Origin of the sequence: Methylobacterium soli (assembly GCF_008806385.1) — a bacterium.
GTDB classification, from domain to species: domain Bacteria; phylum Pseudomonadota; class Alphaproteobacteria; order Rhizobiales; family Beijerinckiaceae; genus Methylobacterium; species Methylobacterium soli.
Genome location: NZ_VZZK01000014.1, coordinates 1 through 110565 on the forward strand (window position 1 = coordinate 1; position 110565 = coordinate 110565).

At 67.1% G+C, this 110565-nt stretch carries 115 protein-coding genes, 1 tRNA gene and 3 pseudogenes (1 of these 119 only partly in view); 54 read left to right on the plus strand and 65 right to left on the minus strand.

The window, feature by feature from the left end:
• The 7 genes from F6X53_RS14575 to F6X53_RS14600 form a co-directional block, all read left to right on the plus strand.
• Positions 1 to 313: beta-barrel domain-containing protein (locus F6X53_RS14575; RefSeq protein ID WP_191970837.1), on the plus strand; the 313-nt coding region annotated here is incomplete at its 5' end.
• A gap of 626 nt (positions 314 to 939) precedes the next feature.
• Complete coding sequence (locus F6X53_RS32385; protein ID WP_191970838.1) at positions 940 to 1107, plus strand: hypothetical protein; 168 nt, start codon at positions 940 to 942, stop codon at positions 1105 to 1107.
• Positions 1108 to 1396: 289 nt separating this feature from the next.
• Positions 1397 to 4480, plus strand: coding sequence for an ATP-binding protein (locus F6X53_RS14580; protein WP_191970839.1), 3084 nt, complete (start codon positions 1397 to 1399; stop codon positions 4478 to 4480).
• Positions 4481 to 4486: 6 nt separating this feature from the next.
• Positions 4487 to 5134 (plus strand): LuxR C-terminal-related transcriptional regulator, encoded by a 648-nt coding sequence (locus F6X53_RS14585; protein WP_151000938.1) that lies wholly within the window; start codon positions 4487 to 4489, stop codon positions 5132 to 5134.
• A 117-nt stretch (positions 5135 to 5251) separates the two neighbouring features.
• On the plus strand, positions 5252 to 5743 hold the full coding sequence (locus F6X53_RS14590; RefSeq protein ID WP_151000939.1) for a (2Fe-2S)-binding protein: 492 nt from the start codon (positions 5252 to 5254) through the stop codon (positions 5741 to 5743).
• A complete protein-coding gene (locus tag F6X53_RS14595; protein WP_151000940.1) occupies positions 5740 to 6780 on the plus strand; it encodes an FAD binding domain-containing protein in 1041 nt (346 codons plus the stop codon). The genes F6X53_RS14590 and F6X53_RS14595 overlap by 4 nt, the downstream gene beginning before the upstream one ends.
• 10 nt (positions 6781 to 6790) lie before the next feature.
• Complete coding sequence (locus F6X53_RS14600; RefSeq protein WP_151000941.1) at positions 6791 to 9046, plus strand: xanthine dehydrogenase family protein molybdopterin-binding subunit; 2256 nt, start codon at positions 6791 to 6793, stop codon at positions 9044 to 9046.
• Between the two features lie 152 nt (positions 9047 to 9198).
• Here F6X53_RS14600 and F6X53_RS14605 read toward each other — a convergent pair whose 3' ends face one another.
• The 8 genes from F6X53_RS14605 to F6X53_RS14640 form a co-directional block, all read right to left on the minus strand.
• Positions 9199 to 9426: a hypothetical protein gene (locus F6X53_RS14605; RefSeq protein WP_151000942.1), complete on the minus strand. Its 228-nt coding sequence runs from the start codon at positions 9424 to 9426 to the stop codon at positions 9199 to 9201.
• Positions 9427 to 9637: 211 nt separating this feature from the next.
• The gene (locus tag F6X53_RS14610) at positions 9638 to 9910 is read right to left on the minus strand and encodes a hypothetical protein (protein WP_151000943.1); all 273 of its coding nucleotides are present in this window, start codon (positions 9908 to 9910) and stop codon (positions 9638 to 9640) included.
• A 90-nt stretch (positions 9911 to 10000) separates the two neighbouring features.
• Entirely contained in the window at positions 10001 to 10258 is a 258-nt protein-coding gene (locus tag F6X53_RS14615; protein WP_151000944.1) for a hypothetical protein, read from the minus strand.
• A gap of 240 nt (positions 10259 to 10498) precedes the next feature.
• On the minus strand, positions 10499 to 12148 hold the full coding sequence (locus F6X53_RS14620; RefSeq protein ID WP_151000945.1) for a protein-disulfide reductase DsbD family protein: 1650 nt from the start codon (positions 12146 to 12148) through the stop codon (positions 10499 to 10501).
• 264 nt (positions 12149 to 12412) lie between these two features.
• Complete coding sequence (locus F6X53_RS14625; RefSeq protein WP_151000946.1) at positions 12413 to 12859, minus strand: efflux RND transporter periplasmic adaptor subunit; 447 nt, start codon at positions 12857 to 12859, stop codon at positions 12413 to 12415.
• A gap of 322 nt (positions 12860 to 13181) precedes the next feature.
• Complete coding sequence (locus F6X53_RS14630; protein WP_151000947.1) at positions 13182 to 13886, minus strand: spermidine synthase; 705 nt, start codon at positions 13884 to 13886, stop codon at positions 13182 to 13184.
• A 155-nt stretch (positions 13887 to 14041) separates the two neighbouring features.
• Complete coding sequence (locus F6X53_RS14635) at positions 14042 to 14647, minus strand: hypothetical protein (RefSeq protein WP_151000948.1); 606 nt, start codon at positions 14645 to 14647, stop codon at positions 14042 to 14044.
• A gap of 748 nt (positions 14648 to 15395) precedes the next feature.
• Positions 15396 to 15641, minus strand: coding sequence for a hypothetical protein (locus F6X53_RS14640; RefSeq protein WP_151000949.1), 246 nt, complete (start codon positions 15639 to 15641; stop codon positions 15396 to 15398).
• A gap of 1002 nt (positions 15642 to 16643) precedes the next feature.
• Here F6X53_RS14640 and F6X53_RS14645 point away from each other — a divergent pair.
• From F6X53_RS14645 to F6X53_RS14685, 9 genes are all read left to right on the plus strand, one after another.
• Entirely contained in the window at positions 16644 to 18431 is a 1788-nt protein-coding gene (locus tag F6X53_RS14645) for a hypothetical protein (protein ID WP_151000950.1), read from the plus strand.
• A complete protein-coding gene (locus F6X53_RS14650) occupies positions 18424 to 19329 on the plus strand; it encodes a hypothetical protein (protein WP_151000951.1) in 906 nt (301 codons plus the stop codon). The genes F6X53_RS14645 and F6X53_RS14650 overlap by 8 nt, the downstream gene beginning before the upstream one ends.
• Before the next feature lie 45 nt (positions 19330 to 19374).
• The gene (locus F6X53_RS14655; protein ID WP_151000952.1) at positions 19375 to 21540 is read left to right on the plus strand and encodes a hypothetical protein; all 2166 of its coding nucleotides are present in this window, start codon (positions 19375 to 19377) and stop codon (positions 21538 to 21540) included.
• Between the two features lie 17 nt (positions 21541 to 21557).
• A complete protein-coding gene (locus tag F6X53_RS14660; protein WP_151000953.1) occupies positions 21558 to 23339 on the plus strand; it encodes a hypothetical protein in 1782 nt (593 codons plus the stop codon).
• A gap of 121 nt (positions 23340 to 23460) precedes the next feature.
• On the plus strand, positions 23461 to 25524 hold the full coding sequence (locus F6X53_RS14665) for a hypothetical protein (protein WP_151000954.1): 2064 nt from the start codon (positions 23461 to 23463) through the stop codon (positions 25522 to 25524).
• The gene (locus F6X53_RS14670; protein WP_151000955.1) at positions 25524 to 26510 is read left to right on the plus strand and encodes a hypothetical protein; all 987 of its coding nucleotides are present in this window, start codon (positions 25524 to 25526) and stop codon (positions 26508 to 26510) included. The genes F6X53_RS14665 and F6X53_RS14670 overlap by 1 nt, the downstream gene beginning before the upstream one ends.
• Positions 26507 to 28117, plus strand: coding sequence for a hypothetical protein (locus F6X53_RS14675; RefSeq protein WP_151000956.1), 1611 nt, complete (start codon positions 26507 to 26509; stop codon positions 28115 to 28117). The genes F6X53_RS14670 and F6X53_RS14675 overlap by 4 nt, the downstream gene beginning before the upstream one ends.
• Entirely contained in the window at positions 28114 to 28494 is a 381-nt protein-coding gene (locus tag F6X53_RS14680; protein ID WP_151000957.1) for a hypothetical protein, read from the plus strand. Before F6X53_RS14675 ends, F6X53_RS14680 begins: the two co-directional genes overlap by 4 nt.
• Before the next feature lie 59 nt (positions 28495 to 28553).
• Complete coding sequence (locus F6X53_RS14685) at positions 28554 to 28958, plus strand: hypothetical protein (protein WP_191970840.1); 405 nt, start codon at positions 28554 to 28556, stop codon at positions 28956 to 28958.
• A 92-nt stretch (positions 28959 to 29050) separates the two neighbouring features.
• Here the strand turns inward: F6X53_RS14685 and F6X53_RS14690 are convergent, their stop codons facing one another.
• The 4 genes from F6X53_RS14690 to F6X53_RS14705 all read right to left on the minus strand — a co-directional run bounded on the left by F6X53_RS14690 (position 29051) and on the right by F6X53_RS14705 (position 31551).
• Positions 29051 to 29455 carry a helix-turn-helix domain-containing protein gene (locus F6X53_RS14690; RefSeq protein WP_151000959.1) on the minus strand — a complete coding sequence of 135 codons (405 nt, stop codon included), beginning with the start codon at positions 29453 to 29455 and terminating at the stop codon, positions 29051 to 29053.
• Between the two features lie 157 nt (positions 29456 to 29612).
• Positions 29613 to 30329, minus strand: coding sequence for a Crp/Fnr family transcriptional regulator (locus F6X53_RS14695; RefSeq protein ID WP_151000960.1), 717 nt, complete (start codon positions 30327 to 30329; stop codon positions 29613 to 29615).
• A 212-nt stretch (positions 30330 to 30541) separates the two neighbouring features.
• Entirely contained in the window at positions 30542 to 30778 is a 237-nt protein-coding gene (locus F6X53_RS14700) for a hypothetical protein (protein WP_151000961.1), read from the minus strand.
• Positions 30775 to 31551 (minus strand): Crp/Fnr family transcriptional regulator, encoded by a 777-nt coding sequence (locus F6X53_RS14705; protein ID WP_342353996.1) that lies wholly within the window; start codon positions 31549 to 31551, stop codon positions 30775 to 30777. The genes F6X53_RS14700 and F6X53_RS14705 overlap by 4 nt, the downstream gene beginning before the upstream one ends.
• A 196-nt stretch (positions 31552 to 31747) precedes the next feature.
• On the opposite strand from F6X53_RS14705, the gene F6X53_RS14710 reads away from it, so the two are divergent.
• Positions 31748 to 32296: a DUF6894 family protein gene (locus F6X53_RS14710; RefSeq protein ID WP_373876031.1), complete on the plus strand. Its 549-nt coding sequence runs from the start codon at positions 31748 to 31750 to the stop codon at positions 32294 to 32296.
• A gap of 104 nt (positions 32297 to 32400) precedes the next feature.
• Here F6X53_RS14710 and F6X53_RS14715 read toward each other — a convergent pair whose 3' ends face one another.
• A complete protein-coding gene (locus tag F6X53_RS14715) occupies positions 32401 to 32790 on the minus strand; it encodes a GCG_CRPN prefix-to-repeats domain-containing protein (protein ID WP_373876032.1) in 390 nt (129 codons plus the stop codon).
• 300 nt (positions 32791 to 33090) lie between these two features.
• On the opposite strand from F6X53_RS14715, the gene aqpZ reads away from it, so the two are divergent.
• Positions 33091 to 33825 (plus strand): aquaporin Z, encoded by a 735-nt coding sequence (aqpZ, locus tag F6X53_RS14720; RefSeq protein ID WP_151000963.1) that lies wholly within the window; start codon positions 33091 to 33093, stop codon positions 33823 to 33825.
• Between the two features lie 85 nt (positions 33826 to 33910).
• On the plus strand, positions 33911 to 34756 hold the full coding sequence (locus F6X53_RS14725) for a DUF4344 domain-containing metallopeptidase (protein WP_151000964.1): 846 nt from the start codon (positions 33911 to 33913) through the stop codon (positions 34754 to 34756).
• A 110-nt stretch (positions 34757 to 34866) separates the two neighbouring features.
• Here the strand turns inward: F6X53_RS14725 and F6X53_RS14730 are convergent, their stop codons facing one another.
• Together F6X53_RS14730 and F6X53_RS14735 are read right to left on the minus strand one after the other, a co-directional pair.
• Positions 34867 to 35685, minus strand: coding sequence for a hypothetical protein (locus F6X53_RS14730; RefSeq protein WP_238298263.1), 819 nt, complete (start codon positions 35683 to 35685; stop codon positions 34867 to 34869).
• A gap of 100 nt (positions 35686 to 35785) precedes the next feature.
• Positions 35786 to 35995, minus strand: coding sequence for a hypothetical protein (locus tag F6X53_RS14735; RefSeq protein ID WP_238298261.1), 210 nt, complete (start codon positions 35993 to 35995; stop codon positions 35786 to 35788).
• A 470-nt stretch (positions 35996 to 36465) separates the two neighbouring features.
• Here F6X53_RS14735 and F6X53_RS14740 point away from each other — a divergent pair, with 470 nt between their 5' ends.
• Positions 36466 to 37917, plus strand: a complete 1452-nt coding sequence (locus F6X53_RS14740; RefSeq protein WP_151000966.1) for a DUF1254 domain-containing protein — start codon at positions 36466 to 36468, stop codon at positions 37915 to 37917.
• Positions 37918 to 38078: 161 nt separating this feature from the next.
• On the opposite strand, the gene F6X53_RS14745 is transcribed toward F6X53_RS14740, so the two are convergent.
• The 3 genes from F6X53_RS14745 to F6X53_RS14755 form a co-directional block, all read right to left on the minus strand.
• Positions 38079 to 39143 carry a ketopantoate reductase family protein gene (locus F6X53_RS14745; protein WP_151000967.1) on the minus strand — a complete coding sequence of 355 codons (1065 nt, stop codon included), beginning with the start codon at positions 39141 to 39143 and terminating at the stop codon, positions 38079 to 38081.
• An 84-nt stretch (positions 39144 to 39227) separates the two neighbouring features.
• Positions 39228 to 39467: a helix-turn-helix domain-containing protein gene (locus F6X53_RS14750; protein WP_151000968.1), complete on the minus strand. Its 240-nt coding sequence runs from the start codon at positions 39465 to 39467 to the stop codon at positions 39228 to 39230.
• Positions 39468 to 39683: 216 nt separating this feature from the next.
• Complete coding sequence (locus F6X53_RS14755; RefSeq protein WP_238297986.1) at positions 39684 to 40679, minus strand: SphA family protein; 996 nt, start codon at positions 40677 to 40679, stop codon at positions 39684 to 39686.
• Positions 40680 to 41209: 530 nt separating this feature from the next.
• Here F6X53_RS14755 and F6X53_RS14760 point away from each other — a divergent pair.
• Complete coding sequence (locus tag F6X53_RS14760) at positions 41210 to 42349, plus strand: AraC family transcriptional regulator (RefSeq protein ID WP_191970841.1); 1140 nt, start codon at positions 41210 to 41212, stop codon at positions 42347 to 42349.
• A gap of 119 nt (positions 42350 to 42468) precedes the next feature.
• Here the strand turns inward: F6X53_RS14760 and F6X53_RS14765 are convergent, their stop codons facing one another.
• A complete protein-coding gene (locus tag F6X53_RS14765; protein WP_151000971.1) occupies positions 42469 to 42864 on the minus strand; it encodes a hypothetical protein in 396 nt (131 codons plus the stop codon).
• A gap of 337 nt (positions 42865 to 43201) precedes the next feature.
• On the opposite strand from F6X53_RS14765, the gene F6X53_RS14770 reads away from it, so the two are divergent.
• The 4 genes and pseudogenes from F6X53_RS14770 (at position 43202) to F6X53_RS14780 (ending at position 44606) form a co-directional block, all read left to right on the plus strand.
• Entirely contained in the window at positions 43202 to 43381 is a 180-nt protein-coding gene (locus tag F6X53_RS14770) for a hypothetical protein (RefSeq protein ID WP_151000972.1), read from the plus strand.
• Positions 43382 to 43433: 52 nt separating this feature from the next.
• Positions 43434 to 43604: a hypothetical protein gene (locus tag F6X53_RS32390; protein ID WP_191970842.1), complete on the plus strand. Its 171-nt coding sequence runs from the start codon at positions 43434 to 43436 to the stop codon at positions 43602 to 43604.
• Positions 43605 to 43666: 62 nt separating this feature from the next.
• Positions 43667 to 44029: pseudogene (locus F6X53_RS33980) on the plus strand (universal stress protein); the annotation flags it as partial.
• A 109-nt stretch (positions 44030 to 44138) separates the two neighbouring features.
• Complete coding sequence (locus tag F6X53_RS14780) at positions 44139 to 44606, plus strand: universal stress protein (protein ID WP_151000973.1); 468 nt, start codon at positions 44139 to 44141, stop codon at positions 44604 to 44606.
• A 93-nt stretch (positions 44607 to 44699) separates the two neighbouring features.
• Here the strand turns inward: F6X53_RS14780 and F6X53_RS14785 are convergent, their stop codons facing one another.
• Positions 44700 to 45557, minus strand: a complete 858-nt coding sequence (locus F6X53_RS14785; RefSeq protein WP_151000974.1) for a class II aldolase/adducin family protein — start codon at positions 45555 to 45557, stop codon at positions 44700 to 44702.
• Between the two features lie 37 nt (positions 45558 to 45594).
• Positions 45595 to 46899: pseudogene (locus F6X53_RS14790) on the minus strand (MFS transporter).
• Between the two features lie 133 nt (positions 46900 to 47032).
• Here F6X53_RS14790 and F6X53_RS14795 point away from each other — a divergent pair.
• The 7 genes from F6X53_RS14795 to F6X53_RS14825 all read left to right on the plus strand — a co-directional run bounded on the left by F6X53_RS14795 (position 47033) and on the right by F6X53_RS14825 (position 54181).
• Complete coding sequence (locus F6X53_RS14795) at positions 47033 to 47920, plus strand: LysR substrate-binding domain-containing protein (RefSeq protein WP_151000975.1); 888 nt, start codon at positions 47033 to 47035, stop codon at positions 47918 to 47920.
• 273 nt (positions 47921 to 48193) lie between these two features.
• Positions 48194 to 48433, plus strand: a complete 240-nt coding sequence (locus F6X53_RS14800; RefSeq protein ID WP_151001065.1) for a hypothetical protein — start codon at positions 48194 to 48196, stop codon at positions 48431 to 48433.
• Between the two features lie 488 nt (positions 48434 to 48921).
• A complete protein-coding gene (locus tag F6X53_RS14805) occupies positions 48922 to 51288 on the plus strand; it encodes a TonB-dependent receptor (RefSeq protein ID WP_244965574.1) in 2367 nt (788 codons plus the stop codon).
• Between the two features lie 3 nt (positions 51289 to 51291).
• Positions 51292 to 51975: a Fe2+-dependent dioxygenase gene (locus tag F6X53_RS14810; RefSeq protein WP_151000977.1), complete on the plus strand. Its 684-nt coding sequence runs from the start codon at positions 51292 to 51294 to the stop codon at positions 51973 to 51975.
• Positions 51972 to 52880, plus strand: a complete 909-nt coding sequence (gene exbB / locus F6X53_RS14815) for a tonB-system energizer ExbB (protein ID WP_151000978.1) — start codon at positions 51972 to 51974, stop codon at positions 52878 to 52880. The genes F6X53_RS14810 and exbB overlap by 4 nt, the downstream gene beginning before the upstream one ends.
• A gap of 15 nt (positions 52881 to 52895) precedes the next feature.
• The gene (gene exbD, locus F6X53_RS14820; RefSeq protein ID WP_151000979.1) at positions 52896 to 53369 is read left to right on the plus strand and encodes a TonB system transport protein ExbD; all 474 of its coding nucleotides are present in this window, start codon (positions 52896 to 52898) and stop codon (positions 53367 to 53369) included.
• Positions 53366 to 54181, plus strand: coding sequence for an energy transducer TonB family protein (locus F6X53_RS14825; RefSeq protein WP_151000980.1), 816 nt, complete (start codon positions 53366 to 53368; stop codon positions 54179 to 54181). Before exbD ends, F6X53_RS14825 begins: the two co-directional genes overlap by 4 nt.
• A gap of 30 nt (positions 54182 to 54211) precedes the next feature.
• Here the strand turns inward: F6X53_RS14825 and F6X53_RS14830 are convergent, their stop codons facing one another.
• The 5 genes from F6X53_RS14830 to F6X53_RS14850 form a co-directional block, all read right to left on the minus strand.
• Positions 54212 to 56548 carry a TonB-dependent receptor family protein gene (locus tag F6X53_RS14830; RefSeq protein ID WP_151000981.1) on the minus strand — a complete coding sequence of 779 codons (2337 nt, stop codon included), beginning with the start codon at positions 56546 to 56548 and terminating at the stop codon, positions 54212 to 54214.
• Positions 56549 to 56646: 98 nt separating this feature from the next.
• Positions 56647 to 58023: a PepSY-associated TM helix domain-containing protein gene (locus tag F6X53_RS14835; RefSeq protein WP_151000982.1), complete on the minus strand. Its 1377-nt coding sequence runs from the start codon at positions 58021 to 58023 to the stop codon at positions 56647 to 56649.
• Positions 58024 to 58063: 40 nt separating this feature from the next.
• The gene (locus tag F6X53_RS14840) at positions 58064 to 58384 is read right to left on the minus strand and encodes a hypothetical protein (RefSeq protein WP_306426576.1); all 321 of its coding nucleotides are present in this window, start codon (positions 58382 to 58384) and stop codon (positions 58064 to 58066) included.
• Positions 58385 to 58717: 333 nt separating this feature from the next.
• The gene (locus F6X53_RS14845; protein ID WP_373875833.1) at positions 58718 to 59218 is read right to left on the minus strand and encodes a hypothetical protein; all 501 of its coding nucleotides are present in this window, start codon (positions 59216 to 59218) and stop codon (positions 58718 to 58720) included.
• Between the two features lie 105 nt (positions 59219 to 59323).
• Positions 59324 to 59806, minus strand: a complete 483-nt coding sequence (locus F6X53_RS14850; protein ID WP_151000984.1) for an Hsp20 family protein — start codon at positions 59804 to 59806, stop codon at positions 59324 to 59326.
• Between F6X53_RS14850 and F6X53_RS14855 the strand changes: the two genes are divergently transcribed.
• The 3 genes from F6X53_RS14855 to F6X53_RS14865 all read left to right on the plus strand — a co-directional run bounded on the left by F6X53_RS14855 (position 59805) and on the right by F6X53_RS14865 (position 65044).
• The gene (locus tag F6X53_RS14855) at positions 59805 to 59987 is read left to right on the plus strand and encodes a hypothetical protein (RefSeq protein WP_151000985.1); all 183 of its coding nucleotides are present in this window, start codon (positions 59805 to 59807) and stop codon (positions 59985 to 59987) included. The genes F6X53_RS14850 and F6X53_RS14855 overlap by 2 nt on opposite strands.
• A gap of 658 nt (positions 59988 to 60645) precedes the next feature.
• Positions 60646 to 61866, plus strand: a complete 1221-nt coding sequence (locus F6X53_RS14860; RefSeq protein ID WP_151000986.1) for a tyrosine-type recombinase/integrase — start codon at positions 60646 to 60648, stop codon at positions 61864 to 61866.
• Positions 61867 to 62089: 223 nt separating this feature from the next.
• A complete protein-coding gene (locus F6X53_RS14865; RefSeq protein ID WP_151000987.1) occupies positions 62090 to 65044 on the plus strand; it encodes a DEAD/DEAH box helicase in 2955 nt (984 codons plus the stop codon).
• Between the two features lie 67 nt (positions 65045 to 65111).
• On the opposite strand, the gene F6X53_RS14870 is transcribed toward F6X53_RS14865, so the two are convergent.
• From F6X53_RS14870 to F6X53_RS14900, 6 genes are all read right to left on the minus strand, one after another.
• Entirely contained in the window at positions 65112 to 65417 is a 306-nt protein-coding gene (locus F6X53_RS14870; RefSeq protein WP_151000988.1) for a hypothetical protein, read from the minus strand.
• A gap of 5 nt (positions 65418 to 65422) precedes the next feature.
• Complete coding sequence (locus F6X53_RS14875; protein ID WP_151000989.1) at positions 65423 to 66049, minus strand: ParA family protein; 627 nt, start codon at positions 66047 to 66049, stop codon at positions 65423 to 65425.
• Between the two features lie 158 nt (positions 66050 to 66207).
• On the minus strand, positions 66208 to 67209 hold the full coding sequence (locus F6X53_RS14880; protein WP_151000990.1) for a hypothetical protein: 1002 nt from the start codon (positions 67207 to 67209) through the stop codon (positions 66208 to 66210).
• Entirely contained in the window at positions 67206 to 67610 is a 405-nt protein-coding gene (locus F6X53_RS14885; RefSeq protein WP_151000991.1) for a hypothetical protein, read from the minus strand. Before F6X53_RS14885 ends, F6X53_RS14880 begins: the two co-directional genes overlap by 4 nt.
• Positions 67611 to 67722: 112 nt before the next feature.
• The gene (locus F6X53_RS14890) at positions 67723 to 67938 is read right to left on the minus strand and encodes a helix-turn-helix transcriptional regulator (RefSeq protein ID WP_151000992.1); all 216 of its coding nucleotides are present in this window, start codon (positions 67936 to 67938) and stop codon (positions 67723 to 67725) included.
• Between the two features lie 415 nt (positions 67939 to 68353).
• Positions 68354 to 68581: a hypothetical protein gene (locus F6X53_RS14900; protein WP_151000993.1), complete on the minus strand. Its 228-nt coding sequence runs from the start codon at positions 68579 to 68581 to the stop codon at positions 68354 to 68356.
• A gap of 304 nt (positions 68582 to 68885) precedes the next feature.
• On the opposite strand from F6X53_RS14900, the gene F6X53_RS14905 reads away from it, so the two are divergent.
• Positions 68886 to 69095 carry a helix-turn-helix transcriptional regulator gene (locus F6X53_RS14905; protein ID WP_151000994.1) on the plus strand — a complete coding sequence of 70 codons (210 nt, stop codon included), beginning with the start codon at positions 68886 to 68888 and terminating at the stop codon, positions 69093 to 69095.
• Between the two features lie 6 nt (positions 69096 to 69101).
• On the opposite strand, the gene F6X53_RS14910 is transcribed toward F6X53_RS14905, so the two are convergent.
• From F6X53_RS14910 to F6X53_RS14930, 5 genes are all read right to left on the minus strand, one after another.
• Entirely contained in the window at positions 69102 to 69644 is a 543-nt protein-coding gene (locus F6X53_RS14910) for a tail fiber assembly protein (protein WP_151000995.1), read from the minus strand.
• 101 nt (positions 69645 to 69745) lie between these two features.
• Positions 69746 to 72409, minus strand: coding sequence for a lytic transglycosylase domain-containing protein (locus F6X53_RS14915; RefSeq protein WP_191970844.1), 2664 nt, complete (start codon positions 72407 to 72409; stop codon positions 69746 to 69748).
• Positions 72406 to 72696 carry a hypothetical protein gene (locus tag F6X53_RS14920; protein WP_151000997.1) on the minus strand — a complete coding sequence of 97 codons (291 nt, stop codon included), beginning with the start codon at positions 72694 to 72696 and terminating at the stop codon, positions 72406 to 72408. Before F6X53_RS14920 ends, F6X53_RS14915 begins: the two co-directional genes overlap by 4 nt.
• A 49-nt stretch (positions 72697 to 72745) precedes the next feature.
• Entirely contained in the window at positions 72746 to 73057 is a 312-nt protein-coding gene (locus tag F6X53_RS14925; RefSeq protein WP_151000998.1) for a hypothetical protein, read from the minus strand.
• Positions 73058 to 73067: 10 nt separating this feature from the next.
• Positions 73068 to 73874, minus strand: coding sequence for a hypothetical protein (locus tag F6X53_RS14930; RefSeq protein ID WP_151000999.1), 807 nt, complete (start codon positions 73872 to 73874; stop codon positions 73068 to 73070).
• Positions 73875 to 73993: 119 nt separating this feature from the next.
• Between F6X53_RS14930 and F6X53_RS14935 the strand changes: the two genes are divergently transcribed.
• The 5 genes from F6X53_RS14935 (at position 73994) to F6X53_RS14950 (ending at position 77236) form a co-directional block, all read left to right on the plus strand.
• Positions 73994 to 74404 (plus strand): hypothetical protein, encoded by a 411-nt coding sequence (locus tag F6X53_RS14935; protein ID WP_151001000.1) that lies wholly within the window; start codon positions 73994 to 73996, stop codon positions 74402 to 74404.
• Positions 74405 to 74451: 47 nt separating this feature from the next.
• Complete coding sequence (locus F6X53_RS14940) at positions 74452 to 74922, plus strand: endonuclease (RefSeq protein ID WP_151001001.1); 471 nt, start codon at positions 74452 to 74454, stop codon at positions 74920 to 74922.
• 139 nt (positions 74923 to 75061) lie between these two features.
• Entirely contained in the window at positions 75062 to 76090 is a 1029-nt protein-coding gene (locus tag F6X53_RS14945; RefSeq protein WP_244965575.1) for an HWE histidine kinase domain-containing protein, read from the plus strand.
• A 79-nt stretch (positions 76091 to 76169) separates the two neighbouring features.
• A complete protein-coding gene (locus F6X53_RS32395; RefSeq protein ID WP_191970845.1) occupies positions 76170 to 76346 on the plus strand; it encodes a hypothetical protein in 177 nt (58 codons plus the stop codon).
• Between the two features lie 224 nt (positions 76347 to 76570).
• Positions 76571 to 77236: a PAS domain-containing protein gene (locus F6X53_RS14950; RefSeq protein ID WP_151001002.1), complete on the plus strand. Its 666-nt coding sequence runs from the start codon at positions 76571 to 76573 to the stop codon at positions 77234 to 77236.
• A 365-nt stretch (positions 77237 to 77601) separates the two neighbouring features.
• Here the strand turns inward: F6X53_RS14950 and F6X53_RS14955 are convergent, their stop codons facing one another.
• Positions 77602 to 77793 carry a hypothetical protein gene (locus F6X53_RS14955; protein WP_151001003.1) on the minus strand — a complete coding sequence of 64 codons (192 nt, stop codon included), beginning with the start codon at positions 77791 to 77793 and terminating at the stop codon, positions 77602 to 77604.
• A gap of 187 nt (positions 77794 to 77980) precedes the next feature.
• Between F6X53_RS14955 and F6X53_RS14960 the strand changes: the two genes are divergently transcribed.
• Complete coding sequence (locus tag F6X53_RS14960; protein WP_151001004.1) at positions 77981 to 78361, plus strand: response regulator; 381 nt, start codon at positions 77981 to 77983, stop codon at positions 78359 to 78361.
• A 21-nt stretch (positions 78362 to 78382) separates the two neighbouring features.
• On the opposite strand, the pseudogene F6X53_RS14965 reads toward F6X53_RS14960, so the two are convergent.
• Together F6X53_RS14965 and F6X53_RS14970 are read right to left on the minus strand one after the other, a co-directional pair.
• Positions 78383 to 79865 (minus strand): annotated as a pseudogene (locus F6X53_RS14965) (ATPase domain-containing protein).
• Between the two features lie 127 nt (positions 79866 to 79992).
• Positions 79993 to 80208, minus strand: a complete 216-nt coding sequence (locus tag F6X53_RS14970) for a hypothetical protein (protein WP_151001005.1) — start codon at positions 80206 to 80208, stop codon at positions 79993 to 79995.
• 182 nt (positions 80209 to 80390) lie between these two features.
• On the opposite strand from F6X53_RS14970, the gene F6X53_RS14975 reads away from it, so the two are divergent.
• Positions 80391 to 80645 carry a hypothetical protein gene (locus F6X53_RS14975; RefSeq protein ID WP_151001006.1) on the plus strand — a complete coding sequence of 85 codons (255 nt, stop codon included), beginning with the start codon at positions 80391 to 80393 and terminating at the stop codon, positions 80643 to 80645.
• Here F6X53_RS14975 and F6X53_RS14980 read toward each other — a convergent pair.
• The 3 genes from F6X53_RS14980 to F6X53_RS33985 form a co-directional block, all read right to left on the minus strand.
• Positions 80642 to 80890: a hypothetical protein gene (locus F6X53_RS14980; RefSeq protein WP_151001007.1), complete on the minus strand. Its 249-nt coding sequence runs from the start codon at positions 80888 to 80890 to the stop codon at positions 80642 to 80644. The genes F6X53_RS14975 and F6X53_RS14980 overlap by 4 nt on opposite strands.
• Positions 80891 to 80917: 27 nt before the next feature.
• Positions 80918 to 81121 carry a DUF2934 domain-containing protein gene (locus tag F6X53_RS14985; RefSeq protein WP_151001008.1) on the minus strand — a complete coding sequence of 68 codons (204 nt, stop codon included), beginning with the start codon at positions 81119 to 81121 and terminating at the stop codon, positions 80918 to 80920.
• Between the two features lie 115 nt (positions 81122 to 81236).
• On the minus strand, positions 81237 to 81446 hold the full coding sequence (locus tag F6X53_RS33985) for a DUF551 domain-containing protein (RefSeq protein WP_191970847.1): 210 nt from the start codon (positions 81444 to 81446) through the stop codon (positions 81237 to 81239).
• Between the two features lie 284 nt (positions 81447 to 81730).
• On the opposite strand from F6X53_RS33985, the gene F6X53_RS14995 reads away from it, so the two are divergent.
• Positions 81731 to 82378: an SDR family NAD(P)-dependent oxidoreductase gene (locus F6X53_RS14995; RefSeq protein ID WP_151001009.1), complete on the plus strand. Its 648-nt coding sequence runs from the start codon at positions 81731 to 81733 to the stop codon at positions 82376 to 82378.
• A 120-nt stretch (positions 82379 to 82498) separates the two neighbouring features.
• Positions 82499 to 83176 (plus strand): recombinase family protein, encoded by a 678-nt coding sequence (locus F6X53_RS15000; protein ID WP_238298198.1) that lies wholly within the window; start codon positions 82499 to 82501, stop codon positions 83174 to 83176.
• A gap of 93 nt (positions 83177 to 83269) precedes the next feature.
• On the opposite strand, the gene F6X53_RS15005 is transcribed toward F6X53_RS15000, so the two are convergent.
• The 11 genes from F6X53_RS15005 to F6X53_RS15050 all read right to left on the minus strand — a co-directional run bounded on the left by F6X53_RS15005 (position 83270) and on the right by F6X53_RS15050 (position 90986).
• The gene (locus F6X53_RS15005) at positions 83270 to 83596 is read right to left on the minus strand and encodes a hypothetical protein (RefSeq protein WP_151001010.1); all 327 of its coding nucleotides are present in this window, start codon (positions 83594 to 83596) and stop codon (positions 83270 to 83272) included.
• Between the two features lie 36 nt (positions 83597 to 83632).
• Positions 83633 to 83974, minus strand: coding sequence for a hypothetical protein (locus tag F6X53_RS15010; RefSeq protein ID WP_151001011.1), 342 nt, complete (start codon positions 83972 to 83974; stop codon positions 83633 to 83635).
• Between the two features lie 77 nt (positions 83975 to 84051).
• Positions 84052 to 84546, minus strand: a complete 495-nt coding sequence (locus tag F6X53_RS15015) for a hypothetical protein (RefSeq protein WP_151001012.1) — start codon at positions 84544 to 84546, stop codon at positions 84052 to 84054.
• Between the two features lie 39 nt (positions 84547 to 84585).
• Positions 84586 to 85128, minus strand: coding sequence for a hypothetical protein (locus F6X53_RS15020; protein WP_151001013.1), 543 nt, complete (start codon positions 85126 to 85128; stop codon positions 84586 to 84588).
• A gap of 715 nt (positions 85129 to 85843) precedes the next feature.
• Positions 85844 to 86530, minus strand: a complete 687-nt coding sequence (locus tag F6X53_RS15025) for a hypothetical protein (protein WP_151001014.1) — start codon at positions 86528 to 86530, stop codon at positions 85844 to 85846.
• 41 nt (positions 86531 to 86571) lie between these two features.
• A complete protein-coding gene (locus tag F6X53_RS15030) occupies positions 86572 to 89187 on the minus strand; it encodes a phage/plasmid primase, P4 family (RefSeq protein ID WP_151001015.1) in 2616 nt (871 codons plus the stop codon).
• Entirely contained in the window at positions 89184 to 89588 is a 405-nt protein-coding gene (locus F6X53_RS15035; protein WP_151001016.1) for a hypothetical protein, read from the minus strand. Before F6X53_RS15035 ends, F6X53_RS15030 begins: the two co-directional genes overlap by 4 nt.
• 84 nt (positions 89589 to 89672) lie before the next feature.
• The gene (locus tag F6X53_RS33990; RefSeq protein WP_151001017.1) at positions 89673 to 89864 is read right to left on the minus strand and encodes a helix-turn-helix transcriptional regulator; all 192 of its coding nucleotides are present in this window, start codon (positions 89862 to 89864) and stop codon (positions 89673 to 89675) included.
• A 408-nt stretch (positions 89865 to 90272) separates the two neighbouring features.
• Complete coding sequence (locus tag F6X53_RS33690) at positions 90273 to 90407, minus strand: hypothetical protein (protein WP_280526029.1); 135 nt, start codon at positions 90405 to 90407, stop codon at positions 90273 to 90275.
• Complete coding sequence (locus F6X53_RS15045; RefSeq protein ID WP_151001018.1) at positions 90404 to 90697, minus strand: hypothetical protein; 294 nt, start codon at positions 90695 to 90697, stop codon at positions 90404 to 90406. Before F6X53_RS15045 ends, F6X53_RS33690 begins: the two co-directional genes overlap by 4 nt.
• Complete coding sequence (locus tag F6X53_RS15050; RefSeq protein ID WP_151001019.1) at positions 90690 to 90986, minus strand: hypothetical protein; 297 nt, start codon at positions 90984 to 90986, stop codon at positions 90690 to 90692. Before F6X53_RS15050 ends, F6X53_RS15045 begins: the two co-directional genes overlap by 8 nt.
• 241 nt (positions 90987 to 91227) lie before the next feature.
• On the opposite strand from F6X53_RS15050, the gene F6X53_RS15055 reads away from it, so the two are divergent.
• Together F6X53_RS15055 and F6X53_RS15060 are read left to right on the plus strand one after the other, a co-directional pair.
• A complete protein-coding gene (locus tag F6X53_RS15055; protein WP_151001020.1) occupies positions 91228 to 91410 on the plus strand; it encodes a hypothetical protein in 183 nt (60 codons plus the stop codon).
• Between the two features lie 30 nt (positions 91411 to 91440).
• A complete protein-coding gene (locus F6X53_RS15060) occupies positions 91441 to 91638 on the plus strand; it encodes a hypothetical protein (RefSeq protein WP_151001021.1) in 198 nt (65 codons plus the stop codon).
• A gap of 476 nt (positions 91639 to 92114) precedes the next feature.
• Here F6X53_RS15060 and F6X53_RS15065 read toward each other — a convergent pair whose 3' ends face one another.
• The 8 genes from F6X53_RS15065 to F6X53_RS15100 form a co-directional block, all read right to left on the minus strand.
• Complete coding sequence (locus tag F6X53_RS15065; protein WP_151001022.1) at positions 92115 to 93026, minus strand: replication initiator protein A; 912 nt, start codon at positions 93024 to 93026, stop codon at positions 92115 to 92117.
• Positions 93027 to 93079: 53 nt separating this feature from the next.
• Positions 93080 to 93301: a helix-turn-helix transcriptional regulator gene (locus tag F6X53_RS15070; protein ID WP_151001023.1), complete on the minus strand. Its 222-nt coding sequence runs from the start codon at positions 93299 to 93301 to the stop codon at positions 93080 to 93082.
• Positions 93302 to 93691: 390 nt separating this feature from the next.
• A tRNA-Ser gene (locus F6X53_RS15075) sits at positions 93692 to 93783 on the minus strand.
• Positions 93784 to 93795: 12 nt separating this feature from the next.
• Positions 93796 to 94629 carry a glycosyltransferase family 2 protein gene (locus F6X53_RS15080; RefSeq protein ID WP_151001071.1) on the minus strand — a complete coding sequence of 278 codons (834 nt, stop codon included), beginning with the start codon at positions 94627 to 94629 and terminating at the stop codon, positions 93796 to 93798.
• A gap of 113 nt (positions 94630 to 94742) precedes the next feature.
• Positions 94743 to 96293 (minus strand): class I adenylate-forming enzyme family protein, encoded by a 1551-nt coding sequence (locus F6X53_RS15085; protein WP_151001024.1) that lies wholly within the window; start codon positions 96291 to 96293, stop codon positions 94743 to 94745.
• 105 nt (positions 96294 to 96398) lie between these two features.
• Positions 96399 to 97286 carry an MBL fold metallo-hydrolase gene (locus F6X53_RS15090; protein ID WP_373875916.1) on the minus strand — a complete coding sequence of 296 codons (888 nt, stop codon included), beginning with the start codon at positions 97284 to 97286 and terminating at the stop codon, positions 96399 to 96401.
• 249 nt (positions 97287 to 97535) lie between these two features.
• Positions 97536 to 99425, minus strand: a complete 1890-nt coding sequence (locus F6X53_RS15095; protein ID WP_151001025.1) for a sensor histidine kinase — start codon at positions 99423 to 99425, stop codon at positions 97536 to 97538.
• Between the two features lie 287 nt (positions 99426 to 99712).
• Entirely contained in the window at positions 99713 to 100459 is a 747-nt protein-coding gene (locus F6X53_RS15100; protein ID WP_151001026.1) for a sigma-70 family RNA polymerase sigma factor, read from the minus strand.
• Positions 100460 to 100816: 357 nt separating this feature from the next.
• Here F6X53_RS15100 and F6X53_RS15105 point away from each other — a divergent pair, with 357 nt between their 5' ends.
• The 6 genes from F6X53_RS15105 (at position 100817) to F6X53_RS15130 (ending at position 107480) form a co-directional block, all read left to right on the plus strand.
• Positions 100817 to 101647 (plus strand): aldo/keto reductase, encoded by an 831-nt coding sequence (locus tag F6X53_RS15105; protein WP_151001027.1) that lies wholly within the window; start codon positions 100817 to 100819, stop codon positions 101645 to 101647.
• A 368-nt stretch (positions 101648 to 102015) separates the two neighbouring features.
• Complete coding sequence (locus F6X53_RS15110) at positions 102016 to 102369, plus strand: endonuclease domain-containing protein (RefSeq protein WP_151001028.1); 354 nt, start codon at positions 102016 to 102018, stop codon at positions 102367 to 102369.
• Positions 102370 to 102951: 582 nt separating this feature from the next.
• Positions 102952 to 103998 (plus strand): quinolinate synthase NadA, encoded by a 1047-nt coding sequence (gene nadA, locus F6X53_RS15115; protein WP_425324692.1) that lies wholly within the window; start codon positions 102952 to 102954, stop codon positions 103996 to 103998.
• Complete coding sequence (locus F6X53_RS15120; RefSeq protein WP_151001029.1) at positions 103995 to 105524, plus strand: L-aspartate oxidase; 1530 nt, start codon at positions 103995 to 103997, stop codon at positions 105522 to 105524. The genes nadA and F6X53_RS15120 overlap by 4 nt, the downstream gene beginning before the upstream one ends.
• The gene (gene nadC / locus F6X53_RS15125; protein WP_151001030.1) at positions 105521 to 106393 is read left to right on the plus strand and encodes a carboxylating nicotinate-nucleotide diphosphorylase; all 873 of its coding nucleotides are present in this window, start codon (positions 105521 to 105523) and stop codon (positions 106391 to 106393) included. The genes F6X53_RS15120 and nadC overlap by 4 nt, the downstream gene beginning before the upstream one ends.
• 430 nt (positions 106394 to 106823) lie before the next feature.
• Positions 106824 to 107480 (plus strand): L,D-transpeptidase, encoded by a 657-nt coding sequence (locus tag F6X53_RS15130; RefSeq protein WP_151001031.1) that lies wholly within the window; start codon positions 106824 to 106826, stop codon positions 107478 to 107480.
• 94 nt (positions 107481 to 107574) lie between these two features.
• Here the strand turns inward: F6X53_RS15130 and F6X53_RS15135 are convergent, their stop codons facing one another.
• On the minus strand, positions 107575 to 108000 hold the full coding sequence (locus F6X53_RS15135) for a gamma-butyrobetaine hydroxylase family protein (protein ID WP_151001032.1): 426 nt from the start codon (positions 107998 to 108000) through the stop codon (positions 107575 to 107577).
• A 182-nt stretch (positions 108001 to 108182) separates the two neighbouring features.
• Between F6X53_RS15135 and moaA the strand changes: the two genes are divergently transcribed.
• On the plus strand, positions 108183 to 109220 hold the full coding sequence (gene moaA, locus F6X53_RS15140) for a GTP 3',8-cyclase MoaA (protein WP_151001033.1): 1038 nt from the start codon (positions 108183 to 108185) through the stop codon (positions 109218 to 109220).
• Positions 109221 to 109225: 5 nt separating this feature from the next.
• Here the strand turns inward: moaA and F6X53_RS15145 are convergent, their stop codons facing one another.
• On the minus strand, positions 109226 to 109858 hold the full coding sequence (locus tag F6X53_RS15145) for a TPM domain-containing protein (RefSeq protein WP_151001034.1): 633 nt from the start codon (positions 109856 to 109858) through the stop codon (positions 109226 to 109228).
• On the minus strand, positions 109848 to 110565 hold the 3' portion of the coding sequence (locus F6X53_RS15150; RefSeq protein ID WP_151001035.1) for a TPM domain-containing protein. It continues 71 nt past the right edge of the window; 718 of the gene's 789 nt are visible here — the last part of the coding sequence; its start codon lies off the right edge, out of view; its stop codon occupies positions 109848 to 109850. The genes F6X53_RS15145 and F6X53_RS15150 overlap by 11 nt, the downstream gene beginning before the upstream one ends.

The window sequence follows — 110565 nt, forward strand, 5'->3', positions numbered from 1 at the left end:
GGACATCGACAACGTGCGCCTCACCCAGAAGGCGATCCTGCGCTTTCCCGCCTTCAACCAGCGGGTGACGCCCGAGATCGACGGCCAGGTGAGCCGGGTCTCGGCGGATGTGACCACGGACCCGAAGAGCGGGATGAGCTACTACACGGCCCGGATCCGGGTGGCGGAGGACCAGCGGGAGCGGCTCGGCGGGGGCCGGCTGGTGCCGGGCATGCCGGTGGAGGCCTTCCTGCAGATCGGCGATCGCTCGGTGCTGAGCTATCTCACCAAGCCGCTGACCGACCAGATCGCCAAGGCTTGGCGTGAGCGGTAAGGCTTGGCGCGAACGCTGAGGCTTGGCGTGAGCGTTCCGGCTGCGCGAGCGGTCGGATGCGGCGCGCCATCGCCGCCGCGGCACAGGTTTGTCTCCGGGTCTGCGGCCCGATCTGCCTTGCGGCCTGTGTTCACCATGTCTTGTCGTGCGCTGTCCGTCGCCTGTTCCGGCTACGCTTCGCCGGACGAAAGTCATGATCAAGTCCGCGCCCCCTGGATATCCGTCTGAACACTTCACAGGTAAGATCAGTACGCGAGCGCACTGACCCTGGTCTCGTACAAGAGGCGACGGTATTGTCGAGGACAGTGAAGCCCACCTGTCCCGCCGCGATGGCGGGCGTGGTGCCGAACTGGACGAAATCCCGGCTCTGTTGAGGCTACCCCTTTCGGATGAATCCGCGATCTGACTGAGCGCAAAGGTATATTGTTTGCGAAACGGTTGGACGAAAGCCTCGCGATTATGGAAGTTCAGTACCTCGCAGATAGAAACGAATCATCTCCAAGGAATAGGGCTCGGTCGCTCTTCGAAAACGAGAGTAATCGTGGCCGCTCAAGGATGTGAAAGCTCGCTTGAGCTTGTGAACCGGTTATCGGATGGGCCAACATCCGCCGGCACAGGGGAATGTCATGCGTCACGAGTCCTCGTCTACCATCGAGACTGCCGCCCTGGGCGAGACCGTCTATCCGGAGCAGGATCGCGTCCGGACATCCCTGTGGATGATCTGGATCTACCTCGCCGTCGTGGTGGTCTGGATCTACACCATGACCGTCCGCATGGTCCTGAGCCTGATCTGAGCGGTTGGCCGTCTCGTTGAGATCGTCAGCGAAACCGCCGGTTCCGGCATCGGCCGTGTCCATCGAGACCCGATGGGAAGTACTGAATTCGGCATCCGGCGACGAATAGAGTGTCGACAAGCGCACGAGCGTACGGTTTCTACCTCGAATTCGCGGCATCATAACTTGTGATTGTGATGGCGCTATGGTCCAAATCCATACAGTCGCGTCGAGATAGGCAGCAGGTCGGATGCCCGGCCCCACGGATACAGCGTATTTCGGTCCATCGGCACCCGCGGGTGCGGCGGACGTGTCGCGGGGACGCCCTTTCTCCTTCTATCTCGGCATCTTCGCGCTCGTCCTAACCCTGCCGCTGATCGCCATCATCACCTTCGTGACGAACCGCTATGTCGGGGCGGAGCGGACGAAGCTCGAGGCGGTCTCGATCGAGGCCAATATCGATCTCGGCCTCGCGGTCGAGCGCGACCTGATCGCCCTCATCGCCGCCCTCCGGACCCTCGCGGCGTCGCCCGCGCTCCTCGACGACCTGCCGCGCTTCCGCCTGCAGGCGCAGGAGGCCATGGCCGGCCGCCAGGGCCGGCTGATCCTCCTCGACGAGACGGGCCGCGACCATCTGGAGGATCGGGATCCGCCGCTTCCGGCGGCGTATCTCGCCGCCCTGCGCCGTCGCATCGCGCAAGGGTCCGAGCCCGAGATCTCCGACCTCCTGCCCGCGATGCCCGGGCATGGTCGCCAGATCGCCGTCTCGGTGATCGCGCCGGCCTCCGAGATCCGCCGCTCGGCCCTCGTCTTCGCCATCCAGCCAACGCATTTCGCCGAGCTGCTGCAGGGGACGGGGCTGCTGCCGCCCCATCGCGGATCGCTCGTCGACCGCTCCGGCACGTTGATCGCCCGGACCCTGCAGAGCCACACCTATCTCGGCCGGACCATCCCGCAGATGGAGGCCATGACGGGCGCCTACGGCCGGATCGATGCGGTGAACGTGGAGGGCATCCCGGTCCGGCGCTTCTATCGCCGCTCGCCCGTCTCCGGCTGGTACATCCTCACCTCCATCTCGCAATCCGCCCTCCAGAGCTCCCTGCGCCAATCCCTGTGGCTGCTTGCCGCCGTCGCGCTGTCGCTGCTGCTCACCGCCTGCCCCTGCGCGCTCTTCCTAACGCGGCGGATGCAGGCGGCGGCGCGGATCACGATGGGGGCCGCGCGCGGCCTCGGGCAGGGCGCGCTGATCCAGCCGCGCAGCACCGGGGTCGCCGAAGCCGACATGGTCTGCCAGATCCTGGCGGATGCCTCGGCGCGCCTGCAGGAGCAGGCGGAGAGCCTGCGCAACAGCAATGTCGAGCTGGAGCGCCGGGTGGCCGACCGGACGCGCGAGCTCGCGCAGAGCCATGCCCTGACGCAGAGCATCCTCGAGAACACGCCGGACACCGTGAAGGTCCTGGACGCCTGGGGCCGGGTCATCTTCACGAATCTTCGCTCAACGCACCTGACCGGACCGGAGGCCGGCACGAGCCTCGAGGGGCAGCGCTGGGCGGATTTCTGGCCCGGCGAGGGCGGGCTCTCGGCGCGCCGGGCGATCGCCTGCGCGCAACGCGGCGCCTCGAGCCGGTTCACGGCCTGGCGCGGCCTCAAGGGCGAGGCCGAGACCTGGCTCGACGTCCTCGTCACCCCGATGCTCGATGCCGAGGGCGGGACGCAGCGCATCCTCGCCATCTCGCGCGACATCACGGCCCAGCATCGCCACGACGAGGAATTGCAGATCGCGAAGGAACGGGCCGAGGCGGCCTCGGTCGCCAAGGAGGAGTTCCTGGCCAATATGAGCCACGAGCTTCGCACGCCGCTGAACGGCATCCTCGGCTACGCCGACCTGCTCTCCTCCGACCGCAGCCTGCTGCCGAGCCAGCGCCACCGGATCGACCGCATCCAGGACGCGGCCGGCGCCCTCCTGGCCATCGTCAACGACATCCTGGACCTCGCCAAGATCGAGGCCGGCGACATGACGCTGCAGATGCGGCCGTTCCGCCTCGCCAAGCTCCTCGACGATGCCGCCGACCTCGTCCTGCCGATGGCCCGCAGCAAGGCCCTCTCCCTCGACCTCGCGCTCGACCCGGCCATCCCCGAATGGGTCGAGGGCGACCCGGAGCGGCTGCGGCAGGTCGTCCTGAACCTCCTGGGCAATGCCATCAAGTTCACGCAGGCCGGCGGCATCCATCTCGGCGTGACGGTCGAGGCGGTCGCGGCGGGGCGGTGCCGCTTCGAGATCGCGATCCGCGATACCGGGATGGGCATTGCGCCCGAGCGGCAGCATCTCCTGTTCCAGCGATTCTCGCAGGTCGACGCCTCGAACGAGCGCCGCTTCGGTGGGACCGGCCTCGGCCTCGCGATCTCGCGCCACCTCGTCGAGGAGATGGGCGGGCGCATCGCGGTGGAGAGCGCGGTCGGCCTCGGCTCGACCTTCCGCCTGAGCCTCGACCTGCCGGTGACCGAGGAGCCGGAGCGCCTGCTGAAGGAGGCGCCGCTCGCCTGCAACGCCTTCGAGGCGCATGTGCTGGTGGTAGAGGATGTCGCCCTCAACCGCGACCTCGTGGCCGAGCTCCTGAAGGTCCTCGGCTGCCGGGTGGACCTGGTGGGATCCGGCGAGGCCGCGATCCGCGCCGTGCAGGAGACCGCCTACGACCTCGTTCTGATGGACGAGCAGATGCCGGAGATGAGCGGCACGGCGGCCACCCGGATCATCCGGGCCCTCGACCATCCGGCCCGCCACGTCCCCATCGTGGCCTGCTCGGCCGACGTGTTCGCGCATCAGGTGCGCCGCTTCGAGGAAGCGGGCATGAACGGGCATGTGGGCAAGCCCCTGACCCAGGCCGTCCTCGCCAAGGCGCTGATCCGTCATGTCTTCCGCCTGCAGGCACCCCAGCTCGACCGCCCCGCCGAGGCGCGTCCCGACGATGCCCCGACGCAGGCCTGCGACAGCGTCTCGGCCCGGTCCTGGCTTCCCGACGCGCGCCTCGACGCGGCTCTCGACGAGCTGCGGCAGGACCTTGCCGCCCTCGACGCCGATCTGCGCGACGGGAGCGCCCCGGACGCCCTCGCGGCGCGGGCGCATGCGCTGATCTCCACCGCCTGCATGCTGGATTTTCCCCGCCTCGGCCGCGCCTGCCAGGATTTCGAGCGGGCCGCCCGGTCGGGCAGCGGGCGCGCCGCCAACGACGATCTCCGCCGGGTCATCGGCGAGACCCTGGCGCAGATCGACGACATCCGGCCGGCCGGCGCGACGCAGGCGGACCGCCATGACGGGCCGGGCGGCGGCCACCCGGACAGAATCCTCGATCCGGCCTCCGCCGGCCAAACCTCGGACGTTCCGACATTCAGGTGACCGACGATGACGCATCAAGACACCATCGCGCTGATTGCCGACGACCATGAGCTGTTCCGGGCCGGGCTCTCGGCCCTCTTGAAGCGCGATTGCGGATTCGCCTCGGTGATCGAGGCGGCCTCCCTCGACGCGGCGATGCAGATTCTCGGCGAGACTCCCGCCATCACTTTCGCGTCCTTCGATCTGGCGATGCCGGGGGTCGGCAGCGCGCTCAGCCTGCGCAGCGTGCGCGAGGTCTTTCCCCACGTGCGGGTCGCCGTCGTGTCGGGGTCGGGGGACCGCGACGACATCTTCCTGGCGCTGCAGGCGGGGCTGCATGGATACGTGCCCAAGACCCTCGGCATCCCGGACATCACCCGGGCCTTCCAGAAAATCCTCCGAGGCGAGATCTTCGTGCCTCCGCTGGTGGCGGAGCTGCCGGCGCAGGCGGAGCCGCCGGCCTGCACGGAGTTTGCCCGCATGCCCGAGCCCGGCGTCAAGCTGACGCCGCGCCAGAGCGACGTCCTGCGGCTGATCCGCTGCGGCAAGTCGAACAAGGAGATCGCCCGCAGCCTGAACCTCACGGAGAGCACCGTGAAGGTCCACGCGGTCGCGCTGTACCGGGCGCTCGGGGTGCACAACCGCTACGGCGCCGCACGCGTCGAGCGGGATTGAGGCGGCCCGGCACGGCCGAGGTGAGCTAACGCACATCCCTCTCGGCCTCGGGCCTCGCCGGCCGCCGGGCCCCGGCTATCTCACCGGGCTCTCAAGCTTCGGCAGCCGGAACCGTGCATGACGATACCGATCAGGCTCACGCTGAACGGGCATTCGCAGGACATCGTCCTCGACGACCCACGCATCACGCTCCTCGACCTCCTGCGTGAGCGGCTCGATCTCACCGGTGCCAAGAAGGGCTGTGATCGCGGCCAGTGCGGCGCCTGCACGGTGATCGTTGACGGGCGCCGGATCAATGCCTGCCTGGCCCTCGCCGCCAGCCTCGACGGGGCCGACATCCTGACGATCGAGGGGCTGGCCGAGGGCGATGCCCTGCATCCGGTGCAGCAGGCCTTCCTGAACCATGACGGCTTCCAGTGCGGCTTCTGCACGCCGGGCCAGATCATGAGCGCCGTCGGGCTGATCCGGGAGGGACAGGCCGGGACCGATCCGGAGCGCATCCGCGAGGGAATGAGCGGCAATCTCTGCCGTTGCGGCGCCTATGCGGGCATCCTGGAGGCCGTGCGCGAGGCCGCCCTTGCGCCAGGGCGATCGGAGGATGCGGCATGAACCTGTTCGAATATACCCGCGCGACGAGCCTCGGTGAGGCCGTGGCCGCCGCCCAGAAACCCGGCGCCGCCTATCTCGCGGGCGGCACCAACCTCCTCGACCTGATGAAGGGCGGGATCGCCGCGCCAGCCCATCTCGTCGACATCACCCGCCTGCCGGGGCTCAGCGCAATCGAGCGGCTGCCGGATGGCGGCACCCGCATCGGGGCGCTGGTGCGCAACAGCGACCTCGCCAACGATCCGGACTTCGCCGAGACCTACCCGATGGTGGCCGAGGCGCTCCTCTCCGGTGCCTCGGCCCAGCTGCGCAACGCCGCGACGGCGGGCGGCAACCTGCTGCAGCGGACCCGCTGCGAGTACTTCTACGACCCCGCGAGCCCCTGCAACAAGCGCGCACCGGGCGCGGGCTGCGCGGCCATCGGGGCCGCGACCCGCATCCACGCCGTGCAGGGCTGGAGCGAGCATTGCATTGCCACCAATCCCTCGGATTTCTGCGTGCCGCTCGCCGCCCTGTCCGCCATCGTGGAGATCGCGGGGCCGCAAGGTTCCCGCACGGTGCCGCTGACGGCGTTCCACTGCCTGCCCGGGGCGCAGCCGGAGCGCGAGACCGCGCTCGGCGCGGGCGAGCTGATCACGGCCCTGGTGCTCCCGCCCGAGGCCGCGGCCTTCGCCCGAAACGCGCGCTATCTCAAGGTCCGGGACCGCACGTCCTACGCCTTCGCGGTGGTCTCGGCGGCGGCCGCCTTGACGCTGGACGCCGGCCGGATCGTGGAGGGGCGGCTCGCCCTCGGCGGGATCGCGCTGAAGCCCTGGCGCGTGGCCGAGGCCGAGGCCGCGCTCGCGGGCCGACGCCCCACGCCCGAGACCTACGCGGCGGCGGCCCGCCTCGCCCTCGCGGGGGCCGAGCCGACCGGCGCGGCCAACGCCTTCAAGGTCGAGCTCGCCCGGCGCGTCGCCGCGCGGGCCCTCGCGCTCGCGGCTGCCGGCACGCCCGCGCGCATGCCGGCGCTGCCGGCCTCCCCCTTCGGCCTCGCTTGAGGAATTGCCCATGTCCGCGACCTCCGTCCCAGGCGGTGCCGAGCGTATCCGCCAAGGTTCCAGCATCGGTCAGCCGCTCACCCGTCGCGACGGCCCCCTCAAGGTGACGGGCCGGGCCCGGTTCGCGGCCGACCACCTGCCGCCGGGCACCCTGCACGCCGCGCTCTGCGTCGCCCGCATCGCCAAGGGCCGCGTCACCGGCCTCGACCTGGCCGCGGCCGAGGCGCATCCGGGCGTCGTCGCGGTGATGACGCCCGGGAACGCGCCGAAGCTCGCCAGGCATCCGGACCAGAAGGACGGGCCCTTCGTGTTCCGCCTCGACCTGCTCCAGGATTCCGCCGTGCGCTATGCCAACCAGCCGGTCGCGGTGGTGATCGCCGAGACCCTGGAGGCGGCCACCGAGGGCGCGCGGCTGCTGGCGCCCCGATACGAGGCCGAAAGCCCCCGCATCGGGCTCGATGCCGGCACGGTGTTCACGCCCCCGGCGATCGGCGTCGGCGAGCCTCCGGAGGAGGGGCGCGGCGACGTCGAGGCCGGTCTCGGAGCGGCCGCCAGGACCGTCGCGGCGACCTACGAGACGGCGGCGCAATATCACAACGCCATGGAGCCGCACGCGGCGGTCGCGGTCTGGGATGGCGACCGGCTCACCCTGCACACCCCGAGCCAGGGCATGGCGATGGCGCAGGGGCGCCTCGCCGGATTGTTCGGCATCCGCCCGGAGGACATCCACATCGAGAGCCCCTATCTCGGCGGCGGCTTCGGCTCGAAGGGGATGGTCTCGGGGCCACAGGTGCTTGCCTGCATGGCGGCCCGCCTCGTCGGACGCCCGGTCAAGCTCGTCGCGACCCGCGCGCAGATGTACGGGCCGATGGGCCACCGCGCGCCGACGCGCCAGACCCTGCGCCTAGGGGCGGATCCGGATGGCAAGCTCACGGCCCTCGATCACCACACCCTCACGGCATCGAGCGCCTTCGACGATTTCTTCGAGCCGAGCGGGGGCGTCTCGCTGACCCTCTACGCGAGCCCCGCGATCGCGGTCCGCCACGAGGCCGTGCGGCTCGATACCGGCACGCCGCTGTTCATGCGCGCGCCGGGCGAGGCCTCGGGCAGCGTGGCGCTGGAGAGCGCCGTCGACGAGCTCGCCCAGGCCTGCGGCCTCGATCCGCTGGCGTTCCGCCTCGCGAATTACGCCGAGGTCGAGCCGATCTCCGGGCGGCCCTTCTCCTCGAAGGCGCTGCGCGAATGCTACCGGCAGGGGGCCGAGCGCTTCGGCTGGGCCGGGCGCCCGCTCCAGCCCCGCCAGATGCGGGACGCCGACGGATTGCTGGTCGGCTGGGGCATGGGGACCGCCACCTTCCCGGCCCTGATGTTCGAGGGCAATGCCCGCGCCGAGCTGCGCGCGGACGGCACCGGCACGGTCGAGCTCGGCGCCCACGACATGGGGCAGGGCGCCTGGACGGCGCTCGCCCAGATCGCCGCCGACGGGCTCGGGATCCCCCTCGAGCGGCTCACCTTCCGGATGGGCGCCTCGAACCTGCCCAATGCCGGCATCGCCGGCGGCTCCGGGCATACCGCGACCGCGGGCGGGGCGATCCACGCGGCCGGCCTCGACATCATCGGGCAACTCGCGGACCTCGCCACCAACGATGCCGCCTCGCCGCTCTACGGCGCGGGCAATGCCGGCGTCGAGGCGCGGGGCGGGCGGCTGTACCGGCGCGACGACGAGAGCCGCTCCGAGCGCTTCGAGGAGATCCTCGCGCGGGCCGGGCGCGCGAGCCTGAGCGGCCAGGGCAAGGCGTCCGCCGATCCTGCGGCGCAGAAGGCCTACGCGATGCACGCCCACGGCGCGGTCTTCGCGGAGGTGAAGGTCGATCCGGATCTCGGGCAGATGCGCGTCACGCGGCTGGTGGGCGCCTTCGCGGCCGGACGGATCATCAATCCACGCCTCGTCACCAGCCAATATTACGGCGGGATGATCTGGGGCGTCTCCTTCGCGCTCCACGAGCATGCCGCCATGGACCCGCGCACGGGGCGGTTCCTGAACGACAACCTCGCCGCCTACCATGTGCCGGTGAACGCCGACACGCCCGCCATGGAGGCGATCCTCGTCCACGAGGACGACGCGGTGGTGAATGCCCTCGGGGTCAAGGGCGTCGGCGAGATCGGCATCACCGGGACGACCGGGGCCATCGCCAACGCGGTCTGGCACGCGACCGGCATCCGGGTGCGCGAATTCCCGATCACCCTGGACAAGCTCCTCGGCTGATCGCGGGGCCGGGACCACGGAACGGCCGCCCCGCCGGGATCGGGCGGGGCGCCAAGGAGCGCCAAGTGGCCGCCGCGGGGCCAGCGAGAGGCCAGCTGCCGGTCAATTCAAGTCACGATTGAGATAAGGGAAGTCACGCACGCGTCGCGTGACTAGCCCAATTTCAGACAAACTTTGCTTTTCTTGCGCCGCCGACCTCGCACTTGTGCGATGATGGTCCTCCCGCCAGAGGAGGCCATCATGGCCACGGAAAAGAAGCACGGAAATCGCGAAGCGAAGAAGCCGAAGAAGCCGGTGCCCAAGACGATCGCGGCCGCGCCGACGACGAAGGACATGGTCGGGTCGGCGATCCGATCGGCGAACAAGAAGTAGGCGTTCATTCAGCGCTCGAAAGAGCGGCGAGGCTCTCGCCCCGCCGCTCGGTTTCCGGGTCGCCGGCCGTGCGAGCGGCCCCTGCGCCCGTCCTCGCTAGAGGTTCAGCAGCACGTTGGCGGAGCCCACCATCGTCATGACGAGACCGCAGGCGAAGACGCCGATCATCGCGTAGGAGAAGGCCTTCAGAGCCATGCCGTGTCCCTCCACCGCGCCCGATCAGCAGCGGTTCCCGCCAGCGGTCTGGCCGTACTGCATTACCGGACGGGTCTGCTGGTTGGCGTTGCCCTCGCTCGCGGAACTCGGGGCGCACCATCCCGAACGCGAACCCGGATAGGCCCCCCCGATGGAGCCCGTGGTCAGGTCGTCGTCGGGCGTGACGGAGAGGAAGTGCTCGGCCGGCGCACGGAAATCGTAGGCCAGGGCCGAGGTCGCGGGGGCGGCGAGGCCGAGGGCGAGGATGGCGGACAGGGCGACATTACGAAGGGTCATGGGTGTTCTCTGTTCCTTTCAGATGGGGTCCGGTCATGCGGACTTTGGGCTCGGCCCGGCTCGAAGCCGGCCCGAGGGTTGAGCACGGGATCAGCGGACCGAGGGCGAGGGATTGCGCGGCCGCACGGTGCCGGTCCGCGGGTCGTGAATGGGGCCGCGGATCTGGTCGCTCGTCGGAGCGCGCGGCGTGACGCTGCCCGTCGTCAGACGATCGAGATCCGGTACCCCCCGCTGGATGGGCGCCTGGCGCTCACCCGGGGCACGATAGCCCTGCGCCATCGCGGCGGGCGCAAGCGCCATTGCGCCAATAACAGCGGCAGCCGCGATGGGTGCGCGAATGTTTTTCATAATATAAGATTTCCTCTCTTGCCTGCAGATCTTGATTTCGATCCGTCAGTTGCTTGCCTGATCCCAATATGGGGTGCGATGGCCTTCAGCGACGTGTCGCGCCACACGCAGCAACGGGGATTATAGTTTCGACGCTCCCGCGTCGGCCGTCAGGCCAACGGCACGTCGCGACCGGCGGGGTGCCGGTGCTTGAAGCGGAGCGTGGGGGATCGGCTGGCCGGGGCAGGCCGCGTGAGCCGGTCAACGGGCCGGGTGGTCGTCCGAGGCGGCGTCCCGGGATCGCCCGGCCCGCGCGACGGCGTCGAGGACGGCGTCGGCGGTCAGGATCTCCGGGAGCGGCAGGCCGTGGGGCGCATGCGGCCCGTACACGATGGTGAAGGGCACGCCGAAACGGCCATAGGAGGCCAGGAAGGCCGAGACGGCCGGATCGGCCAGGGTCCAATCCGCCCGCATCGGCAGCACGTCGCCCGAGAGGCGATCGGCGACGGGCGCACGGTCGAGCACGATCCGCTCGTTGAGCCGGCAGGTGGGGCACCAGCGGGCGCCGACATCCACCAGCACGACGCGCCCCTCGGCGACGCGCCGGCGCAGGTCGCCGCGGTCGAATCGGCGCCACGCCACCGCGCCCTCATCCGCGGCCGAGCCCTGCCGCTCCGCCAGGATCGGCAGGGCCACGATGATCAGGACGAGCCCGGCCAGTCCGGCGGAGGCGAGCTTGCGGCCGAGGCCCGTCATCCGCGGCCGGAGGGCGAGGAGCAGAACCGATCCGGCCAGGAGGACCCCGATCGTTCCGGCCGCGCCCGGACCGAGCTGGCCTGAGAGGATCCAGAGCAGCCACAGGAATGTGCCGACGAGCGCGAGCCCGAGGATGCGGCGCAGCTGCACCATCCAGGCGCCGGGACGCGGCAGCCACGCGGCGGCGCGCGGATACGCGGCCACCGCCAGGTAGGGGGTCGCGAGCCCGAGCCCGAGGGCGAGGAAGACCGCCAGAATGACGGGCCCGGAGCGCGTCAGGGCAAACCCCACCGCCGTGCCGAGGAACGGTGCCGAGCACGGCGTGGCGAGCAGCGTCGCCAGGAACCCCGTCGCGAAGTGCCCGGCGAGTCCCTCGCGTGCCGGGCCGCCCAACCGGTCGGTCACGGCGCGCGGCAGGCGCAGCTCGAACAGGCCCCAGAGATTGGCCGAGAACAGCATCGTCACCGCAGCGAGCAGCGCCACGAAGGCGGGCTCCTGGAACTGGATGCCCCAGCCGATGAGGCTGCCGGCCCTCCGCAGGAGCACGATCGCGATAGCCAGGAGGAGGAAGGAGGCGAGGATGCCGGCGGCGGTGGCCAGGAACCCGGCCCGCACGGCGCCGGGCGCCTGCCCGCCGAGCCGCACCACGGCAAAGAGCTTCAGGGCGAGCACCGGCAGAACGCAGGGCATCAGGTTGAGGATCAGCCCGCCGAGAAACGCGAGTCCGAGCATCCCGAGGCCGGTGCCGAGAGTCTGCCAGGTTGTCCGTTCGGCGCTGCCCGGGCGGACCAGCGCCCGGATCGTCGACGACTCGGCTCCGTCGCTGACCGTCAGGACAATCTCGCGCCCGTCGAGGCGCATCGACGGACCGCCCGCGAGACCCTCCCGGTCGCGCGGCTCCGGCGGCAGGGGCAGGAGAACGAGCGCCCCGCGCCCGGATCGATCGAGCGTCACCTGCGCGGGCCCGAAGGCGATCGGCGGATCGGCCGCGACCGCGAGGGCGCTCCCGGAGAGCGGCCGCGCCGAGGCCAGCTCGACGGCGAGCGCCGGGCGGCCCTCGAGGGACCCCGCCCAGATCTCGACGATGTCGATGCCGGCCGCGGCTCCGGCGCCGGAGAGACCGAGGAGGCACAGGAGCCCCAGCACGGCCAGCATCGCGCCGGAACCGGGCCAGCGCGCGCTTCGGATCGAGGGGGTTGGACGAGGCGCGCAGGACATGGCCCCGCCAGGGTGGCCCGGAGCGGGGCAGGGGACAAGGGAGCGTCGCGGTGTTCGGCGCGCAGGCCAGGCCTCAGATCCGGGGCCGAGCCATCACCCGCGCGGGCCGGGGTCGAGATGCCGGACGATCATGGCCCGCGCCGCCGATAACGCGGCCTCACGCGGGCGCGCGGCCGAGCCTCAGCCGGTCACGGCCCGACCCTACGGCTTGGACGCGCCCTTCTTCGAGGCTTCGGCGGCCTTGATGCTGCCGGTCTCGGACACGCGATCGCGCGCTTGGTCGAGGCGCTTCTTCACGCCGGTCAGCTCGCGCTGCGCACTCGCCAGCTGCGCCTTCGCCGCATCCCGCGCGGCCGTGCTCTGACCGAGCTCGTCGCGCAGCGACGCGAGTTTGCCCTGCCAATCGCGGACAAGCTCGGTATTCGCCTGCTCCAGGAGCTTCTGGCGGCCCGCCAGCGTGTCCCGATCCGCCTGCAGGACCCTGACCTGCGCCGCGAGATCGCGCTGGCCCGACGCGCGGCTCGCGAACGCCCCCCAGCCCGCCAGGGCGCAGAGGCCGAGGATGACCGGAAGCCCATGCGCGCGCGTCGGCCGGACGGCGAGGAGCGCGCGGAGGTTCCAGCGCGGAATATGGGGCGCGTAACGCATGAGACTCTGGCCCTCAGTCGCTCCGATCCCGAGCCACGCGGCCCGGGCGATCGATGAATGAGGCTCTAGATTATCCGATCTAGCGTTAATGCCCGCTTACGCAACGTCGAATAAAGTCTCCCGACTTGACGCGATGCCATGAGGCGCGGAGGCGATCGCAGGAACGCCGGGACTGATCTCGCGCCGATACGGCCACGTTCTTGTTCGTTTCGGGACGGCTTGCCTAATGACGCGGCGGGATGCGCCCGGAACGTACGCTTCGGGACCGAGAGACGATGCCTCCATTGTCCCTACCGCGACGCGGCGCCCTGCCTGTCCGCGTTCAACGAGATGGTATGGGCTGCGCCTGCGTGCCCGGATGGGTCGCGATCCAGAGAACGTGGCGGCGACCGCTCGCGTCATCCGTCGCATGGACCCGGATCTCGTCGACGCAAAAGCCCAGGCGGCGCAGCCGGGCCTTGAACCTCCGGTCCGGTCTGCCCGACCAGACCCCCAGGAGGCCGCCGGGGCGGAGCGCGTAGCGCGCCCGCTTGAGACCCCAGGCATCGTAGAGCCGGTTGTTCTCGCCCCGCATCATCCCCTCGGGCCCGTTATCGACATCGAGCAGGATGGCGTCGTACTCGGCTGGGCCCGCCTGAATCAGGCGGTTCACATCCGCCTCGATCAGTTCGACCCGCGGGTCGTCGAGGCTCGCGCCGAACAGATGCGCGAGCGGGCCGCGCGCCCAGGCCAGGACCGCCGGCACGAGTTCCGCGACGACGACGCGCGCGTCGGGACCGAGCTCGCTGAGCGCCGCCCGCAAGGTGAAGCCCATCCCGAGCCCGCCGATCAGGATCCGGGCCCGCGGGCGATCCTTGAGGCGCGCGCATGCGAGGGTGGCGAGGGCCTTCTCGGATTCCCGATCCCGGTTGTTCATCAACTCGGCCGTCCCGACCCGGATCGAGAACTCGTCTCCGCGCTGCAGGAGCTGCAAGGCGACGTTTTCGCCCGGCACGGTGCCGGTATCGAGATGGACCCAGGGGATCACCGATGAACTCCGTTCGGACCGGGTAACGCTTGGCCGCAGGGGCGCATCCCTAGCGCGTGCCCGGCCCGCAGCGCCAGGGCCGTTCCACCACGGCCGGCCTCGGGCGCATCGGAGCGATCTCGGCTTTTCGCGGCCGAGCGCGTCCGAGAGCCGCGCTAAACTTCCCTGAGCTGACCCGAGCTCCAGACGCCGGCCTTGATGGTTCCCGATCTGAGCCGTTGCACGAGGCCCCCCTCGGCTTTCTCAGTGGTTCCAAAAACCCGAACCGCCCTGGCCCTCTGCTTGAAGACGGCGGCGGCATGATGAGGCAACGCCGAATAACAGGTAAAGAAGTAAGCCTCCGCCGCGGCTCCGCCGTTCAGGAGCTTGATCCGTTCCATCAGATCGCGACAGGTTATGTGTTCGCCGGCATTGTCCGCGAGATCCGAGTCGTCGGGTCCGCCATGCGCATGGACGACGAGGACGTCCCCTGGCGTAATCTGACGATTTTCTTCCCCACGATAGATGATTTTGCATTCCGTCAGCCTGGTTCCGAGCGAGGTGTCCGGCAAAGCCCCTGCATCAATCAATTCAGCAGCATTTGTTCTCAGACAGCCAGACTTGATCTTTTTTCCTCCCCTCGCGAAGGGGATATAGCAATATAAAGTAGGCATTCTGTCCTCTGTGGTGCTTGGAATGTTTGGTGTTGCCGATAGTGTCCGCTGCAGCTTGGTGCTGCCGTTCATTGCATTAAATGGCGACATTGTTTCAGCAAATTTCATATATTCTGTTTGAATTCTAGTCTATCGATCTAGACGCCGATTTCGGCGCGTCCCTTCCAAGCTTGTTCGGAATTTTCCAGTCGGAAGTAAGGTCGCTGTCGGTGCCGAGTTCGCTCTGCCCCGACCTGAAATCTCGCGGTACCAGTTCATTCGTCGACCGAACGCGCGCAAAGCGCGTCCCTATACGGCTCAATATAGGGCCGGCTTCTTCTCGCACGTCGCGAAGCAACTCAGATTCAAGCGTTGCCACCGCGAAAAGCTGCAAATCCAAGGCCGGCGCATTCGCATGGATCTGCAGAATGTCCGGACCGATCCCGAACCGGCGGCCCGAATGGCCGGTACGGGTGATGCGCCCCTGAGAACTCAGAATTGTCGTGGAACCTGGATGTCTCGGGTTTCGCCGATAAGGCGTAGGATCTCGTCGCCAGGAAAGGCAGAAGCAAAATCAATATTGACCCCGAGAAAGTCAATTCGATTTTCGCAAATATTGTCGAGCAATTTTGTGTGATGGAAAATCGTGCCGCGTCCACGAGGAGCGGCGTCACGCCGGATGCCGCGGGGCCGGTCGGTGACAGCCGCGGCGTCGCGATGGCGGATCGCCTGCCGATGCGCGATAGGATTTTTTGACCCGACGTGAGATTGCTATGGAAACCTAGAGTTTCGCATGCTAACCAGATCGCACTGATCTTCGTGCCGGGAAATCATTCGCCTAACCTGCATTCGTTTATCAAAAAAGGTGTTTTTCATGTCAAATAAGATCACAATCTTCTGCTGTGCCTTGATCGCGTTCCTGTGCGCGGGGAATTCTCCAGTTTTTGCTGCTTAAAATTACATCACGGGTGCGTGTGTCTGCAAGAAAGGAAACAACGTCCTTGCGACGTATTCGGAAACGATCTGCATCAAGAACGATCATGACGGATGCACGGCCGCGAAAGCGCAATGCGTCACTACGCATCGAGCGGCCTGCACCGAACTTGGCGGCCTTCTCACGCAAAGCGGCAAAGCCTGCACCGTGGGAGGTAAATGCTGATTGCCCGATTACTTATCTCTCGGGAGCGGCTGCTGCCGCGGTCAGGCTGTCCGGGCCTCGCGCGGTCCGGAGGGTGAGGCTCCGGGTCGTGTCCGGCCAACCTCCTCTGTCGTCCAGCGATAAGGCGCCGTTCGCCGTCGGGCGCGCCGATCCATCGAGACAACAAGACTTGCTCAGACTTCCTGCAAGCAACGCCACCGGCATTGAAGTGACGCGAGGGTCTCGGCGGCGCGCGGAACCGCGCGTCGTTGATCGCTCCTGCGATTAGGATGCCGCCGCCAGATTGCGGGGGCGGCGTCCATCGGGCGGTCGGCGAACGCTCCCGGCATAATGTCAGGTTCCGTCCGGCTTACGCCCCACGGGCGTGGTGCGGTCGCGCCCGCGGCCTGAACATGTCGCGCCGGCTCGCCCGGCATCGAAGCGCTGGGCGGCATGCCGGGACGAAGATCGTGCGTCGCCCGCCATCACCGCAGGCGCGCAGGTTTCGGCCGACGACGCTGGTTGTCTCGCGTCCATCTTCAAACAAGAATTGATTATAGCATAATTCATTCCTAATTGCGTTATGCTCAATAAGTACAATAATATTGCCAAATAATTGTCATTGACGTCGAATTTTTCAGAGGTGTAATGAGACATATAATATAGTTGAAAATTTGACGTGGAAAATTACTTATGTAATGACGTGTAAATATTGAAAACATTTCATTCGTTTGAGAAATCAGATGATTAAAATTCATCTTTGCTTATATTGTTGTATTTCTGACGATAATAAACATCGTAATTGCTAGATAATTCATACCTACGAGACGCGAAAATCATCTCGTTCAGTCTTCCTCCGCCTCATCAACGGAATGACAAATTCGACATGATACTGGAAATCCTGTCAGATCACCGGGGCCGCGCCCCGTGCGGCACGCTGTGCCGGTTCCCGATCGCCGCCCGCGGCGTCCGGCGGAATGTCGGCGTATGAGCGACGCGGTGCCGCTTGGGGCGATCGGCGACCTTCCGGATTGGCGAGATGTGATCGCGTCCGAGGATGCGTGGCTGCTGCCGGCCTATCGCACCGACGGCCTGTTCTTCTCCCTGCCCAAGCGCGTCCGTTTGGCGCGAAACGCCGATCGGTCGCCGGACTTCTTCCTCGAATTCTTCTCCGACCGGAATGCCGCGGGCGAGGACCAGGCCCTGTTCGCGAGCCTGCATATGGGCCTGGAATGCCCCGGCCTTCGCACGGATGCCCTGCGCTCGACGCGCCTGTCGGCGGCCGATGCCGCCGTGGTGCCGGTCTCGTTCTCGGCCGGTGCCACCTGGCATTTCGAGGCCGGTGATTGCCGCGTGGACGCCCCCTTCGCCTGGGACGGTGCCCGCCGCGCGACGCTCGATGCCCGGATCCCGGCCCGCGCCGGCGACCTGCTCTATGCCCAGCTGGCGACGGGGGCGATGCCCGCCGCGCGCGTCGCCGTGGAATCCCGGGTCGCGGGGGTGCTGCCGCGGCTCGACACCACCGCCCTGTTCGATGCCGGGGCCCTGCTCGCCCATCTGCACAGCCTCGATCCCGGCGCGCCGAGCCTCGCCTTCGACAGGCTGGTCTCCTGGCTCGAGGCGCCCCCGCCCGAGCTCCTGCGGTTCGAAGGCGGTGATCGCACGGGCAGCACGCACCTTCGCGCATTCACGCTCGCGGGCTGGCTCACACATCACTTCGGCGGGCCGGCGCCCTGTCGGCGCATCGCGGATGGGCCGCAGATCGCGTTGCGCGCGCCGGAAGAAGCGGGCGGGCCGACGCGCTGGGACCTGCGCACGCCGCTTCCGACCGGCGTGCCGCGCTTCCTCGATCTCGATCCGTTCACGTCGATCATCGAGGCGGGCGGCCGGGACCGCGTCACGGCCTTCACCCGCGTCGGGCCGCTGCCGGAGGACCGTTTGGCGCTGACCGTCGCGGTCGCCAGCGGATTTCCGGAGAACATCCGCAATTGCGATGCCGTCGACGTGACCCTGTGCGTCGACAAGGAACAGGCGCGTTCCGGCCTGACGACGGCGCAATCCGTGGCGCTTTACCCGGGCGGTCGGCGCAGCCGAACGGTGGCGCTCGCATTCCGGCGGGGCGGCCTGAAGGCGTACCGGGCCCGCCTTCAGCTCGTCGTCGACGACGCCGTGTTGGAATTGCCGTGGTTCGACGGCCCTGGGGCGTATCTCCACCTCGGACCCGCCGACCTGCCCCTGCGCCTCGTCACCGTGCGCGCCGCGCCGCCGCTGCTGGAACAGGCCCGGCTGGCTGTGGCGATTCCCGGAACCGCGCATCAGGCCGAGATCGTGGCCGAGGCTCCCTCAGTGAGCTTCCTGCTGCCGCCGGGCGGGGTGGGGCGGCTCGTGGTCTCGGCGCAGGACCCGGCGGCGGAGAGGCCGGCGATCACGCTCGATCTGCCCGGCGCGTCCGTCGATCTCGATTGCGACAGCTTCCCGCAATACGGCCCGCAGACGACCGGAATCCGCGTGGCCTTCGGTGGCGGTCTCGCGGCCGCCCGGTTCGCCTTCCTGCCCGAGAGCGCGCAGGAGCCGGTCGTGCTCGATTTCACGCCCGAGCAGTCGCGCACCACGTTCGGTTACTTCGCCGACCAGATCTTCCGCAATCGCTATCGGTTCCGCCGCGTCTTCGACGACGACGCGGATGGCGACTGGTCCGATTATCAGCTCCCCGGCAGGGATCTGATCTTGTCCGCTCATCCGGCGCGCGCGTCGAGGACACCCTCTCATGTCTGACAAACCGAACGGATTTCAGGCCGGGACGGTGGTCTGCGTGCCGCTCGGCCCGGTGAGCGCCGGGGAGATCGCCTATCTCCCGGGCGCTCCGCGGCTCGACCTCGACGACGGCGAGCCGCGGATCACGCTGGTGCACGGCCCGGACGGGGGCTTCCTGGCCTGCGAGACGGTCTGGCACGCGACCGACGCGGAGCTGGCGGCAGCCGAGCGCGCGATCCTGTCGCGGCATCCCGATCTGGCCCTCCTCGACCTCCACATCGCCGATCTGGCCGATGCCGAGGCCAGGTTGATCATCACGCCGGAGGCGGGCGAGGCGTTGACGATCGGCCCGGAGATGAGCTCGGGCTCGCCGTCCTATCGCGCCCTGTTCAGCGCCTCGCTCGAACCCGTTGAGGCCGAGGCCGTCGCCGCCGCGCTTAAGGGCGAGCCCGGGCGGATGATCCTCGAATACCGCGCCGCGCTGGACTTGCAGGAGCGGGTGGCGGCCGAGCTCGCGGGCGATCTCGGCGCGCGGGCCCGGGCGCTGCTGCCAGGGCCGGACGAGACGAGATCCGGCGGCCGCCCGCAGCCCGAATGCGATCCCGCGCCCGATCTCGACGCCTGCCGGGCGGCGATCGGGGACGCGCTGGAGAACGGCGAACTCGTCCTGACGCGCCGCCACAGCGCCAATGCGCCGGCGGCAGCGCGCGACGCGATGGAGGCGGAGTTGCGCGAGGCGGCGGCGCACAGGCTCCACGACGCGCTCGCCGAGGGCGAGACGGCCGCGCTGGCGGTGGCCGCCCTCGGCTTTCAGCGCAAGGCGGCGCGGACCGTCTTCGTGTCGTTCGCGCTGCACGACAGCGCAGACCTGGCGCAGGCCCGGCACGACGGCACCGGGCCGGAACCGTCCAGCCCCTGATTTCACCTGCGCCTGAAATTTAACGAGACTTGAGGGACATCGACAATGCTGACCATTTCTCCGGCCGTGAGCGTCAAGGATGTGCCGACGAATTTCGGCAAGAACAATTACATTCTCTTTCCGGATAGCGAGAACAAGGACTTGTATTATGCGCTCGCCGAGCGCCCGACCTTCATGGCCGAGCAGGACGGCAAGCCGAGCTTCAATATGACCTGGTACTTCGGCGGCGGCGTCAAATCGGGCGGCATCTGCACCATGACGGTGGCGCTGCCGATTCCGGATCTGGCCCAGCCGGCGGTGCGCGAGACGATCGCGGCCGCGCTCACCAAGAATCCCGCCACGATCAAGATCGCCCAGCTGGTCGACGCGCTCTGCCGCGCGATGGACGCCAAGCAGAATGAGCGCGTGGATGCCCTCAAGCTCGAGCTCGGCTACACCGACGAGACCGCGAAGCAGAAATTCGCCCTCTTCGACAAGAAGCGCGAGTGGATGCAGTTCCTGCCCGCCACCGTCAGCCTCGACATTCGCCCGATCCCATTCAAGTCTGGCACGGTCACGGTCCAGGGCTATGCCGGGAAGCAGAGCTACATCGAGGGCACTCCGGAATATACCAGCGGCAAGCTGGAGGTCGTGCCGTCGCTGTTCAACAGCAATGCCGCCGTCGTCACGTTCAACTTTCAGGAAGTCGGCGCCAACCTGTTCTGGACTGGTCTCGGCGGTCCCGAAATCGCCGCGAAGGACCGGCCGAGCGGCTACGACCCCGCCAAGGGCGGCAACAGCGTCATCGCGGTCCGCTACACCACCGAGTTCGACGGGCTGCTGCCGCAGGCGAAGGCGACCGTCACGTTCGATCAGTCCGTCATCGCCAAGCTCGATGTGGAAGCCCATGTCCTGAAGAAATCGTGGGGCCGCACCTATCTGAGCTTGGTGGCGCGCGGGAAGCATTACGAGGAACTGGTGCAGAGCTGCACCGACATCGTGTTGCCGGCGGCGGCTACCAAGGACGACAAGGAGAGCGTCCAGAAGCTCCTCACCGACTGGGCGGGCAAGCAGCTCGAAGACATGCTGAAGGCGAAGCTGCCCGCGGTGAAGCTGGAAGATCTGACCATCCAGGAGGCACGCGAGCTCAGCAAGGTGTCGAAGCAGACCCGCACCTATTCGCTGACGCAGGCCATCAGCGTGCCGAAGAATCCGATGGGTCAGCTCCCGAAGATCGACGCCCTGGTCGCCACGGACAAATTGCAGGAGCATTTCCATCTCGTCGATCTTAATCGGCGGCCCTATTTCAATGTCGACGTCACGGTTCAGCCGCCGAGCCTGAACTATCTCAAGCATCGCAAGATCGATCGCTTCGTCGTGACCCAGATTTCCTACGCGGGTGAGAAGTTGCGAACCCCAGAGGGCAACGAGATCACCGTGATGGAGTACAACACGACGGAGGACCAGAAGCCCGGCAAGACCCTGAACGGAACCTTCAGCAAGCTGACGCCGGACAAGAGCCTCCATTACGCGTATCTGGTGGCCTATTCGGACGGGACGCCGCCGTTCCGCGCCGCGGTGACGCGCCAGGACAGCGGCGACAACTACCTCGCCCTGAGCGGCGTTGATCTCGGCGTTCTCAGCGTCTCCTTCGACGGCATGGGCCTGCCGTGGGACCTCATCAGCAGCGCCACGGTGGACCTCCGGTACGGCGACTGGACCCATCGCGCCACGCTGAAGAAGGACGGCAAGGTCTTTGTGGTGAAGCCGTTCGGCCAGGCGATGACCGGCAAGCTGACCTACACGCTCACGCTCAACCTCGCCGCCGGCGCGCCCTTCGTGGACGACGTCAAGGAGGTGGTGCTCAAGAAGGGCGATGCCGCGATCATCGTGCTGAACCCGCTCGGTGATCGGACCCACACCCTCACCTTCGGGCTCGCCGGCGATGTGAGCCTGGCGCAGCTGCGCATGGAATACACGTTGAAGGGCCTCGGCCAGGACCGCATCTTCACCCGCACCCTGACGCTCGACGCCAGCAAGCCGGAGACCACGGCGCCGACCTGGAAGGTGCCGGTGTTCCGCGACGCGCCCTCGTCGTTCCGCGTGGTCAAGGCCCGGATCACCGCGGGCGGACGCACCAGCGACCTGACGGATCTGAGCAGCGGCTTCATCGGCAAGGTCGAGGATGACACGCTGATCACCGTCGAAAGTCACGGCTTCTCGATCTTCTGAGCTCGAGGACCCAGAACATGCTGGCCGACGGGAAGGCGATCACGCTCAGCGGCGTCACAGGAATGCTCATCTACGGGGATTTCGCTGAGCCGAAGCAGTTCTACTACGCGGCGACCCAGCCGCGCATCGCCCGCGACGGCGATGCCTACCAGTTCACGCTCGTCCGATACGATCGGGTGCGGGACGGGCAGGCGGGCATGTTGTCCTTCGTCGTCGATCTCGCGCCCGACCCGGCCGAGCTCGCCAGGGCGCGGCGGACACTGGAGCGGGGCACGCCCGGTGCCCAGCTCACTCCGCTGCCGTGGACGTCCGGCACGGTCGCCGCCGCGATCATCGGCGGCGACCCGGTCCTGGCGACGCCGTCGCTGATGGGCGACAACGGCGTGGCGATCAGTCTCGGGCTGACGACAGAGCAGTATCTGCTCCTGATGCGGTCCCTCGACGATCCGGATTCGGTGCCGATCTCGATCGTTTACAGCCTCCAATTCGAGGCCATGCGGCCGAAATTCGAGTATTCGATTCAGTTTCATGCCGAGCGCTTCCGCGACTGGCTGCAGAAGAAGCGCAAGCTGAATCTGTTGTTCGTCAGCTTCGAGCGCGTCGAGACCTTCGAGGAGCTGCGGGAGAGCGGATCGATCCAGGTCAGCTCGGTCAACCAGACCGACGAGCCGCTGCCAGACGGGGTGCGCCGCGCCTTCCTGAGCAGCCTGCAGGCTGTGCTCACCCCGTTGCCGGCCTTTGCACCCCCGCCCGACGGCGGCGACGATTCCTGGGGGATCGGCTATTCCTCGGAGACGATCCGCGACGTCCAGAGCATCGCGCGACGGCTCGATTGCAATCTGCGGGTCACCGGTGCGGTCGCGCGCTCGGTCCATATCCAGGGCGCCCTCGGGGGCTTGCCGGAGGCTTTGCGTGGCCGGCCGGTCGTCGAACTGCCGACGGGGATCAGCTTCGTGCAGGACCTGACCCTGCGCTGCCACGATCGGTTCGACGGCAACCCGCTCCACGCGGTCCAGGTCAGCATCGCGCCCGCGGACCTGTCTCCTGCCGCCCGCGTCTTCAACGGGCAGAACCCCGGCGACTGGCAGGTCGGCCTCACCCACGATCCCGACGACGCCCGGCTCTATGCCTGCCGGTGCGACCTGCACTTCGCCCGCCGCGACCGGCCGCGCGTCACCGCCACGGTGGAACTCGACCGCGACCGGGCCTTCGTCGATCTGCAGCCGGCGGCGTTCTACAGCTTCCGCCGCTACGCGGTGAGCGTCGCCGGCGACTTTCCGTGGGACCTCATCAGGACGATCGACCTGAGCCTGAGCGGCCCGCCGGGAATGAGCTTTACCCCCGCCCGCCTGGTGCTCAGTGCGCGCCAGCCCCGCGGCGCGATCGAAGCCTTCGCTCCGGAGCCGCTGGACCTCGCCGAGGTGGCGTTCCACGCGACCTACGAAGCCGCCAACGGCGCGGATCACGACGAAGTCGGTCTGCCCACCGGAGCCACGATCTTCCTGAATCCCCTGCGCGAGCGCCGGATCCTGTTCGAGGCTGCGCCCGACATGGATTGGGGCCGCTGGAGCGCCGTCCTGGTCAAGCCCGTCCAGAAGGCCTTCCATCAGATCTGGGCCTCCCGGCTGCTGACGCTGACCGAGGCGGCCCCGCGCGCGGCCTTCACCTACTGGTTCGCCGAGGAGGCCCGGCTCGCCTGCAAGACGGCGTTCCGGGGCGACAGCCGGACCGTTCCCGGCGCCGAGATTTCCGGCGCCGGCACCACGATCGTGGTGCCGGCGCCCCCCCGATCCGTCTGAGTTCCCACGCAAGAGCCGCCGACGAAACCAGGGCTCGCGGCCGGGATCCGGCTGCGGGATGGCCTGTTGCTCGACCCGAGCGGTCGAGGAACGCCCGTATTTCTCAAGAGAAAGCACAACCATGATCCTGATCGATAAGACCAAGTTCACGGTCGATGGCGTGGATGTCTATCCCGACCACGAATCGCCGTATCAGTTCTGGTATATCCCCGGAACCATCCAGCTGGCCGAGCGCAACAACCGCAAGGTTCTGTCCTATCTCTGGTACAATGACGCGACCAACGATGCCGACGGGACCGGCTTCCTGAACTTCGAGGTCAACAGCGCGATCCCGCCCGGGTCGCTCGACCGGCTTCGCAGCGAGATCGCGCGGCGCACCGGGCGCGACGCCGCGAAGATCAGCCTCTCGACGGTGACCTACACCAAGGGCGCGGTGAATTTCTCGGTGCTCGGGCCGCTGGCCGCGAAGGCGGCGGCCGCCGCCGGCGCGAACGATCCGTCCCTCCTCTACCAGAGCCCGGAACAGATCGTCTGGTCGGCAGGCTCCTCCTCGCTCGTCGGCGACAACGCCGCAGTGTGCTCGGTCAAGTTCACCAAGGCGGGCAAGCTCGCGGCGGCGATGAAGGCCGCGATCCTGGCCGGCTCCCACAGCATCGCGGCGCTCTACCGGCTCGAATTCCTGGCGATGCGGCCATCCGTGACCTTCAAGGTCCAGGGGACGCTGAAGAAGACGATCCGCGACTTCCAGGCCAGCATCGGGACCCAGCTTCCGCTGACGGCCGTCGTGCTCGACCTCGGCCTCAACGCGCAATGGCAGCGCATCATGCAGCGAACGGACCTCAAGATCGAGGTGGTCAATTTCAGCGGCGAGAGCGAGCAGGAGGGTCTGAAATGGGCCCAGAAGATCCTCCTCGACTACGTCATCAAGAACTTCTTCGAGGTGCAGGTCGGGTCCGACGCGAAGAACTGGAGCCCGATGAGCAAGGAGCCGGCGGTGAGCGAGGCCATCGAGAAGGCCCTGGCCACCGAGGAAGCCGCCACGGATCAGGTCGCGGGCGCCGGCCTCGCGGGCGCGGCCGGGGACGCCGCCATCAAGGAACTCGTCAAGACGGCCGGGACGTACATTCCCAAGGTGAATATCCGCGCCGCCTATTACGAGGGCCGCCAGACGAATACGATCGACTTCATCTACGCGGAGATGAAGGCGCGGACCTATCCGGTCCTGCCGCAGGCCCAGGTGCTGAAGGGGCTCAGCGATCCCGGAAGCTACGTCATCCAGGTCAACCGCTCGCAGGACCTGTTCGGACTGCCCTACAATGTCGCTCTCGCGCTGCCGAGCGACGCCGACCTGAAAGCGTTCGGCCTGCAGGCGCTCAACATCCAGGCGCGCTATCCCGCCGATGCGCCGCGCGGCAAGCAGAGCACCTGCACCCTGACGATCACCGACGGCAAGCGGAGCGGCAGCAGCGAGCCGTTCCCGTTCCAGTACGACGCGCGCGGCTCGGCGGATGTCGCCTACACGGTCGATTACGTGTTCAAGCCGGGTGGAGACTGGAGGGCGGACGCGACCCAGTACGCGATCAGCGGGCGCGAGGACCGCGGCCTGATCGTGGCGATGCCGGATGCGGTGGTCGAGTTCATCCGCCTCGACATCCGCCTCGACACGGATTTCGTCTGGGAGAACGCCGATCAGGCCGTCGTGACGTTGACGAGCGCGAAGTGGAAGGGCGAGAAGCGGGTCGTCCTGCAGCGCGGACAGACAGATGCGGCGAAGCTGAACATCCGCAGCGATGCCAAGTTCCGCAGCGAGGCCATCCTGTACAAGGTCGAGCTGCGCAAGGGCAACAAGGTCCTCTCCGGCTACGGGCCCGAGACGCTCCTGGACAATCAGGTCGTCGTCCACGACCGCTTCGTCGGCCATGTCCCGGTATACTTCACCGCAAACTTCGAGCCCGACAGCGTGGAGATCGCGCTCTCCTACGCGGAGGGCGCCTTCCGGTGGGAGGACCAGTTCACGTTGGAGAAGGGCCAGAAGCGGGTGCAGCGTATCGTGCCGACGCTGCAGGATTTCCCCCGCAAGAGCGACCTGCAGGTGAACTACGAGATTGTCCCGGATGAGGGCGAGCCGATCCGCAAGACCGCGCGGGGCGGCCAATCGGTCAGCGTCAAGCTGTCGAAGACCTGATGGCCGCCGCTCAGGGCGATACGGGCCTTCCCGCCGAAATCGCCGCCGCACTCTCCGTGCTGCGGGCCCGCGCGCCGGAGGTGGCGCCGCAGGTGGCGCGCCGGCTCGCCCGGCTTCTGGCCGATCACCAGGAGACGGAGCCCTCCGCCGCGAGTGCACTGAATCGCGGCGGGGGGCCGGTGGAATTCGCCTGTTCGAGCCTGAATGCCGATATTCGCTATGTCGTGGACATCGGCGGGCCCGTCCGAACCCGCCTGGCCCGGATCGGGGACCTCCTCCCGGTCCGGGATCTGGCCCGGCGCGGCGTCGGGGACGACCTGACGATGCTGGCTGGCCTGCAGGCGCGGGGCACGCTCGATTGGGGGGCGTGGCTCGGGCTGCGCCATCGCGCCGGATGCGCGCCCGCCTTCAAGGTCTATGCGGAGGTTCCGCCCGGCGGGGAGCAGGCCCTGCCGGGCATCTCCTGGCCGGACCGGGACGATGCGGGGCTCTTGCCCCTCCTCGTCGGCCTGAGCCCGGAAGCCGAGCGCCGCGAGATCTATGCGCAATGCGCGGAGCGGGGGATGCCGGTCTCGCGCCTGGCCGCGATCCTGGACCGGCTGGGCCTTGGGCGCTGCCTCGACGATCTCGTCGCGATGGTGCGCGCGTTCGAGTTCCGCCGCGGCGGGGGCCGGCTCCCGGATATCCGCTTCGGCTGCAGCTACGGCGTCGGTCGCGACGGCGACGCGCCAATCTTCTCCCTCTTCGCCTTCGCGGCCGATCTCGCCGGTGGCGACGACCACATCCGGACCCAGCTCCTGGATTTCGCCGAACGCCAGGGCCTCGATCTCGGATGCTATGCCGCGCTGACCGAGCCCTTCGCATCCCGGCCCGCCGCGTGCGGCGGCCATAACATGATCGGGTTCCTCGTCGGCCCGGAGATCCGGCCCGGCGTGCAGATCTCGTTTCGCCCTCCCGAACCGCCGGCTTTCGAGGACACGCCATGATCGGACCGACCCTGAGGGTGGTGAGGTCGCGCGCCCGCCCGACCGAGCTCGGCCGGGCGCTGATCAATCCGTCCCCGGCCCTGTCATCCGCGGCTTTGATGACGGATGCCGCCGGCGCGAATTGGTACCTGCCGGTCTATGCCGGCGTGGTTGGCCGCGACGCCTTCGCCAGCACCCTCGCGCCGGACGGCACGTTGACCCTCTACCTCATGGCCGAGCTGCCGACGGAGCTGGCCGGCCGCCTCGGCACCGCCGGCCCGGTCTTCGACGGGACGCAGTTCGGGCTCGTGCTCGATGCCAGCGGCGACGGCGTCACGATCCCCCTGACGGCGACGCGCGAGGGCGGCAACCTCTGGCGATTATGCGCCCGACTCGCGGGCGCGGCGCTCACGCGGGCGCAGGCCGCCTTGTTCGACGCAACGCCCAACGTCGCGGTGGAGATCATCCAGACCCTGACGCTGGCCGCGCCGCAGACCGAGACCTTCATCACGCGGAACTGGGCAAACGACACCTTAAGGGCCGGATTGCTCGACGCCTTCGGGGGCATCCCGTTCGATTCCGCGGCCACCTTCCTGGCCATGATCGGCGAGGCCGACCCGGATTACGCGCGCCAATTCCTCGTGCTCGCGGTCAGCCATCGCCGGCGCATTCCGGCGCCACCGCTGCCGGGCTACGTCCAATGGCAGGTCGACTGGAACGGCAGGGCCTACAATTACTATCAGGACAACCAGGAGCGCGCGCGGGTCTTCTACCTGCCGGATGCTTTCGAACTGGCGCGCGGGCCGGCCGACGCGCCGGCCGTCTCCCTGCTGCAATTCTCATTGCCCGAGGGAGAGCCATCGGTCGAGCGGACGCGGGCGACGTTCCGCCTCTTCGGCCGCCCGGTGGTGGATGAAGGGCGGATCGAGCACGCGGCCCGATCGCTGCGGGGAAAGCTCGGGCTAACGCCGCAGATGGTCTCGGCGCAGGACGCCCACGGGGTGAAGACCAGCCTGACGCAATATCTGCCGAACGGGCAGGCCAGCGCGAGCAAGCCCGAGCTTCAGGCCGAGGCCGTGATCGATCTGAGCGCGGGGGTGCGCAACGAGGTCCACCTCAACTTCACGCAGTTCCGCGCGATCTGGAGCGCGATCTTCAGCGTCGCGCCGGAGAACCCGCTGTTTCGCGGCTGGATCGATGTCGAGGTCCTCGGCGGCCGCTACAAGGACCGCCTCGATTTCAGCGGCCGCCTGCCCAAGGGCCTGGAGGCCGGGTTCTTCGACGACATTCTCGAGGTCTCGACCGGGACGACGCATTCCGTCCGGTTCAACGTGCGGACCGTTCTGAGAGCCTTCGCGGGGCCGCCCGAGATCCTGGAAGTCGAGGTGACGTTCCCGAGCGGGTCCGCGGCGCTCACCGCCTCACGGTTGCAGGGGGACATCACGGTCGAGCGCTCGATCCGCGACATCATCATCGGCCGGCAGGATACCGACACGTATCCCTATCGCCTGCGGATCGTGCGCGAGGACGGCTCCGTCACCTGCTGCGCCGGCACGGCGCGGCGCGACACGCCGAACCTCTGGCTGTCGGTGGATCAGATCAGGGCCTGCACCGGCCTCTGCGCGTGACCTCGGCCGCGATGCGGCACGAAGCTAGGGAGGCGGCAGTGGCCGGACGGAAGCTCTTCTCCAACCGGAGTTCCTACGCGATCGCGGTGACGCTGGTGATCCGCGCCAGCGACGATCCGCGCCATCAGGCCGGCGTGACGGAATTCCGCCTGAATGCCGGCGAAACCCGCTGGGAGGATTACGGCAATGCCGTCGACATCTATCTGAACGGCATCAAGCTGGTCGCCAGCTTCAGCAGCCAGCTCGTGGCCCAGCAATATCTCGTCATCGGCCGCGGCTCGCCGCTCGACAACGCGCTGAACTGCAACAACGGCGTGGATTTCAGCTTCCGGGATTACACGTTCCTGCTGTCCACCCGGCAGGTCTCCTGGTCGTGATCCGGCCGGGCCGCGCCGATGCGTCGAGGGGTGATCATCCACAGGGCAATCGGAGGCCGATGGTGGCGCAGACGAGAACGCTGATCAACAGGACCGGCCACCCCCTCGCGGTGACGCTGGTTATCCGCAAGGGCGACCATCCCACGCTGACATCCGGGAGCGTGGCGGTGACCCTCGCGGCCGGCGCCGATCCGCAGAGCGGCCAGGACCGGAGCCGGCAGGACGTCGCCTACGGGGACGCGGTCGACACCCATCTCGCTCGGATCGAGACGCAGCTGATGCGGGACGGGGCCGTGCTCGGCGCCTGGACGATCGAGGTCGTTCGGGATTCCGGCCTCGACCGCGCCCTCGACACGCTCGCGGTGATCGAGTTCCTGTTCGACGGTCGAGCGGTCGTGGTCTCGTGCGTACCGCCTGAGCGTCAGCAATTCGCCTTCGCGGCCGCGAACCCGGAGCCGACCTGACGTCGTCCAGGGATGCGGCGCGGCCTGCACGACGGAGCGATCATGCGTCCGACGCGCGATTGGTGGCGGGCTGAACCGGGCCCGGCACCCGCTCAATTGCGCGCGTGCAGGCGCGCGGCCGTTTTGACGATCGCCAGCACGTCGCGACGAAGCTGCTCGTCGGTGATGCTGCTGAAGGCTTGGACGAGTTCGAGGGCCTCCGGCGCCTTCAGGAAGCCGAGATGGGATTCCTCAGCCCTCGTCAGGCCGGCCTGTTCGGGCAGGAAGGCGGAGACCGGAACGCTCAACAGCGTGGCGATCGATTGCAGGCGGGCGGCGCCGACGCGGTTCAGGCCGCGCTCGTATTTCTGCACCTGCTGAAAGCTCACGCCGATCGCCTGGCCGAGCGTGGCCTGGCTCATCCCCTTGGCAACCCGCAATTCCGCGATGCGCGTCCCGATGGAGTGATCGGCCGTCGTCGTCTGCTTCGCATTCCGAGCGGGAAGAGGTGGGGCCATCGGAGCTTCTCTGGATGCGGGCGACCCCACGAGCGAGGCCGGCCGCTGCATACAATATGCAACTTATGGTCGCGTTGTTAACGAAACGCTAGCAGCCGCGCGGGCGGCGTGAATCTTCCACCCCTTCCAGGCACCGGCCCGCGACGATCCGGTCTGCTCAGGGCCCGAACCCGTCGAGGCACAGATAGGCGGGGTCGAACTCCGCGAAGGCCTTGAGGCCCTGCACATCCGGGATCGTCACGCGATCGTTGCTCCAGGAGATCCGGCCGCGCGTGCGCAAGGCCTGCACGACGCGGTTGATGTGCACGGCCGAGATGCCGAGCGCATCGGCCAGATCCGTCTGCGAGACCGGAAGATCGAAGCCGTGCTCATCCGCCATCCCGATCCCCCGCAGGCAGACGAACAGCTCGCACAGGATATGGGCCAGGCGCCGGTCGGCGGGCCGCGTGTCGTTGACGATCCACTCGCGCGCCCGGCTGAGCTCGCGCAGGGTGACCCACCAGATGGCGCGGCTGATGCCCGGATGGAGGCCGATCAGCTCCTCCAGCCGGGCGCGGGGGATATCGACGACGGAGCATTGCGTCAGGGTGCCGACGCGCAGGTCGCGCGCGAACGCGCCGGAATCGTGCATGTAGCAGAGGTCGCCCGGCAGCACGAAGGACACGATCCGCCGGTTGCCGCCCGAGAGAGTCTTGTAGCGGCAGGCAAATCCGCTCATCACGAGATAGACGCGATCCCCGGTCTCGGACTCGGCGATGTCGCGCCGGGCCGGCACGGGGCGACGGGTGAGGGTCAGAAGCTGCAGGGCTGTGCGCTCGTCCTCCGACAAATTACCGGCAAATTCAAACTTCCGCAGGAACGGATCTTCAAACACTCAATTGTCCCCAATAGTGTTTTATGCAACTGTTTATTGTGTTGCACTTTAACGCAGATCCTCCTTCTGTGTCCTCAACCCAGGAATGCAGATTCGGAATGGATAGCACCCTTGGGTTTTTCGTGCGAGGCTATCGGCTTGCGCGGACGCGGTCCCGCCCGGATCGGCCGCCCGGGCCCGAGGAGTCATGGCCGCGGCCCGATCTCGTCCGGCTAGGAGAGCCGCTGGTTGATCCAGGCCTGAGCCTCATTGAGATCGGCGAATTTCGGCGGATCGGGAGAATCGACGCGTCCGAAGCCGGCCTCGAGATACCACTTGCCCGCATCGCCCTCGTGCTCGTCGGAGAGGTGCACCAGCACCGCGACGAGGAAGCCATCCTCGAAGACGAGCTGACTCTCGGCGTCGTTGCTCCCGGTGGCCACTTGCACCGGCTGCAGGCGAAGGCTCATGCGGTCTCTCCCGCCCTCAGGTGAAGGTAGGTCGGGTCGAACTCGCCGGCCTCGCTCAGGGCCCCCCAATCGACGATCACCAGCCGGCTGCCCTGGAGCGTGATCAAGCCTTTGCCGCGCATCTCCTGCAGCACGCGGTTCACGTGCACGTTCGACAGCCCGAGCGCGTCGCCGATATCGACCTGCGTGAACGGCAGCTCGCAGCGATGCGACGTGGCGAGCCCGACCGAGTGCAATTTCAGGTACATTTCGCAGAAGAGGTGCGCGATCCGCCCGAAGGCCGTGCGCCGGCCGATGCCGGTCATCCACTCGCGGAAGATCGCCGCGTCGACCAGCGTGTCGCGCCACAGGGCCGCGCCGAGGCCGGGGAAGCGGTTCGTGAGATCGCGGAAGGCCTCGTGCGGGATGAAGGCCAGCCGGCACGCGGTGAGCGTCGCAAGGTTGTGGTCCATCACGTGCAGGTGCAGGCTCTGAAGGTCCGGGAGGTCGCCGGGGGGATGGAACGACAGGATCTGCCGCTTGCCCTCGCTCAGGAGCTTGTACCGGTACGTCCATCCCGACAGGACCAGGCAACAATGCTCGGGACGATCCTTGTCGCGCACGATGTCCTGACGCGGCTGCATCAGGCGGATCGCCGCCGGCAGGCTCTCCAGGGCCTGCCGCTCCTCGCCGGTGAGTTGCGTGATGCTTTCCAGCTTGCGAACGAGCGGGATCAGATCGGAACTGGAAGCCGAGACCAAAGTCGCCTTAACCCTGCCTGCAGGTGGAAGCACGCAACGCTCCCGTCACCAGCACCTGCGGCGGTACGGCTGGCGATGAAGGCTCCCTTAGAACGAAGGCCCGGATCCGGCATTCGCACAGGTTAGCGATTTCCCAGGGACCGGAGTGATCGCTCCGGCGTTGAAGCCAGGGAGGATAACCGGCGTGATGCCGCTCGCGACACAGAACCTTGAGTTGATGTGAGGGTCGATGCCCCAGTATTTCTTTCATCTCAGAAGCAGAGCAGCGACGCAGCGGGATGAAATCGGGTCGGAGTTCAGCGATCTGGACGCTGCCTATCTCGATACTTGCCAAGCGATCACCAGCATGGCCGCCGAGTTGAGCCACGCCTGCTTCAACCCCGAGCCCTACGCCTTCGACATCACCGATCAGGACGGCAAGCTCCTGATGGAGGTGCCGTTCACCGAGATGCTGAACCGAGCCCGGACGGCGCCGTCGCCGCCTCCGCCCCCGTCGGAGCCGGCGGTGCCGCCTCAGGTCGCGCGGGCCCGGCGTCTGGCGGGCGAGATCGCCGATCAGGTGAAAACGCTCCGACGCAACCTCTTGCAATCCTGCGCGCTCGTCGCGCAGCCGCGCATCGCCACGGGCCTGCACCAGAGCCCAGATGCGGGCGACCCGGCCGGCGGCCAGGCGCCGGGGCTGCGGGATGATCCGGAGGGACCGGCATCCGCAGGCCCGCGGGGCGATCGAGGATCGAGCCGCAAGAGGCCACGGGCAGCGACACGGGCGGGGCGCTGAACCGCGCCGTGCCGCTGGTTCGGCGCGAGAGCGCGTGACGTCGAAGGCGTAGGGCCGTCCGCGATTGCAAGGCGACCGGGACTGTCCCTCGATCGGGACCGGCCCTAGCGGCGGAAACCGCCCCGGCCGCCATGGAAGCCCCGGCCGCCATGGAAGCCGCCGCCCCTGTAGACGCCGGCGCGGCGCCCGTAGGCGGCGCGCCCGCCATAGACCCGGCCGCCGCGATAGCCGTAGACCCCGCCGCGGCGATAACCGTAGGCCGCTCCGCCCCGGTAGCCGTAGACGCCGCGCCCGCCGTAATAGGCCGGGCCGCCGTAATAGCCACCGTAGACGTTGCGCCGGCAGCCGCCATACGGGCCGCGATGGAACCCGGGCCCGCAGCCCCCGGCCGCCTCGGCGACGCCGACGCCGATCCGCCCCTTCTCGAGCGAGCCCAGGCTGAGCCAGGCCCCGAAGACCAAGGCGGCCAGCGCCACCAGTCTCATGCGTCCCATCCCGTGCACTCCAGCGTGGGCCGGGCGAATGGATGGTCGCGCCGGCGATCCTCCACCCGTCGCGGCTCATCGAAAGACGCGACAGTGTCGGCGAGACTAGAGCGCCGAGCGCGGGAGGTGTCACCGCTGTAACTGTAACACGGGTGACTTCCGGCCTCGCGACGGCCGAGGATCGGCCGAGGTCGGGAGCCCGGCAAAGCCGAGGCGCCCACGCCCCCTGGCCGACGGAACGGCCCCGGAACGCGGATGGCGCGATGCACCGCCCGGGTCCCGTCTCCGCGTGGAGTTGAGGACGCTTCCATGGATATCCGCAAGTGCGGCGCCGAGGCGATCGGCACCTTCTGGCTCACCTTCGCGGGCTGCGGCAGCGCCGTGATCGCGGCCGGCTTCCCGCAGGTCGGCATCGGCCTGCTCGGCGTGGCCCTCGCCTTCGGGCTGACCGTGGTGACGATGGCCTACGCCATCGGCCACATCTCGGGCTGCCACCTCAACCCGGCGGTCACCGTGGGGCTCGCGGCCGGCGGCCGGTTCCCGACGAAGGACATCGCCCCCTACATCCTCGCGCAGGTCGTCGGCGCCATCGTGGCCGCGGCCCTGCTCTACGCCATCGCCAGCGGGTCGCCGAGTTTCGACATCGCGAAGGGCTTTGCCGCCAACGGCTACGGCGAGCACTCGCCCGGGCAGTACGGCCTGGTCTCGTGCCTCGTCGCCGAGGTGGTGCTGACGATGATGTTCCTGTTCGTCATCATGGGGGCGACCCACGGCAAGGCCCCGGTCGGCTTCGCGCCGCTCGCCATCGGGCTCTGCCTGACCCTCGTGCACCTCGTCGGCATCCCGATCACGAATCTCTCCGTCAACCCGGCCCGCAGCACCGGGCCGGCCCTGTTCGCGGGCGGTTGGGCCCTGGCGCAGCTCTGGCTGTTCTGGGTCGCGCCGCTGCTCGGCGGGGCGCTCGGCGGGATCCTGTATCGCTGGCTCAGCGAGGAGCCCTCGGCCCAGGTCACCGGCATCGCGCCGGCCGCCCCGGCTGAATGAGCGGGGGCCGGACCCGACCGCAACCGCGCGGAACCGCGCCCGCCGAGACCCGCGGTGCCGCGCGGCGCGAAACCGGAGAGGCGCCGTGAGCGTTTGGCGAGCCGGAGCCTTCGTGTTCGCCACCCTCCTGCCGCTAAAGGCTGCGGCGGCGGGGCAGGGCGGGGGCGTCGCCCCGGACCGGATCCAGATCGTCTACGAGGTCCCGACCACGGAGGCGTACCGCGCGCTCCACGACACGCTGCGCCAGGAGCGCGTGCTGGAGCGGGTCGGCGCCATCGTGGGGCTTGCCCGGCTGCCGGCGCGCCTGACCTACCGGCTGAAGGAATGCGCCGGCGAGACGAATGCCTGGTACGCGCCCGAGAGCCGAAGCATCACGCTCTGCTACGAACTGGTCGACAGCCTCCACAAGGCGGCACCGAAGACGCGGTCGCCGGCCGGCGTCACGCGCCGGGAGGCCCTGGTGGGGCCCGTCTCCCAGATCCTCATGCACGAGAGCGGACACGCGCTGTTCCACCTCCTCGACGTGCCGATCCTCGGGCGCGAGGAGGATGCCGCCGATCAGGTCGCGGCGTTCGCCCTGCTCCAGCTCGGCCAGCAGGAGGCGCGCACGATCGTCAACGGCAGCGCCTATTATTTCGCGACGAACGGCAAGGACGAACCGGTCGATCAGGCCGCCTTCGCCGACAGCCACGGCCTGTCCTGGCAGCGCTTCTACAATCTCGCCTGCTTGGCCTACGGCTCGGACAAGAAGGCCTTCGGGTACATCGTGGCGCGGGGCTACCTGCCCAAGGAGCGGGCGCAAGGGTGCGGCGAGGAATACGGGCAGGTCGCCTTCGCGTTCGAGACACTGATCGGCCCGCATCTGCGGGTGAAGCCCGGCCGCGGGGACCGCCTGCGGCACGCGTTCCGCAGCGCCGCGCGGGGGCGCTGAGGCGCGCGCCGGGCGAATCCGGCGCCGCGGGCCGGGATGCCGGAAGTCAAGTCTGTAACCGTAACGAAGCTCGCGGCGGGCGGGGCAGGGGGGCAAGCCCGCGGGGGCGCTCAGGCCACGGCGTCGGCGACGCGCCGCGCGACCGACGCGGCCTGCCGATCGATGCCGGCAGCTTCCGGCGGCTCCCCGCCGACCAGATCGACGAAATCCGAGCCCAGGAACTCGCCGCTGCGCAGGTCGCAGAGGGACCACGCGCAACGGCGGCCCTCCGCGATCCCGAACACCGCGAGGTCGAGGGCGTAGACGTCCTCGGGATGGTGCAGCAACGCCCGGATGGCCTGGGCCGCCGCCCTGCGCGCCGGAGGCGGCGTCACGAAGACCCGGAAGCCCTGGCCGGCGGCGGCCCTGACCACCGCCTGCAGGTACAGCTCGCCCGTTGCCACGGCGCAGCGGTCCCGCCGGTCGGTCCGGTGGGTGACGACGAGCGCGGTCCGGGCCGCCGCGCGCTGGTCCGCCTGCGGCCCGCCCGTGTCCGCGCCGGGCGGGAGGGCGGGCGAGGCGGCGCGGGCGAACTCGAATTCCGGGATGTACGAGCCCGGCCGGAGGAGGACCCGGATCGCATCCTGCGCGCCGGCGCCCTCGTAATAGGCCGCGAGCGCGGTCCGGATCCGGGTCGCCTCGATCCGCACGATCGGATCCGTGCCCGGGTCGAAATCGGAACCGCGGCCGAAGACGTCCACCCCGATCGCGTAGGCCTTGATCCGCCCGGCCCGCCCGGCCAGCGTCTCGTCGACCACGAAGGACAGGAAGCGTCGGTTCCGCTCCGACAGGCGAAGGGCGTTTCCCGCCACGAGAGAGCGCATGGCTTCCCCGACCTCCTGCTCCGCGAGCGGATGGGGCGCCATCGGCGAAGGCGGGTCGGCGTCCATCGGAACCTCCGCAAAATGCGACCGAACCGGACGATGCTGCGAGGACATTCACATGCGTTGGCCCGCAGGCGCGGGCCGAGCCTAAATCCAGGTTAACGGCTTACACGACTTTGCGCAGGATGTCTTCCTCGACATCCGTTGCAAGCCTTCTGTATTCGCATGTACGTTCAGGTGCAAATGGTTCGCTCGATCTTGCCCAATACTCCGCCGCCTCGCATGTTGCTTCGTAGGCATCGCACAGTTCGAGGAAGTAGGGATCGTCCGCGGCCTTGCGCCGGAACGCCTCCCGCCGCTCCGGGTAGCGGAGCATGAGCCTTGCCAGGCCGCGTCGCTCTGAACGCCCCATACCAGCCTCCGGGTACGGCACGTCTGCGCGAACCGGCGATCCCCATCATGCGCCGGGACGCGGGGCCCGGGGATTGTTACGGTTACGGCGGCGCAGGTTTCGCGGCGCGCGATCGTGAATCGTCCAAATGGGGGAAGTTGAGGCAAGTCCTCCCGGAAGGCCGCCCTGCGCGAAACCTTCTGCGCGAAACAAACCAACGCGCGCGCTTTCGCATTTGCTTGCTTCGAGCTTTCGAGGGAGGTGCTAGGCTCCGGCTTCAACCCTGCGAACCCTGCAAGGCCGGCGTCGATCAGACGGGGCCGCGCCAGCCGGGCCGAGGCAGGACCGGTCCTTCGTCGCAACGCCCATCCGCGCGGGCGCCTCGACGAGGGGGCGACGGCACGGACAATCCCGAGAGACCCCGGACAGGGGCGGGGTACCCACAGGAGACGGCCATGGATGTGGCGAGACGGATCTTCGCCGCGGGCGCCGCCGCCTTCCCGTTCGTCGGGCCGGGGCTGCCCCGCGCCTCCGCCCAGACCCTCGCGCAGGATGCCCCCGTCATTGGCGACCACGCCGTGATGGACCCGCTCGAACTGGCGGTGGAGGCCTACATCTACGGCTATCCGCTCGTCACCATGGAGATGACCCGGCGGGTCCTCACCAATGTCGCGTCGCCCGACGGCGCGAAGGGCGCGCCGATGGGCCAGATCGGCAATGCGCGCGCCTATCCGGACGCGAAGTTCCGGGCCGTCACGGCCCCGAACGCCGACACGCTCTACTCGTTCGCCTTCGTGGATGTCGGCCGCGAGCCCTACCTGTTCAGCATCCCGGAAGAGGATGGGCGCTACTACCTCATGCCGATGCTCAGCGCCTGGACGAACATCTTCGCGGTGCCGGGCAAGCGCACGACCGGGACGGGCCCGCAGACCTATTTCATCGCCGGCCCGGGCTGGAGCGGCAGCGTGCCCTCCGGCGCCAGGCTGATCCAGGCGCCCACGAGCCTGATCTGGATCCTCGGCCGGACCTACTGCACCGGCACGCCCGAAGATTACGCGGCCGTGCACGCGCTCCAGGACCAGTACCGGCTCATCCCGGCGAGCGCGGCCGGCAAGCCCTACACGCCGCCCGCGGGCCGAGTCGATTCCAGCATCGACAGCAAGACGGCCGTGCGCGATCAGGTCAACCGCATGGACGCGACGGCCTATTTCAACCTGCTGGCCGCCCTGATGAAGGACAATCCGCCGGCCCTCGCGGATGGGGTTCCGGTCGCCAAGATGGCCTCCCTCGGCATCGTGCCGGGCCAGACCTCCGATCCGGGCATGCTCACGCCCGCCGCCCGGGAGGCCGTCGAGCGGGCGCCCGCGCAAGCCATCGCGCGGATCATGGGGCACGAGAAGCAGACGGGGCGTCACGTGAACGGCTGGACCTTCACGACCGACGGCGGCGATTACGGCAAGGATTACCTGCAGCGGGCCTTCATCACGGCCGTGGGTCTCGGCTGCAACCTGCCGCAGGACGCCATCTACCCGATGACGACGGTGGATGCCGCCGGCCGCCGGCTGAACGGCGCCTCGAAATACGTGATGCGCTTCCCCGCCGGCGAATTGCCGCCCGTCGAGGGCTTCTGGTCGCTGACGATGTACGATTCCGCGTTCTTCTTCGTCGAGAACCCGATCAACCGCTACTCCGTCAGCCCGCGCGACAAGCTCCAGGCCAACCCGGACGGCTCGGTCGATCTCTTCATCCAGAACGAGAGCCCCGGTGCCATGCGGGAATCGAACTGGCTGCCGGCCCCGGAAGGGCCGTTCAACCTGATGCTGCGCACCTACTGGCCGAAGGATGCTCTGCTGAACGGCGCCTGGGGCCCGCCGCCGGTCAGCCGCAGTGGGAAGGCCACGCTCTGAGGGCGCCCGGACGGCGCCCCTCCTTGTTCCGGTGAGGGCGCCGGGACGGCGCCCCTCCTTGTCTCGATGAGGGCGCCGGGACGGCGCCCCTCCTTGTCTCGATGAGGGCGCCGGGACGGCGCCCCCTGGTCCCGGCTCAAGCGGGGTGCGGCAGCCCGGCCTCAATCCGCGCCGAATCCGCCCGCCACGACCCGCTCGTCGAGCTTGCGATCCACGGTCTCGACGGTCCGGTCGATCTCGGGATCGGGCGTCCCGAGCTGATGCGAGATCAGCTTCACCAGCACGTCGACCCGCTCGATATAGGGTGCCCCGCTCGCCACCGCGCGCGCCGCGGAGGAGGGCTTGAGCAGGCTCTCCGCCGCCTTGGCGTATTTCTCGAAGGGCACCTGATCGCTCGGATCGGCGCCGAGGCGCTGCGCGATGGCGTCGACATGCTCGTAGATCGCGCGCGAACGCGTCAGATCGCCATGCACCGCGTCGCGGATCGATTGTGGCTCCTGCGGCGTGACGCAGCGGTAATTCCCGGTCAGCAGCATCGACCACTTCGCCAGCGGGACGAACAGCGATTCGAACACCTTCAGCTTCACCGGAACGTCGTGGCCGTCGAGCCGCACCGCGTCGATATCCGCCTCGAGTTCGCGCAGCAGCCGGTTATGCGCCTCGTCCGCGAACGGCGCCGTCTTGAAGTTCGTCGGCAGCCCGACATGGAGGACGTTGGCGCCTTCGCCCGGCGGGCGAAACGCCTGCGGGTCGGGGGAGCAGAGGGTCATCAATCCCGGCTCGAACCGGTCCCAGACGCCCGCATTGGTGTAGGCATCCTCGAGGTCCATGGCCGCGAGCGTCGGGATCCGCTTGAGATAGGGCAGCGGCGGCATGTTCATCAGCGAGAGGCAGGGCAGCTTCGCCGCCGCGATCTTGATCAGCAGGACGCGGATCGTGTGGTTGTTGTATTGCGGCTCCTGCATGGCCAGGCTGACGAGGTCGTAGCGGGAGACGTCGACATCTTCCGGCGGCGTCGCATCCAGGGTGCCGGGCAGGTCGTGCGACCGGATGGACCGGTGCTCCGGCTCGTCCCGCAGCTTGATCCGGACCTCGGTCCCCTCGCGGTTGATCAGGTCGGCCGTCTTGCGCCGGCAGACCAGGGTCACGTTGTGACCGGCCATCAGCAGTTTCGTGCCGAGCAGGGAGCCGTACGAGGCTCCCAGGATCAAGATGTTACGCGCCATGCTTTTCCTCCCAAAACGATTCTTTGTGTTGCGTTCCGCTCCCGGAACCGAACGCGGCCCCATCCCGGTTGGCCCGGATGGATGTCAGACCGGCGCCTGACCTTCCAGCACGGCGGGAAGGCAGACGCACCGATCCTGCGCGAAGCGGACGCCGGCGCTCTCGAAGGCCGCCTGGATGGCCCGCTTGTTGTTCTCGTGGGGCTCGCGCGCGCCGCGCTCGAAATCCGTGATGGTCCGGTCGGACAAGCCGCATCGCCTCGCCAAGTCCTCGCGTGACCATTCAAGGCCCGCCCTAGCAGCTCGGCATTGCGCGCGCGACAGCATCGAGGTTTCCGTTCGTCAACGCGAGGGTCCGAAAGCGTCTCGAAACGTCACCGGTTCGATGCGTAACGATACACGAATCCGGAAACACGCAAAGGGCCCGGCGGCGTTCCATCGCCGACTCGGCCGCTTCGCGCGAAGACCGCATCGTTGCTGGCCCGCCGCGCCGCGCGCGGATGGCGGTCCCGGACCCGGGAGGGGGCGAGCCGGCGTCGCGGGTCAGAACTTCGAGACGATCGGCTTCGCTTCGGCCACGGGCTTGGGTGGGGCGACCCAGAGCGGGGCCGAGATCGTCAGGAAGGTCGCCGTGCCGGCGAACCGGTTCCGGACGTCGAACTCGCGGAAGAAGCGGAGATTGGTCGAGACCGGGATCTCGCCGAGCTTGAACGTGTAGCCGATCTGGGCGCCGAGCGACGTCACCCGTCCCTTGAACGGCCCGATCCGGTCGCCCGAGCCGCTGTCGCCGGTGAGCTGGTTGTAATAGTAGCCGACGAGGCCGACCGACAATTCCTTGCTCAGATATTTCGAGGCCGACCATTCGAGGTGGAACTCGGTGCCGGTGAGGTACTGCGTCGCCGGGTTGATCCAGTTGAAGGTGATGCCGGGCACCACCGAGAGCTCGTAGCCCAGGATGGGATCGAGATAGGTGATCGCGCCGCTGAAATCGATCGCCGGCCGGTTGAGCGAGATGTTCGACAATTGCCCGCTCTCGTAGGAGCCGGACGGCACGACCCCGAGGAGCGTGGTGCTCCAGTGGAGGTTGCCCGAGTGCCAGCCCACGAACGAGGCGAGATAGATGTCGCCGACGCTGAAATTCGCGTCGCGCTCGCGCCCGGCGATGATCCGGTCGATGCGCGGCGAGAACAGGACCGCCCCGGCGCTGATATTGGGCGTGCCGAAGGGAATTGTGATCGAGAAGCCGAGATTGCCGCCCAGGATCTCGACCGGCGTGACCCAGATCGGCGTCGCGAAATTCGCCGTGAAGTCGATCTTGACGTTGGCCGCGACGACGCCGCCGGTCTGGAAGGCGCGGCCGCCCCCGAGATTGCCCGAGTAATAGTAGGTCTCGCTCTCGAAGTAGAAGCCCGGCGGCGGCGTCACGCCCGCGAGGGGGCCGCGGTTGCCGAGAACGTAGATGCCCTGCGCCGATTCGGCGGCCTGTGCACCCGGCGTAGCCTGCAGCGCCGCGACTCCGGTCAGCGCGATACCAAGCATTTGCCAGTATTTATGCATGACCGCACCCCTTGGATTTTATCGATTACGGCCAAGCTTCCAGAAACCAGAAGAACTTACAAGCGGCAACTTCGTACGGATACGCACGTTTCGCCATGCTGTTGCAAGTTGGTTCTTCGGCGTCGGACGGCGGTATCCGCAGGAAGTTGCCATTCCATTAGGACCTCAGAAACGAAGACGCTTGTCTGCCCCGGGCCGGTCGGATTGGTGCGATCAAAACGGCGAGGTTTGTCACCCAGGGTCAAGCAGGATCTTCCCGCCATCATACCGTGACGCTGCCGAGCCGACCTGAATCGTCGGGCGAGACCCTTGCATTCAGCGCGGGCGGCCTGCCGCGGGGCCGGAGACGAGCACGTTCAGGACGGCGAGCCCGGGCAGGACATCCACGCGACGTCGCCGTGCCGACGGGTCTGCGGATGTGAGCCGGGGGGAGGGCAGGCGAGGCATCCGTCGGGCGAGGCCGGCCGAGGATGCAGGAATGGGACAGGAACCTGATCTCCCGGAGAGCGCCCATGGCGTCCCATCCCAGGTCCGCGACGCCCGCCCCGATCGGCCCGGTCGGGCTCTGCCCACTGGTCTGGGGGTTCGGTTTCCTGCCGGAGGGTGAGCACGCGCCGGAGGTTTCGCTCCTGGCGGCGGCGCCGCAATCGGGGCAGGATTCCTTCCAGCTCGGCGTCGCGCGCGCCTTCGCCCCCTTGCTGGAGGATCTCGGCGCCGATCCCGACCGCGTCATCCGGATCGCGGGTCTCGACCCTGCCCTGTTGACCGACCCGAACGCGGTCCTCTCGCTGGGGGCGTTCTGCGCGCTCATCGCCCGTTCCGGCGCCTGCACGGGCTGCCCGCATTTCGGATTGCTTCTCGGCCAGAGGATCCAGCTGCCCGCCCTCGGCCTCGTCGGAGGCCTGATGCGGCATTCCGAGACGGTCGGCCAGGCCCTTCACAATCTCATCCGGCATGTCGAGACGCATAGCGTCGGCGCCACGACCGCCCTGAATGCCCAGGACGGCACGGCGGTCTGGAACTGCGCGGTCTACGAGCCCGGCACGGATTGCGCCGACCAGGTGGCGGATGCGGCCGCGGCGGCGGGCACCAACCTGCTGCGGGCGCTCTGCGGCGCGGATTGGTCCCCCGAGGAGGTGCTCCTGCCGCGGGCGGTGCCGGGCGACGAGGCACCCTACCGCGCCGCGTTCGGGGCACCCGTCCGGTTCAACCGTGAGGCGGCGGCCCTGGTCTTCCCGGCCTCTCAGCTCGACCAGCCGATCCCCGGCGCCGACCCCGAACGCGCCCGGGTCCTGCGGCAGATTCTGCGCGATCAGGCGCGCCTCTCCGCCCCGGATTTCACCACGCGCCTGCGGCAATTGCTGCGAACCGAGTTGATGCAGGGCGGCTGCACCGCCGAGAAGGTCGCCGGGCGTCTCTCCATGCATCGCCGGACCCTGGCCCGGCGCCTGAGCGCGGAGGGGACCGCCTTCAGCGTGGTGGCGGATCAGGGGCGCTTCGAGATCGCCCGCCAGTTGATCGACCACACCGACATCCCGTTCGCGCATATTGCGGCGGCGCTCGGCTTCTCCGAGGCCAGCGCCTTCACGCGCGCGTTCCGGCGCTGGTCCGGCGAGAGCCCGAGTGCCTGGCGTGCGGGACATCGCCGATGAGATCGCGCGCGCGATCGCTCCGCCGATGAGCCGCGCGGGCTTGTCGGCCCCCACGGGTGAGAGGCGCGGTCGCCGGCATCGCTGGCCGCGCCCCGGCACGCCTGTCGGCTGTGTCGCCGCTACGGCCGGATGACGCGCACGATCCTGCGGGAGCCGAGATCGAGGACGACGGCCTTGTCGTCCGGGGAGATGAAGTACCCGTAATAGCCGACGGGGTTGAGGCCCGGGACGGCGACGTTCTGGAACGAGCCGATCTGGACCCAATCCGGGACCGAACTCCCGACACCCACCCGGCGCCCGCGCCCATTCGCTTCGGTGTAGCGCGGCCCGGCCTCGAACAAGGTCGGGATCGTGGCGGCCTGGTTGCCGGACATGAGGATGCCCTCGTCGGCGAGGCGCGGGTTGACCCGGATCGCCAGCGGCTGGGCGAGCGCCATCGAGCCCGTCAGGATGCAGGCCGCCACGATTCCGAGCCCTAAGAAGAGATCCGTCTTCGACGCGACAGTAAAGGGCATAACTCCCTCCTTTGGTCGATGATGCGAACAGAACCGCTCGCAACGGAAGAGAATAGCCGATGCTCCGAGGCTTGCTTGACCTTTGGGGACACGCCTTTGCTCGATTTCAACTGATTTCGCGGCCGCCGCGCGCCGAGCGCTCCCGAACACGCCCGTCGCAAGGAGCGGCTTCGTGGACGTCTCCGCGATCCGCCACAAGGCAGGCCCGCGCCGAGGGCCGAGATTCCTGCGCTGTCGCGCCGTCTCGACGCGGCCGGATCGCATCGGCCTTGAGAGCTTCTGTCGCGGGGACCATCGGGCGCCTGCGGCGTTGCCTGGAGCCTCACAAGGAGATCTCATGGCAACGACCTACAAGCTCGTACAAGCGCTGGCCGCGAAGGTGGACGACCACGTGGAGATCGCGGTCGAGGCCGAGGACGGCACGACGTTCAAGATCATCGCCAGCCCTGAGCAACTCGACGCTCTGACGGGCGATCTCGAGGCCATCCTCGACGCCGACGACACGGCGGCGGCCTAGCCGCCACCGGTATCGACCGGGCACGCCGCACGGTCGATACCGCCCGATTTCCGTGACGCGACATCCGGCGAACCGTGGCACGGCGCCATCGCCCGAGCCGGAGTTCCTGCCCGAGACCATGCTGCCGAAGCCCGAGCTGCGGCTCGTCACCTCGCTGTTTCTCGGCACCGCCCTGTCGATCTCATCGGTCAAGTTCGGATCGGCCTGTCCATCGGCGCCCTGAGCCAGGACCTCTTCACCATGATCGTCGCCATGGCGGTTCTGACCACGCTCGCGATGCCGCCGATGCTGCGCTGGGCGCTCGGCCGCCTGCCGCTGGACGCGGCGGAGCGCACGCGGCTGGAGCGCGAGGAATTCGAGGAGCGCGGCTTCGTGCCGAACCTGGAGCGCCTGCTCGTCGCGGCCGACGAGAGCCCGAAGGGCCGCTTCGCCGCGCGCCTGGCGGGTCTGCTCGCGGGGCGTCGCGGGATGCCGGTGACGCTGCTGCAGGCCATGCCGGTCCCGGATCCCGCGACGGCGAGCCGGGACCTCGGCGCCTCCGTGCAGGGCGCGGCCGCCGTCGCGCGCGATCAGGCCTCGGCGGAGGATGCGGGCGCCGTGAGCGTCGACGTGACGGAGCGGCCGGTCGACGGGCCGCTCGACGAGGCCGTCGCAGCCGAGGCGGAGAAGGGCTTCGACCTCCTGGTGATCGGCATCGAGCCGACGGTCGGGGCGGAGGGCGGCTTCAGCCCGGACGTGGCGCGGGCGGCCTACAGCTTTGCCGGCCCGCTGGCCATCGTGGCGGCCCGGGGCGCCCTTCTGGCCGACCCGCAGCGCGCGCCTGAGCATCCTGGTTCCGGTCAACGGCACCGATGTGTCGCGCCGGGGCGCCGAGGTCGCCCTGCACGTGGCGCGGGCCGCGGGCGCCGCGATGACCGCGCTGTTCGTGGCGAGCGCGACGGCGAGCACGACCCGGCGGCGGCGCTTTGCAGGCCCCCGGCGCAGCGATCAGGCGGTGCTGAAGGAGGTGGTGGGCTTGGCCGACCAGCACGGCGTCAGGATCCGCGTCGTCGCGCGGGCGAATCTCGCGGCCGAGGACGCCATCGTGCGGGAGGCCCGGCGCGGCGGCCACGACCTGATCGTCATGGGGGTGGCGCGCCGGCCCGGCGACAGCCTCGCCTTCGGCACCATCGCCGATGCGGTGCTGGAAGCCTCGGACCGCTCCGTCGTGCTGGTCGCCACCTGAGATTCCGTCAGGCGCGCAGGGCGCAGGATGGCGTCGAGGCTCCGCGGGCCACGAAGCGGGGCGCATCGCGGCGCCCCGCTTCGTGGCAGACGATTATTCGAACATGTCCGGCTGCGTTGCGGCGATGTGGTTGTACAGGGTCTGGAAGTGCAGCCAGCCGATATAGTCGCTGCCGACATGCTCGCGGCTGTAGCGGGCGGTCTTCTCGGACACGGTCTGGGGCTTGATGCCGGTGGCCTCGACCAGAAGCTGCTGCTGGCAGGCCCGCTCCAGGGCGATGAACCAGAACGCCGCGTCGTCGATGCTGTGGCGCGAGCAGGTCAGCAGGCCGTGGTTCTGGTGCAGCACGCCGCGGTTGCGGCCGATCTGCTTGGCCACCGACGAGCCGCTCTCCTTCTCGACCGCGACCGCGCCCGCGGAGGCGCCGATCACCGCGTGGCTGTTGTAGAAGGCCGCCGCGTCCTGGCTGATCATGTCGAGCGGCCGGCCGGTGGCGCACCAGGCGGTGCCGTAGACGGTGTGGGCGTGGCACATCGCCATCACGTCCGGGTACTCGTCGTGCACGGCAGCGTGCAGCACGAAGCCGGCGCGGTTGATCGCGTAGGTGCCCTCGACCACGTCGCCCTTGTGGTCGGCGAGGATCAGGTTCGACATCCGCACCTGCGAGAAGTGCACGCACATCGGGTTCGTCCAATACAGCTCCGGACGCTCCGGATCGCGGATCGTCAGGTGCCCGGCAAAGCCGTAATCGAAGCCGTGCATCGCGAAGGCGCGGCAGGCCGCCACGAGGTGCTGCTTGCGGTAGGTCCGCTCCTCCTCGAAGCTCTGGAAGGCGGGCATCTCGGGGAAGATCAGGCCGGATTGCTCCGGCTGGTAGATCGAGATGCGCTTGCGGCCGGTATCGTCGGGCGGGAGGTCGATGGCGACGTCGTGATCGTGCTCGTCCAACATGGTGTTTCTCTCTGCGGGAGGGGGGAGGGCGGGGCGTTCAGCGGTTGACGAGGCGCTTGGGCATCGTCAGCGCCAGGAGGCTGCCGACCGCCAGGCAGGCGGCGAGCGTGTAGACGCCGAGGCTGGTCGATTGCGTGCGGTCGATGATCCAGCCGATCAGGTAGGGGCTGACGAAGCCCGCGAGGTTGCCGACCGAGTTGACCACCGCGATGCCGGTGGCGGCGGCCGCACCCGCCAGAACGGCGGTCGGCAGGCACCAGAACTGCGCCAGGGTCACCAGGACGCCCATCGTGGCAACCGTCAGGGCGAATTCGGCCACCACCAGGTTGGTGCTGTACTGGATGCTGACGAGCCATCCGAGGGCACCGATCAGGCCCGGGATCGCGATGTGCCAGCGCCGCTCGCGGGCGGCATCTGACATGCGGCCGACCACGATCATGGCGATGGCGGCCGCGCCGTAGGGCAGCGTCGTCAGGATGCCGATGGTCAGCGGGTCGCTGACGCCCGCGCCCTTGATGAGGGTGGGCAGCCAGAAGCTGACGCCGTACAGGCCCATGACGAAGAAGAAGTAGACGCCGCTGAGAAACCAGACCCACGGGCTGGTGAAGCCGTCGCGGAAGCGGTGCGCGGTCGTCCGCGCATTGTCGGCCGCGACATTGCGGGCGAGGCGGTCCTTCTCGTCGTTCGTCAGCCATTTCGCCTTGGCGATGCCGTCATCCAGATAGGCGATGACCAAAAGGCCGAGCACGATGGAGGGCAGCGCCTCGATCAGGAACATCCATTGCCAGCCGGCCAGGCCGTAGGCCCCCGCCATGGCGTTCATGATCCAGCCCGAGAGCGGGCCGCCGATGAGCCCGGCGATGGGGATGCCGGTCATGAACATCCCGATGATGCCGCCGCGCCGCTCGGCCGGATACCAGTAGGTGAGGTAGAGGATGACGCCCGGGAACAGGCCGGCTTCGGCGACGCCGAGCAGGAAGCGCAGCACGTAGAACATCGTCGGCGTGGTGACGAACATCATCGCGGCGGAGATGACGGCCCAGCTCAGCATCACGCGCGCGATCCAGAGCCGCGCCCCGACCTTATGCAGGATCATGTTGCTCGGCACTTCGAACAGGAATTATCCGAAGAAGAAGATCCCCGCACCGAGCCCGTAGACGGTCTCGCTGAACTTGAGATCGCTCAACATCTGCAGCTTGGCGAAGCCGACATTGACGCGGTCGAGATAGGCCGCGACGTAACACGCGAACAGGAACGGGATGAGCCGCCAGGTGACCTTGCGATAGAGGCGCGCGGTCTCGTCGATCTCCGGCCCCGTAAAGGCGGCCACAGCTTGTGCCATCTCGGCGTCTCCTCGGCATTATTATGCGGGAAGCCGGTCGAGCGGCGCCCCGAGGAGAGTTTTTCTGCCGGGCGGCCCTTTGACAAACGAGGTTTTTTCACGGACCAGTGAATTCAATTCACGCGAGACGGCGATGCGGCGGATACCGAGCTTCCTGGCCCTGCGGGCGTTCGAGGCGGCGGCGCGGCTCGGGAGCTTCGCGCGGGCCTGCGAGGAACTGCACCTCACGCCCTCGGCGGTCAGTCATCAGGTCCGTGCCCTGGAGCGGCATTTCGGCCGCGCCTTGTTCCTGCGCTCGAACCGGCGCGTCAGCCTGACGCCGGATGGCGAGCGCTTGCTGACGGCTCTGTCCTGCGCCTTCGACGCCATCGAGACCGCCTGCGCGGACTTGGCCCCGTCCTCCGCCGCCGCGTCGCTGTCGGTCCATTGCACGCCGAGCTTCGCCAGCGCCTGGCTCAGCCCGCGCCTGCCGCATTTCATCGAGCAGCATCCGAGCGTCAGCATCCGCCTCTCGTCGGGGGCGGAGTCGATCGACCTCCAGCGGCACGAGGACATCGATGTCGTGATCGCCTACGGCAAGGCGCCGTCCGGCCCGGGCCTGACGGTCCTGGCGCTCGGAGAGGAGGAGATCGCCGCGCTCTGCACGCCGGAGATCGCCCGGCGGGCCGCGTCGGTCGACGCCGCGGCGATCGAGACCTTCGCGCGGCTCGATTCGTCCTTCAGCCCGGTGCGGTGGCCGGACTGGTTCTCCGCCAACGGATTGCCACCGCCGAGCACCCGCGCGAGTGCCTCGTTCGACCGGGGCGCCCTGGTGATCTCCGCCGCCGTCCAGGGCATGGGCCTCGCCCTGGAAAGCCTGCGCTTCGCCAAGGCCCAGATCGACGATGGATCCCTGGTTCGCCTCGGCGCCGGGCGCTTCCGCAGTCTCCACCGCGAGATGCACTTCCTGTGCTACCGCTCGCGCGACGAATATTCCCGGAACGTGGTGGCGTTTCGCGACTGGCTCAAAGGCCTGAACTGAGATCTGAAGGTCCAAGGCGAGCCCGTCACGAACGATCGGTGTCAAACCCGGACGTTTGAGTACGGCGCACGCTGCACAGGACGCCGGACCGGGCCTATACGCCAACGGTTCGGGGCGGGGGAATCGTCGGCCTTCGCTGGCGCGGCGCGACCCGTCTCGATCGGCGGGATCCCGCGCCTGACCGGGCGGCAGCCCCTCTCGACCGTGACGACACCGCTCGGCGCGCCGTCCGATCGGCTGGTCGCGCCCGTCGACGCAAGAAGGAACGGAACGATGGACGAACTCAACGGGCGCATCCTCGGTCTGCAGATTCTGCTGACGGGCGTGATCGCTCGATTGGCGGGCGAGGAGCGCGACCCGGTCGGGTTTCTCACATCCTTCCGCGATGAGATCCGCGCCGTGACCAACGGCATCCGGATCACCGGCGCGACGGACGAGCGGGTCGTCCGCGCGACGGCCCTGCACGCCATCGATGAACTCTTCTCGCTGATGAAGCCGCCGAGCCAGGACTGATCCCACCGGGCGCAGGGCCGCGCGCCCCTGCGACCCCCGTTGCGACGGATGAGGTCGGGTCCGTCATCCCCAGGTCAGGGCAATACCTGAGCCCTGTGGCCGCAGGGCAACTGCGGGACGGCGCCGCCCGGCATCCGCGATAAATGCGCCGGCCTCCCTCGCGGCATCCGATAGATCGTTGTTCTCGTTCGATATTTTCGGCATCGCAGGCCGGCATGACGCCTGAATTGAAATAATTCCAGTTCTACATTGGATTGATAATAAATAGACACTGCAATTTACACAACCCACGGTAGTAATCTTGTCATTCCAGCATATTGACCGCGGGAATGAATCATATTCTAGCCGTCTCAGAGCCGATCTGCTTGTTGGATCAAACGGCCCGGGGAGCAATTGTCGTGCAGAACCGCATTCATATTCCGCGGTCATTGCGCAATGCTGCGCATAACTATCCATCGAGGCTGGCAGACCCGAAAAACGCAGTCGGTATGGCCTGCGCGATGGCGGTCGGCTCGGTCGGCAGCGCGGATGCGCAGCAGGGGCCGGCATCCGCGTTGCCGCCGGTCAACGTCGACGCGCCCATCGCGCGGCCGCGCCCGCCCGCCCCGAAGGCGAGCCAGGCACAGGTCAAGGCCCGGACCGCCCTCCGGCGCACCGCGCAGGCCCGCCGGGTGACGGCTCCGCCCGTCGCCGCCCCGGCGGCCGGCGCGCCCAGCGCCGCCGCGCTCCCGATCCTCGCGCGCGGCGACATCAGCGGCGACCCCTACGCCAACCCGGCCTCGCCCTATCAGGCGGAACGCCTCGCCTCGCCGCGCTTCACGCAGCCGATCCTCGACACCCCCAAGACCATCACGGTGGTGACGCGGGCGGTCATCGAGGACAAGAACGCCACCAGCCTGCGCGATGTCCTGCGCTCGACGGCGGGCGTGACTCTCGGCTCCGGCGAGGGCGGCAACGCCTTCGGCGACCGCTTCTTCATCCGCGGCTTCGATGCGCGCAACGACGTCTTCATCGACGGCATCCGCGATCCCTCGGTCAGCATCCGGGAGAACTTCTTCACCGAGCAGATCGAGATCCTGCGCGGGCCGGCCTCGACCTTCGCCGGGCGCGGCACGGCGGGCGGCGCCCTCAACATCGTCACCAAGGAAGCCACCACCGCGGGGAACTTCTACAAGTCCGAGGAGCAGTTCGGCACCGACAACAGGCGCCGCCTCACCTTCGACGTCAACCAGGTCATCAGCCCGGCCCTGGCGATCCGTCTCGGCGGTCTCTACCAGGACTCGAACGTCGCGGGCCGCAGATACGTGACCGACGACCGCGACGGCGGCGCGATCGCCATCACGCTGAAGCCCGCCGACGACTGGAAGTTCACCGCCAACTACATCCACACGGCGCTCAGCGGGCTGCCGGATTTCGGCGTGCCCTTCAACGTCCAGGCGCGCCGTCCCTTCACGGAGAGCATCGTCCCGCGCAACACCTATTACGGCTTCGTCAACCGCGACTTCAACCGCGTCCAGCAGGACACCGGCACGCTCACGGCCGAGTGGACGCCCGCCGACTGGGTCACGGTACGCAACCGGTTCCGCGCCGCGCATTCGGTGCTCGATTATGTCGGCACCCTACCGGAAAACCCGGTGTTCCCGGGCAACGGCAATCTCTTCGGCACCACGCTCAACCTCAATCCGCAGAGCCGCTACCAGACGGTCGACGTGACCGCCAACGTCACGGACGCCACGTTCCGGTTCTACACGGGCCCGATCAAGCACGACCTCGTGCTCGGCACCGAGTTCAGCCGCGAGCAGGTCAGCCGCCAGGGCTATACCGGCCTCACCTCGGAGCTGTTCTCCGCCAACTTCAACGGGACCGGCAGCTTCCTGGGCGTCAACATCCTCAACCCGCCCAACCTGCTGCAATTCTCGACGCTTCCGCGCAAGGCCGGCAACCCGACCGTCGTCCCGGTCGATACCAAGGCCGGCTATCTCATCGAGACGATGAACTTCGATGATCTCGTCCTGCTCAACGGCGGCGTGCGCTTCGACGATTACACGATCAGCTCATCCAACAACACCGGATCCGTCTCCGCGCATTCCGGCAACCTGAACTACAATATCGGCCTGACCCTCAAGCCGTTGCCGAACGCGAGCGTCTACGTGGCGCACGCGACGTCGTCGAACCCGGTGGGCGCCGAGCTCGATGCCTCCAGCTCCCTCTATGGCGGCCTCAACCCGACCTTCGCGGGCAACCAGATCCTGCCCCCGGAGCAGAACACCGCCGACGAGATCGGCGTCAAGACCGAGCTGTTCGACCGCCGCCTGCTGGCCACGGCCGCCCTGTTCAACACCACGAAGGCGAATGCGCGCGAGACGATCGGCAGCGGCAACGCCGCGGTGATCACCGCGTCCGGCGCCTACCGGGTTCAGGGCATCGACCTCGAACTGGCCGGGAAGGTCACCGACAAGCTCAGCCTCTTCGGCGGCTACGTCATCATGGACACGCGGGTGACGCGATCGGCCAACCCGGCCGTGATCGGCAACCGCCTGGCCAACATCGCCAACCGCTCCTTCAGCATGCTGGCGAAGTACAAGCTCACCCCGTGGCTCGAACTCGGCGCCCAGGCCGTGAACAACTCGCGCGTCGCGGGCGGGACCCTCGCGGCCAACGCCAACGTGCTGCCGTCCTACTGGCGCTTCGACGCCTTCCTGGAAGCGAAGGTCAACGAGAGCCTGACGGTGAAGCTCTACGGCTCCAACCTGACGGACCGGCGCATCTACGACGCCCTCTACCAGAGCAACGCGCCGTTCACCCTCGTCCAGCCGGGCCGGACGATCACCCTCATCGCTCAGACCCGGTTCTGAGCGATGCTGGTCTGCATCCCGGAGGTGTTGAGCAAGGCGGAGGTCGCTGACTTCCGGGCGGTGATGGACGGGGCGGCGTGGGAGGACGGCCGCTCGACGGCCGGCGCCCAATCCGCCCTCGTCAAGCGCAACGAGCAATTGCCCCCGGACGGCGAGGTGGCGCGCCGCCTCGGCGGCCGGATCGTCCAGGCGCTGCTCGCCAACCCCCTGTTCGTCGCGGCCGCGATCCCGCTCCAGATCTTCCCGCCGCTGTTCAACCGCTACGGCGCGGGCCACCATTTCGGCGTCCATGTCGACAACGCGGTGCGGGGCGATCCGGCGACCGGCCTGCGCATCCGCACCGACCTGTCGGTGACGCTGTTCCTGGCGGAACCCGACGAGTATGACGGCGGCGAGTTGGTCGCCGAGGATTATTACGGCTCGCACACGGTCAAGCTGCCGGCGGGCGACCTCGTGCTCTACCCGGCCTCCAGCCTCCACATGGTGACGCCGGTGACGCGCGGGACGCGGGTCGCCTCGTTCTTCTGGCTGCAGAGCATGATCCGCAGCCCGCAGACGCGCAGCCTGATCTACGATCTCGATGCGACGATCCAGGCGCTCGTGCCCACGCTCGGCCGCGACCACCCCGAGGTGGTCCGGCTCACGGGCATCTACCACAACATGATCCGGACCTGGGCCGAGCTATGACCCGATTGCGACGGCCCTTCCTCGCCGCCCTTGTCCTCCTCCTGGCCGCGCTCGCGGCCCGGACGGGGGCGCCGCGGGCCGAACCGGCCGAGCCGAGGCCGACCGAGGTCACCGCCCCGGCGCCGCCGCAAGCGCGGAGCCCGGAGCCCGCCGATCCGGCGGCGGCCCCGCCGAGCGCGGTCCAGGCGGCGACGCGGGCGATCAGCGCGGGCGGGCACGACCTGTCGCCCTGGACGATGTTCCTGAACGCCGACCTCCTGGTGAAGGCCGTGATGACCGGGCTGGCGCTCGCCTCGGTCCTCACCTGGACGATCCTGCTCGCCAAGTCGATCGAGCTCGGCCTCGCCAGGCGGGCGCTCGGGCGGGCGCTGGCGCGCCTCGGCGGTGCGGCGACATTGGCCGAGGCCGGACAGGCGCTCGGGCGGGGGCGGAGCGTGGCCGACCGGCTTGTCGCGGCCGCCACCGACGAGATGCGGATCTCGGAGGGCACGCCGGAGGGGGTCAAGGAGCGGGCCGCCTCGCGCTGCGCGGAGCTCGTCAAGGCCGAGGGCCGGGTCGTCCGGCGCGGGATGGGCGCGCTCGCGACGATCGGGGCGATCTCGCCGTTCGTCGGCCTGTTCGGCACCGTCTGGGGCATCATGAACAGCTTCATCGGCATCTCGAAGGCGCAGACCACCAATCTCGCCGTCGTGGCCCCGGGCATCGCCGAGGCGCTGCTCGCCACCGCCATCGGCCTCGCGGCCGCGATCCCGGCGGTCATCGTCTACAACCACTTCGCCCGGGCGACGCGCGCCTATGGCGACCTCGTGCAGCGGGCCGCGGGCGCCGCATTGCGCCTGCTGTCGCGGGATCTCGACCGAGGCGCGTATCGCCGGCCGGTATCGCTGCCCCGCGCGGCCGAGTGAGCGGGAGCGCGCGCGATGGCGATGGCCCTGGGCGGCAGCGAGGATGACGACGACGAGTTCGGCGAGGCGCACGAGATCAACGTGACGCCGTTCATCGACGTGATGCTGGTGCTGCTGATCATCTTCATGATCGCCGCGCCGCTCTCCACCGTCGACCTTCCGATCGATCTGCCCTCCTCGTCGGCGGTCCCGCAGAAGAAGCCGGACAAGCCGACCTACGTGACGATCAAGGCCGACCTCGCGGTCGCGATCGGGGAGACCCCGGTCAGGCGGGTCGATCTCGCCCGGACGCTCGACGCGCAGGCGGATCCGAGCCGGGACCGACGCATCTTCCTGCGGGCCGACCGCGCCGTCCCGTACGGCGAGCTGATGGAGGTGCTGGAGATCCTGCGGGCCGGCGGCTACCTCAAGGTCGCCCTCGTGGCGCTCGAAGGACCGCCCGGCGAGGCTGTACGCGGCGCGCAGGCCCTGCCGCCCGTGAAACCATGACCGGCGCCGACGCGCGCGCGGCCGAAATCGTTCCCGTGGGGCCGGCCGGCCTGGCCTGGCCGCTCTGGATCGCCGCGGCCGCCCTGGTCCTCCTGCTGCACGCGGGCGGTCTCGTCCTGGCCATCGATGATGAGTCGCCCGAGGAGGCCGACGCGCTCGGCGCGACGGCGCTGGAGATCGGGCTCGACATGACGGCGCCGCGGCGCGAGCCCACGGATCTGCCGCCGGGCCCGGAAGCGGACGATGCCGCCGCTTCGCCGGCCGTCGTCCAGCAGAAGGCCGTGGCGGATCCGACCGAGCTGCCGAAGGCGGTTCCGACCGAGACGGAGGATCCGGACCGGATCGTCGCGCCCGAGGCGACGCGCACGCCGCGCGAGGAGGAGCCCAAGGTCAAGGCGGTCGAAGCGAATCCGTCGGCGGAATCGGTCGCCTCGGAGGCCGCGGCCACACCCACCTCCGAGACGATGAAGGAGGCTGCGCGCTCGACCGCCCCCGTCCTGGGGACCGGCGCGAGCGCGCAGCGCGTGCGGACCACCTGGCAGAGGCAGCTCCTGGCTCACCTCGACCGGAACAAGCGCTATCCGGGCGGCGCCAAGCACGTGACCGGACAGGTAACGCTGTCCTTCGTGCTCGACCGGCTGGGGCATGTCGTCTCCGCGACGGTGCTGCAGGGCTCGGGCGACCCAGGCCTCGACGGCGCTGCCCTGGCGATGATGAAGCGCTCCGACCCCGTGCCCCAGCCGCCCCCCCTCGTGGCGGACGAGGGGCTGACCTTCACGATCCCGGTGGTGTTCCGATCGAAACAAAGGTGAGGCCGAGGCCTGCCGGGGCCATGGCCGATCTCAGAACGCCAGCCGCATGCCGCCGACGAAGTTGCGCGGGGCGCCCGCGAAGATCGAGCCGCTGGTGGTGGCCAGGACGCTCGCGCCGTTCTGCAGGCCAGTGCTCGCGCTGATCGAGTTCGCGAGGTTCTGCGCCGAGGCCACGTAGGTCTTGTCGAAGATGTTCCGCGCTTCGAAGAACAGGTTCAGCCGCTTGGCGTAGCCGACGAGCTCCGTCGTGTAGTGGAGATTCAGGTTCACGATGGCGTAGCCCGGCGCCTTCAACAGGTTGGCGTTGTCGATGAAGAAATCGTCCTGGAACACCGTTTCGACGTATCCGCCGAGGCCCGCCAGGGGGCCGGTGGCCTGCTCGTAGCCGATCCGCGCGAGAAGCTGGTTGGCCGGCACGCCCGGGATGTGGTTGCCGGCCCGGTTGAACGCGCGGGTCAGGCTGCCGTTGCTGAGCTGCTCCACGTATCGGGTGTAGATCTGGTCGTCGAAGGTGTAGGCGGCGGTCGCCCGCCAGCCCGGCGCGAAGGCCCAATCCGCCCCGACCTCGACGCCGCGATGCTCGGAGGCCGGCGCGTTGAAGGTGTAGCTCAGGAGGCCGGCGCCGGGCGATTGCGTGACGAGCTCGTTGCGGAAGAACTCGTAGAAGCCGGTCACGCTGAAGCGCACCCCGGGCAGCGGGGTCCAGTCGGCCCCGACGTCGAAGCCCAGATTCTCCTGCGTCTGCAGCTGCCCGTTATTGCCCGGCACGCCCGCCGACGTGACCGTGAGGTTCGAGGCCGAGGGCGTGGCGTAGCCGGTCGCCACGCGGCCCCGGAACTGCCAGGCGGCATCGGGCCGGTAGAGCAGCGAGAGCTCCGGCGCGACGTTGAGGAAGCTGCGGTCGATATTGGCGAGCGTGGTGGTGACGCCGCCGGCCGCCGGGAATCCGTAGGTGATGTTGCGGCCCTGGATTGTCGTGTTCTCGGCGCTGATGCCCGCTACCGCGATCCATTGCTCGGTGAGTTGCAGCTCGACGCGGGCGCGCCCGCCGAGGTTGGCCTGCGTCGCCTCGAGGTTGGCGGTCAGCGCGCCGAGCCGCGCGCCACCGTAGGGGGCGCGGTTATAGGTCAGGCTGTTGCTGTCGAGGGTGTTGTAAGCGAGCGCGACGTAGCCGGTCGCCGGCAGGCCGAACAGGTCGCCGCGCCGGGTCACGTCGGTGAGGACGTTGAAGCCCGGAAAGTCGCCGCGGGCGGAGCTGGTATAGAAGGGCTGGTTGATCTGCCGATCGTCGAACACGAGCTGCGTGCGCCAGGTCGTGAAGGCGTCGAAATCGTGCTCCCAGCGCCCGCCCACGATGGTGCGCCGGTCGCCGCGCAGGAAGGCGCCCTCGTCGGCCGTGACCGGCACGGTGGCGCCGTTCCGGCCGTTGAGGAGCAGGCTGTTGAGCACGCAGCCGGGTGCGGCCGAGGCGGCCGAGGCGCAGCCGCGCTGGAACGGGTTGAGGTAGAACTGGTTGAGCGAGCTGCGGCCCGGCAGCTCGGCGAAGACCTGGTTGTTGATGATCTTCAGCGTGAAGCGGTCATCCGGCGTCGGCGCGTAGGTGCCCAGGAAGTTGATGGTCTGGGTGTTGAACGAGTTGTGGCTGAGGAAGCCGTTGCCGCGCGTGTCGCTGGTGAACAGGCTGTACTCGAAGGGCCCGCTGACCCCGCCGAAGGTGGCGTAATTGTTGAGGTAGCCGAAGCTGCCGGCATCGACGCCGTACTCGACGCCGTTGATCTCCGAGCCGCGCCGGGTGACGAAGTTCAGCGCGCCGCCCGTCGCGTAATTGCCGAAGAACGGCGATTGCGGCCCCCGGAACACGTCGATGCGGGAATAGGCGCGCGGGTCGACGAGGTCGAAGCGCGAGGAGCCGTCGGCCTGGGTCACGGGGAAGCCGTCCTCCAGCACGATGAAGTTGCGCGACACGCCGGTGGCGCGGGCATTGTTGCCGCGGATCGAGACCACGATGTCGCGCGGCCCGTTGCCCTGCCGCACGGTCACGCCGGGGCTGTTGCGCAGGATGTCGGCGACGGTCGTGGCGGCGCGATTGTCGATGACGCCCTCGCGCCCGATCGAGGTGACGACCTCGCCGACGGGCTTGTCCAGCGGCGTCGGGGCGGCGACGGGCGGCAGGCCGGCCCGCGCCGCGCCGGAGGCGGAAATCGGCGTGCCCCCGGGGGCGCCGTTGCCCTCCGAGGTGACGGAGATCTCCTCCAGGGCGACGCTCTGGTTGCCGCCCTGGGCCTGGGCGGCGGCAATGGCCAGCGGGCTGGCGGCTAGGCACAGGCTCAAGGCTCGGATCCGGAGGCCGTGACGGCAATGGGACATGACGGTGACTCGCCGGATGGGTGCAGGCGGGCGCGGCCGCTGCGACCGGGAAGGGGATGGGTGCGGGAACGGGGCGCGTTCGGCCCCGGGCCGCGCGGTCAGCCGGCCGGGCGCGGGCGCAAGGTCTGAAGGGCGAGGTCGAGGAGGACCATGCCCAGGATGACGAGGCCGGTCAGCGGGAACAGCGCGCCGAGACCGAGCACGAGTCCCGTCACCGTCGCGGCGACGCGCCGGTTCCGCGGCCAGGGCGGCACGCCGAGGCGCCCGGCCGGGCGGCGCTTCCACCACATCACCGCGGCCGTGACCGAGAGCAGGAGGGTGGCGAGGCAGAAGGCCAGCATCGCGAGCTGGTTGATCCGGCCCCAATGCTCGCCCTTGTGGATGCCGATGCCGTACTGGACCGCCCGGGCGACACCGCCGAGGTCGCCGAAGCGCACGTCGACGAGGGGCTTGCCGGTATATTGGTCGAGCGAGATCATCCGCTGTCCGGCGACGTCCTTCGGATAGGCCGCCGCCGCGTAGACGCCGGCCTCGCCGACGGGCAGGGAGATCTCGAAGCCCGGCGGCATCCCGAGGCCGCGCAGGATCTCGACCGCGCGCGCGAGCCCGATGGCGGCCGCCGTGCTCGGCCGCGAGACCGGGACGGGCGCATCCACCATCGCCCACCCGGTGGTGGTCAGCATCTCCCGCATCGGCAGGTTCGAGACCGGCTTGCTGGCCCAGAGCGCGCGCGGCTGCCCGAGGCCGGCCTCGTTCGACCAAGTCCGCAGGTGCTGGCCCCACCAGACCGACCAGGGCAGGCCGGTCGAGGCGAGGAAGAGGAGGCCGGCCCCGGCCATCAGGCCCGTGACCGCGTGGAGATCGCGCCACCAGATCCGCCGGCGCGGCGTGCCGCGCACGCTCACGACGCCGCCGCCCTGCTGGCGCGGCCACCAGAGGTAGGTTCCGGTGACCACCAGGATGATGGCGAAGCCGGCGACGACCTCGATGACGCCGTTCGCGATCGGCCCGAAATACGCGAGGCTGTGCAGGCGCCGCACCACCATCATGAACTCGCCGTCGCGGTCGACCCGGTCGAGCACGTCGCCGTTATACGGGTTCAGGTAGACGAGGATCCTGCGCGGCCCCTCGGCCATCGTCACCACGGCCGCGGCGGTCGCGTCGGCCGGGTCGGCCAGCGAGACCGGCACGGCGCTCGGCACGGCCTCGGAGGCGTTGAACAGCAGCACATCCGGGCTGAGGGGCCGGCTGGCCTCACGCGCCACAATCGTCCGGTCGGCGAAGGCCGTGGGGTTGATCTCGTCCTTGAACAGGTAGAGCGAGCCGGTGACGGAGAGCAGGATCAGGAAGAGCAGGCAGAGCAGGCCGGCATAGAAGTGCCAGCGCCAGACGGCGCGGTAGACGGCGTCCTGCGCCGGGCGCGCGACCGCGACGGCGCCGAACGCCGTCGCGTCGCCCTGGAGGGAGTGAGACATGGGGGAGGTCCGGGTCTGAGCGATCGGAAAGGCGGATCGATCAGACGATGGGCGGACCTCGTGGGCTGACGGATTGCCCGGGCGGCGCCCGCGCCTGGACCGGTCCGGCGTCGCGCCACAGGAATGAGGCCACCCGGATGGGGACCCATTGCACGCTCGCGGACGTGGACAGGAGCGGGTCGAGGACCTTCGCGGCCTGCGCGGCCGTGCAGCAGGCGTGATGGTGACAGGCCGGCCCATGGCGGTCCGGCAGGCTCGAACCGTCATGCTCGGCGCAGATCACGCCACCGACCGGCACGGGCGTCACCGGGGCAAGGCCGCCGAGAAAGGCCTGCAGCAACAGCGCGTAGAGCGCGACCACCCCGATGATCGCGCGGCCTTGAACCGTCCGAGGCAGGCACCCGCGCATCCTCGCACTTAAGGTTCAGCGAAACGTTCGGTCAATCCATCGAGAGTTGTTTCCCGGCTGCGGGATCCGAGAGGAGCCCTGGGCGTGGCATTCAGGAGACCATCGCGGGGGTGAAGGCCGCGTCTCCCGGAATCCAGGAGCGTACGAGCTGAGCCTCGCGATCCGCGAGCGGCGAGCCCCCATCGTCCACGCCAAGCCGATGGCCTTCGGGCTGAAGAGCCTCCGGGCGGCGGGCATGCCGGAGCGAGCCCGGGCGCCGTCAATCCGGCGGCGCCCTCCCGGCCGCTAGGCCGGGATGCAGAGGGCGCGTGCGGCAGCACTCGGGGGCGTCCGGGGCCGCGGCATCCTCGTGGCGGGACAAGGCGGCGGATCATCGTCATCGTTCCGGCGTCCGGGGCGTCGGAAACCGCGCAGGGTCGAGAACCGGTGCGGGCGGCGCCGAGGCAAGGCCCGCGTGGCCGGACACGCGTTTGGCGAGCCAAGGGAATCCCGGTCGAGCTCGACCAGGGCGGCCAGCACGGCATCGACGCAGACCGGCTCGGCCTTGCACCCGATCAGGCAGCGCAAGGCGGGTCCGTTTTCAAGGGCGCAGGCGTCCGAGGCCCAGGACGCCAGGATCGTGCGCTTCTCCGCTCGGGACAGCAGGGGGTGCGCCAGCACCTCCCGCGGATGGCGGAACACGTCGCCGGGCGCGACGAGCGCCTGCCACGCCTCGAACGAGGCCGGTCGTGTGGCGGGCGGGTTCATGGGGCCGGTATGGGAAAGGTGCGTCTCCATCATCGACACGGATCATCCTCCCTGAAAGCGCGCGGCAGGGCATGAGAAGGGGTGTCCCTCGCGGGCCGCGAGGCCCCTGAAGGGTGTCGGGTCAGCAGCCGGTTGCGTGCGGGCTCAGGCGGCCTTGGCCTCGCCCTCGATCTGGACAGGCCCGTGATCCTGCCCGCCGCCGGCCCGTGCGCCCGCGACCGCGATGCGGCGCGGCTTCAGGGCCTCGGGCACTTCGCGCTTGAGTTCGACGGTCAGCAGGCCGTTCTCCAGCGCGGCGCCCACGACCTTCACGTGGTCGGCGAGGTTGAAGGTCTGGCGGAAGGTCCGCGCCGCGATCCCGCGATGCAGGTACTGGCGCTCACCCTCCTGGCCCCTCCGCTGGCCGGTGATCAGGAGCGCGGTGTCGTGCTGGGTGAGTTCGATCTCGTCGGGGGTGAACCCGGCCACCGCCATGCTGATGCGGTACTGGTCGTCGGCCACCTTCTCGATGTTGTAGGGCGGCCAGGTGGCGGAGGGCTCGACCCGGTCAGCCTGCGCGAGCAGGTCGAGAAGCCGGTCGAAGCCGACCGAGGAACGGAACAGGGGGGAAACGTCGTAAGTCCTCATGACCACATCCTCCGTTGAGCAACGTGATGACGAGGGACGCCGGACGGTGAGAGCCGGCGCCCATCTCCGCGAGCCGTTTCGGGCCTCGCACGCGCGTAACGCGCCGGACCGGATCTGGTTCCAGAGCGTCAAACATCCGTTGATGGCGAAGGGGCGGCAGATTGATCGGGCCGCGATCTGAAACGCCCTGAGGGCTGGAACGGACTGGGTTTCGGCCGCGTGTAGGTCCGCCCTCTCTCCTCGTCCAGGGCCGGTCCACCCGAGCCTGGATCCGGCGCAGGCTGACGCGACAGCGGGGCGTTGCCGGGTGCCTACAATGCCGAGGTTCACTGCTGGATCGAGGCCCGCGCGATGTCCAGGCCCGCGCGATGTCCAAGCCCGCGCGATGTCCAGGCCCGCGAATGTGGGCGGGCTTGGTGGGTCCCCGCGCCCGAGCCCGGCGGTCCGGAATCAGGCCGACTTCCTCGGCGCCGATCACGTCGCACGCCGCATGACGATTCTGATTGGTCTCACGCGTCCGGCGGCCATCGCCAACGCAAGCTCCGCCGGGTCCTTCGATTGCCCGCAAACCCGTGCCATCGAGAAGCCAGGACCGAACATCGAGGAGAGGGCTGGCAGCCCCAGAAACGAAAAAACCCTGCATCTGCAGGGTTTTACAGGGCCGAGTGGCGGAGACGGAGTCCGTGGCGGATCACGCTAGAGCCGTCCATTTCACGCGATTAAGCCTCTGCAACTACTCATGTTTTGGCATTCTGGTCCTCCAGAGCCATCCACCCTGCGCTCCCGCCTTCTGGGGGCTGCTGGGGGGACTGGCGGGGGGACCGAACCAGGAAGACGACATGGGTAAGCTGACTGCGAAGCTGATTGAGAATCTGAAGGAGCCGGGCAAATACGAGGACGGTGACGGCCTCCGCCTGGTGGTTGGGAAAGGGGCCAGCCGAAAGTGGGTGCTGCGGTATCGCTTCGGCCAGCAACGTCGCGAGATGGGCTTGGGGTCGTATCCTGCCGTCAGCCTCAAAGCCGCCAGGGACGCCTCGGCTGCGCTGCGGGCACAACTGGTCCAACGGGTCGACCCATTGGCCGCCAAGCAGGCTGAGGAAGAGGCGCAGCGGCTCGTTGTGGCCAAGACGTGGACCTTTGAGGAATGCGCCAAGGAGTACATCTCGGCGCACAGCTTGGGGTGGAAGAACGAGAAGCATCGGCAGCAGTGGCCGAACACGCTGGCGACCTATGCCTACCCGGTGATCGGCTCGAAGCCCGTCCAGGAGGTGACCACGGCCGACGTGCTGGCCATCCTGAAGCCGATCTGGATGAGCAAGACCGAGACCGCTTCACGCGTCCGCAACCGGATCGAGTTGGTGCTCGATGCCGCCAAGGCTCAGGGATACCGCTCGGGTGAGAACCCAGCCCTCTGGCGTGGTCACCTCGACAAGCTGCTACCACGGCGCTCCAAGGCCCGCGCAGTCACTCACAGGCCGGCTATGCCTTGGGATGAGGTACCGGCGTTCGTGCGCCTGCTGGAGACCAAGCGTAGCGGTGCCGCGAGGGCGCTACGGTTCACTATCCTCACCGCCCGCCGCTCGACGGAGGTGTTGCACGCCACCTGGTCGGAGTTCGACCTGAAGGCTCGTGTCTGGACGATACCGGGTCAGCGCATGAAGGCGGGCAAGCCGCATCGGGTACCGCTTACCGAAGCGATGCTCGCCGTGCTGGAGCTGCAGCGCGGTCATGACGATGTCTGGGTGTTCCCCGGCTGGCGTCTGGGTCGGCCATTCAGCAACATGGCCATGGTCAAGGTCATGCGTGACGCCGCCCTCGGCCATTTTGTGCCGCACGGTTTCCGGAGCACCTTCCGGGATTGGGCAGCTGAGTGCACCCACTTCCCGTCTGAAGTGGTCGAGATGGCTCTGGCCCACACCATCGAGAACCGCGTCGAGGCTGCCTACCGCCGCGGCGACCTGTTCGAGAAGCGGCGGACGCTGATGGAGGTTTGGACCGCGTATTCCACGTCCCATCCGGCGGTGAAAGTCGAGAGAAACCTTATACACGCCGCAGCCTAACTATGCAGCTCCGGCGCACAAACATCACGCGCTAGGCTTAATCCCGGCGGTTCACAGCTCGGACAAGCGTCATATATGGCTTGTTGCGCAAGGCGGCATTGTGAACCTCTGGCCAATTTCTGCCAGAGCGGGCGCGCCACGAGAAATCTTTCAGTGCACGAGCGCAGGGCTGCAGCCCACACAGAGTGCGAACTGCCGGCCCATGGGCTAAGGACAAGCCAAAATGATGTATGTCCGGAAAAGGGGGGTGGGCTTGTCGTACTTCGCCGAGAATTACTCAAAGCTGCGGTTCCCGCTCGCGCACGGTGACGCACCAGGCTTCCGGGATGCACAACGAGGAGCGTTATTCGCTGTTGGTGCTCATTTCAGCCGTCTTTCCGAGCCTGCAATCGTCACTATGCCTACAGGCTCCGGGAAGACAGCAGTGCTACAAGCAAGCGCACTATTGTTGCGCGCTACCCGGGTGCTCGTTCTCACCCCAAGCCGATTAGTCCGCGAGCAGATTGCTGAGGATTTTAAAACTCTCGGCGTCCTCAAGCGACTCGGAGCTGTCCCCGATGATATAGAACTTCCGCGAGTGATGACCGCCGCTAAACGGGTAATCGACGCGGACAGTTGGTCAGAAATGCGCGACTTCGATGTCGTTGTCGCCACCGTTCCGAGTGTGAGTCCGAACCTCAATGAGGTCGCCGCCCCGCCAGCCGACTTATTCGACGTCGTCCTCGTCGACGAAGCTCATCACAGCCCAGCAATAACATGGGCCATGACACTGGGATTTTTTCCAGAGGCAAAGAAGGTCTTATTTACAGCAACGCCGTTTCGCCGGGACGATCGAGAGATCAAAGGCCGCTTTGTTTACACTTACGATTTGAAAAGCGCATACCGTGACCACGTCTTCGGGCATATTGAGTACCAGCCAGTAGATCTATTACCACTTTCTGAGAATGACGAAAACGACGAAGATATTGCAATCGCACGTGCCGCTGAGAAAAAATTTCAAGCTGATCGCTCAGCGGGCTTCACACACCTCCTAATGGTTCGCACAGATAGCCGAGCAAGAGCCGCAGCCCTCGAAAAAATCTACGCAGAAAAAACGGGTCTTAAGCTTAAGCTTGTACACGGCGGACAATCTCTTGGCCATGTCAAGAAGGTGCTCACACGCCTCTCAGAAAACGATCTTGATGGCGTCATTTGTGTGAACATGTTGGGCGAGGGCTTTGACATGCCACGCCTCAAGATAGCAGCCGTCCACGCTCCTCACCGGTCGTTGGCGGTCACACTCCAATTCATCGGGCGCTTCGCACGCACAGCGGGAGAAAATCTCGGCCAGGCTACGTTCATCGCAAGCCGCTCCAGTGTAAAAGTAGAGGCAGAGAAGCTGTATGCAGCCGGCGCCGTATGGGCAGAGATCATTCCAAATCTCAGTGAAGCACGAGTCCAGCGGGAACTTGCTCTAAGGGAAACCTTAGAAAGTTTTGATTCTGAAGCGTCTACGATTGCCGCTCTATCCGACCTTTCTCTTTACACCCTGTCCCCTTACGCCCACGTTAAGATTTTTCGCCTGCGAGAGGAGTTCGATATACGGACCACACCGTCGTTCGGATTCGACAGAGAGCAAGTCTTTGGCAGAATTAGTGAATCGACAAATTCGAGTATCTATGTCACGCGTAAGACAACAAAGGTGCCATGGTCGACGGATGACAGGCTGACCGATGTAAGATTTGACCTGTTTGTCCTCTATTACGACGCGTCAGCAAAATTATTATTTGTCTGTGCGTCAAAAAGGTCAGATGGACTCTATCGCCGCATTGTGCGGGATCTTGTAGGCTATGATCCGAAAATCCTCGGGCTATCATCTCTAAACCGCGCATTGAAGGAACTGCAGAATGCGCGCTTTTACAATGTTGGAATGCGAAATCGGCAACAATCCAGCCTTACCGAATCCTATCGTATGATAACGGGCTCAAGGGCAGATGAAGCAATTCGTCCAGAGGACTCACGTTTGTTTCATCGGGGCCATTGTTTCGGCAGCGCCGTTGAAAACGGAATTGATGTAACAATTGGGCTCAGCAGCGCCTCTAAGATATGGAGCAACACCTCACTTTCGTTGCTCGAACTTCTTACTTGGTGTCAGAGTCTGGCGCGGAAAATTGAAGATAACGGCGCCGCAGTGACGGGCAGCAAACTCGATCTATTGGCAATGGGTGAGCCGGTAGCTCAGATCCCGTCGCGAATTCTGTTCGCTGAATGGGACAAAGATATTTATATAGACCCACCGATGGCCAATTATGCTTTTGGGGAAAAGAACAAGTCCGTCTCTCTCCCCGAATTCGACTTAGTCGTCGAGAGTTCTAATGAGCGTGGTGCTCTCTTACGTCTTGAAGGGCACGGTCTACAAACAAAGATCGTATTTAGCTTGGACCAGGATGCTCACTTTTCATATGCGAGTGGTGACGACCCCACCGTTGAACTTAGCTGGGGTCGCAACAGTGAGGATCTGACAGACTATCTGAATGATAACCCACTGCATTTAATGTTAGATGATTGGTCAAGATTGTGCGGTGAAGAACACTTTGCTTCGCCAAGAGGCGATGTTATTCCTTTCGATGCTTCACGCATAAAGGCAATTGATTGGATTGCCGAGGGTATTGACATAAATCTTGAATTCGCAAAAGACGCCGCCCAGCCAACTTCGATCCAGGGATATCTGACGCGCGCGCTTAACGTAGCGGAGCACGATGTTGTTTACTGGGATCACGGGAGCGGCGAAACAGCTGATTTTGTTACGATTGCTCGGACCACTGATGGTGGTGTTGGGGTTACGTTCTATCACTGTAAGGGATCGAGTGGTTCGGCCGCAGGCAATCGGGTCGACGATGTCTACGAAGTATGTGGGCAGGCTGTTAAGGGAATAATCTGGTGTGATCTTGAGCGCCTCATTGAGCGCCTTTCGGCGCGGTTTGCGCGAGGAACAGGCATGGCGCAGTTCATACGAGGCGACGAGGCAGCAATGAGAGCACTTTCTTCCGCCAGGCCAGTGCGGTTCGAGATGGTCATAGTTCAGCCCGGCATTTCACAGAAGGACCTTGAGCAGAAGCTTGGAGAGGTTCTAGCCGCGGCTGATGCCCACCTAGTGCGTGCTGGGCACTCCGAATTGGGCGTGTGGGCGAACTTTTGAGCGGCAGCGGTGAAATAAGGCTACCTCATGAGAGCGGCTGAAAGCATGCACTTCACGTGATCCCCGGTCACTTCGGCGCTCGCTCGCGCTCGTACGACTCCAGGGCCCTCTCCAGCAACTCGCACAGCATCAGCCCGTCCCTCTCGGCCACATCGCGAAGCCGGTCATCGAACTCGGGCGAGACCCGGGTGCTGAACGGCAGCGTCCGGTTTGTGCGGCGTGCAGAGCGGCCGTCGCGACGCTGGCGAGGCTGTGCCGCATCAGGGACGGAAGCTGGAGCCAGTTCGGGCGCGCTGAGGTTCTCGGACGCCTCGTCGGGGCTTGGGGGGGCTCCCAGAGTGGAGCGCTTCTTCAGGTTGGATAGATCTGCCATGGTGGTCACCCGATTCGGTCAATGAGATTTTGGATCAGGACGTCTGCGCGCTCGCGGAGTCGTGCATACCGCGTCTCGGTGACGGCTTGGCCGAGGTTCTGCGCGTGCCGGTAAGCAGGACGCTCCACAAGACAGCCTGCCAGCACGGCGTAGCCCGCCTGCTCCAGGTAGGCCCGTGCATCAGCCTCCTCGGCGTCGGTCCCGATCCTGTTGAGTGCAAACACCAGCCGCTCCTTGGGGATCCCGGCTTTCACCAGCGCATGGAACTCGCGAACGGCCGGCTTCAGGTCATCCAGCGACGGACCGGTAGGCTGGACTACCAGGTCTGCTGCCCGCGCGATCGCCAAGGTTGCTTCGCTGGTGCGCGCCGGCCCATCCAGGATCAGCACGTCGAACCGATCGGCCACCGCAAGAGCCTGCGCGGCTGTAGCGAAGGCCTCCACGCTGATCCGCGGCTCGATGCCTGCCTGGAGCCTCACCCGGCCCCAATCGAGGCTGGTACCCTGCTGCAGGTCCAGGTCGGCCAGCTTCACCGATAGGCCACCTGCAGCTGCCTCCCGGGCGAACGCTCGGCTCAATGTCGATTTCCCCACACCGCCCTTCTGACTTACAAACGCCACCACTGCAGCCATACGCGTGCGATCTCTTGCATGCTGATAGATTGCAGCAAGCTCTGAGCATGCTGCCGTATACTTGCAGGCTGCCTGCAAGATTGCTGCATGCTACTCAAATTTGATCAACTATTGCAATAAGATGCGCCGCCAGAGTGATTATCTGGCAGCGCCGGAGGTTAGTAGTTGAAGTCGGCCACTGCGCTCCGCCGTTGCAGCGCATACGCTCGGGGAGCCGCACCAGGTGCACGTCGAGGCTGCTGTTTTAGCGCAGTGCTGTCCTCGCAGGCCGGGCACCGAGCCTCGACATGACCAGATAGCTGCCTGGCATGCACCTGGCTCACTCCGCATGCCCGGCAGACGATGCTCTGCGCGCGCCAGGTAGTCTTCAGCGTGTCGTCCTCCTCGTTCGCCGCCTTCAACCAATTGGCCGCTTCATGAACGGTCATGCGCATGGTGGCCGCGCGCGGCTGGGCTGGCACCTCGCCTGGGTGCAGCTCGGCAACCGGCATGTAGGAGAGCAGCCCGTCGTACTCGACCTCCAGGAGCACCTCACCTGCGGCTGTTCGATACTCGAAGCGGTTGGCGTCTGCGTCCCACGCCACCGTGCCGGGCTGCTCATCGTGGAAGCCGAGGGCACCATCGTACTTCTTGATCAGCCGCTTGATCGCCTCGGATTCACTCTGCACGCCGTGCACCAATGCGTAAGTCCGCTCGCCGTTGAGAACGATCCCTACACGCCAGGTGCGCAGAGGCTTGAACGTGATCGGCGCTTTACCCTTGGCGTTCCGGCCGATGCGAGCCTCGCGCTCTCGGTTGTAACAGGAGACGCACACGCCGGCCGAGTGAACGATGCGGAACGCTCCGCGGCCGCACCGAGGGCAGCATGCGGGAGTGTCAGCCGCTCCAATCACTTCACGCGTCGCTCCAGCTGCAGCGGCGGCTTGGCGAAGAATCCTCAGAGGATGCTCCCTACCGCTGTGAACCATTCCAATCGGGCAGAACAGGCAGGAGGAATACCTGCCCTCAGCCTTCTCCCTCTCAGCGATCGCGGCCCGACCGGCACAGTTCGCCGTAGACATGGTTCCGTTGAGCCTTTCGCAGCGGAAGTGCAGCAGGCCAGACACCAGCTCGATGTACTCGACCCCGTCGGCCCGGGGCAGCTCGGCGACGGCGCTCATGCCCGCATCTCCAAGCCAACAAGGTTGAGGGCGATCGCACGAGCCTCGGAGGCGCGCATGAGTGGCGGCTCGTCGCCCTCCAGATCGTAACTGTGCTCGATCTCATCGAGCTGGCTTTCCAGATCAGCCAGAGCCACAACGGGGCGGGTCAGCGCAGGGGATCCCCCGTGCGCCTCGACGTGGATGTTTCCAAGCTCGACCAAGCGCTTCGCTGCGGCCAGGATCCCAGCCTCGACCACGCGCCCCTGCGTCTGCCCATGAGTGACAGCCAGAGAGCGCATGAGCTGCGCGGATTTATTGCTGATGTTGACGGTGACCTGGACCTGCCCTTGAGTGGCCAGGCGGTCTCGGTAAGTGGCCTGCTGTGCAGCGCGTGACGGGCGTTTTCGGGTCTTGGACATATCAGCCTCCGCATACGACATGCGAAGGTTGAAGTCACGACTGTCGCGCAACTTGTTACATCACGCGTTGTCACTTGTTACGGGTTAATGCGCAACTTGTTGCGCTGAGGGATCATTCCTCCTGCAACTTGTTGTACTCCCAGGTGCTCTGCACACTGCGTTCCTGCTCCCATTTCTCGATTTCGCTCTCCTCGTACACGACCCGGCCACCGATCTTGGTGAAGCGCGGTCCTTTCCCAACGGATCGCCAGTTCGCCAGAGTGCGGGGGCTGATGGTGTTGCTCCAGCGGGCAGAGAGTTGGGCAGGCGTCAGAAACTTGCGTGACATCGCGGATCTCCAGCGGACCTGTCGAGTAGGTCCGTGAGTCGCGTCCAGCGTCCTTTTCACCACCTTGCAAGTGCTACAGCGAAGAAATCTGCAGCCAGTCTGGTGGTCAATAATGAAAAATGGAGTCAAGCAAAGGACTTAGCTGTGAGAAAAAATGAGTTCGGGCGCACTATCCACAGGGCTGCTCTTGGCGTGATCCTCAGCTACTTCGTGGTAACGGGCGGGAATGCGGCTGATGCTGGGAGTTGTTACGGAGTCAGCGATGCCGATGCGCGCGCCTACTGCTTGGCCAGGGCGCACCGGGAGCCCAGCGGGTGCTACGCGATCCAGGACAGCGGCATGCGGTCGAGCTGCCTGGCCGAGGTGAGGAAATGAAAGCGCCCCCGCACCGGTCGAGCGGCACGAGGGCGTAAGATCACCAGTAGTACAGGTGCGGCTTGCGGGCGAGTTCGAACACCAAACTGTCGGCGTCGGCGCCCAGCAGCACCTTGCGGCAAGCCAGGGCATCACGGCGCCGAGCTGGCCGTGTCTGCATGAGGTTTCGCCACAGCCAAGGCGCTTTGTGCATGTACGGCACCCCGTGGCGTCGCCGGCTTCTCAGCCGCCCACAGGGCAAGCGATCGCGAGCGTTCTTGTAGCTCAACTTCGTCTCCAAACGGCAGAAGGCCGTTTAGAAGATGTCCTGGTCCAGGTAGTGCATGTGGTGTCCTCCGCCGCCGGATGTATCGCCACCTGGTGCGCTCAGCAAGACTGCGCCCGACCTGCGCCCGAGACCAATCCCGAAAAAATTTTATGTCAGTAGTTCCGACGTTTACCCACGACTGACGACCAGATTGAACATCTGCGTGTCTACCAGCGTCTTGCGGCGCGCGTCTGGCATCGTCAAACATCATTCCACGCCACGGAACACACGGCGGACTCACCTCAGCAACCGGAGCACCACCACAATGCAGGCAGGCAAGATCTTCTTCACGGCCAACGAGCTGATGAAGCGGTGGGAGAGTCGCGTTTCGGTCAGGACCATGGCTAACTGGCGCTCACAGTCGACTGGGCCGAAGTACGTGAAAATCGGCGGTCGAATCGTTTACCCGGTCGAGGCGGTGATCGAATGGGAGGAAGCGAGAACGGTCGCCGGCACGAACCAGTACCGGCGATAAGGATGATCAGACCCGCTTCAGGGCCGGCTTCGGTGGCCACACAGTGGCATCGCTTACGCCAGCCTTGAACAGTCGGCAGATTAGGAGGCGATAGGTCCGCCACTCCGTCAGGTGGCTGGCCTGATCAGCGCTACCAGCGCCCAGCGCGATCAGATCTTCCAAGGCGTTGATCTCCACGGTGGCCTCCAGCAGCTTGGCGTTGAGCAGCTGAATAGCGCCGTCGCCGATCGTGCGCACCACGCTCACGCTGACGGTCTGGTCAGCAGCCAAACCTTCGGGACGGAGCACCAGTGACTGCACCATTAAGTTGGACAGAATGGCCGGGTAGGGTCTCGCCAAGTTGATGATCACAGGCAGGCCGCGCTCATCGACGAAGGCCTTCGGAGTGCTCAGGCCGGGCGTCACAAACAACACGGACAAGGTACCGGTGGTCCCGGTGCTCACAGCGTCAATCTGTAGTTCGCAGGGCTCGATGGTCTTGAAGGTGAGTGTTGCATCGCCGGAGGCCTGAGTGATGCCATCCAGCTTGTCGGTGTAGGTGATGTTCATTGTAGCGTCTCAGTGGTAGCGGGCCATTGCGGCCCGCGAACACCCTGATTTTCCAGTCACGTCGATTGGCTTGCACCGGCGCCGTGCTAGACGCCCGATGCTTACCTCGACTGCCCCCCATTCACTTGTGGGCTCCCAATACTCGTCTGGATGTCCGCCACCGCCACCTGCTGGCCCCCAGGATCGCGCAAAGTGAACTCACCGGTCTGGTGAACATGCACGTTGATTTGGTCGCTCCGGGCGGCTTCCAGCTCGCGCTTGCGCTTCTCAATCGCCGGCACATAGTCGGCGTTCTCGGCGCCCCACTTGGACTGGTCGTAACCGCCATGGTAGCTGCGCAGCTTCTTATTGGTGTCGTTCCCGTATTTGCGATCCCGCTCTCCCATGAGCTGGTTGAACATGTAGAACGCATCGTCGGTGTTGGTCGGGTCCAGTTGCCGCCCAGCGCGTTTCGACAGCGATGCCACGTTGTCCGGCATGATCTGGAACATGCCCCGGGCGCCCTTACGGCTCACCGCACCAGAGTCGAACGAGCTTTCCTGCATTATCAGGGCGGCGGTGGTGCCATCCGGGAGCCCGTGCAGTGCATCTGACTGGGCGGCACGCTTCAGCAGGTCGGGCGTAGCGCCGCTCACAGCGTTGGGAAGACTGCCGGAAGTGGCTCCGGCCGAGGTACCAAGATTGCGCTGCGCCGAGCCGTACCTGGAGTTCTCAGCCTTGCGCGCCTCAATCAGCTCCGCATCGGCGGCCTCATAGCGCTCTTTGAGCTGGGTCTGGTTGTCATCGAGGCCCAGTCCAGTGACGCGCTTCGCCCAGGGCGTGGCGTTCTGGTAATCGAGCAGAGCCTCATCCCGCTCCTTGCCTTGCTTTGCGTCGATGGCACTCAGGCGCTTACCGTGCTCGGCATTGAGCACTTCCTTCTCGGGGCCGAGCGGGTCGATGCCGGCCATCTTGAGCACGCCAGCTTGGATCGCGCTGATCATCGGCAGGCCTTCGTTCGCCAAGCGGATCATGGCGTTGCCACCGTCGATCGATGCCTTGCGGGCGATCGACCCGTCCGTGTCCTCCTGGTTCTTGGTGGCGGTGTCCCTGACCATCGCGTCCTTCTGCGCGTCAGTCAGCTTGGTGTCCGCTTCGATCTGGCTAAGCTGGGAGATACCGGTGGAGTTCACCTTGCTCGGGTCGATCCCGAGGCGCCCCAATCGGCCAACAAGGCCCCCGAGCTTCACAGAGCCGGAGGACTGCCATGCGGCGGCCTGCGCGGAGGACAGCCCGAACTGGTTCTTCATCGCGTCGAGCATTAGGTCCGGCCGGCCGGCGTATTGGCGCTCCAGCGCGCCCATCAGGATCTCCATGTTCGTCCTGGTGGACTTCGCCGCCTCCGGTACCTTGACGCCCTTCTTGGCGTAGTAGGAGGCCATGGCTGAGCCTTCGCCGAAGGTGCTCTTGCCGGTGGCGAACAGGCCGCCCTCCAGCTGTGCATTGGCCTGTATCGGGTTCAGGCCCAGCTCCTTCTGCAACTGGCCGACCATGAAGTTCTTGCCAGCCTCGGTGATGCCGCCCTGGCTTACCGCAGCGTCGGCCTTGGCGATCATGTTCGAGGTCGTGCCCGGGGTCATTCCCGGGAGGCCAGATCCCGAGAGCGCGGCGGACTTCGACAGCCAGGCGGAGCCGTCTCCCGCGGCTAGGCTGCGGGTTGCAGTGCTCTCCATGTAGCGGGACAGTCCGGCCATCACGTCGGCCATGCGCGGCAGCTCACCGGCCTTGGCGACGCTCTCGCCAATCAACAAAGCCAGTCGCTTGTTGTCGTCAGCGTTCTTGGTGATGCCCAGCCCACGCATCTGGCCGAAGAAATCGACGCCAGCCGAAGGAGCCAGGCCGAACGAGCGAGAGAACCCGACGCCTACGCCCACCTCGTTCTGCAGGCCGGGCAGGTTTTTGTCCGCGTTTGCCATTGTGGCGTAGCTGCGGGTCAGACCGATGGCCTCGGAATCGGTCAAGCTGAACTCGTCCGCCAGACCGCGGGTGCGGCCTTGCAGATCCTCGAATGAGACGTTGATGTCGCCGAGGGTGCGCTTGAGGGTGTCCAGGCTGATGGCGAGGTCTCGCGCCTCGCCCACGGAGCCGAGCAGGCTGGTGATGGCGCCGGTAACCCCGCCGATCACCGCGCCCGGCCCACCGCCCACCATGCCACCCGCAAGCGCACCGGAGGTCACGCCGCCTGCCAAGCCGCCGACCTGACTCGCGACGCCACCCGCGACGCCAGCAACGGCACTGGCGCCCGCACGGCGCCATGCGCCCCGGGTTGTGCCCGGGGTCGGTTCGTCCTCATCCTCGCCGCTACGGCGAGGACGGCCACCGCTGCCCCCGCCGGGCGTACCATTGCTGCCAGAACCACCGCCGGTGGTGCGCAGCATCTCGGCAGATCCAGGGGAGAGGCGACGCAACAGCGATGCGGCGTGCGAGGCGCGCTGGTTGGGGTCGCTCCAGACCTTGCTCCAGTCGATCGACTCGAAGCCCTTCCCGCCCTGGCCGCCATTCTCCAGTGCACGCTTCAGGCCTGGCCCGAGGCGCATGATCGCCTCGAACTCGGCTCGCATCCGACGCGCGTCGTCGACGGTGGTCTTGGTGATCGGGTTGAACTTGACCTTGCCGGCGGCCTCAGCCACGCGCCCGAGGTCATTCAGCGCGGCCTCGATCTTCTGGATCTGAGCGGTGACGTCCTGCTGGTTCAGCTCAGCGCTGACAGGGATCTTGATGCTCATTCGCGCTCACCTCCCAGCACGGCCAGCAGCATGACAGCCAAATCGTCGGGCAGCTTTTTGCCAGCCGTGAGCTGATGGCAGATGTCACGAGCGTGGGTGCCAGTGATCTTGCCGCCGATCACGGCATCATCAAGCAACGGGCGCAGCTCATTGATGTCCCTCGGGAGCCACTTCTTGGGCTTCTCCTCCGGCTTTGGCGTGCGCGACTTCACGAGGAGAGCCACGCGGGGTTTCTTGGCCTTCGGTTTCAGGCCGAGTGACTTGAGGAGTACGTCGTATTTGCCCATGGCGGGAGCCTCTGGCCGCTCGCACGAGGCGGCGGCCGTATCAATGGTGTCAGTGAGTGGTGGCGTCGGTGCGGGTCATCTCGGCGTGAAGGATTCGAACTTCGTCCCGCATGCGCTGCTCGGTTTCGAGATTGCGGGCCTTCATGATCTCGGCCAGCACCGCCAAAGCGGGCGTCAGTAGTTCGGGCTCGCCATTGGCGGCGCGCTCGATAGCCCTCGACACGAGGAAGGGGGTGGCCGCGTCGATTTCCTTCAAGCAAGCCTGGGTGGCGATCTCTTGCTCCGTCTTTTTCGGGCCACCATTGGGGTTTGCGCAGTTGCCAGGTCCGAATCGGCCACGGTTGTCACGTTTTGCGTTCATGCTGCTGCCCTCAGTGGCGGTTAACGATGGCTTTCAGGTCGGAATTGGCGCGGTAATCACCGGACGGCCGGTACGTATACAGGCCTGATGCTTTCTCGGCGGCGCGCAGCTCGTGGTAGAGCTGGATGGTGACTTGCTCAGCCAAAGCGAGGCGGTCACGGGTGATGCGCAGCTTGGCGCTGGTGCTGGCCTCATCGAGCTGCTTCTGCGCGACGGCCAAGGCGGATTGCTCGGTGTCCGGAGCGGCCGCGGCAGCCTTCTCGGAGCAGACGGCCAGCATGCGCTCCAGGTCAGCGATGTCGTCTGGTAGGCCTACAGCCTCAAGCGCATCTTCCGGGGTAGCGGTACCGGCGGCGCGGCGGGCCTTCACGTCGGCCAGTGCCGCCCTCTTGCGCTCCAAGGTGGCGCGGGTCTTGTTGGCGGTATCGACCAGTTCGCCATGAGCGGTTACGGCCTTCTCCAGTACGGCAGTGGCCTGAGCCACCAGCTGGGCTGCGGTCTCGATCAGCGGATCGCGGCCGAGGACCGGGGCGAATTCGGGAGCCAGCTCTTCCAGCTCGGCTGCAGCCGGGGCGGCTTCAATGGCAGCGTGCTTGGCCTCAGCCAGAGCAGCAGCAGCTGCCTGCACCTTGGCAGCTTCCTGATCGGCTACGTCACGTTGAGCGGCGTCCGCAGCAAATTGGGCTTCAGCCAGGGCAGTCTGCAGGCGCGCGACTTCGGTACGGATCGCGCGGGTGGGCTGGCCAGCTTCCAGGGCGGTATTAAGCTGCGTCTGGGCAGCTTCTAGTTGGATTACTAGTTGGGAAATCGTCGACATCGTCAAAGCCTCGTTTTAGTATCAATTTGGCGACGCCACCGATCATTTGCCGATCAATGACCGATCATTCGCCGTTGATTGAATACTGGCGTCACGACTCAACGAGGTGGGGAGAAGAGATGCTCGAAACAGAAGACATCCCGCTTCCAGCGCCTGATAAGGCACGGGCTTATGCCGATTGCGCGCTGCGCCTTGAGGCTGCGGCTGCAGCAGCTGGACACGGTATTGAGGTGGATACCTGGTACGAACTGCCCGCGTACGGCGAAGCGCTGGAGCAGGCCTACAGTCTTGGCATCGTCGACGGACGGCTGAGCGCCGCTGGCTTCGACCTGGAGGCGATTAACGCCAGGCCGGCCGAGCAGCTGAAGGCGATGCCGCCGGCCGAGGTGCGACGGTACCTGCACGCCCTCTGGCGCTGCGAGCGGCACACGCACGGGTATGGCTCGCCGGTGCTGGACGCAGTGCGTTCTGGCGCTCTCGGGATTGCTGCAAGCAGGCTGGCAGCATGCTGCAATCCTGCTGCAAGGTAGCTGCCGCGTGACGGCATGCTGGGGGCTTCACAACCGGAGAACCCCCTATGCTTCATCGTATCTGCGCCGTGACGGCGCTCACCCTGATCACCCTCTGCGCCCATGCTGACGAGGCTGAACTACTCACAGGCCGTGTGTACGCCGCCGATGCGCTGCCCGATCGCATGGTCGGCCGCATCGAGGAGGTGCATGTGGTCGACCTACCTGACAATGCGCCGCAGGAAGCGCGCGAAGACTTCGTCAACATCGTGCCGGTGTTCCGGATTGCGCTCGGGGAAGCCGTGGAGCGGCCGGAGGTGCGCGGTGCCGTGGCGCGGGTCGCCCTGTACATGGCCGGCCGCTACAACCTGCCCATGGCCACGCCCGAGCGTCAGCGGTACCTGGCTTGGAATGAGCAGTACCCGGCACAGGCGTGGGAGCGGTCCCGGAATCGCGCAACAGCCTGCATTCAGGGTCACGGCAATCCGCTGGTCGGCCCGGTGAAGGCGGTAGCGATCGAGAACTGCCCTCCAGAGTAGCCCAGAGCCTATGTGACGCCGCACCCTCGCAACCAGCAGCTGTGCTCGTGGTTATCCTAAAAGCACATCTGCAGCACTCGCGACCAGGAACAGGGCGGGCACCTGCCGTTAAGATAGGTGTTTGCTGGAAGGTGGGTCGGTGTCAGTCGGAAACAACGTAGCTAAAGAACCCAAAACGGCAGGCCCGTTACCTGCTGTGGACTTGAGAATCCTCCAAACCGCAATTGAAGCGACGAACGAGGCGGTCCTGATCACCTCAGCTGAGTTGGACTGGCCAGGTCCACTCATTGAGTACGCCAACCCGGCTTTCACGCGCATGACAGGGTACGAGGCCAACGAGGTCGTTGGTCGCTGCCCAAGGCTTCTGCAAGGCCCCCTCACCGAACGAGCCGTGGTTGACCGGATGCGTGCGGCACTGACGGCTGGTGAAGCCTTCCAAGGCGAGGCGACGAACTACCGGAAGGACGGCACCACCTACTTCGTCGAATGGCTGATCACGCCAGTACGGGATGGAGACGGTCGGATCTCACACTGGGTTTCAGCCCAGCGCGACATTACCGAGCGCAGGGCAGCCGAAGACAGGCAGAATTTCATGGTGCGTGAGCTGCACCACCGGGTGAAGAATACGCTCGCCACGGTTCAGGCGGTCCTGAATGCGACCGTGCGCTCATCGAACAGCATCCCGGATTTTGCTCGTATCCTGACGGGGCGGATCACCTCGTTGGCTAAGACACACACCATGATCACCGATGGCGTGGCCCAAGCGGTCGTGTTCCGCCAGCTCGTTGAGTCAGAGGTTCTGGCCTACGAGAACGGGAGGGATGGCCGGCTGTCCCTCCATGGCCCACGAGTTGTATTGCCGTCAGAGCTCGCGGTGCCAATCGGCATGGCCCTGCACGAGCTGACGATCAATGCGATCAAGCACGGTGCGCTGGCTCACGCGGACGGACGCATCGAGGTGACCTGGTCCGTGGAGCAGGGGCAGTCTGGACAGCAGCTGCGCTGGATGTGGAACGAGCACGATGGGCCGCCGGTCGCCCTACCTACCCGGGACGGCTTCGGGTCGCGCGTACTGAACCGTGTGCTGACTGCTCAGGTCGGCGCGGAGGTAAGTATCGCCTTTGACCTGGATGGGCTGCGAGTAACGGTCGATGTGCCTCTCAAATAAGACTTCTGCTTCCACATCCGAACGGAACACCCCCGTCCGCTGAGGCTTCTCTTCAAGGCTCAGATCGGCGGAGGTGGCAATGAAGGTCTTTCAGGTTCGGCAGAGTGCGACTGGAGCTATCCTCTGGACTGGTGCGGCGCTGAACGAGGTTGCTGCTCTCGACGCTATGGCGCACGAGGCGGGCTACTACGACTTCTCCGACCTGCCGGGTCATGTCACAGCAGGCGGCCTTGTCGCCGAAGCGGTCAAGCACTGAGCTCGCGGATACGAAGACGGCGCAGGGCTGGAAAGCCACTACCCCGCGTGCTTCGGCCGCCGGGAGGCCGACGACGGTCGCTGCTGTGACTGGAGATCAAGACAGCTGGTTTCATCGTGCCCATTAGGCATAAGGAGCTGTTGCACTGGCCCAGCCTAATTCCTCAACGCATTTGTCATCCGATCGGGCCGCACGACCAACAGTCCAGGGCATGCTCTACCTAGATGCTTTGTATAACGCCTAACAACACTTCCATTTTGGCCGAAACTGGTGCAAGGGAGCCCGGTTTTGTCATTGACGGACGTCTCTGCTCGTCCATCCTGGAGGTGTCGACGATGATCTGGGCCACGAATGCTGACGGCCTGCTTACCTATATCGGCCCTGAATGGGCGGCTCTGACCGGGCAACCTGCGCAACAAACGCAGGGGGCGGGTTGGCTTGAGGTCGTCCATCCCGATGATCGCGATTACTGCAGGACCTTCTTTCTGGACGCCTCAGCGTCAAAGGCCGAGTTCACCATGCGCTTCCGCGTTCGCCATCACGAGAGTGGCTACGTCTGGCTTGTCGGCGGTGCGGTGCCCTCGTTTGGACCGCCGGAACACACCTTTCTTGGCTACCTCGGGTCGCTCGCGGAGATCGCGCCGAGCGCCTCAGAACACCTGACGGCCTACGGGACCAAAGGGACGTTCCGACCGCCCGTGACGATCAAGAGTGAGCCGATCCGTGCACCTGTGGACCTGATCGCTGACCACGTCCTCATGGCGCATGTGCTGGCTGCCGAGGCGAATGAGCCCAAACTCAAGCAGGCCCTGGACGTCACCCTGCGTATTCTGAGCGGGCGCCTGTCAGAGCTGGAACTACAACCCTTTGGCGTGGGCCGCATGCAATGACGAGAGGCTGCGTTGCAGACAAGCATCTGATTGCGCGGAGAAAATCTTCACAAAGGCAGCCTGCCGCGCTTGCCAGTGGTTGCCGGACTTCAAAGCCTTGACCCTGGAGTCTGGCGACAACAGAGGGAAGGCACGGCGATGATGGAGGCAAGAGGGATGCGGAGCGGCGACGAGCAAGACGCATTCTCGCGCCGCGCCCGTAAGATCCTCAGCTGGCGCGCTGGGGAGCGGCACGCCATCAAGCAGCGCTACGCCAGGTGGCAGCGGAAACTCGGACGGCTGATGGCGCAGTCAGAGGCGAGGACCGATAGCAGGGACTGATCAGCCCTTGGGGAGCGTGTGGTAGGCGGCCAGAGCAATGCGTCCTAACTAACTGCACGCACGAAGCAGGCGGCGAACTCATTTGGCCCGTAGGTCCGGCCTGTGATGTCGGTGATGTACACCTCAGCCACCCCTTGGTCCTGCAGGTGCAGGGCCGTCTCCAGGGCCATATCGGGTGTCTGCCGCTGGAAGGAGACGGGGCGGCCGTCCTGCGTTCCGGTGACGATCAGCTTCACGCTTTTCTCCTCAATCTAGTAGGCCAAGGGGCGCCGCCGCACGGCGCGATCCCTTGATTCTGAGGAGTGAACGCGAGGGCGTTTCGAAAGTTGCCGTGCCTGGCTTGGCGCCTGGGCATCATGCAGCGCAAGCGCCTAATTCGTTAACACAGGTGAACTCTGCGCTCCGGCCGCCGTTAGCTCTCATATGTTGGTTCCGCGTATCCCACTCCCGTCTGTTGTCCTGATCGTTGAGGACGAACATCTCGTGCGCTTAATGGCCGTCGACATGCTGGAGGATGCCGGGTTCACGATTGTCGAGGCGGCCAGCGCTGACGAGGCCTGGGTGATCCTTGAGGGCCGAAGCGATATCGGCGTGCTCTTTACCGACATCGAGATGCCGGGCTCAATGAACGGCTTTGCGCTGGCAAGCCGGGTTGCCGAGCGCTGGCCGCACATCCGCCTGGTACTCACCTCCGGACGGTGTCATCCCGCGCCCCGCGATGTTCCCGACCACGGCAAGTTCGTGCCCAAGCCCTATTTGGCGGACCAGGTGCTCAGCGCGTTCAACAGGGCCGGATCCATCTAGCGTCAGCCGTCGGGCACTCCATCACGCCAAGTCGGTGGCCGTGCCAACGAAGATTGGGGTGCCGCTCAACACGCCCTGGAAGCCGTCGAGCGGCGCGCCGATGCTCAGGCCCGAGCTGGTGATGCGGTACTCGCGGATCGTGTCCTCGTGGGTGCTGGCCCGCTTCTTGACAACCGAGATTGCCCGCCGCACCCGCCCGCGCCTCGAAGTAGCGCAGCAGGATCACGGTGTCAGCGAGATGGGTCACGTCGACGGGCTCCTGCACATCGCCGATGAGGCCGTGCTGAGCCACGGTCAGGAAGGTCGTTGTGCCCTGGCGGTTGAGGTACTGCAGTAGCTCGTGGATGTGCAGCACCAGGACGTTCTCGTTGGGCATGGCGGCCTGGTAGCCGTTGAGGCTGTCGATCACCACGGTCTTGACCCCGTGCTCGTCGACGAGCGCGCGCACCTTATGGGCGAACTCGCCGGGCGACAGCTCGGACGCATCAACCTGCTCAATCAGCAGCTGGCCCGCGTCGCGCAGGCCTTCGAGGTCGTATCCCATCTGCCGGGTGCGCTCGAACAGCAGGCCAAGCTCCTCGTCGAACACGAACATGGCAGCGCGCTCGCCGCGGGCTACGGCCGCCAAGACGTACTGGATGGCGAAGAGCGACTTGCCGGTGCCGGATGGTCCAAGGATCAGGGCACTCGACCCCGTCTCGATGCCACCGCCGAGTAGGGTGTCGAGTTCGGCGATGCCGCTGACGAGGCGCTCCCGGCTAAAGGCAGTCTTGTGCTTCAGCGAGACAAGACGGGGGAAGACCCGCACGCCGCCGGGGACGATGGTGTAATCGTGGAAGCCGCCGCGGAACTGCTGGCCGCGGTACTTGATCACCCGGAGGCGTCGCCGCTGTGCGCCGTAATCGGGGGCGAGCTCCTCCAAGTAGATGACCCCGTGCGCGACGCTATGCACGGTCTTGTCCAGGGCCTCCGCCGTCAGGTCGTCGAGCATCAGCACGGTCGTGGCGTGGCGGGCGAAGTGGTGCTTGAAGGCGAGGATCTGGCGCCGGTAGCGCAGGGACGAGCCGGCGAGAAGACGAATCTCGGAGAGGCTGTCGAGGACGATGCGGGTTGGCTTCACCCGGTCGACTGCGGCGAGGATCTGCTGCACCGTCTCGCCGAGCTCCAGATCGGAGGAGTAGAGCAGCGTCTGCTCCTGGTTTGCGTCGAGCAGGCTCTCGGGCGGGATCACCTCGAAGACGGCGATGCGGGGGTCGAAGTCCCAGCCGTGCGAGGTTGCCACCTCGCGCAGTTCTTCCTCGGTCTCCGAGAGTGTGATGTAGAGGGTCTTCTCGTCCTGGGCCGCGCCGTCGAGCAGGAATTGCAGCGCGATCGTCGTCTTGCCGGTGCCGGGATCGCCCTCCAGCAGGTAGAACCGATCCCGCACGAGGCCACCGGCCAGGATGTCGTCGAGGCCCACGATGCCGAAGGCGGCTTTGTCTGGGGTCTCGAGGGTCCGGGCCATAGCGCCTGCCTACAGGGAAGCCGGTGAAGAGACGAGGAGTATTCCGATAGGGCTGGCCCGAGCCGCTCGCAGGTTGAGCGTTATGGAGCTGCCCAGCTCGCGCAAGTGCGTGATGCGGTTGATCTGCTCACGGCTTCGTTGCCCTGGCCGGGATCGCCCATTGCTGGCGGCGCAGGGGCGCTAGGATGCTCCGGATGTCTCGCAGCATCGTCTCAAACTCCGTCGCATCACACCCGGCCCTGGTGAGGCCGATGATGGCGGCGGTCAGCGCCGTGCTGTGTACCTCGGCCGCTCTGATGTGGTGGTCCACCTCATTGAGAAGGTCGTCCTGCGTCCGTGCCATGAACCTTCTGTCCTGCGGCTGGCCTTCGGTAATGTTCCTTATCATAGGTCAAATTTCGATAACCGAAATTATCACAGGTCAAAGGCTGCCAGCGTTCCAATAGAGCTTGCACGACCGACCTTAGCTGGAGCAAGCGCCTGCCTTCGTCATGCATCGTCCGCGAGACTGAGGAGGAACGAGCGATGGGTGCGGGCAACCGCGAGCGTCCGCTCGATTTCGGCCAGGAGCTGCCGGGCATGCGCCTGCTGCTCGTCGGTAAGCTCGGCGATCAAGCTGATCTGCCGCGCCCGGCGCTGCTCGGCCTCAGCAACGTGTCGGGTCGCAACGTCCAGAGCGGTTTCATGTCTCGGATCTGTCATGATCGGGTCGGCTGGATAGGCCGGAGGCGCTGGATGTGGGCTCACTTCGATGAGATGCTGGCCAGCACAAGCCCCTAACTTCCATCCTGCCCCGGATCGCGACGGCAGACACCGCGGGTATGCTTCTCGATTTCTGCCAGGGCAGCGTCGAGCGACGCGTGCGGACCCAGCCTGATGCCCACCATTGTCGTCAGTGCATGCCCCTCCGGGTGAATGGTGAATTCGCTCACACCGGTCTGCCTGATATTGCCCATGGAGCGGCCGAGCAGATCGGCCAACTCCCAGGCCGTGCCATCAGCGACCGGCTTCACGCTCAGATCCACAGCAGCACCTCAGCGTCACGCAAGGCCCTAACGCGGGCCGTCCGATCCACCGCCACTCTTGGCAGAGCAAGCGTTCACGGTAGCACCGATACCGTCGTCTTCACCCCTGACCTCGCGCTCTGCCTGGAGCCAAAACTGCGTCTCGTACCCCTCAGGCTGACCGCGTTCCTCCCAAAGCTGGAAAGCCCGCTGCCTCACCTGGGCCTCTGCCTGCTGGTTGAACGCTTCCATGTCATTGTCCTCCCGTACGTGTCCTATGCCGCAGCGTACGAACCAGACGGTGTCCTTTTTACGCCTTCACGGGCGCCAACTTGGGCCATGGCTTCTGCACATGCGACCGGAATTGCTAGCGCTGGCGACGAACGGGACGGGGCTTCACGTATGGGCTCGATCTCTCCGGCACGGTGGGCACCTCCCTTTTGATCCGTATCGGCGCACGAGTTGAGGACGGGGTTGCGGGGAGCGGCATCCAGTGGGTGGGGCTCCTGTAGCGCGTCAGCTTGTATCCGCCGTCTGCGAGCGAGACGATCCACTCCTCGCTCCTACGACAGGCCACGACGACGGGTGGGCAGGTGATCCCGAAGGCGTACTCGGCCTAATCCACCGTGCCGCCGCTGAGCAAGACCCACGTGTCATCGCGCGGTGCCGTCTCGATTGGCTGCCATTCCGACATAACTTGCCTCCCCCGCCCTTGGACCGCACCACGGGCTCTCGAACGGGATCATATCAGGGCGAGCGCCCTCAGGATGTCTGTTGTCGCTTGGCGGGGAGCAGCTTGACAGGGGAGGGCCGCTTTCCAGCACTCTGCGACTTCGATTCAGCGGACTGAAGGACAACCCCATGCGTCAGAGCGGTGCAGCTGTCGTCGTTGGGATTGGACCGGGACTTGGTCTCGCGATCGCCCGCCGCTTTGCCCGCGAAGGCTTCTCCGTCGTCGGGCTGGCTCGCACGCCCGACAAGATACCTTCCGAAGAGGGGATCGAGGTTCGTCACGCCGACGCCGCCGACGCTGCTGGTCTGGACGCTGCCTTGCGCTCCATCGAGGCCGATCGCGGACCGATCAACGTCTTGGTCTATAACGCCTATCGGGTCAGGGTCGGATTGCCTGGCATTCCTACTCCGGGCGATCTCGCCACCGACTTGCAGGTGAACGTTGTTGGAGCTTATGCGACAGCTCGGACGATGCACAGCCTTATGGTGCCCCGCAGGCGCGGCAGCATCATCCTGACCGGCGGCGGTCTCGCCATCGATCCGCGGCCTTTACCCGGCGCGTTCTCCCTCTCCGCCGGAAAAGCCGCTCTGCGCAATCTCGCCTACTCGATGTCTGAGGCGTTCAAGGCTGACGGCGTAATCGTGGCGACTGTGACGATCGCTGGCCGGATCCAGGAAGGCACGCCTTTCGCCCCTGATCTGATCGCAGACGCCTTCTGGCGCTTGTATCTGGAGGGGGAGAGCGCTGGTCCCGAGGTGGTGTTCACAGGTGACTGACCGACAACAGGGTTCTTGGGCACTCTAATTGTCCGTTGGGGTATACCCATACAGTCGAGCTAAACGGGCGGAAAACGTCTGTCCGTAAGGGTTGTTTTCCCAATTCGGACATGGTTTCATATGGACATCACCCATATGGACGCCCAACCCTGTATGAAAAGCCAGACGATCCTCTACGCCCGTGTCAGCACCACCGACCAGACGATTGCTCACCAAGAGAAGCAGGCCCGGGCTGCCGGCTTCGCCATCGACGAGGTCGTCGCCGACGATGGCGTCAGCGGGCTCAACACCAGGCTCGCTGATCGGCCTCAAGGTCGGCGCTTGTTCGACCTGCTGCGCCTGGGTGACGTTCTGGTCGTGCGTTGGGTCGACCGCCTGGGCCGCAACTATGCGGACGTTTGCGACACCGTCCGCGAGTTCATGAAGCGCGGCGTGGTGATCCGGACCGTGATCAACGACATGACCTTCGACGGCGCCACCACCGATCCGATGCAGCAGGCCGTACGGGACACTCTGATCGCCTTCATGGCCGCCAGTGCTCAGGCACAGGCCGAAGCCACCAAGGAAGCTCAGCGAGCCGGCATAGACCACGCCAGGGGCCGAGAGGATGCCTACCGAGGCCGAAAGCCCAGCTTCACCCGTGAACAGCTTCAAGAGGTGCTGGATATGCTCGCCCAGGAAGCCGGTCCGAGTGCCATCAGCGTCGCCACCGGCCTCAGCCGACAGACCGTGCACCGCATCCGCGCCGACCAGGTTGCGGCTCAGTCCATGCTGGCCAGGTGGGACGCTGCGTCGTGAGACCGCTCACCCATACATCGTCTGCTCAGCATTAATCTCGCCGAGCGCTCGACCTGCTGCTCGGCGAGGTGGTGCGGATTGCCTGATCCGCGGTTAAGGGGTTCCCTCGAACGGCGCCCTGCCGCGTTCTGCGCAGGCGTCCAGGTAAACGCGCAGCGACACACTTCCCTCGTGACGCAACTGCTCCAGGTCGCGCGCATAGAAGTCCGCGCCGCCAGTGAGGCCGACGAACTCACCTCGGTACATCTGGATCTCACGGTCGAAGGCAATCAGCGCGCGACGCCCATCGATCACCATCTCGTCGCGGTGCTCTTCTGAGGAGGTCGGTTGTTCCCGATCGCTCATGAAATCCTCGGACACGGCTGGGCCATCGAACCAGCTGTCCCAGTCCCCAGACTGCTGGCTGATGGTATGGGTCACTCCGAGATCCTCTTGAATGGTGTGCCGCGGCTTAGCTTATTGCACCTCGTAGCCGATCGCCGCCCCATAGTAGCTGATATCGAATCGGATCATGAGGCTGCCGCGGGAGTAGGCACCTTCCTCGGCGTCATACACCTGCAGCCTGGTTGGCCAGTAGTACCAATATTCGCCGAAGTCGGTGGAGGGCTTGCCTAGCAGCGCACGGATCTCCTCCTTGGTCTTGCCGATCAGAAGGCCGTCGAGCTGGCGAGAGTCGATGCTAGTGAGGCGGGCAGGCCGCTGGGTGAGCCCCGCCAGGCCTTCGGCTGTGACCGGTGCGCAGAGGGTCGCGCAAAGTGCCGCGGTGAGCAGTGCTGAGGTGAAGAATTTCCGTTTCATGACGCCATCTCCGATGTGTTTGGCGTCCCGGATATTAGCGTCCTTTCGGGTTGCTTTGTCTATATCCCTGAAAATCATTATTCGCGCCTGCTGATCACTGTTGCAGGCCTGCCGCCACGAGGCATCGCAGCCTGTCGGTGCAGCCAGCTGGCGCTCAGGCCGATCTCAACGTGCGGCGAGCCAGGCGTGCGCTTGACCGGCACTCCGCAGGCAATCAGCGCCGCGATCGTGGCGCCGTCGCTGACAGGTCGCCCCGTCAGATGCTCGGCGATGTACCGCAAGCCGTTCGAGGTTCGACCCTCCGCCATTCGGTGGCGTCGAGGCGCGCCGAGCAGCACGGCAGCGGCAGCATCGAACTGGTGGGCGCCGCGATCAACAAGGGCCTGCCGCAACGCGGTGAACGCCTCCGGTGTCTCGCCAGTGCGATACCCTGCAGCGGACAGGTCTGGGTGCGCTGCGAGCACTTCTGCGAACAGCAGGGCTTGGCCGCACTCTTCCAGGACGATACAGGCATCGTCGCTGGCGTTGCGGAACAACTGGGCGGGCTGCGGGCGCGGCGAAGGGCTGCGCATGACGCTGGCCCATGAGCGAGCAACGGAGGGCGGCGCCATTCAGGAGCGCTCGATGATCACGGTGTGCTGACCCTCGCCATTGTCGAGGCCCCAGGCAAGGCGTTCGCCCCGCTGCTTGATAGCGATGGTCTTGGCCACGGTCTCCGCCAGCTTCGCGCCCGCGGCGTCGCGCTTGCGTACCGCCTCACTGGTGAGGCCTTCGACGACCCGCCAGGCGCGCCTGTGATTCTCCAGGAGCGCGGCACGTTCATCGACCGCGGCGTCTTCTGTCAGCCTCGCCACAATGGCCTGCTGCTGTTCCTCGCCCGCCTGTGGCCCCAGGTGCGCCACAGCGGTGGTGATCTTGTCGGCCACCTCATGGGCGCGCTCTGTGATCTTCGGGCCGCTCAGCTTCTTCCAGGGGAGATCAGCTGAAGCATCAGCCGCGGCCCATCGCTTTACGGTTCGCTCGGACACGCCGACCTCGATGCCGACAGCCGCCATGCTCAACAGGGTGGACTCGTACAGGTGCCGCGCCGTAGCGCGCAAGGCGGCCGGAGACGGCTCGGCTGTGGTGTCGGGTGTGTTGGGTGTTTCGCTCATGCTCTTGGCCCTCGTGGGCCGCTCTCAGGGGATGTCTCGATCGTACCGTCACGCCCCAGGCGAGGTGTCACTCTGTCCCTGAAATTTGGCACCCGAGGCGGGTCATCGGTGCCCGGATCGCCTGTGCGCTGCCTTCCCTCATAATCCTCCTCAAGCGGACGAAAAGTGACGATAGTGACGATTACATGCCCGTTTGGGTAAACTTTTCCATATAGACCCTCTTCATGGGAAAGTTTGCTGAAATGAGGGTCTTATCGTCACTATCGTCACCGGAGGCATTTTCGAGGTTAAACCGTCACCGCTGAAAGCCCCGTGCTAGAGCGGTTTGTGATGGAAGTGACGAAAGTGACTGTCAAAACGGGAAACTGTTTCGCGAAGCGTGTGAGCCCTTGATGGAGTGCCTTGCCACAGTGCGGCCGCGCAAATGAGACGCATTAGCTATTGCGATCGTGCGGATGGTGCGCGCCGGTCACTGCGCTAATCCCGGGCACCCGCCCTGGCGTAGCTCCTCCAATCGTAGATTGCCGCATGTCACCTTCGCAGGCAGCCCATAGCGGCTCTCGTCGCGCGATCAGGTGAAAGCCGGTACGGATATGAATGCTCAGGACAGATCGCTGCGCCTACGCAGTCCTACGCGATTGACCGCGCGGCCCCGGCCCGAAAACGAGAAAGCCCGCACGGGGCGGGCTCAGGCTCAGCAGCGAGACAGAAGGGGTTAGAACACATCCCTCTCGACAGCCAGCGATGCAGCGTTTTGCTGAGGTTTACGGTACGCCAGGGTCAGTCCTGAGATGTGTGGCCTCTCGGGTTCTGGCGTCCATGGCTCCGGCGCCTCGGGGTCTGGCAGCGGGCCATCAATGAGCAGCATGTACTGCGCTTCAGCCATCCGCAGCTGCTCACCACGCTCTAGCAGCTCAGTCAGCCAACGCCGATCGATGCTGATAATGGCGTAATTTGTGAATGGAACCGGGGTGATAGGCACGCTGGCAGCGATAGCCGCGGCGATGAGCGCGCCATGTGGAATGTCGATGCCAATCGAGCTTTCGAGCACCCGGCACAGGCCGATGCTCGTGCACCCTTCCTCATCTACCTGGGCAATAGGCGCCCTGCGCACCAGGCCACATGCATGAAAGGCTCCTCGACGCATCCAAAGATCTTGTCGCAGCGCTGCGTGCAGGTCGCCGCTGTCAGATGGCATGCGGAAGCCATTCAGATTAAGGTCGGGGAACTTGGACATTGCATAGTCGAGGCCGTCTGCAATCCAAGCTTCAATAAGATCGTTCTCAAGACGCCCTACCTCAGTACGGAGGAAGCGAGTAGGCGCACCTTCGGCCAGCGCAACTGTTAGCGCCGCAGAGGCTTCATCAATTTGTTTTAGGATCTTGCTGCACGGGGTTTCCACAAAATCTCCAGCGGGGCGACGCGCGCCCCAATAAAGTCCGATTAGAGGGGCGACAACAGCGCCAGTCCAGTGTAGACGCTGCCCTTGTTCGTATGACGCTTGCTAAAGCCTCGCTCGCTCAGTTGGCGCCCGAATGCTTGGCGGCTCACCGGCTTGAGGCCACATTCCACCATCCACATCTTGTACTCGCCGTACAACTCCTGTCCCGAGCACTCATGGATCACGCCCACAACCGTGTGTTCGCCCAAGAATTCACCAAGGACATCTTGGTCGGCTGCGTACTCGCGGCTGGCGTCCTTCATTACCCTCGGGGTGTCCGCGGTAAGACCCTTCTCCTGCCAAGCCTTGCAGCCTTCGGCGGCCCACGCGAGGATGTGAGGAAGCTCGGTTAGCAGCTTCTCAGGCAGGTGCGGATCCTTCTCCTCGTCTCGGAAGGTACGATTGAACGGCAGCAGGCGCACTCGGCGCCAGATGGCGTAGTCGGTACCACTAATGCGCGGCCGGTAGTTGCCGGCAATGAACAGCTTGCCAACAGGCTCAAAAGTGAACTCGTCCTTGTAGAGCTTGCGGGCGTTCTGCGGATCGCCGCCGGTCCAACCCTTCAGGAACTGCTCATCGAAAGCTGCGCCGGCCGACGTCTCACTGGCCAGTAAGAGGCGTGCGCCCGCCAGAGCGGCAACGTCCGGGCTTGCATCACCTGCACCGCGTTTCTGCTCCATGAGCGTAGTTGCGGCGACGGTCCGGCAGTACTCTCCAGAGAGCTGCTTCAGCACCTTGACCAGGACGCTCTTGCCGTTCGAGCCGCCGCCATGTGCGAAAATGAACAGCTGCTCGTTGTAGCAACCGGTCAGGCTATACCCGATGAAGCGCTTCACCCAGTCGATCAGCTCCTCATCGTTGATGAACACTTCGCCGATGAACTTCTTCCAGCCTGTGGCCTTGCTTGCATCGCCGAGCGCAGCGACGCCCAAGGAGCGCGTGATGTAGTCCTCGCGGATCGCCGGCCGGCACAAGCCGGTGCGCAGGTCCAACACCTGGCTCGCACCATCGATACCAACCAGCATGGGATTGCCGTCAATGGTGGACAGGGGCAGGCGCAGCTCAGCAACATCTTTCAACAGATCGGCCACGTTCCGTATTGTCTTGGCCGACTGGGATGTTCGAGCCCACTTCAGGAACAGCTCGGCCTGTTCGAAATGCTCCGAGCCTTCTTCGTAAATCTTGGTCGCAAGGTCTCGCACCTTGCCGCGCAGAACGGACCCATCAACGTCCCACAACCACTTCTGCCCGGACCAGTGCAGCCACGCCTCTAGCTCTGGCACAAAGCGGATGTTGTTGCCGTGCGCGATCACCATCCGGTAGCAGTTTCCGGTTTCGGTGAGGGGGGCCACGCCGTTGATACCGTCGCGGGCGTCAGCGCCGATCGGCATCACCACTCGCCTGGTCTGTATGTCCTGCTCGATATGAATGATCTCAGCGCCAGCAGAAGGGCCACTCTCGGCAGCTGAGGCGCAGGGCACCTCGGTGATGTAACCAGGGATCTCCTCATTTGCCGGAGCCAAGCGCTCACCATCCCAGGGGGCGACCTCCGTCTCGCTCTCCGTGGCTAGCTCGGGCTCGGCAGGGACGTAATCGTTCTCTATGGCCGTGGCAAAGCGCGTGGCGACGGCTTCTGCACCCTGGCGAGAGTGCAGATCGTTGAAGTCAGTGGGGCGACCTTCTTCATCAGCTGCGAAGGGAGGGAAGGCCACAAGACCGCGCACCGAGGCAGCTGCCCTCCTGGCATAATGGAGGCCGGGATTGGCAATGGGGCCAGTGGCCCACTGATCGTTGTCTGCAGCAATGATGATGATGGCCTCAGGCTGGCTCTCGCGAAGCGGATCGGCCACTGCCAGGAGGTTGCCAGAGTCGAATGCGACCAGCACCATGTGGCCAGTGGCCTTGTAAATGCTCGCGCCAGTAGCGAAGCCTTCGCAGACGACGAATACCTTGCGCCCCTCGTGCGTCTGCGGCTTTCCGATCGGGAAGAACAGGCCCTGCTTGGCGCCGTCTCTCAGGTAATCCTTATCGCGGCCACCCATCAGTTTGCCTGGCAATATCGCTTGCAGGCTGCGGATGTTGCGCGACTTGTCCATCAGCGGGACCAGCAGCGCCTGCTCAGTGACGACACGAATTTCGCCGGTGTCCTGATTGGTCACCTCCCAATTGCCCTGACGGATGCCGTAAGCCTTAATGCCTTTGCGCACCAAATAGGGATGATCGTCGGTCGCAGGCTTGGCTGCCGCCCAGATGAAAGCGGCGCGATCAGCAGCAACAGCGCGCCGTTGCTGCTCTGCCTGCTCGCGTTCGGCCTTCTTCCGAGCCCACTCCTCCTTCTGCGCTTTCTTCTCGGCGGCAGTCATGGGCTTGATCTTCACATCAGCCTTGAATGTGAAGGCGTGGCCAGCGAAACGCTTGTTGCAGCCGAACTTACCGGCGGGACGGGCATCATCGTGCAGGATGGCCCATCCGTTCTTGCTGCCCTGACGGTCACCCTTGACGTAATAACGGTGAAGCTTGCCGTCCGCGATCAGCTCGCCGTCAATCTCGATGCCCTCGGCTGCCATGGCTCCGACGAACTGATCGATGGCGCTGCGTCCATTAATGGCCAGGCTCATACCGCCACCGCCTTACGGCCGCTGTGCAGCTCGGCGAAGCGGCCAACCAAGTCGAGGAGCTGGGCAAGGTCGTCTACCGGGTAGGAGTTGCCGGTTGTGGTGCAGGTCCACCAAATGGGAAGGCTGGTGGTCACGGCAGCCTGTGGAAGGGTCTTGAGCTTACGCACCAAGCCACGGGACGGGCCGGCAACCTGAAAGCTTTGCTGAGATGCCGGGCCCCGAACATGACACAGAGCCAAGGTCCGGCCAGCGAAAAACTGGATAACATCGCGGAGAAAATCCGCTTCACCTGTGGTCCAATCCTCCGACGCAGGGCGAGCCTCGGCAGAAGAAATTACTTGCGATGCACTGGAGTTGATGCCAATAATATCGGCGTTGTTATACATATTTGCGGTGGTCATATCAGTGCGCCTGATGTGATGAAGTAAGTGAAGGGGTCTGGATGCGGGTGGAGCCGTGTTCAGACCCTTTTGCGTTTTGGGGTGTTACTTCGCGCATGCCTGTGCCTCTCGTAGATTGAGCACGGCTTGGAGGGTGGACTCACGCCATCCAACAATGCGGGTGGAGATCTTCAACGGACGGGGTAGCCGCCCGTCTGCAATCATGCGGTCCAGGGTTGAGGTACCTACGCTCAGGAAAGCGGCGGCCTCGGCACGGCGGATCAGTCTGTCATTCATGTTTCACCTGCGAGTTGGGTTCATGTGGGGCCATTGAGCCGTCTATTTCGCAGATGATCAATAGTTGGCACGGACGTTGCTAAAGACTATACGTCCCGAATTTGAGTAATGGCTCAATGTTGGCCGTAAAAATCTGAGCGCAAAATATTTTTATGGAGATTTTCGATCGGTTGGCCGGCCGTCTCATCGAAACAGCCGATTCGATCATGAGCAATGTCGTGACAGCATATTGAAGCTGTCGGCAACGACGAACCTCGTTTCAACTTGTGCAAATAAGCCCGCCCCCAGTGTGGTCGTAACATTCCGGGGCGGGCTTTCTTTTGGACGCAATGAAAGCAAGTCGTGCAGACATGACAAAGCCGCCCCAGGTCCAGTGTCCTCGGAGCGGCTTTTTTTTGCCTGGCAGACTCAGGCGAAGAAGCGAGCGGGGAATACGATCAGGCAACCCAGCGTGAAGGCGCCCAGCGGGGTCAAGGTGACGATCAGGGCTTGAGCCGGTGTCAGCAGCTGCACGTCGCGGCGCAGGGCCGCCAACACGCTCACAGGGCCTCTCCGAAATGCTCAGCGATCGTTTGCGGCACGGCCCGGTAGCCCTTGCCGTGCACCAGCTCGCCAGCAGCGTTGCGCACTACGGCGCCGAGACCTGGCCGACCGCGTTTCGTCGTGGATCGCTCAACCGTGCACCCGTGCGCCTCTGCGATCTCGGCAGCCCGCTTCCACGCAGCAGGGGAGTTCGCGGCCTGCATTCGCTCCAGGAGCGCCATCGTCTCGGCTTGCTCGTCCAGCGTTGGCGTGGGGACGATGCCCGCTAGGCTCACGAATTGATCAGACATTCTCGCGTACCTCCCGGCGGCCCAGCTCACCAAGCTCGTAGGCAGCGATGACGGCCTCGAAGGATTCGAACCGCGAGGCGATCACACGCCCTGAGTAGGCCCGGCGCACAACCAGACCAGCGATACTGGGTTCGATGACACAGCCTTCGCGCCAGGCAAGGCAGCGAGCGCGGCGCTCGGCGTTACCGTTCGGCACGGGCTTGCCATTCACGCGCACGGTAACGGTGAGTCCTGGTGCGCAATAGGTTGGTGAGGTGTTTTGAAGCTGGGGAGTCTGCTGGTACAGCATGGATGGATCTCCGATAGCGCCGGTGTTGGCTAGTGTGCACATTGTATGTAATTGTGCACAGCTATAAAAGTATTTTGATTGATATCGGCGATATGACGATAAATTTATTTGATCAATCGGACCGAAATACTCGTATTGATCGATCGGTATGCGGCAAAAACTCTCCGACGAGCGGTCTATAACTCAATGTGCGCAATGACATACAATGTGCGCATAACGAACTTACGCGAGAAATACCCTGATGAACAAAGACCAGACCGCTCCACGTGATGCGGCATTGTCAATCCGAGTTCCGGCGGCATTAGCAGAGCGCATCGAGAGCCATCGCCAGCGACGGGAGAAGGCCTCGGGCCTGCCCGTGACAAGGGCAACCGCGGCAATCGAAGCTCTTTCAACGGGGCTGGACCAGCTAGAGAAGATGTAAAGCAGAAGGCGCTGCCATCCATGTTCCAGCATGGATGGCAGCTACACCAACGGCGAAAACCTAGGGAGGTCCGCCGAGATGCAATCCAATGTTAACACGGTCACCGTTGCCCTCATCGATCAACTTGGCCAGCTGCTGGCCATGATCATCTTGCCCGCGTCCGCGAAGGTTGCGGATCTTGAAAAGCTCAGGGAGTTTGGAGCCTGTCGCGCGGAGGTGATGCAGTGAACGCTGGAGCAGCAGTTCTGGCGTTGAGGCTTGATCCTTTCAGGTAACGACCCAGGAACATGGCTCGCCCGTGAGCTGTGTCGGACATTCACACAGCTCATCCAGGATCTGGCTCCGGTCTCTGCTCTATCTCGTTCAAGCGACGGCGGGCCATAACATTCGCTGTCGGTTGGTCGCGCACTACTACCTTCGCAACAGGCCCATTCAGCGGCGGGTCAACGTACTCGTTAGTCGTGTGCTTGCTGTTTTAAATATGTTTTAAAGTTTTAGACGAAAAAACACGCTATTTCCTCATACAGATCAGGTACTTACAAGCGAGGCCGGTGGGCAATGCACGCGGTTTGGTGGGTAATGCACGATTTCGGGTGGGTAAAGCGACGTTCGAAGGTGGGTAAAGCACGACCTGGGACGCTTACTCGTCGCTCTGGCAGTCACCGAGAGGCCATAAGCATCATAAGCCTTCCCCTCATCGTGCATTACCCACCCCGGCCAGCTGCTTCTGAGCAGCCGCGGTAAGTCGCCACAAGGATCGGCCCATCCTGCCCTGCCGCCTCTTTGAGTGTGTACTCCGGCAGCTCATCCTCAGCGATTAGGCCGCGCAGCGTGCGGTTGAACTCCTTCTGGGTACCGGAGGATCCCGAACGCTCAAACAAGAGAGCGAAGCTCCAGCTGGCAGACGTTCGACCCGCAGCACGCCGGAACAGTCTGTAGAGGAACCGACCGATTCCGCTCTGGATGAGGAAGTAGTCCTCGTGAACCGTTAGCACACCCGGCTTCTCGCACTCTACCACCTCACGGTAGATCCAGACCGGCACGTCGAACTCCAGCGCGCCGATCCGATCGGTGCTCTCGCCACTGAAAACACCAACACGGCTCAGCAGCGGCTCAGCTTCCATCTCCAGCCTGCCACTCTTGGATTTGCGATCCACGGTGATGGTGGTGGTGCCCAACCGACGCAGGGCCTCGCGGATCCACTGGTACTGGTCACCTCCTCCGCTGCGACGGCAGAAGCTCAGCACCTCACTGGCGTGCGGGCGTATCGTGCGGCTGGGCTTAGGCCCCTTGCCGGCCCTCCAACGATTGGCAGCCTCTGTCAGTTGGCTGATCGCCAGGAGCACGATGTCGAAGTCCCAGGCAGTCGCCATACCCATCGGCCCACCGGTGACCTGCACGGTCCCATCTGGCAGCCGGTAGGTGATGATGCCGCTTGCCCGCGTGACGCGCTTGCTGAGGCGGAAGAGCGCGACGTCCATGGTGCCGCGAACGTCCTTGCCGGCGACATCCGCGATAAAGAGAGTGAACAGATCGCGCTGAGAATCGTCCTTTGGCGGCGTCCTTAGCGCAGCTGGTGCCCCCCGCTTGGCGCGGCTAGCCTGCAGCCGGGCCATCGCCGAACGAGGCGTGCTTGGATCGGCCTCATGCCCCGCGTTACGGCCATCCACTATGCCGCCGCCTGATCGCGCTGGGCGATCCGTTGCGCGATCCAAGCCTGAACCTCATGCTCAGGCCACGCTACCGGTGAGTTCGGGCTGTCTCCGAGGCGAACCTGCTTCGGGAAGCTTCCCTCGGCGATCAAGTTGTAGAGGTGAGCGCGTTTGAGCCCAACCAGGCTCTCGACCGCGGCGAGGCGTAGGAGGCGGGTAGGCGCAATGGTCTGCTGCATGTGGTCTCCAGAGCTTTGTCTAATGCTCCAGAGTGTACCCTGCCGTTGGTTTGGTACGCACGTCGTGCTCGATGTCCCGGCGCTTCTCCGTGTGCCACCGATCGCCTTGCAACCACCAGCGAGTGCCTGATCTTTACCGCGTCACCCGGAACAGATTTCTGCCATCCTCGGAGGGCCGAATTTAGCGGTACCCGGCGGGCAGAGTCAGCACGTCGCACGCCGATGCGGTGGATCGAGTGCGCGCTTGGCGTCGACCTGAACCGTGGTGTCGCGTACAGGCGAGGAACCGGCTTCTCGGAAGCGTGCGAGCCGGCAGGGGGGACCAGAGGGGGGGGCCGGAAGCCCCGAAAAAGAAAAAGCCCTGAATTCTCAGGGCCTTGAACGGGTAGTTGGCGGAGACGGAGGGATTCGAACCCTCGAAGCCCGTTTCCGGGCTTGCTCATTTAGCAAACGAGTGCCTTCAGCCGCTCGGCCACGTCTCCACGTCCCTGGCTCTAGAATTTCGCGTTGGGCGGGTCAACCCGCTTCCCTTCGGGGGAGCCGGGGATTTCGCGGGCCGGCGGGAGGGCCTTGCGGCGCTCGTAGTGCTTGGCCACGCGCAGGTGGCGCGAGATGGCGTAGTTCATCGCCGTGAGGAAACCGTAGACGCCGCGCACGAAGTGGCGGCGGCCGAGATAGGCCTTGAGGAAATTGCCCGGCAGCTCGACGAAGACGCGCCAGCTCGGGATCGCGATGCCGCGCGCCGCGAGGTCGTCCGCCTGCCGGTCGGAATAGCGGTTGAGCTTGTCGAGCTGATCCCCGAGGGAGCGCACCGAGAAATGGTGGATCACGCCCTTGAGGCGGCCGGGTTCGAGGCCGGGGCGCAGCTCGACCCGGTCGTGGACGGGGGAGGGCGAGTAGCGGCCGCAATCGCGCCGGTAGAGGCGCACCGGGGTCAGGGTGTAGGCCCAGGGATGCGGGCGGCGCTCGCCCGGAAAGATCTCCGCGATGCCGATGCGCCAGGCGGGCCGCTCCGGCTCGCCCGCGGCGAACAGGGCGCGGATCGCCGCCGCGAGGTCGGCCGGCACCACCTCGTCGGCATCGACGTTGAGGAGCCAGTCGTGGCGGCACTGGTCCTCGGCGAAGCGCTTCTGCAGGCCGTAGCCCGGCCAGTCGTGGTGGATCACCCGGGCGCCGAGCGCCTCGGCGACGGCTTGCGTGCCGTCGGTCGAGCCGGAATCCACCACCACGAGGTCGTCCGTCAGCCCGCGGATTGCCCGGATCGTGGCGCCGATCCGGTCCGCCTCGTTCCGGGCGATGATGAAGACGGAGAGCGGCAGTGGGGGCATCGTCAAGGGGGCGAAGGGCGCGAGGGGGAGCGCCCGCTCTACAGGCGCCCCGCCCGGCGAACAAGCGCGGGCCGGGCGCTACCCGCCCCGCGGGATTCTCGCGCGCGGCTGGCTCACGGGGCGGCGGCGGCCTCGGCGAGGCGCTTGCGCTGCACCTTGCCGTTCGGCGTCCGCGGCAGGCTTGCCAGGAAGCGGATCTCGCGCGGGCACTTGTAGGCGGCAAGCCGCGCGCGGCACCAGGCGAGCAGTGCGGTCGCGTCGGCCTCGGCGTCCAGCTTCAGCACCACGAACGCGCAGACGACCCGGACATCGGCCCGCACCGCGAGCTCGGCCACCCCGACCTCGGCGACGTCCGGATGCGCCGCCAGCACGCCCTCCACCTCGTTGGGCGAGACCCGGTAGCCCATGGCGTTCATCAGGTCGTCGTTGCGTCCCTCGAACCAGAGATAGCCCTCCGCATCGAGGCGCGCGAGGTCGCCCCCGGCGAACCATTCGCCCCGCATCACCGCCGCCTCCTCGTCCGGCCGGTTCCAGTAGCCGAGCATCAGGCCGGGCTCGGAGCGGTGGATGGCCAGGAGCCCGGTCTCGCCCGGCGGCAGGGGCTCCGGCTCGCCCGACACGGGCAAATCCGTGGCGGGCAGAATCGCGACCCGCCGCCCCGGCTGCGGCTTGCCGGGGGAGCCCGGCCGCACCGGAACGGTCGGGCCGCTGGAGACGTAGGTGGAGATCTCGCTCATGCCGAGCGCCTCGTAGAGGGGCTTGCCGGTGGCGGCCGTCCAGGCCTTCAGGAGATCGACCGGCAGAGCCTCGCCGGCGGTGGCTCCGTGGCGCAGGCTCGAGAGGTCGTGGGCGGCGAGGTCGGCGTATTTCAGGATCTGCCGGTAGAGGCTCGGCACGGCGGCAAACAGGGTCGCGCGGTAGGCCGCGATCAGCCGGGGCCAGACGGCGGGGTCGCGCGGGCCGTCATACAGGACCGTGCCGGCCCCGACCGCCCAGGGGTCGGTGATGCCGACCCCGAGGGTGTAGGTCCAGTTCATGGTGCCGGCATGCAGCATCACGTCGCTCTCGCGCAGGCCGAGCCAGTGGGCATGCATCGGCCGGCGCCCGTAGATCGCCCGGTGGGCGTGCAGCACGCCCTTCGGCCGGCTGGTGGTGCCGGAGGTGTAGACGAGGGTGGCGGGGTCGTCGGCCCCGGTCTCGGCGTAATCGTCGAGCGGGGGCCCCGCCTTCATGGCGGCGATCTCGGCCGGCCCGAGCCGAAGGCACCCGCCGAGGCTGTCCGGGTCGGTCGGGCAATCGGCGCCCGCGACCACGATGGCCGCGCCGGAATTCTCCATCAGGAACCCGGCTTCCGCGGGGGTCAGCTGCGGCGAGGAGGGCAGGGCCACGAGCCCGGCCGCGAGGGCGCCGAAATAGACCAGGACGTAATCCGCCTCGTTGCCCATGCGGATCATCACCCGCGCGCCGGGCTCCAATCCCAGCCCGAGGAGCCCGGCCGCGATGCCCCGCACGGCCCGGTCGACCGCGCCGAAGCTCAAGGTGGCGCGCGGCCCGGCCTCGCCCGCCAGGATCAGGGCGGTCTTGTCGGCGCGCAGGCGCGCGTTCTCGGCCAGGCAATAGCGGGCCGCGTTGAAGCGGGCAGGGGGCTGGCGGTCGTCGGACAAGGCGGGCCTGTTCTTCACGCTTCCGGGCCCCCGGTCTTTCCCGGCGCGCCGCCCCGCGTCAACCGCGGCCGGGCCCGGTGCCGCCCCGAGGCCGCGGGGCGGGCGTCAGGCCGGGCGGTAGGCGCTGCCGTCCTGCGGGGCGGCGGGCTCGGCGACGTAGCGGCCCGAGCGCGGGATCGCGACCGCGTCGAAATCGCGCGCGAGGGTGTCGAGGGCACGGCGCATCTCGGGGCCCTGCAGGGGGCGGCCATGCCCGGTGACGACGCGGTCCGGCTGCAGGGCCGCCAGGGCCTCGACGGAGCGGCGGGCATCGTCCCAGGCGGTGGTGAGGTACATCGGCGGGCCGTGGAGCTCGGGCTCCTGGGTCAGGGCGGCGTAGGCGGATTCCTGCGCGGTCGTCACGAAGGCGTCGCCCGCCACCAGGGTGCGGTCGGATTCGCGCCAGAACGAGACATGGCCCGGCGCGTGGCCCGGCGTGTGGATCCAGCGCCAGCCGGGCAGGGTCGGCACCGTCCCGTCCTGCGGCAGGGGGGCGAGCCGGTCCGCCACGTCGACAGGCTTCGTCGGGAACAGGGGCGACAGGCGCGCCAGGAGGCCGCCGCCGACGCCCGGATCGGGCGCCGGATAGGCGGCGGTGCCGTTCAGGTAGGGGTGCTCCAGGGGATGGGCGAAGACCGGCGCGTCCCAATCCGCGGCCAGATCCTCCAGCACGCCCACATGGTCGAAATGCCCGTGCGTGAGCAGGATCGCGGAGGGCCGCGCCCCAGGCCCGAACCGCCCCTCGGCCGCCTCCACGATCGCGCCCCGGGAGGCCGGCAGGCCCGCATCGACCAGCACCCAGCCGCGGTCCCCGGCCCCGGCCGGGCCGAGGAAGACCACGTTGACGAAGACGATGCGCCGATAGGCGATGTCGGGGCCGATGATCCGCAGGCCGCCGGCGCTCTCCTCGCCCTTCATCACGGCCGCCGGATCGACGGGAATCTGCTGTGCCACGGCCGGATGCTCCTGATGAGGTCGCGCGACGGCGCCGCGACGCGCGACGCCGGATGGTCCGGACAGGCAAGGGCCATCCGCGAAGGTCGTGCGGTCTCAAGAGAAAGTCGGCTCGAAACCCGCATGTTCCCGGGACGGGCGGCGCGGAAACGCTGGCGGGCCGCGCTTCATCTTCGGAATGTCTTGATGCCCGCAAGATGAGGCGGCGGGGCAACGGCCGGCGGCGCCACGACGCTCGTCTGGCGCGCCTCAGGGCGGGGCGTGCCCGGAATCGAGGGCGATCTCCGGGCTCAACGGGATGGCGATGTGGCAGGAAAAGCCCGCGGGCTCGAAGCCGAGGCGCGTGCGGGCCTTCAACTCGTAGCCGAGGGTCCGCTCGAGGAGGGCGAGCCCGAAGCCCTTGCGGGTCGGCGGCCTGACCCGCCGGCCGCCCTGCTCGGACCAGTCGAGGACGAGGTGCGGCCCCGCCTCGGTCGGCTCGACGCGCCAGTACACCGCGAGGCGTCCGCGCTCGCCGGACAGGACCCCGTGCTCCAGCGCATTGGTGGCGAGTTCGTGGATGGCGAGGCCGAGGGTCTCGGCCGCCCCCGCGGTGAGGCGGATGGCGGGGCCGCCGATGCGGGCGCGGCTGCCCTCCCGGATCTGATTGGCCAGGAGCTCGTCCGCCACCAAACCTTCGAGGTCGATGCCGCCGCTCGGGTCCCGCACCACGACGCTCTGCACCCGCGCGAAGGCGTTGAGGCGCCCGTCGAGATGCGACGCGAAATCCTCGACGCTGCGGCTCGTCTCCGCCGTGCGGCGCGCCACCGAGCGCACCACCGCGAGGCTGTTGCGGACCCGGTGCTGCAATTCGGCCAGCACGATCTTCAGGCGCGCCTCGTTGGCGCGCAGGTCCTGCTCGGCCGTCCGGCGCGCGGTGATGTCGAGGGAGGCGCCGCGCAGGTGCAGGGCACCGGCCGCGCCGTCGCGCAGCGCGCCCCCCCGGGCATGGACCCAGCGCACCGCTCCGTCGGCGCCGACGATGCGGAATTCCTCATCGAACGGCGCCCCGGTCTCGCCGACGGCGTCGATGGCGGCGGCCAGCCCGGCCCGGTCCTCCGGCCGGACGCGGTCGAGGCAGGCCGCGAGCGGGAGGTCCGGGAGGCTCCGGTCGAGGCCGAGGAGCGCGGCGGCCCGGGGCGAGAGCCGGCAGGTCCCGGCTGTCAGGTCGCAATCCCAGGTGCCGATCAGCCCCGCCTCGGCGGCGACGCGGTGGAAGGCCTCGCTCTGCCGCAGGACCGCCGCCGTGGCGCGCTCCGCCTCCACGTCGATGGCCGCCCCGAACCATTGCCGGATCCGCCCCGCCGCGTCGCGGCTCGGCTCGGCGCGCAGCCGGAACCAGCGGAAGCCGCCGTCGCGGCCGCGCAGGCGCTGCTCGTGCTCGAAGGCCGCCCCGAGGGCGAGCGCCGCCCGAAAGCGCGCGAGGCTCTCCGGGCGGTCGTCGGGGTGGAAGGCCTCGATCCAGCCCTCACCGAGCGCCGCCGCGAGGCTCTGGCCGGTCTGGTCGAGCCAGCGCCGGTTGCACCAGGTGACGCGGCCGCCCGGATCGTTGCTCCAGAGGAGGGCGGGTGCGAGGTCCGCCGCCGCGCGCAGGCGCGCCCGGCTGCGCCGCCGCTCGGCCTTCGCGGCGTCGAGCGTCCAGGCGGCGGCGGCACCCGGAAGCAGCGGGACCGGGGCGAGGACGCCCGCCACCCGCCCGTCCGGGCCGCGGATCGGGAAGCCCGCCTCCGGGCCCTGCGGCGCGCCGGCCTCGCGGGCCCGCAAGGCGGGGGCGAATCTCGACCAGACCTCCGGCAGGCCGCGCGCGGCCGGCTCCCCGAAGGTCCCGGGATGCCGGTCGCCGATCACCCCGAGGCAGGCATCGTTGTAGAGGGCGATGCCGGTGCGGCCCCAGAGCAGGATGGCCGGCTGGGCGCCGCCGAGCAGCATGTCGACGGCGAGCCGCAGGTGGTTCGGCCAATCCCGCAGCGGCCCCAGCGCGGTTCCCGACCAGTCCCGCCCGCGCAGCAAGCGGCCCGTCTCGCCGCCCTCGTCGGGCCAGGCCGGGACCGAATACGGTGCCGAATCCGGCGCCGCAGGTATCGCGGGCTCCGTTCTCACCCTGCCAAAACACTTGGCGTTGCGGTCATGGTACAAATCCGGACGCGATCGATGGTTTCCTCGATCCACGGCGCCGAGAACTCAGATCGAACGAAAATGATCCACCGCGCGACAATCTACAACTGTGGCGCGATGCGCATCACCGTGGGTCAGCCGGAACGATGATTTCGGGGCGCCCGGCCGGACAAGGCCGCGGGCGCCGCCGGCGGAGGCCGGTTCCTCACGCCCTGCCCGGGCATCGCGGGCCGGTTCGCACCGACATCCCGGCGCGGCGGCGCCGCCCGGCCTCAGGCCTCGAAGCCCCAGCGGTCGCCGCCCAGCGCCGAGAGGGTCAGGTGATCGGTCCCGATCTCGGCGGCGGTGTAGCCGAGGAGCCCGGCGAGCTGGTCGCGGGCGCGCCAGACCCGGCTCTTCACCGTGCCGATGCAGCAATTCATCACCGAGGCCGCCTCCTCGTAGGTCATGTCCTCGATGGTGACGAGGATCAGGGCCTCGCGCATCGGGGCGGGCAGGCGGGCGAGGGCGGATTGGACGTCCTGGAGGTCGAGATGGCCGCCCTGCGACGGCACGGTGGCGAGGCGGCGGGCGTGGTCGCCCTCGCTGTCGGCGACCTCGCGGGCGTAGCGGCGGTGCTCGCTGTAGAGCGCGTTGCGCATGATGGTGAACAGCCAGGCGCCCAGATTGGTGCCGGGCTGGAAGCGCGACCGGCTGCGCCAGGCGCGCAGCAGCGTGTCCTGGACGAGGTCGTCGGCGGCGGTTGGGTTGCGGGTCAGCGAGACCGCGAAACTCTGCAGGCTCGGCAGCGCCTGGAGCAGTCCCTCCCGGAATTCCCGCGCGTCGCGGTCGTCCTGGGCCGCGAGCGCCCCGTCGAGGCGGGCGATCAGCTCGGCGAACCGGTCGGGCGGGGCGGGCTCGCGGAGCGCCGCGTAGGCGGCCTTCAGCTGCTCGCCGAGATGGGCGCGGATCAGCGCGGGCAGGATCGGGACCGACTCGGGCAGGGTGGTGTCGATACGATGAGCCTTGGTCTGAGACATCGTTCCCCGATCGGCTGGCGCTGAACGCTTTGGCCGGCCGAGCCCCGGCGGGCGGGCCTGGCCGGCCGCTGTTCTCGCAAGGCTCCGCCGGACGCGCCTCCACATAGGTTACGTTCCCGGGCCGGTCGGGGCCGGAGCCGCTTGCGCAGCCGTGATTCGAGACAGGTGCGCCGCCGCACTCGACGCCGGCCCTCGCGCGACACAGGTGTGGGGAACCTTCCCGACAGCCCCGGCCCGCGGGCCGCCTCACCGGAGCCGGCGCCGCGCCGCGCCCGGTGCCCTGTCGGGTCCAGCGCCATTCCGGGGTCTGCGCCGCGTCCGCATCGCGCCGGCCCCCTCTCTCATCCGGAGACATCGATGCCCGTCAGCATCCCGACCCTGACCTTGAACGACGGCCGCCCGATGCCGCAGCTCGGCTTCGGCGTGTACCAGCTCGACGTGAGCCAGACCCCCGACATCGTCGGGCGCGCCATCGCGGCCGGCTACCGTTCGATCGACACCGCCGCGATCTACGGCAACGAGGCCGGAATCGGCCGGGCCATCCGCGAGGCCGCGGTGGGGCGCGACGACCTGTACATCACCACCAAGCTCTGGAACGACGACCAGGGCCTCGACGCCACGCGCCGCGCCTTCGACGCGAGCCTGAAACGCCTCGGCCTCGACCGGGTCGATCTCTACCTGATCCACTGGCCCTGCCCGGAGAAGGGCCTGTTCGTCGAGACCTGGAAGGAGCTCATCCGCTTCCGCGAGGAGGGGCGCGCGACCTCGATCGGCGTCTCGAACTTCACCCCCGCCCACCTGCAGCGCCTCATCAGCGAGACCGGCATCGTGCCGGTGGTCAACCAGATCGAGCTACACCCGCATTTCCAGCAGCCCGCCTTGCGCGAGGCCCATGCCCGCCACGGCATCGTCACCGAATCCTGGAGCCCGCTCGGCCGGGGCCCGGTGCTCGCCGACCCGGTGCTCGCCGGGATCGCCCGGGCGCATGACCGCAGCCCGGCCCAGGTGGCCCTGCGCTGGCACATCCAGAACGGCTTCGTGGCAATCCCCAAAACCGCCACGCCCGCCCGCATCGCCGAGAACGCCGCCCTGTTCGATTTCACGCTCAGCGACACCGAGATGGCGCAGATCGCGCGCCTCGACCGCCCGGACGGCCGCACCGGCCCGGACCCCGAGACCTTCGGCTGAAGCGAGGGGTCTCGCGCCGCTCAGGTTCGACCCCCGCCGCCCATTCCGGGCTCGCCTCCAGCACCCTGCAACCACGGGCTGAAGCGGACCGCGCCGCACCTCTCCCGAACGGGAGAGGGGGCCCGTCGCGTTATCAGGGCTGGTTCAGAAACCCGCCGCGCATCCCGAACGACGTTTTGAGCGGACGTCCAAGCGCCTCACCTCTCCCGTCCGGGAGAGGTCGAGTCGGCGCGAGCCGACCGGGTGAGGGGAATGCGCTCTCCGGAGAGGCCGCATCCTTCCCGAAAAACCCCATCTCCTCGAATCGTGTTCGCGAGCCTCCCGGCGAGCCGTGCCAGATTGACGATGACGAATCGGCAGGGTCCCGGATGAGTGAAAGCAGCGGGCGGGCGCGGGCCCTGCGTCGGAGCCAGACCGCCACCGAGGCGCTGCTCTGGCGCGCGTTGCGCAACCGCGGCCTCAACGGATTCAAGTTTCGCCGGCAATGGCCGATCGACCGGTTCGTGGCGGATTTCGCCTGCCTGGCGGCGGGCCTCGTCGTCGAGGTTGACGGCGCGACGCACGGGACCATCGCGGAACAGGCGCGGGACACGGCCCGCAGCGCGGCTCTGGCCCGCTGCGGTTTCGAGGTTCTGCGTCTTGCCAATCACGACGTCATGCAAAACCTCGCGGGCGTGCGCGAGACGATCCTGGCCGCCATCGAGCGCCGAATCACCCTCTAGCGCCTCCTCTCCACCTCCAGCGAGTTCGGACTCGCGAGCGCAGAACGGCGGGGGCGACCTCTCCAGACAGCGCGCACCCCTCACCTTAACCCTCTCCCGGACGGGAGAGGGGGGCGCGTCGCGCTATCGGGGCTAATCCTGACCCGCTGCCACGCATGCCGGGCTCGCCTCCGGCGCCCCCGAACAACGGTGAAGCGCCACGGCCGGAGCGCCCCACCTCTCCCGTCCGGGAGAGGTCGAGTCGGCGCTAGCCGACCGGGTGAGGGATGCGACCTCTCCGGACATGTCGCATCCCTCACCCCAACCCTCTCCCGCACGGGAGAGGGGGCCGGTCGCGTTATCGGGGCTGGTTCCGGCAGCCGCCGTGCGTCCCGAGCGATTTCCGGCGCTTCGGAACGGCGGTGCGAAGCGAATGCCGGAGCGGCTCTCGAACCGCGCCTAACCTGCCGATCACATGTTGCGGCGCACCGAAACGTTGCGGCGCAAAATCGTTATGCTCAGTCTCAGCATATCTGGACAGACGGGTTCGGCGCGCCTAGTTTAGGCGGCGCAATGCTCAAACTGAGCATAATGGAGGACGCGATGGCGGCGACCAGTTCCCCGATCGCACAGGCCCGCATTCGACCCGTCTCGCAGCCCGCCGCCTTCGGGCACGCGATGCTGCTGCCCGAGCTCTATGCCCGGGTCAGCCGGCACATCCCGGCGATCGAGTGGCCGGCGCTCGCGCCCGATATCGAGGCGATCCTGCGGCTGAAGCGGGAGCGCAACGCCGTCATTCTGGCGCATAATTACCAGGCGCCCGAGATCTTCCACACCGTCGCGGACATCGTCGGCGACAGCCTCGCCCTCGCCCGGGAAGCCGTGACGGTCGATGCGGACGTGATCGTGCTCGCCGGCGTCCACTTCATGGCGGAGACGGCCAAGCTCCTCAACCCGGCCAAGACCGTGCTGATCCCGGACATGGGCGCGGGCTGCTCGCTCGCCGATTCGATCACCGCCGAGGACGTTCGCGGCCTGCGGGCCCGCTACCCGGGCGTGCCGATCGTGACCTACGTCAACACCTCGGCGGCCGTGAAGGCCGAGTCGGATCTCTGCTGCACCTCTGGCAATGCCGTGGAGGTGATCCGCTCCCTGAACGTGCCCCGGGTCCTGATGATCCCGGACGAGTTCCTGGCCCAGAACACCCAGGCGGCGCTCCCCGAGATCGAGATCCTGACCTGGGCCGGGCATTGCGAGGTGCATGAGCGCTTCACCCCGGCCGACATCCGCGAGGTGCGCGACAGCTACCCGGGCGTCACCGTGATCGCCCATCCCGAATGCCCGCCGGACGTGGTGGCCGCGTCCGATTTCTCGGGCTCCACCGCCATGATGATGAACTTCGTGACCGAGAAGCGCCCCGCGCAGGTCGTGCTCGTGACCGAGTGCTCGATGGGCGACAACATCGCGGCCGCCAATCCCGACATCGAGTTCATCAAGCCCTGCAACCTGTGCCCGCATATGAAGCGGATGAGCCTCGGCAATATCCGGCGCGCCCTCGAGACCATGACCCACGAGGTCACGGTGGCGCCCGAGCTCGCGGACCGCGCCCGGGCGGCCGTCGAGCGGATGCTCGCGGTCAAGCCGCGATGAACGCCCTCTCGCGCAACCCCGCCGACCGCGTCATCGTGGTCGGGGCCGGGGTGGCGGGGCTTGCCGTCGCGCTTCGCCTCGCGCCCCGCCCCGTCACCCTCGTCACCGCCCAGCCGCTCGGCCTCGGCACCGCCACGGGCTGGGCCCAGGGCGGCATCGCCGCCGCGATCGGCGCCGACGACGCGCCGGCACTCCACGCCGCCGACACGCAGGCCGCCGGCGCCGGCCTGACCGATCCCGGGGTCGCCGCCCGCGTCACGGCGGCGGGCCCCGGCCTGATCGACTGGCTCGTCGCCGCGGGAATCCTCTTCGACCGCGAGGCCGACGGCGCCCTGGCCCTCGGGCTCGAGGCCGCCCATGGCCGCCGCCGCATCGTGCGCGCGGGCGGCGACGCGACCGGTCGCCGGGTGCTGGACGGCCTCGTGCGGGCGGTCTCCCGCACGCCCTCGATCGAGATCGTCGTGGCCAGCGCGCGCGAATTGCTGCGCGACGCGCACGGGGCGGTCGCGGGCGTGGTCTGCGAGGCGGACGGGGCGCGCTTCCGCCTGACCGGACGCGCCGTGGTGCTGGCGACGGGGGGCGTCGGCGGCCTCTACGCCTCCACCACCAACCCGTCCGGCGCCACCGGCCTCGGCCTCGCGCTGGCGGCCCGGGCCGGCGCGACCCTGCGCGACCTCGAATTCGTGCAGTTCCACCCGACCGCGATCGCGGCCGGCGCCGACCCGATGCCGCTGGCCACCGAGGCCCTGCGCGGCGAGGGCGCGCGCCTGATCGACGGGCGCGGCGACCGGGTGATGGCGGGCATCGTCGGCGGCGACCTCGCGCCCCGGGACGTGGTGGCGCGGGCAATCTTCCAGACGCTGGCCCGGGGCGAGACCGTCTATCTCGATGCCCGCGGCGCGCTCGGCGCCCGCATGCCGACCCGCTTCCCCACGGTGGCAGCCCTCTGCGCCGGGGCCGGCATCGACCCCGCCATCGAGGCGATCCCGGTGCGTCCGGCGGCCCATTACCACATGGGCGGCGTGCTTGTGGACGCGCAGGGCGCCAGCACGGTGCCGGGCCTCTACGCCTGCGGCGAGGTCGCCTCGACGGGGCTGCACGGCGCGAACCGCCTCGCCAGCAACTCGCTCCTCGAAGCGCTCGCCTACGCGGCCTGGATCGCCGACGGCCTCGATGCGCCGGCCCCGGGGCCGATCCTGCCCGAGCGCGGCGGGCGCGCGGCCCCCGCCCGCGACCTCGCGCAGATCCGGGCGATCCTGGAGAGCCGGGTCGGCGTGGTGCGGGATGCCGCCGGCCTCGGCGAGGCCGTCGCGCGCCTCGCCCCGCTGGCGCGGACGGGCAGCGAGGCCGCGCTGACCGGGCTGATGATCGCGCAGGCGGCCCTCGACCGGCAGGAGAGCCGGGGCGCCCATTGGCGCGCCGACTTCCCCGCCGCCAAGCCGGCGCGCCACACCGAGACGACGCTCGCGGACCTGCTCGCCGCGACCGAGACCCGCGCGAGCGCCGAGGAGGCCCTGACGCCATGAGCGAGCCGCTGCTGCCCGATGCCCTGGCGCCGCTGCCGCGGCTCCTGGTCGAGCCGATCGTCCGGGCGGCCCTGATCGAGGATCTCGGCCGGGCGGGCGACATCACCACCGACGCCATCGTGCCGGCCTCCGCCCGCCTCGGCGGCGTCATCGCGGCGCGCCAGGCCGGCGTGATCGCCGGCACCGACGCCGCCCGGATCGCCTTCGCGCTGATCGACCCCGCCGTCGCGGTGGAGGTGGTGCGGGGCGACGGCGCCCCGGTCGCGCCCGGCGACGTGGTGATCCGCCTCTCGGGGCCCGCCCGCGCGATCCTGACGGCCGAGCGCGTCGCCCTCAACCTCCTGTGCCGGATGTCCGGGATCGCCACCGCCACCGCCTCCCTGGTCGAGGCGGCGCGCCCCCACGGCAAGGCCCGCATCGTCTGCACCCGCAAGACCACGCCGGGCCTGCGCTCCCTCGAGAAGCACGCGGTGCGGGCCGGCGGCGGCTCGAATCACCGCTTCGGCCTCGATGACGCGGTGCTGATCAAGGACAACCACGTGGCGGTGGCGGGCGGCATCATCCCGGCGATCGAGCGGGCCCGCGCCCGGACCGGGCACCTCGTGAAGATCGAGATCGAGGTCGACACCCTGGACCAGCTCGCGGAGGCCCTCTCGGTCGGCGCCGACGCGGTGCTCCTCGACAATATGAGCCCGGAGCAGTTGGCCCGGGCCGTCGCGATGATCGACGGCCGCGCCGTCAGCGAGGCCTCGGGCCGCATCACCCGCGACATCGTCGGGGCGGTCGCGGCCTCGGGCGTCGACCTGATCTCCTGCGGCTGGATCACCCACAGCGCCGCGATCATCGATCTCGGCCTCGACGCCGCCTGAGCCACGAAAAAGCGCGTCCTCGCAGGAGGACGCGCTTGGGAAGGTGACCCACGGTCTCAGGCGATGGGCTGGGTGGACCCTACCCCGCCGAGGCCCCGCGAGCACCTGGCGCCGCCGCCGATCCCTTGACGGATCGGCGCGGATGTTTTGCGGAACAAATCAGACTGCCTCGACGGGCCGGAATCCGCGGCTTCGTTCATGAAGTGTTCTATGCCGCCACGCCGGACGCGGCGGCCTTCATCCCAACATTACGGCAAAGCGGCCACAGTGTTGCCACCGTGTCACGGATGGGGCGGAAGCGTGGCCGTACGGGGTTTAGAGCTTGGCTTTGCGACGCCAGCGTTTACCCCTTGGCGACGCGCGGCACGGCATCGTGCGCCAGTGTTCGCTTGAGTTTCCACAAACCTTCGCCTGCCCACGAGAGGCTTTGATGCGTCGTTTCGCCCCCGCCCTCATCGGGTTCGCCTGCGCGGCTGCCGCGTGGGCGTCGCCCGCGCTCGCCTACGAGATCGACCCGCTGACCCGGCAGCCCCTCGACAACGCCCTCTCGGTGCGCGTGCGCCCGCAGGCCGTCGCGATCCCGACGGCCAATGCCTCGCTCAACACCGCCGACCCGCTCTCCGCCTCCGCCGTGCCGCAGATGTCGGCCATCGCCCGCGAGCAGGTCGCCTATAACGGTCCCTACGGTGCCGGCACGATCGTGGTCTCCACGGTCGAGCGCCGCCTGTACTACGTGCTCGGCGGTGGCCAGGCCCTGCGCTACGGCGTCGGCGTCGGCCGTCCGGGCTTCACCTGGGGCGGCGTCCAGACCATCACGATGAAGCGCGAGTGGCCCGATTGGCGCCCCCCGGCCCAGATGCTGCGCCGTCGTCCCGACCTGCCGCGCTACATGAAGGGCGGCCTCGAGAACCCCCTCGGCGCCCGCGCCATGTATCTCGGCGGCTCGATCTACCGCATCCACGGCTCGAACGAGCCGGAGACCATCGGCACCGCCGTGTCCTCGGGCTGCATCCGCATGACCAACGAGGATGTCAGCGACCTCTACACCCGCGCCAAGGTCGGCACCAAGGTGATCGTCCAGCGCTGAGGCCGGCTCCGGCTTGACCTGACGAGACGGGGCCGGCGGAAACGCCGGCCCTTTTTCCGTTCGGGATCAAGCCCTTGCGAGAGAGTTCGACGGCTCAGTGGCAGCCGCATCCGCTGCCGCAGGAGTCTCCGGTCGCAGCCGCCTTGGCGGGCACTCGGGCGGTGTCCCGCGTCAGCCCGCGCGCGTCCAGCTCGAACAGGTACGTGGCCCAGCGGGCATCGTGCTCGCGGCCGAGATCGTGCAGGTAGCCCCAGCCGTAGATGCCCGTGTCGTGCATATCGTCGAAACGCAACTTCACAGCGTAATTTCCGATTGGCTCGACCGCCAGGATCATGACCTCGCGCTTGCCGCCGATCACCTTGCGCTCGGCGGGCGAATGCCCCTGCACCTCGGCCGAGGGACTCGAGACCCGCAGGTATTCGGCCGGCAGCGCAAACCGGCTTCCATCGTCGAAAGCCACGTGGAGATCGCGCTTGTCGGCCGACAGCCGGATCTCCGTTGGCCAGCGTTCGTCACTCATTGCACACCCCACGACATTGAATTCCGGACGGCGAACCCAGGGAACTCACCGGGACCGTGTCACCCAGCCAATCGGCCGGCGCGCTTGCTCGCGAGGCCTGAAGACCTCATATCGAAGGTACGCTAGGTTCGTCACGCGCCAGCGTCCTAGATTCCCGGCCGCAACAGAGTTCAGAGTCCCGCATGTGGGGTCCCCGTACCGATGAGTCCGCCGCGGCTCCGAGCGTCGTGCCGCTGATCGATCCTTATCAGAGGGCGATCACCTATCTGCGCATCTCCGTCACGGATCGCTGCGATCTGCGCTGCGTCTATTGCATGGCGGAGGAGATGAACTTCCTGCCCAAGCGCGACCTGCTGACCCTTGAGGAACTGGACCGCGTCTGCGGCGTGTTCATCGAGCGGGGCGTGCGAAAGCTGCGCATTACCGGCGGCGAGCCTCTCGTCCGCCGCGACATCATGCACCTGTTCCGCCGCCTGTCGCGGCATCTCGGCTCGGGCGCCCTCGACGAGTTGACCCTCACCACCAACGGCACGCAACTCGGCCGCTTCGCCGCGGAACTCGCCGACCTCGGTGTGAAGCGGGTCAACGTGTCCCTCGATACCCTCGACCCGGACAAGTTCCGCGCCGTGACGCGCCGCGGCGATCTCAAGGTGGTGCTCGACGGCATCGAGACCGCGCGCCGGGCCGGCCTCAAGGTGAAAATCAACGCGGTGGCGCTCAAGGGCGTCAACGAGGACGAGATCGCCGACATGATGGCCTGGGCCCATAGCGACGGGATGGATTTGACGCTGATCGAGGTGATGCCGCTCGGCGAGGTGGAGGGCGACCGCACCGAACAATTCCTGCCGCTCTCCGTCGCGCGGGCCCGGCTCGAGAGCCGTTACACCCTGACGCCGCTGCCCGATCGGACCGGCGGCCCGGCCCGCTACGTGCGCGTGGCCGAGACGGGCGGTCGGCTCGGCTTCATCACACCGCTGACTCACAATTTCTGCGAGAGCTGCAACCGGGTCAGACTGACCTGCACGGGCAAACTCTACATGTGCCTCGGCCAGGAGGATGCTGCGGACCTGCGTGCTGCGCTCCGGGCGTCACCCGACAATGGCCTCGTCACCGATGCGATCCTCGAGGCGATCACCCGGAAGCCGAAGGGCCATGATTTCGTGATCGAGCGCGCACGCCCCGCCGCGGTGCCCCGCCACATGAGCGTGACGGGCGGCTGAGGGAACTACTCGGCGACGATGACCCGGTCCGGCAGTTCGTTCGGATCGTCCGGACCCGGCGGGAACTCCGCTGACAGGATCGCACCGACCTGTTCCACGGCTCCGACGAGACCAGCCTCGATCTCGCCGCGCCGCAGAGCGCCGATCAGGCCGCAGAGGGCGGCATTCCAGCGCTCCGGTCCGATGCGTGTCAGGATTCCCGCATCCGCAACGATCTCGGCATGACGCTCGGCCATGGCCAGATAGATCAGGACACCGGTGCGGCCCCGCGTCCGGCTCAATCCCCGCGACCCGAACGCGAGACGCGCCGCTTCGCGGGCGCGTGCGCGGCGCATGCCCTCTGGGACGAGCATGAGCCGCAGCGGCTCGCTCAGCCCGGCTGCGAGAAGGAGGAGCACGAGCCCCGCCTGTCCGAGCGCGATCGCTGCCGCGCTGAGATCGGTCAACCAGATCAGGATCCAGGGCAGGATCAGCCCGCCGAGAAGCGCGACGAGGAGCGCGACGGATCGGTAAGCGCCAGCACGCGCACTGACCATCACGACGATCTCGCCGGATGTCTGCGTCTCGGCCAGCCGGACCGCCTCGGCGATCCGGACCCGCGCCTCCGGGCTCAGGATGATCGCGCGTCTACCAGTCACCCGAGGCACCTCCGCCGCCCGACGAGCCGCCGCCTCCCGAAAACCCTCCACCATCACCGAAGCCGCCGGAGACGCCGCCGCTCCAACCGCCCGATGGCGGGCCCGGCACGATGATGAAGCCGCCGCGCCCTCCGCGCCCGCGCTGACCGCGGCTCATGCGCCAGAACACGACGATAATGACGATCAGGATGACGAGGAAGATCAGCGCCTGCACCGGGTCCGTGTCGTCGCCGCGAACTTTCGCACGCCGGTGCCAATCATCGGCATCGCCCGCCAGGATCGAGAGCATGGCATCGACGCCGGCATCGATTCCTCCAGCGAAGTCGCCAGCCTTGAAGCGTGGTGCGATCGCCGTCGTGATGATGACCTTGGAGAGCGCGTCCGTCAGGGCGCCTTCGAGGCCATATCCGACCTCGATGCGGACCTTGCGCTCCTTCGGCGCGACGATCAGGAGAGCGCCGTTATTCGTCTTCGCCTGACCGATCTGCCAAGCCCGGAAGAGGCGGTTGCCGAAATCCTCGACCGTCGTGCCCTGCAGACTCGGCACGGACGCGACCACCACCTGGTCGGATGTCTTGTCCTCGAAAGCCTTGAGCTTGGACTCGAGCCCAGCCCGATCCTCGGGTTTCAGAATGCCGGCCGCATCGACCACCCGCCCCGAGAGTTGTGGAAATGTCAGCTCGGCGGCACGCGCCGTCAAAGGCAGG

What these genes read in the sequence shown, in the direction of transcription:
- F6X53_RS32385 (WP_191970838.1), top strand. Translation starts at nt 940, where the DNA reads ATGCGTCACGAGTCCTCGTCTACCATCGAGACTGCCGCCCTGGGCGAG.
- F6X53_RS14585 (WP_151000938.1), top strand. Translation starts at nt 4,487, where the DNA reads ATGACGCATCAAGACACCATCGCGCTGATTGCCGACGACCATGAGCTG.
- F6X53_RS14590 (WP_151000939.1), top strand. Translation starts at nt 5,252, where the DNA reads ATGACGATACCGATCAGGCTCACGCTGAACGGGCATTCGCAGGACATC.
- F6X53_RS14595 (WP_151000940.1), top strand. Translation starts at nt 5,740, where the DNA reads ATGAACCTGTTCGAATATACCCGCGCGACGAGCCTCGGTGAGGCCGTG.
- F6X53_RS14600 (WP_151000941.1), top strand. Translation starts at nt 6,791, where the DNA reads ATGTCCGCGACCTCCGTCCCAGGCGGTGCCGAGCGTATCCGCCAAGGT.
- F6X53_RS14605 (WP_151000942.1), bottom strand. Translation starts at nt 9,426, where the DNA reads ATGAACGCCTACTTCTTGTTCGCCGATCGGATCGCCGACCCGACCATG.
- F6X53_RS14610 (WP_151000943.1), bottom strand. Translation starts at nt 9,910, where the DNA reads ATGACCCTTCGTAATGTCGCCCTGTCCGCCATCCTCGCCCTCGGCCTC.
- F6X53_RS14615 (WP_151000944.1), bottom strand. Translation starts at nt 10,258, where the DNA reads ATGAAAAACATTCGCGCACCCATCGCGGCTGCCGCTGTTATTGGCGCA.
- F6X53_RS14620 (WP_151000945.1), bottom strand. Translation starts at nt 12,148, where the DNA reads ATGCTGGCCGTGCTGGGGCTCCTGTGCCTCCTCGGTCTCTCCGGCGCC.
- F6X53_RS14625 (WP_151000946.1), bottom strand. Translation starts at nt 12,859, where the DNA reads ATGCGTTACGCGCCCCATATTCCGCGCTGGAACCTCCGCGCGCTCCTC.
- F6X53_RS14635 (WP_151000948.1), bottom strand. Translation starts at nt 14,647, where the DNA reads ATGAAATTTGCTGAAACAATGTCGCCATTTAATGCAATGAACGGCAGC.
- F6X53_RS14645 (WP_151000950.1), top strand. Translation starts at nt 16,644, where the DNA reads ATGAGCGACGCGGTGCCGCTTGGGGCGATCGGCGACCTTCCGGATTGG.
- F6X53_RS14650 (WP_151000951.1), top strand. Translation starts at nt 18,424, where the DNA reads ATGTCTGACAAACCGAACGGATTTCAGGCCGGGACGGTGGTCTGCGTG.
- F6X53_RS14655 (WP_151000952.1), top strand. Translation starts at nt 19,375, where the DNA reads ATGCTGACCATTTCTCCGGCCGTGAGCGTCAAGGATGTGCCGACGAAT.
- F6X53_RS14660 (WP_151000953.1), top strand. Translation starts at nt 21,558, where the DNA reads ATGCTGGCCGACGGGAAGGCGATCACGCTCAGCGGCGTCACAGGAATG.
- F6X53_RS14665 (WP_151000954.1), top strand. Translation starts at nt 23,461, where the DNA reads ATGATCCTGATCGATAAGACCAAGTTCACGGTCGATGGCGTGGATGTC.
- F6X53_RS14670 (WP_151000955.1), top strand. Translation starts at nt 25,524, where the DNA reads ATGGCCGCCGCTCAGGGCGATACGGGCCTTCCCGCCGAAATCGCCGCC.
- F6X53_RS14675 (WP_151000956.1), top strand. Translation starts at nt 26,507, where the DNA reads ATGATCGGACCGACCCTGAGGGTGGTGAGGTCGCGCGCCCGCCCGACC.
- F6X53_RS14685 (WP_191970840.1), top strand. Translation starts at nt 28,554, where the DNA reads ATGGTGGCGCAGACGAGAACGCTGATCAACAGGACCGGCCACCCCCTC.
- F6X53_RS14690 (WP_151000959.1), bottom strand. Translation starts at nt 29,455, where the DNA reads ATGGCCCCACCTCTTCCCGCTCGGAATGCGAAGCAGACGACGACGGCC.
- F6X53_RS14700 (WP_151000961.1), bottom strand. Translation starts at nt 30,778, where the DNA reads ATGAGCCTTCGCCTGCAGCCGGTGCAAGTGGCCACCGGGAGCAACGAC.
- F6X53_RS14710 (WP_373876031.1), top strand. Translation starts at nt 31,748, where the DNA reads ATGCCCCAGTATTTCTTTCATCTCAGAAGCAGAGCAGCGACGCAGCGG.
- F6X53_RS14715 (WP_373876032.1), bottom strand. Translation starts at nt 32,790, where the DNA reads ATGGGACGCATGAGACTGGTGGCGCTGGCCGCCTTGGTCTTCGGGGCC.
- aqpZ (WP_151000963.1), top strand. Translation starts at nt 33,091, where the DNA reads ATGGATATCCGCAAGTGCGGCGCCGAGGCGATCGGCACCTTCTGGCTC.
- F6X53_RS14730 (WP_238298263.1), bottom strand. Translation starts at nt 35,685, where the DNA reads ATGGACGCCGACCCGCCTTCGCCGATGGCGCCCCATCCGCTCGCGGAG.
- F6X53_RS14735 (WP_238298261.1), bottom strand. Translation starts at nt 35,995, where the DNA reads ATGCTCCGCTACCCGGAGCGGCGGGAGGCGTTCCGGCGCAAGGCCGCG.
- F6X53_RS14740 (WP_151000966.1), top strand. Translation starts at nt 36,466, where the DNA reads ATGGATGTGGCGAGACGGATCTTCGCCGCGGGCGCCGCCGCCTTCCCG.
- F6X53_RS14745 (WP_151000967.1), bottom strand. Translation starts at nt 39,143, where the DNA reads ATGGCGCGTAACATCTTGATCCTGGGAGCCTCGTACGGCTCCCTGCTC.
- F6X53_RS14750 (WP_151000968.1), bottom strand. Translation starts at nt 39,467, where the DNA reads ATGCTGTCGCGCGCGCAATGCCGAGCTGCTAGGGCGGGCCTTGAATGG.
- F6X53_RS14755 (WP_238297986.1), bottom strand. Translation starts at nt 40,679, where the DNA reads ATGCTTGGTATCGCGCTGACCGGAGTCGCGGCGCTGCAGGCTACGCCG.
- F6X53_RS14760 (WP_191970841.1), top strand. Translation starts at nt 41,210, where the DNA reads ATGGCGTCCCATCCCAGGTCCGCGACGCCCGCCCCGATCGGCCCGGTC.
- F6X53_RS14765 (WP_151000971.1), bottom strand. Translation starts at nt 42,864, where the DNA reads ATGCCCTTTACTGTCGCGTCGAAGACGGATCTCTTCTTAGGGCTCGGA.
- F6X53_RS14770 (WP_151000972.1), top strand. Translation starts at nt 43,202, where the DNA reads ATGGCAACGACCTACAAGCTCGTACAAGCGCTGGCCGCGAAGGTGGAC.
- F6X53_RS14785 (WP_151000974.1), bottom strand. Translation starts at nt 45,557, where the DNA reads ATGTTGGACGAGCACGATCACGACGTCGCCATCGACCTCCCGCCCGAC.
- F6X53_RS14795 (WP_151000975.1), top strand. Translation starts at nt 47,033, where the DNA reads ATGCGGCGGATACCGAGCTTCCTGGCCCTGCGGGCGTTCGAGGCGGCG.
- F6X53_RS14800 (WP_151001065.1), top strand. Translation starts at nt 48,194, where the DNA reads ATGGACGAACTCAACGGGCGCATCCTCGGTCTGCAGATTCTGCTGACG.
- F6X53_RS14805 (WP_244965574.1), top strand. Translation starts at nt 48,922, where the DNA reads ATGGCCTGCGCGATGGCGGTCGGCTCGGTCGGCAGCGCGGATGCGCAG.
- F6X53_RS14810 (WP_151000977.1), top strand. Translation starts at nt 51,292, where the DNA reads ATGCTGGTCTGCATCCCGGAGGTGTTGAGCAAGGCGGAGGTCGCTGAC.
- exbB (WP_151000978.1), top strand. Translation starts at nt 51,972, where the DNA reads ATGACCCGATTGCGACGGCCCTTCCTCGCCGCCCTTGTCCTCCTCCTG.
- exbD (WP_151000979.1), top strand. Translation starts at nt 52,896, where the DNA reads ATGGCGATGGCCCTGGGCGGCAGCGAGGATGACGACGACGAGTTCGGC.
- F6X53_RS14825 (WP_151000980.1), top strand. Translation starts at nt 53,366, where the DNA reads ATGACCGGCGCCGACGCGCGCGCGGCCGAAATCGTTCCCGTGGGGCCG.
- F6X53_RS14830 (WP_151000981.1), bottom strand. Translation starts at nt 56,548, where the DNA reads ATGTCCCATTGCCGTCACGGCCTCCGGATCCGAGCCTTGAGCCTGTGC.
- F6X53_RS14835 (WP_151000982.1), bottom strand. Translation starts at nt 58,023, where the DNA reads ATGTCTCACTCCCTCCAGGGCGACGCGACGGCGTTCGGCGCCGTCGCG.
- F6X53_RS14855 (WP_151000985.1), top strand. Translation starts at nt 59,805, where the DNA reads ATGACCACATCCTCCGTTGAGCAACGTGATGACGAGGGACGCCGGACG.
- F6X53_RS14850 (WP_151000984.1), bottom strand. Translation starts at nt 59,806, where the DNA reads ATGAGGACTTACGACGTTTCCCCCCTGTTCCGTTCCTCGGTCGGCTTC.
- F6X53_RS14860 (WP_151000986.1), top strand. Translation starts at nt 60,646, where the DNA reads ATGGGTAAGCTGACTGCGAAGCTGATTGAGAATCTGAAGGAGCCGGGC.
- F6X53_RS14865 (WP_151000987.1), top strand. Translation starts at nt 62,090, where the DNA reads ATGATGTATGTCCGGAAAAGGGGGGTGGGCTTGTCGTACTTCGCCGAG.
- F6X53_RS14870 (WP_151000988.1), bottom strand. Translation starts at nt 65,417, where the DNA reads ATGGCAGATCTATCCAACCTGAAGAAGCGCTCCACTCTGGGAGCCCCC.
- F6X53_RS14875 (WP_151000989.1), bottom strand. Translation starts at nt 66,049, where the DNA reads ATGGCTGCAGTGGTGGCGTTTGTAAGTCAGAAGGGCGGTGTGGGGAAA.
- F6X53_RS14880 (WP_151000990.1), bottom strand. Translation starts at nt 67,209, where the DNA reads ATGAGCGCCGTCGCCGAGCTGCCCCGGGCCGACGGGGTCGAGTACATC.
- F6X53_RS14885 (WP_151000991.1), bottom strand. Translation starts at nt 67,610, where the DNA reads ATGTCCAAGACCCGAAAACGCCCGTCACGCGCTGCACAGCAGGCCACT.
- F6X53_RS14890 (WP_151000992.1), bottom strand. Translation starts at nt 67,938, where the DNA reads ATGTCACGCAAGTTTCTGACGCCTGCCCAACTCTCTGCCCGCTGGAGC.
- F6X53_RS14905 (WP_151000994.1), top strand. Translation starts at nt 68,886, where the DNA reads ATGCAGGCAGGCAAGATCTTCTTCACGGCCAACGAGCTGATGAAGCGG.
- F6X53_RS14910 (WP_151000995.1), bottom strand. Translation starts at nt 69,644, where the DNA reads ATGAACATCACCTACACCGACAAGCTGGATGGCATCACTCAGGCCTCC.
- F6X53_RS14915 (WP_191970844.1), bottom strand. Translation starts at nt 72,409, where the DNA reads ATGAGCATCAAGATCCCTGTCAGCGCTGAGCTGAACCAGCAGGACGTC.
- F6X53_RS14920 (WP_151000997.1), bottom strand. Translation starts at nt 72,696, where the DNA reads ATGGGCAAATACGACGTACTCCTCAAGTCACTCGGCCTGAAACCGAAG.
- F6X53_RS14925 (WP_151000998.1), bottom strand. Translation starts at nt 73,057, where the DNA reads ATGAACGCAAAACGTGACAACCGTGGCCGATTCGGACCTGGCAACTGC.
- F6X53_RS14930 (WP_151000999.1), bottom strand. Translation starts at nt 73,874, where the DNA reads ATGTCGACGATTTCCCAACTAGTAATCCAACTAGAAGCTGCCCAGACG.
- F6X53_RS14935 (WP_151001000.1), top strand. Translation starts at nt 73,994, where the DNA reads ATGCTCGAAACAGAAGACATCCCGCTTCCAGCGCCTGATAAGGCACGG.
- F6X53_RS14940 (WP_151001001.1), top strand. Translation starts at nt 74,452, where the DNA reads ATGCTTCATCGTATCTGCGCCGTGACGGCGCTCACCCTGATCACCCTC.
- F6X53_RS32395 (WP_191970845.1), top strand. Translation starts at nt 76,170, where the DNA reads ATGAAGGTCTTTCAGGTTCGGCAGAGTGCGACTGGAGCTATCCTCTGG.
- F6X53_RS14950 (WP_151001002.1), top strand. Translation starts at nt 76,571, where the DNA reads ATGCTTTGTATAACGCCTAACAACACTTCCATTTTGGCCGAAACTGGT.
- F6X53_RS14960 (WP_151001004.1), top strand. Translation starts at nt 77,981, where the DNA reads ATGTTGGTTCCGCGTATCCCACTCCCGTCTGTTGTCCTGATCGTTGAG.
- F6X53_RS14970 (WP_151001005.1), bottom strand. Translation starts at nt 80,208, where the DNA reads ATGGCACGGACGCAGGACGACCTTCTCAATGAGGTGGACCACCACATC.
- F6X53_RS14975 (WP_151001006.1), top strand. Translation starts at nt 80,391, where the DNA reads ATGGGTGCGGGCAACCGCGAGCGTCCGCTCGATTTCGGCCAGGAGCTG.
- F6X53_RS14985 (WP_151001008.1), bottom strand. Translation starts at nt 81,121, where the DNA reads ATGGAAGCGTTCAACCAGCAGGCAGAGGCCCAGGTGAGGCAGCGGGCT.
- F6X53_RS14995 (WP_151001009.1), top strand. Translation starts at nt 81,731, where the DNA reads ATGCGTCAGAGCGGTGCAGCTGTCGTCGTTGGGATTGGACCGGGACTT.
- F6X53_RS15000 (WP_238298198.1), top strand. Translation starts at nt 82,499, where the DNA reads ATGGACATCACCCATATGGACGCCCAACCCTGTATGAAAAGCCAGACG.
- F6X53_RS15010 (WP_151001011.1), bottom strand. Translation starts at nt 83,974, where the DNA reads ATGAAACGGAAATTCTTCACCTCAGCACTGCTCACCGCGGCACTTTGC.
- F6X53_RS15015 (WP_151001012.1), bottom strand. Translation starts at nt 84,546, where the DNA reads ATGCGCAGCCCTTCGCCGCGCCCGCAGCCCGCCCAGTTGTTCCGCAAC.
- F6X53_RS15020 (WP_151001013.1), bottom strand. Translation starts at nt 85,128, where the DNA reads ATGAGCGAAACACCCAACACACCCGACACCACAGCCGAGCCGTCTCCG.
- F6X53_RS15030 (WP_151001015.1), bottom strand. Translation starts at nt 89,187, where the DNA reads ATGAGCCTGGCCATTAATGGACGCAGCGCCATCGATCAGTTCGTCGGA.
- F6X53_RS15035 (WP_151001016.1), bottom strand. Translation starts at nt 89,588, where the DNA reads ATGACCACCGCAAATATGTATAACAACGCCGATATTATTGGCATCAAC.
- F6X53_RS33990 (WP_151001017.1), bottom strand. Translation starts at nt 89,864, where the DNA reads ATGAATGACAGACTGATCCGCCGTGCCGAGGCCGCCGCTTTCCTGAGC.
- F6X53_RS15045 (WP_151001018.1), bottom strand. Translation starts at nt 90,697, where the DNA reads ATGTCTGATCAATTCGTGAGCCTAGCGGGCATCGTCCCCACGCCAACG.
- F6X53_RS15050 (WP_151001019.1), bottom strand. Translation starts at nt 90,986, where the DNA reads ATGCTGTACCAGCAGACTCCCCAGCTTCAAAACACCTCACCAACCTAT.
- F6X53_RS15055 (WP_151001020.1), top strand. Translation starts at nt 91,228, where the DNA reads ATGAACAAAGACCAGACCGCTCCACGTGATGCGGCATTGTCAATCCGA.
- F6X53_RS15060 (WP_151001021.1), top strand. Translation starts at nt 91,441, where the DNA reads ATGGATGGCAGCTACACCAACGGCGAAAACCTAGGGAGGTCCGCCGAG.
- F6X53_RS15065 (WP_151001022.1), bottom strand. Translation starts at nt 93,026, where the DNA reads ATGGCCCGGCTGCAGGCTAGCCGCGCCAAGCGGGGGGCACCAGCTGCG.
- F6X53_RS15070 (WP_151001023.1), bottom strand. Translation starts at nt 93,301, where the DNA reads ATGCAGCAGACCATTGCGCCTACCCGCCTCCTACGCCTCGCCGCGGTC.
- F6X53_RS15080 (WP_151001071.1), bottom strand. Translation starts at nt 94,629, where the DNA reads ATGCCCCCACTGCCGCTCTCCGTCTTCATCATCGCCCGGAACGAGGCG.
- F6X53_RS15100 (WP_151001026.1), bottom strand. Translation starts at nt 100,459, where the DNA reads ATGTCTCAGACCAAGGCTCATCGTATCGACACCACCCTGCCCGAGTCG.
- F6X53_RS15105 (WP_151001027.1), top strand. Translation starts at nt 100,817, where the DNA reads ATGCCCGTCAGCATCCCGACCCTGACCTTGAACGACGGCCGCCCGATG.
- F6X53_RS15110 (WP_151001028.1), top strand. Translation starts at nt 102,016, where the DNA reads ATGAGTGAAAGCAGCGGGCGGGCGCGGGCCCTGCGTCGGAGCCAGACC.
- nadA (WP_425324692.1), top strand. Translation starts at nt 102,952, where the DNA reads ATGGCGGCGACCAGTTCCCCGATCGCACAGGCCCGCATTCGACCCGTC.
- F6X53_RS15120 (WP_151001029.1), top strand. Translation starts at nt 103,995, where the DNA reads ATGAACGCCCTCTCGCGCAACCCCGCCGACCGCGTCATCGTGGTCGGG.
- nadC (WP_151001030.1), top strand. Translation starts at nt 105,521, where the DNA reads ATGAGCGAGCCGCTGCTGCCCGATGCCCTGGCGCCGCTGCCGCGGCTC.
- F6X53_RS15130 (WP_151001031.1), top strand. Translation starts at nt 106,824, where the DNA reads ATGCGTCGTTTCGCCCCCGCCCTCATCGGGTTCGCCTGCGCGGCTGCC.
- F6X53_RS15135 (WP_151001032.1), bottom strand. Translation starts at nt 108,000, where the DNA reads ATGAGTGACGAACGCTGGCCAACGGAGATCCGGCTGTCGGCCGACAAG.
- moaA (WP_151001033.1), top strand. Translation starts at nt 108,183, where the DNA reads ATGTGGGGTCCCCGTACCGATGAGTCCGCCGCGGCTCCGAGCGTCGTG.